The organism is Aestuariirhabdus haliotis (assembly GCF_023509475.1).
Taxonomy (GTDB): domain Bacteria; phylum Pseudomonadota; class Gammaproteobacteria; order Pseudomonadales; family Aestuariirhabdaceae; genus Aestuariirhabdus; species Aestuariirhabdus haliotis.
Genome location: NZ_JAKSDZ010000002.1, coordinates 1 through 115,343, shown reverse-complemented (window position 1 = coordinate 115,343; position 115,343 = coordinate 1). Strand labels below are relative to the sequence as shown.

Annotated in this window: 82 protein-coding genes and 1 tRNA gene (1 of these 83 running past the window's edge); 46 read left to right on the top strand and 37 right to left on the bottom strand. The window is 52.0% G+C overall.

The genetic code is table 11. The features are described from left to right. A protein-coding gene (locus MIB40_RS02445) for an SCP2 sterol-binding domain-containing protein (RefSeq protein WP_249690404.1) crosses the window boundary here: on the bottom strand, window positions 1-122 show its 5' portion. It extends 193 nt beyond the left edge of the window; 122 of the gene's 315 nt are visible here — the first part of the coding sequence; the start codon lies at window positions 120-122; its stop codon lies beyond the left edge, outside the window. Window positions 123-219: 97 nt separating this feature from the next. After that, a complete protein-coding gene (locus MIB40_RS02440; protein ID WP_249690402.1) occupies window positions 220-414 on the bottom strand; it encodes a hypothetical protein in 195 nt (64 codons plus the stop codon). A gap of 23 nt (window positions 415-437) precedes the next feature. On the opposite strand from MIB40_RS02440, the gene sohB reads away from it, so the two are divergent. Together sohB and MIB40_RS02430 are read left to right on the top strand one after the other, a co-directional pair. Then, a complete protein-coding gene (sohB, locus tag MIB40_RS02435) occupies window positions 438-1,568 on the top strand; it encodes a protease SohB (RefSeq protein ID WP_249690400.1) in 1,131 nt (376 codons plus the stop codon). 19 nt (window positions 1,569-1,587) lie between these two features. After that, complete coding sequence (locus MIB40_RS02430) at window positions 1,588-2,586, top strand: YhdH/YhfP family quinone oxidoreductase (protein ID WP_249690398.1); 999 nt, start codon at window positions 1,588-1,590, stop codon at window positions 2,584-2,586. 80 nt (window positions 2,587-2,666) lie between these two features. Here the strand turns inward: MIB40_RS02430 and MIB40_RS02425 are convergent, their stop codons facing one another. The 6 genes from MIB40_RS02425 to metH all read right to left on the bottom strand — a co-directional run bounded on the left by MIB40_RS02425 (window position 2,667) and on the right by metH (window position 12,347). Next, window positions 2,667-3,833, bottom strand: coding sequence for a cation:proton antiporter (locus MIB40_RS02425; RefSeq protein WP_249690396.1), 1,167 nt, complete (start codon window positions 3,831-3,833; stop codon window positions 2,667-2,669). Between the two features lie 152 nt (window positions 3,834-3,985). Then, window positions 3,986-4,471, bottom strand: coding sequence for a DUF934 domain-containing protein (locus MIB40_RS02420; RefSeq protein ID WP_249690394.1), 486 nt, complete (start codon window positions 4,469-4,471; stop codon window positions 3,986-3,988). Continuing rightward, window positions 4,455-6,110: a nitrite/sulfite reductase gene (locus tag MIB40_RS02415; protein ID WP_249690385.1), complete on the bottom strand. Its 1,656-nt coding sequence runs from the start codon at window positions 6,108-6,110 to the stop codon at window positions 4,455-4,457. Before MIB40_RS02415 ends, MIB40_RS02420 begins: the two co-directional genes overlap by 17 nt. Window positions 6,111-6,242: 132 nt before the next feature. After that, entirely contained in the window at window positions 6,243-7,325 is a 1,083-nt protein-coding gene (locus MIB40_RS02410) for an aminopeptidase (RefSeq protein WP_249690383.1), read from the bottom strand. Next, complete coding sequence (locus tag MIB40_RS02405; protein WP_249690382.1) at window positions 7,304-8,626, bottom strand: MATE family efflux transporter; 1,323 nt, start codon at window positions 8,624-8,626, stop codon at window positions 7,304-7,306. The genes MIB40_RS02410 and MIB40_RS02405 overlap by 22 nt, the downstream gene beginning before the upstream one ends. Before the next feature lie 16 nt (window positions 8,627-8,642). Further along, a complete protein-coding gene (metH, locus tag MIB40_RS02400) occupies window positions 8,643-12,347 on the bottom strand; it encodes a methionine synthase (protein ID WP_249690380.1) in 3,705 nt (1,234 codons plus the stop codon). Between the two features lie 192 nt (window positions 12,348-12,539). Here metH and nfuA point away from each other — a divergent pair, with 192 nt between their 5' ends. After that, complete coding sequence (nfuA, locus tag MIB40_RS02395) at window positions 12,540-13,127, top strand: Fe-S biogenesis protein NfuA (RefSeq protein ID WP_454892278.1); 588 nt, start codon at window positions 12,540-12,542, stop codon at window positions 13,125-13,127. 41 nt (window positions 13,128-13,168) lie between these two features. Here nfuA and greB read toward each other — a convergent pair whose 3' ends face one another. Both greB and MIB40_RS02385 read right to left on the bottom strand, forming a co-directional pair. Next, window positions 13,169-13,702, bottom strand: a complete 534-nt coding sequence (gene greB / locus MIB40_RS02390) for a transcription elongation factor GreB (protein WP_249690376.1) — start codon at window positions 13,700-13,702, stop codon at window positions 13,169-13,171. Window positions 13,703-13,782: 80 nt separating this feature from the next. Next, window positions 13,783-14,850: a 3-deoxy-7-phosphoheptulonate synthase gene (locus MIB40_RS02385; protein WP_249690373.1), complete on the bottom strand. Its 1,068-nt coding sequence runs from the start codon at window positions 14,848-14,850 to the stop codon at window positions 13,783-13,785. A gap of 242 nt (window positions 14,851-15,092) precedes the next feature. Here MIB40_RS02385 and MIB40_RS02380 point away from each other — a divergent pair, with 242 nt between their 5' ends. After that, window positions 15,093-16,010: a 5'-nucleotidase gene (locus MIB40_RS02380; RefSeq protein ID WP_249690371.1), complete on the top strand. Its 918-nt coding sequence runs from the start codon at window positions 15,093-15,095 to the stop codon at window positions 16,008-16,010. Window positions 16,011-16,014: 4 nt separating this feature from the next. On the opposite strand, the gene MIB40_RS02375 is transcribed toward MIB40_RS02380, so the two are convergent. Then, entirely contained in the window at window positions 16,015-16,794 is a 780-nt protein-coding gene (locus MIB40_RS02375; protein WP_249690369.1) for a sulfite exporter TauE/SafE family protein, read from the bottom strand. A gap of 160 nt (window positions 16,795-16,954) precedes the next feature. Here MIB40_RS02375 and cysB point away from each other — a divergent pair, with 160 nt between their 5' ends. Continuing rightward, complete coding sequence (gene cysB / locus MIB40_RS02370) at window positions 16,955-17,929, top strand: HTH-type transcriptional regulator CysB (RefSeq protein WP_249690367.1); 975 nt, start codon at window positions 16,955-16,957, stop codon at window positions 17,927-17,929. 100 nt (window positions 17,930-18,029) lie between these two features. Here the strand turns inward: cysB and MIB40_RS02365 are convergent, their stop codons facing one another. Beyond that, on the bottom strand, window positions 18,030-18,758 hold the full coding sequence (locus tag MIB40_RS02365) for a phosphoadenylyl-sulfate reductase (RefSeq protein ID WP_249690349.1): 729 nt from the start codon (window positions 18,756-18,758) through the stop codon (window positions 18,030-18,032). A 256-nt stretch (window positions 18,759-19,014) separates the two neighbouring features. Here MIB40_RS02365 and thrH point away from each other — a divergent pair, with 256 nt between their 5' ends. Beyond that, a complete protein-coding gene (gene thrH / locus MIB40_RS02360; RefSeq protein ID WP_249690347.1) occupies window positions 19,015-19,632 on the top strand; it encodes a bifunctional phosphoserine phosphatase/homoserine phosphotransferase ThrH in 618 nt (205 codons plus the stop codon). On the opposite strand, the gene pabB is transcribed toward thrH, so the two are convergent. After that, the gene (pabB, locus tag MIB40_RS02355) at window positions 19,627-21,045 is read right to left on the bottom strand and encodes an aminodeoxychorismate synthase component I (protein WP_249690345.1); all 1,419 of its coding nucleotides are present in this window, start codon (window positions 21,043-21,045) and stop codon (window positions 19,627-19,629) included. The genes thrH and pabB overlap by 6 nt on opposite strands. A gap of 177 nt (window positions 21,046-21,222) precedes the next feature. On the opposite strand from pabB, the gene MIB40_RS02350 reads away from it, so the two are divergent. From MIB40_RS02350 to MIB40_RS02305, 10 genes are all read left to right on the top strand, one after another. Beyond that, window positions 21,223-21,918 (top strand): GntR family transcriptional regulator, encoded by a 696-nt coding sequence (locus MIB40_RS02350; RefSeq protein WP_249690342.1) that lies wholly within the window; start codon window positions 21,223-21,225, stop codon window positions 21,916-21,918. A gap of 45 nt (window positions 21,919-21,963) precedes the next feature. Next, window positions 21,964-22,854, top strand: coding sequence for a methylisocitrate lyase (gene prpB / locus MIB40_RS02345; protein ID WP_249690775.1), 891 nt, complete (start codon window positions 21,964-21,966; stop codon window positions 22,852-22,854). Between the two features lie 69 nt (window positions 22,855-22,923). After that, window positions 22,924-24,051 carry a bifunctional 2-methylcitrate synthase/citrate synthase gene (gene prpC / locus MIB40_RS02340; protein ID WP_249690340.1) on the top strand — a complete coding sequence of 376 codons (1,128 nt, stop codon included), beginning with the start codon at window positions 22,924-22,926 and terminating at the stop codon, window positions 24,049-24,051. Between the two features lie 73 nt (window positions 24,052-24,124). Further along, window positions 24,125-26,749 carry a Fe/S-dependent 2-methylisocitrate dehydratase AcnD gene (acnD, locus tag MIB40_RS02335; RefSeq protein ID WP_249690338.1) on the top strand — a complete coding sequence of 875 codons (2,625 nt, stop codon included), beginning with the start codon at window positions 24,125-24,127 and terminating at the stop codon, window positions 26,747-26,749. Window positions 26,750-26,850: 101 nt separating this feature from the next. Then, complete coding sequence (gene prpF, locus MIB40_RS02330) at window positions 26,851-28,041, top strand: 2-methylaconitate cis-trans isomerase PrpF (protein ID WP_249690336.1); 1,191 nt, start codon at window positions 26,851-26,853, stop codon at window positions 28,039-28,041. Window positions 28,042-28,437: 396 nt separating this feature from the next. Further along, on the top strand, window positions 28,438-29,634 hold the full coding sequence (locus tag MIB40_RS02325; RefSeq protein ID WP_249690334.1) for an MFS transporter: 1,197 nt from the start codon (window positions 28,438-28,440) through the stop codon (window positions 29,632-29,634). Between the two features lie 571 nt (window positions 29,635-30,205). Then, window positions 30,206-32,167: a DUF1302 domain-containing protein gene (locus tag MIB40_RS02320; RefSeq protein WP_249690332.1), complete on the top strand. Its 1,962-nt coding sequence runs from the start codon at window positions 30,206-30,208 to the stop codon at window positions 32,165-32,167. Window positions 32,168-32,256: 89 nt separating this feature from the next. Further along, window positions 32,257-33,633: a DUF1329 domain-containing protein gene (locus MIB40_RS02315; RefSeq protein WP_249690330.1), complete on the top strand. Its 1,377-nt coding sequence runs from the start codon at window positions 32,257-32,259 to the stop codon at window positions 33,631-33,633. A gap of 293 nt (window positions 33,634-33,926) precedes the next feature. After that, a complete protein-coding gene (locus MIB40_RS02310) occupies window positions 33,927-34,919 on the top strand; it encodes a WD40/YVTN/BNR-like repeat-containing protein (protein WP_249690323.1) in 993 nt (330 codons plus the stop codon). Between the two features lie 14 nt (window positions 34,920-34,933). Beyond that, window positions 34,934-37,276, top strand: a complete 2,343-nt coding sequence (locus MIB40_RS02305; protein WP_249690321.1) for an efflux RND transporter permease subunit — start codon at window positions 34,934-34,936, stop codon at window positions 37,274-37,276. A 540-nt stretch (window positions 37,277-37,816) separates the two neighbouring features. Here MIB40_RS02305 and MIB40_RS02300 read toward each other — a convergent pair. The 6 genes from MIB40_RS02300 to MIB40_RS02275 are packed head-to-tail and all read right to left on the bottom strand — an operon-like array spanning window position 37,817 to window position 44,870. Beyond that, window positions 37,817-39,529 carry a BatD family protein gene (locus MIB40_RS02300; RefSeq protein WP_249690319.1) on the bottom strand — a complete coding sequence of 571 codons (1,713 nt, stop codon included), beginning with the start codon at window positions 39,527-39,529 and terminating at the stop codon, window positions 37,817-37,819. Then, complete coding sequence (locus MIB40_RS02295) at window positions 39,523-41,451, bottom strand: VWA domain-containing protein (RefSeq protein WP_249690318.1); 1,929 nt, start codon at window positions 41,449-41,451, stop codon at window positions 39,523-39,525. Before MIB40_RS02295 ends, MIB40_RS02300 begins: the two co-directional genes overlap by 7 nt. Beyond that, window positions 41,448-42,497: a vWA domain-containing protein gene (locus MIB40_RS02290; RefSeq protein ID WP_249690316.1), complete on the bottom strand. Its 1,050-nt coding sequence runs from the start codon at window positions 42,495-42,497 to the stop codon at window positions 41,448-41,450. The genes MIB40_RS02295 and MIB40_RS02290 overlap by 4 nt, the downstream gene beginning before the upstream one ends. After that, a complete protein-coding gene (locus tag MIB40_RS02285; protein WP_249690314.1) occupies window positions 42,487-42,969 on the bottom strand; it encodes a DUF4381 domain-containing protein in 483 nt (160 codons plus the stop codon). The genes MIB40_RS02290 and MIB40_RS02285 overlap by 11 nt, the downstream gene beginning before the upstream one ends. Next, window positions 42,962-43,897 (bottom strand): DUF58 domain-containing protein, encoded by a 936-nt coding sequence (locus MIB40_RS02280; RefSeq protein WP_249690295.1) that lies wholly within the window; start codon window positions 43,895-43,897, stop codon window positions 42,962-42,964. Before MIB40_RS02280 ends, MIB40_RS02285 begins: the two co-directional genes overlap by 8 nt. A gap of 10 nt (window positions 43,898-43,907) precedes the next feature. Then, window positions 43,908-44,870, bottom strand: a complete 963-nt coding sequence (locus MIB40_RS02275; protein ID WP_249690293.1) for an AAA family ATPase — start codon at window positions 44,868-44,870, stop codon at window positions 43,908-43,910. Window positions 44,871-45,076: 206 nt separating this feature from the next. Here MIB40_RS02275 and MIB40_RS02270 point away from each other — a divergent pair, with 206 nt between their 5' ends. From MIB40_RS02270 to MIB40_RS02260, 3 genes are all read left to right on the top strand, one after another. Beyond that, the gene (locus MIB40_RS02270; RefSeq protein WP_249690291.1) at window positions 45,077-49,885 is read left to right on the top strand and encodes an NAD-glutamate dehydrogenase; all 4,809 of its coding nucleotides are present in this window, start codon (window positions 45,077-45,079) and stop codon (window positions 49,883-49,885) included. A 137-nt stretch (window positions 49,886-50,022) separates the two neighbouring features. Continuing rightward, window positions 50,023-50,241, top strand: a complete 219-nt coding sequence (locus tag MIB40_RS02265; RefSeq protein WP_249690289.1) for a DUF2835 domain-containing protein — start codon at window positions 50,023-50,025, stop codon at window positions 50,239-50,241. A gap of 260 nt (window positions 50,242-50,501) precedes the next feature. Beyond that, window positions 50,502-51,524 (top strand): quinone-dependent dihydroorotate dehydrogenase, encoded by a 1,023-nt coding sequence (locus MIB40_RS02260; protein WP_249690287.1) that lies wholly within the window; start codon window positions 50,502-50,504, stop codon window positions 51,522-51,524. Between the two features lie 119 nt (window positions 51,525-51,643). Here the strand turns inward: MIB40_RS02260 and rmf are convergent, their stop codons facing one another. Next, window positions 51,644-51,850, bottom strand: a complete 207-nt coding sequence (rmf, locus tag MIB40_RS02255) for a ribosome modulation factor (RefSeq protein ID WP_249690285.1) — start codon at window positions 51,848-51,850, stop codon at window positions 51,644-51,646. A gap of 364 nt (window positions 51,851-52,214) precedes the next feature. Next, entirely contained in the window at window positions 52,215-52,502 is a 288-nt protein-coding gene (locus tag MIB40_RS02250; RefSeq protein WP_249690283.1) for a hypothetical protein, read from the bottom strand. A 232-nt stretch (window positions 52,503-52,734) separates the two neighbouring features. Between MIB40_RS02250 and rlmKL the strand changes: the two genes are divergently transcribed. Then, window positions 52,735-54,906, top strand: a complete 2,172-nt coding sequence (gene rlmKL, locus MIB40_RS02245) for a bifunctional 23S rRNA (guanine(2069)-N(7))-methyltransferase RlmK/23S rRNA (guanine(2445)-N(2))-methyltransferase RlmL (protein WP_249690281.1) — start codon at window positions 52,735-52,737, stop codon at window positions 54,904-54,906. Window positions 54,907-54,917: 11 nt separating this feature from the next. On the opposite strand, the gene ppsR is transcribed toward rlmKL, so the two are convergent. Next, a complete protein-coding gene (ppsR, locus tag MIB40_RS02240) occupies window positions 54,918-55,736 on the bottom strand; it encodes a posphoenolpyruvate synthetase regulatory kinase/phosphorylase PpsR (RefSeq protein ID WP_249690278.1) in 819 nt (272 codons plus the stop codon). 219 nt (window positions 55,737-55,955) lie between these two features. On the opposite strand from ppsR, the gene ppsA reads away from it, so the two are divergent. Then, a complete protein-coding gene (gene ppsA, locus MIB40_RS02235; protein ID WP_249690276.1) occupies window positions 55,956-58,328 on the top strand; it encodes a phosphoenolpyruvate synthase in 2,373 nt (790 codons plus the stop codon). Window positions 58,329-58,402: 74 nt separating this feature from the next. Then, the gene (rraA, locus tag MIB40_RS02230; protein WP_249690274.1) at window positions 58,403-58,891 is read left to right on the top strand and encodes a ribonuclease E activity regulator RraA; all 489 of its coding nucleotides are present in this window, start codon (window positions 58,403-58,405) and stop codon (window positions 58,889-58,891) included. A gap of 54 nt (window positions 58,892-58,945) precedes the next feature. Here rraA and MIB40_RS02225 read toward each other — a convergent pair whose 3' ends face one another. Together MIB40_RS02225 and MIB40_RS02220 are read right to left on the bottom strand one after the other, a co-directional pair. Continuing rightward, window positions 58,946-59,419: a MaoC/PaaZ C-terminal domain-containing protein gene (locus tag MIB40_RS02225; protein WP_249690273.1), complete on the bottom strand. Its 474-nt coding sequence runs from the start codon at window positions 59,417-59,419 to the stop codon at window positions 58,946-58,948. 39 nt (window positions 59,420-59,458) lie between these two features. After that, window positions 59,459-60,400, bottom strand: a complete 942-nt coding sequence (locus tag MIB40_RS02220) for an alpha/beta hydrolase (protein WP_249690271.1) — start codon at window positions 60,398-60,400, stop codon at window positions 59,459-59,461. Between the two features lie 288 nt (window positions 60,401-60,688). Between MIB40_RS02220 and MIB40_RS02215 the strand changes: the two genes are divergently transcribed. The 4 genes from MIB40_RS02215 to MIB40_RS02200 all read left to right on the top strand — a co-directional run bounded on the left by MIB40_RS02215 (window position 60,689) and on the right by MIB40_RS02200 (window position 68,428). Then, window positions 60,689-62,374, top strand: coding sequence for an AMP-binding protein (locus MIB40_RS02215; protein WP_249690269.1), 1,686 nt, complete (start codon window positions 60,689-60,691; stop codon window positions 62,372-62,374). An 87-nt stretch (window positions 62,375-62,461) separates the two neighbouring features. Beyond that, window positions 62,462-66,337: an ATP-dependent RNA helicase HrpA gene (hrpA, locus tag MIB40_RS02210; RefSeq protein ID WP_249690267.1), complete on the top strand. Its 3,876-nt coding sequence runs from the start codon at window positions 62,462-62,464 to the stop codon at window positions 66,335-66,337. Window positions 66,338-66,513: 176 nt separating this feature from the next. Continuing rightward, window positions 66,514-67,635, top strand: a complete 1,122-nt coding sequence (locus MIB40_RS02205) for a beta-ketoacyl-ACP synthase III (protein ID WP_249690265.1) — start codon at window positions 66,514-66,516, stop codon at window positions 67,633-67,635. Between the two features lie 106 nt (window positions 67,636-67,741). Beyond that, window positions 67,742-68,428 (top strand): MlaA family lipoprotein, encoded by a 687-nt coding sequence (locus MIB40_RS02200; RefSeq protein ID WP_249690263.1) that lies wholly within the window; start codon window positions 67,742-67,744, stop codon window positions 68,426-68,428. A gap of 56 nt (window positions 68,429-68,484) precedes the next feature. On the opposite strand, the gene MIB40_RS02195 is transcribed toward MIB40_RS02200, so the two are convergent. After that, window positions 68,485-68,781: a PilZ domain-containing protein gene (locus MIB40_RS02195; RefSeq protein ID WP_264758427.1), complete on the bottom strand. Its 297-nt coding sequence runs from the start codon at window positions 68,779-68,781 to the stop codon at window positions 68,485-68,487. A 322-nt stretch (window positions 68,782-69,103) separates the two neighbouring features. On the opposite strand from MIB40_RS02195, the gene MIB40_RS02190 reads away from it, so the two are divergent. After that, window positions 69,104-70,282: a SpoIIE family protein phosphatase gene (locus tag MIB40_RS02190; RefSeq protein ID WP_249690259.1), complete on the top strand. Its 1,179-nt coding sequence runs from the start codon at window positions 69,104-69,106 to the stop codon at window positions 70,280-70,282. Next, a complete protein-coding gene (locus MIB40_RS02185) occupies window positions 70,282-70,764 on the top strand; it encodes an STAS domain-containing protein (RefSeq protein ID WP_249690258.1) in 483 nt (160 codons plus the stop codon). The genes MIB40_RS02190 and MIB40_RS02185 overlap by 1 nt, the downstream gene beginning before the upstream one ends. 64 nt (window positions 70,765-70,828) lie before the next feature. Here the strand turns inward: MIB40_RS02185 and MIB40_RS02180 are convergent, their stop codons facing one another. From MIB40_RS02180 to MIB40_RS02165, 4 genes are all read right to left on the bottom strand, one after another. Beyond that, on the bottom strand, window positions 70,829-71,287 hold the full coding sequence (locus MIB40_RS02180) for a tellurite resistance TerB family protein (protein WP_249690256.1): 459 nt from the start codon (window positions 71,285-71,287) through the stop codon (window positions 70,829-70,831). Next, entirely contained in the window at window positions 71,288-72,259 is a 972-nt protein-coding gene (tal, locus tag MIB40_RS02175; RefSeq protein ID WP_249690254.1) for a transaldolase, read from the bottom strand. It lies immediately after the preceding gene. A gap of 66 nt (window positions 72,260-72,325) precedes the next feature. After that, entirely contained in the window at window positions 72,326-73,345 is a 1,020-nt protein-coding gene (dusA, locus tag MIB40_RS02170) for a tRNA dihydrouridine(20/20a) synthase DusA (RefSeq protein WP_264758417.1), read from the bottom strand. A gap of 190 nt (window positions 73,346-73,535) precedes the next feature. Then, window positions 73,536-76,505, bottom strand: a complete 2,970-nt coding sequence (locus MIB40_RS02165) for a response regulator (protein WP_249690252.1) — start codon at window positions 76,503-76,505, stop codon at window positions 73,536-73,538. 530 nt (window positions 76,506-77,035) lie between these two features. Here MIB40_RS02165 and MIB40_RS02160 point away from each other — a divergent pair. After that, window positions 77,036-88,867: an autotransporter outer membrane beta-barrel domain-containing protein gene (locus tag MIB40_RS02160; protein ID WP_249690250.1), complete on the top strand. Its 11,832-nt coding sequence runs from the start codon at window positions 77,036-77,038 to the stop codon at window positions 88,865-88,867. Between the two features lie 168 nt (window positions 88,868-89,035). On the opposite strand, the gene MIB40_RS02155 is transcribed toward MIB40_RS02160, so the two are convergent. Further along, window positions 89,036-89,413 carry a hypothetical protein gene (locus tag MIB40_RS02155; RefSeq protein WP_249690248.1) on the bottom strand — a complete coding sequence of 126 codons (378 nt, stop codon included), beginning with the start codon at window positions 89,411-89,413 and terminating at the stop codon, window positions 89,036-89,038. Window positions 89,414-89,543: 130 nt separating this feature from the next. Between MIB40_RS02155 and MIB40_RS02150 the strand changes: the two genes are divergently transcribed. The 4 genes from MIB40_RS02150 (at window position 89,544) to MIB40_RS02135 (ending at window position 93,480) form a co-directional block, all read left to right on the top strand. Then, window positions 89,544-90,605 carry a zinc-dependent alcohol dehydrogenase family protein gene (locus tag MIB40_RS02150; protein WP_249690246.1) on the top strand — a complete coding sequence of 354 codons (1,062 nt, stop codon included), beginning with the start codon at window positions 89,544-89,546 and terminating at the stop codon, window positions 90,603-90,605. A gap of 180 nt (window positions 90,606-90,785) precedes the next feature. Then, window positions 90,786-92,357: a DNA recombination protein RmuC gene (rmuC, locus tag MIB40_RS02145; protein WP_249690244.1), complete on the top strand. Its 1,572-nt coding sequence runs from the start codon at window positions 90,786-90,788 to the stop codon at window positions 92,355-92,357. 53 nt (window positions 92,358-92,410) lie between these two features. Then, on the top strand, window positions 92,411-93,037 hold the full coding sequence (locus MIB40_RS02140) for a dUTP diphosphatase (RefSeq protein ID WP_249690242.1): 627 nt from the start codon (window positions 92,411-92,413) through the stop codon (window positions 93,035-93,037). A gap of 71 nt (window positions 93,038-93,108) precedes the next feature. Further along, entirely contained in the window at window positions 93,109-93,480 is a 372-nt protein-coding gene (locus MIB40_RS02135) for a hypothetical protein (RefSeq protein ID WP_249690240.1), read from the top strand. Here the strand turns inward: MIB40_RS02135 and MIB40_RS02130 are convergent. After that, on the bottom strand, window positions 93,477-93,719 hold the full coding sequence (locus tag MIB40_RS02130) for a hypothetical protein (RefSeq protein ID WP_249690238.1): 243 nt from the start codon (window positions 93,717-93,719) through the stop codon (window positions 93,477-93,479). The genes MIB40_RS02135 and MIB40_RS02130 overlap by 4 nt on opposite strands. 191 nt (window positions 93,720-93,910) lie before the next feature. Between MIB40_RS02130 and MIB40_RS02125 the strand changes: the two genes are divergently transcribed. Next, window positions 93,911-95,218: a sialidase family protein gene (locus tag MIB40_RS02125; RefSeq protein ID WP_249690236.1), complete on the top strand. Its 1,308-nt coding sequence runs from the start codon at window positions 93,911-93,913 to the stop codon at window positions 95,216-95,218. Continuing rightward, window positions 95,215-95,805 (top strand): hypothetical protein, encoded by a 591-nt coding sequence (locus tag MIB40_RS02120; protein WP_249690234.1) that lies wholly within the window; start codon window positions 95,215-95,217, stop codon window positions 95,803-95,805. The genes MIB40_RS02125 and MIB40_RS02120 overlap by 4 nt, the downstream gene beginning before the upstream one ends. Window positions 95,806-95,866: 61 nt before the next feature. Here the strand turns inward: MIB40_RS02120 and MIB40_RS02115 are convergent, their stop codons facing one another. Continuing rightward, window positions 95,867-97,921, bottom strand: coding sequence for an LTA synthase family protein (locus MIB40_RS02115; protein WP_249690232.1), 2,055 nt, complete (start codon window positions 97,919-97,921; stop codon window positions 95,867-95,869). Between the two features lie 214 nt (window positions 97,922-98,135). Here MIB40_RS02115 and MIB40_RS02110 point away from each other — a divergent pair, with 214 nt between their 5' ends. The 4 genes from MIB40_RS02110 (at window position 98,136) to MIB40_RS02095 (ending at window position 101,115) form a co-directional block, all read left to right on the top strand. Then, a complete protein-coding gene (locus MIB40_RS02110; protein ID WP_249690229.1) occupies window positions 98,136-98,330 on the top strand; it encodes a hypothetical protein in 195 nt (64 codons plus the stop codon). 225 nt (window positions 98,331-98,555) lie between these two features. Next, entirely contained in the window at window positions 98,556-99,548 is a 993-nt protein-coding gene (locus MIB40_RS02105; protein ID WP_249690227.1) for a DUF2157 domain-containing protein, read from the top strand. Continuing rightward, window positions 99,545-100,600 carry a DUF4401 domain-containing protein gene (locus MIB40_RS02100; RefSeq protein ID WP_249690225.1) on the top strand — a complete coding sequence of 352 codons (1,056 nt, stop codon included), beginning with the start codon at window positions 99,545-99,547 and terminating at the stop codon, window positions 100,598-100,600. The genes MIB40_RS02105 and MIB40_RS02100 overlap by 4 nt, the downstream gene beginning before the upstream one ends. Further along, the gene (locus MIB40_RS02095) at window positions 100,597-101,115 is read left to right on the top strand and encodes a GDYXXLXY domain-containing protein (RefSeq protein WP_249690223.1); all 519 of its coding nucleotides are present in this window, start codon (window positions 100,597-100,599) and stop codon (window positions 101,113-101,115) included. The genes MIB40_RS02100 and MIB40_RS02095 overlap by 4 nt, the downstream gene beginning before the upstream one ends. On the opposite strand, the gene MIB40_RS02090 is transcribed toward MIB40_RS02095, so the two are convergent. Next, complete coding sequence (locus MIB40_RS02090; protein ID WP_249690221.1) at window positions 101,087-101,464, bottom strand: SirB2 family protein; 378 nt, start codon at window positions 101,462-101,464, stop codon at window positions 101,087-101,089. The genes MIB40_RS02095 and MIB40_RS02090 overlap by 29 nt on opposite strands. A gap of 68 nt (window positions 101,465-101,532) precedes the next feature. On the opposite strand from MIB40_RS02090, the gene MIB40_RS02085 reads away from it, so the two are divergent. Further along, window positions 101,533-102,120: a deaminase gene (locus tag MIB40_RS02085; protein WP_249690219.1), complete on the top strand. Its 588-nt coding sequence runs from the start codon at window positions 101,533-101,535 to the stop codon at window positions 102,118-102,120. A 27-nt stretch (window positions 102,121-102,147) separates the two neighbouring features. Here MIB40_RS02085 and ggt read toward each other — a convergent pair whose 3' ends face one another. The 4 genes from ggt to fusA all read right to left on the bottom strand — a co-directional run bounded on the left by ggt (window position 102,148) and on the right by fusA (window position 107,313). Beyond that, window positions 102,148-103,908 carry a gamma-glutamyltransferase gene (gene ggt, locus MIB40_RS02080; protein ID WP_249690218.1) on the bottom strand — a complete coding sequence of 587 codons (1,761 nt, stop codon included), beginning with the start codon at window positions 103,906-103,908 and terminating at the stop codon, window positions 102,148-102,150. 99 nt (window positions 103,909-104,007) lie between these two features. Next, on the bottom strand, window positions 104,008-104,247 hold the full coding sequence (locus tag MIB40_RS02075) for a GrxA family glutaredoxin (protein ID WP_249690771.1): 240 nt from the start codon (window positions 104,245-104,247) through the stop codon (window positions 104,008-104,010). A 108-nt stretch (window positions 104,248-104,355) separates the two neighbouring features. Further along, window positions 104,356-105,153 (bottom strand): substrate-binding periplasmic protein, encoded by a 798-nt coding sequence (locus tag MIB40_RS02070; protein WP_249690216.1) that lies wholly within the window; start codon window positions 105,151-105,153, stop codon window positions 104,356-104,358. 114 nt (window positions 105,154-105,267) lie between these two features. Further along, on the bottom strand, window positions 105,268-107,313 hold the full coding sequence (gene fusA / locus MIB40_RS02065) for an elongation factor G (protein ID WP_249690214.1): 2,046 nt from the start codon (window positions 107,311-107,313) through the stop codon (window positions 105,268-105,270). Between the two features lie 203 nt (window positions 107,314-107,516). On the opposite strand from fusA, the gene MIB40_RS02060 reads away from it, so the two are divergent. The 6 genes from MIB40_RS02060 to MIB40_RS02035 all read left to right on the top strand — a co-directional run bounded on the left by MIB40_RS02060 (window position 107,517) and on the right by MIB40_RS02035 (window position 115,324). Beyond that, entirely contained in the window at window positions 107,517-108,851 is a 1,335-nt protein-coding gene (locus tag MIB40_RS02060) for a DUF3422 family protein (RefSeq protein WP_249690212.1), read from the top strand. A 193-nt stretch (window positions 108,852-109,044) separates the two neighbouring features. Next, window positions 109,045-110,943, top strand: a complete 1,899-nt coding sequence (locus tag MIB40_RS02055) for a propionyl-CoA synthetase (RefSeq protein ID WP_249690210.1) — start codon at window positions 109,045-109,047, stop codon at window positions 110,941-110,943. Window positions 110,944-111,216: 273 nt separating this feature from the next. Then, window positions 111,217-111,678 (top strand): Lrp/AsnC family transcriptional regulator, encoded by a 462-nt coding sequence (locus tag MIB40_RS02050; RefSeq protein WP_319941613.1) that lies wholly within the window; start codon window positions 111,217-111,219, stop codon window positions 111,676-111,678. A 44-nt stretch (window positions 111,679-111,722) separates the two neighbouring features. Then, complete coding sequence (locus MIB40_RS02045) at window positions 111,723-113,417, top strand: aminotransferase class V-fold PLP-dependent enzyme (RefSeq protein WP_249690207.1); 1,695 nt, start codon at window positions 111,723-111,725, stop codon at window positions 113,415-113,417. Window positions 113,418-113,603: 186 nt separating this feature from the next. Beyond that, window positions 113,604-115,088, top strand: a complete 1,485-nt coding sequence (gene gltX, locus MIB40_RS02040) for a glutamate--tRNA ligase (protein ID WP_249690205.1) — start codon at window positions 113,604-113,606, stop codon at window positions 115,086-115,088. A gap of 160 nt (window positions 115,089-115,248) precedes the next feature. Next, window positions 115,249-115,324 (top strand) — tRNA-Ala (locus tag MIB40_RS02035). Window positions 115,325-115,343: the final 19 nt, after the last annotated feature.

Here is a 115,343-nt window from a genome sequence, read left to right as displayed (position 1 = left end):
ACGGTGACGTTATAAGTGTCGCCATCCTCAATATCAAACTGAAAAACCACGTCCAGTCCAGCCGCGGCGTCAGCGTTAAACTTGGATTTCATTTGATCAATGATTTCAGATACTGTAGGCATTCTTTGATTCCTTAACGGTTTGTCTGACTTGCAGGTGATGTGCAACCTTAGCCAGTGGGTTGGTGTGTATCAGAATGAATCTGCGCACTCTCGATTGTTATATGTTGCGGAATGTAATTGAACCGAACACCAGCAGGTTAGGGGGATTGATTGCCCCTGTCAACATAAAAGCATACGCTTGTTTGAATTGCTCCCTATTAATATCGGCTGAAGTTTCTGTGCCGTAATCGGCGACTTCCTGCTTCTGTTCATAACCTTGAATGGCACGTTTGTCATAGGGGTGGGGTTTCACATAAACTGCGCTATTCAATTCTTATGATTGCAGATAGCTCGGAGATCAATACCTTGGAATTTCTTGCCGAATACGGCCTCTTTTTTGCGAAAACCTTTACCCTGATTATCGGTGTTCTGATTCTGCTCTCTGGCGTTGTGGCCATCGCTTCCCGAAATAAGCGAGGTTCTTCCAATGGCCAGCTGGAAGTAACCCGATTGAACGATGAATTTCGCGATATGGTCGATCAGCTCAAATCTGAGGTGTTGGATGAGGAGCAAGTAAAGGCAGAGCAGAAACGTCAGAAAAAAGAGCAAAAAGACAAGAAAAAGCAGGCTAAGCAACAAGCCAAGAAGCTCAAGTCACAAGCCTCGGGGGCTTCTGAAACCGAGGCGGATAAGGCCTCAGACGACACCAAGCCCAGAGTTTACGTACTTGATTTTGATGGCGATATCAGGGCGTCTGCAGTCGACACCATGCGAGAGGAAATTTCGGCGGTGTTAGGACTGGCGCGTCCCAAGGATGAGGTGCTGGTGCGCCTTGAAAGTGGTGGTGGCATGGTTCACAGCTATGGTTTGGCGGCCTCACAATTGCAGCGCATTAGAAACAAGGGTATTCCCTTAACGGTTTCTGTCGATAAAGTGGCTGCCAGTGGTGGATATATGATGGCCTGTATCGGGGATCGAATTTTGGCTGCACCCTTTGCTATTTTGGGTTCAATCGGTGTGGTCGCCCAGCTGCCAAACTTTCATCGACTGCTCAAGAAAAACCATGTCGATGTCGAGCTCTTGACGGCTGGTGAGCACAAGCGGACCCTTACAATGTTTGGTGAGAATACGGAAAAAGGGCGTCAGAAGTTTATGGAAGAGCTTGAGGACACCCATGGCCTGTTCAAGGAGTTTGTTTCCGAGCACCGCCCACAGCTCGATATGGAAACGATCGCTACCGGTGAAGTCTGGTTTGGCAAGCGTGCCCTGGATCAGCAATTGGTCGATGAATTGAAGACCAGCGACGAATACCTGTTTGACCTAAAGGATGACCATGATATTTTTCAGGTGAGCTATGTCTATAAGCGATCCTTACAAGAGAAGTTAGGCTTGGCCGCAGAGCAGTCTGCAGACCGGCTACTGGTCAAGTGGTGGGGACGGATGCAACAGGTAAGACTGTTCTCCTGACCGGTTTTAAAGGGGGTGTATGGTGAGTCAATTCAAAGCGCTGGTTGTTGATCGTAAAGAGGGTGAGAGCCTTTATAGTCAGCAGGTTGCAGAGCGTCATCTTGATGACCTCCCTGCCGGCGATCTACTGGTGCGGGTGAATTACTCCTCACTCAACTTTAAAGATGCCTTGTCAGCCAAAGGGAATAAGGGCGTGACTCGACAATATCCCCATACCCCGGGCGTTGATGCGGCGGGTGTGGTGGAGTTTTCCGGTAGCGACCTGTTTGCGGCCGGAGATGAGGTAATTGTTACCGGTTACGATTTGGGGATGAATACCTCTGGCGGTTTCTCGCAATACGTCCGCATCCCGGCAGAATGGGCAGTTCCATTACCTCGCGGGCTCGATCTTCGCCAGGCTATGGTCCTGGGGACTGCTGGCCTGACGGCCGCGCTTTGCGTCGATAAGTTGCTCAATGTCGGGTTGAAGCCCGATCTGGGGGAAGTGTTTGTGAGCGGCGCAACGGGTGGCGTAGGCAGTATTAGTGTTGCCTTATTGGCCAAGTTGGGATTCGATGTGGCTGCCAGTACTGGCAAGCTGGAGATGGTCGATCGTTTGATTCATCTGGGTGCTAAGAATGTGGTGGATCGCGATACCATCAGCGAAGGTGTTGATCGCCCGATGCTCAAGGAAACCTGGGCCGGTGCGATTGATACGGTCGGTGGCGATATACTCTTTAATATCGTCAAGTCGCTCAAATACGGTGGAAGCGTAGCCTGTTGTGGCATGGTGGCATCACCTAATTTTCAGGCGAATGTTTTTCCTTTTATTCTGCGTGGTGTGAACTTGCTGGGCGTAGATTCCGTAGAGCAGCCTATCGAACTCAAACAAGCTATGTGGCAGCGCCTGGCCGGAGAGTGGAAGCTCGACTGTCTGGATTCGGTAGTGAAAGAAATTTCCCTGGAAGAGCTTCCTCAGGCGATCGATATGATTTTTCGCGGAAAGGCGGTTGGTCGAATTCTGGTAAGGGTCGATTAGCATTTAACTCTTTATGCACAAAAAAGCCCGGCTCTAGTCGGGCTTTTTTGTGGCTAACTAAAAGGCTATGGTCATGGGGGCTAGTCTCGACGTAAGCGATCAGATACCGCGATAGGCGACTTAAAATTAAAGACTACAATGTAGGAGGAGATCAGGAAGCTCATAATGGCTGTGGCCTGAATAACATGTGAGGCTTCGGTGCCTATTAAGGTGGCGGAAGCGGCGATGTAGGCAATGAGGATTGAAAACTCGCTGGTTTGACCCAGTCGGAACCCAACCTCCCAGGCGATAGATGAGTCTTCTCCGCTTTTTCCCAGGCAGAGTTTGAATACCAGAGGCTTGATAGCCAAGGTTAGCAGGGTGAGTACCAATGCAGGAAAGAACACGTCATCGAGCAAAGATAAGTTAAAACTGGCACCTACCGAGAAGAAAAAGAGAATCAGGAAAAAATCTCGCAAAGGCTTAAGACTAACGGCAATGTATTGGGATATCGGACTGGTAGCGACCGATATGCCGGCAATGAAGGCACCAATTTCGGCAGAAAGGCCGACGGCATGAGCTAGCTCAGCCAAGCCCAGGCACCAACCAATCGCAACGAGAAAAAGGTACTCATGAAAACGATCAAACTTCCCCATTAGGGGAAGCAAAATATAGCGTACAAAAGTAAAAGCGAAAACGACCAGTAGTGGTAGCGCAAGCAAAGCAATGCCTAGCGCTACGGTTGGGTTCTCACCTTCATTTGCGTATAAAAAGAGCAGTACCATTATGGCCATCAGATCTTGCAGTAATAGAATACTGACCACCAGTTCCCCGGTGTGCTTATGATGCAATACGGTAGTAGGTAGCAGTTTGATACCAATAATCGTGCTGGAAAACATCATGGCGCCGCCAATGATGACTGACTCCATCGAACTGAAACCAAACAGCAGGCCGCAGCCGTAGCCGAACAGAGCAAAAACCAATGAGCTGGCTACTCCTATCCAGGATGTTTTACGCAGCATATGCGCCAGATGGGCCGGTTGCATATCAAGGCCGAGTAGAAATAGCAGAAAGATAATACCGACGTGCGCGATGTCGCTTAATAACTTGGTATCGGTAATTAAGGCCATCCCAGAGGGGCCAATCAATGCACCTAACACGATGTAGGCAATTAAGAGTGGCTGGCGAGTATAGAGCGCAATAGAAGCGAGAACGGCTGCACCGGCAAAAATCAGGAAAAAGGAAAAAACGAGTGAACCGCTGTCCATAATGAAATGCCGATCCCTGCAGCTGTACGGTTATCCTAGGGTATCACGGGGTGCGAGAGGTGCGAAGTCCGAATACAGAAGCGGCGATGACCTGCATCATCGCCGCTGTCTCAACCATCTCCAATTCTATGTGGAGTAAAGGGATGTAATTGCTAGCGCCTACGGAACAGGGGAACCGGTTGTTGGACGGCGTTTTGGTAAACCTCGGAAAAATCACTCAGTCCCTGCATGGCATCTTCGGCGTCTCGATCTTCACGAATCAGGAAGCTGTTAAAGCCGCAGCGTTGCAAAAAGAACAGCTGGTCACGCAGAACATCGCCAATTGCTCGCAGCTCGCCACTGAAACCATGACGTTCACGCAACAAACGGGCAAGGGAATAACCGCGCCCGTCGGCAAAGGTTGGAAAGTTGATAGCGATCACTTTTATGGCAGCAAGGTCATCCAAAAGGGCGTCAGGCTCGTCACTAGCTTCCAACCAGACACCGAACTGATCCGGTGATTCCAGCAACTCGCCACGGCGTGCTTGCCACTCTTCCAGAGAGACCAGTACCTTGCCGTCGGGCAGTTGATCTTCTGGGCTGCGTTTAATCGTAAATTCGTCTTCGACCAGGGTGCGGTCTTTAATCAGCTTTGGCATAGGCCCGCTCCTTAAATGGCTCAATTCCGATACGGTTAAAGGTATCAATAAAACGTTCGTTGCCTTCGCGGCGTTCGGTGTAAACGCTGATCAGTTTCTCGATAACATCAGGAATTTCGTCGCGTCCGAACGCTCGTCCGATAATTTTGCCTAAAGCCGTATCCTGATTGGCGTTGCCGCCTAGTTGAATCTGGTAAAACTCTTCGCCTTTCTTGTCGACACCCAGTAAGCCAATATTGCCAACGTGGTGATGACCGCAGGCGTTCATGCAGCCAGAGAAATTCAAACTGACATCACCGATGTCATACAGCTTTTCCAAATCGGAAAAGCGACGCTGAATCGCTTCGGCAACGGGAATGGATTTGGCATTGGCCAGCGAGCAGAAATCTCCGCCAGGACAGCAAATCATATCGTTAAGCGTGCCAATATTGGGGACAGCCAGTTCGAGTTTATCAAGCTGTTGCCACAGCTCGAAAAGCTGATCCTGACGGACATCGGCCAAGACGATATTTTGCAAGTGGGTAGTACGCAGTTCGCCAAAACTGTATTGATCGGCCAGGTCGGCCAGTGCATCCATTTGTTCGGCGCTGATATCTCCGGGTGCCTGGGCCGTTGCTTTTAGGGAAACCGTTACCGCAGCATAGCCCGATATCTTATGTGAGGTGACATTACGATCGTACCAGCGCTGGAAGGATTTATTCTCTGTCAGAGCCCCCCTGGCGGCACCGTCGATGGCATCGGTGCTGTACTCGGGAGCGGCAAAAAATGCGCGAACCCGAGTCAGTTCTTCCGTGGTCAGCTTAACGGGACCCTCTTTAAGGTGCAGCCACTCTTGTTCAACTTTTTCGGCAAAGGTTTCAGGGGACAAGGCCTTTACCAGTATCTTGATACGAGCCTTGTACTTGTTATCACGGCGGCCATAGCGGTTGTAAACACGCAGGATGGCTTCGAGATAGCTAAGCAGATCTTGCCAAGGCAGGTAGTCGCGAATGACACTACCAATCAAAGGGGTGCGTCCCAAACCACCACCGACTTGCACCTGGAATCCGGTTTCACCCTGTGGGTTTTTCACCAGCGTTAAACCGATGTCGTGGACGCCGACGGCGGCACGATCTTCGGCAGCACCATTGACCGCAATTTTGAACTTGCGGGGTAGGTAGGCAAACTCCGGGTGGAATGTCGACCACTGTCGAATGATTTCACACCAGGGGCGGGGATCCTCGAGTTCGTCGGCTGCGACACCCGCGAAGTGGTCGGAGGTCACGCTGCGTATGCAGCTACCGCTGGTTTGGATGGCGTGCATTTCGACGCTGGCCAGTTCGTCAAGAATATCAGGTACGGATTCCAGTACGGGCCAGTTTAGCTGGATATTTTGCCGGGTACTGACGTGAGCGTAGCCTTTGTCATAACGCCGGGAAATGTCCGATATCTTGCGTAACTGTGTACTGGATATCATGCCGTAAGGCACGGCGATTCGTAACATGGGAGCAAACCGCTGCACATAGAGACCGTTTTGCAGTCGTAATGGCAAAAATTCAGGGTCGCTGAGCTCTCCTTTAAGGTAGCGCTCGGTTTGTCCTCGATATTGGCGGGCGCGATCATTAATGATCTGCTGGTCAATGGCGTCGTACTTGTACATCAGGCAGTGTCCGGTGGAGAAGATGCTCTATCGGCATCGATCAGGTTGTTGGCATTAATCCATACCGTATCGCGGCGCAGATTAGCAGTTTTTACTTATTCGATAAATGAATGTTTTTCTATATGTTATTAGTTATTGGTTATATAAAGAGTGCATCTTATGCAGCTCTTGTTGGCGTGTTTCTTCTGGCAGTTTGGCAAGCGTCTGTAGTTGATCATAAAAAGCGGGTAAATCCCTGCCAAGGGCCTTCAGGCGATGTTCAAAAAGGGGTACCCACTGGTAATAGCTGGCGATGGTGCCAAGCTTGGCATTGTTAAGAGGGCCTGTCATCCATTGATCAAAACGATCGAAGGATTGCCATTCACCCTGACGACGTTGTTGGTATTCATGCCTCAGGGTATCCAATAGTTGTTGTTTGGTCTGTCGCATTTCTTTTGTTGTTAGGGCTTGCTGGTAAAGCCGGGATAATTGCTCACGGGTATTTTGCACCAGGTTGGAAAAATTCTGGCGAGCGTTAATGTCGGCCATAACTGCGGATGAATCATAAATGAGCTGATGTTGAGCGGCCCAACGCCGGGTGCCTTCGGCTGCGATAACGGTGGCCAGGCTTTCATTGAAGGCCGTATCGCCTTTGGCAAAAACTTTTTGGTGAGCCAGTTCATGAAAGATCAATTCGGCCAATTGGAGTTCGTCGTCGAAAACAAAGGTATTGAGCAAGGGGTCTTTGAACCAGCCAAGCGTTGAGTAAGCTCGCACGCCCCCGATCCAGGTATCGAAGCCTTGCTGTTGGTAATTTATCGCCGCTTGTTTGGCGTCCTCGGGATCAAAATAGCCGCGGTAATGAAGGCAACCAGCCACGGGATAGCACCAACGGTGCAGATCGGTAGAAAACTCCTCGCTGGCAAATAGATTCCACACCACAAAAGGCCGCTCTAGATCAGCATAGTGCTGGTAACTGCCATTGTCCGGAAGGTCCAGGGTCTTGTGGGCAAACTTGAGAATCTCCTGGCTAAGGCTGAGGCGCTGGCGTAACTGAGTTGGCGTATCCGGGGATGCGATCAGCTCGCTAACCGATTGGCTTTCACGCTGTATTTGCCACTGCCCCTGACCGGCTTGCCAATAGTAGGAAAGGGACTCGCAGCCTGTTAAAAAAAAGCCCAGTGTAATAACGACGGAAAGACCTTGCCAGGGTTTCAAATGCGAATACCTATCCATTGCCGTTTACGCCAGATCGAGGCGAACAGAAGCGATGAGAGTAACCGTTGCCCTAGCTGCAGGATCCAGATGGCGGTTAGCCCATAACCCAGCATCGGGCCTAGCAGCCAGGCCAAAGGCAAAAATAGCAGCCACTGCAAGGAGATGCTGATCCGCATCACAATACGGTTGGCACCGGCCCCGAGTAGCGCCTGGGTTAGCACAATGGCTGTGGCATCGAGCACCATCCCCAGGGCGGTCAGTTGCAGCGGGAGGTGGCCTATGGCCCGTGAGGCTTCGTTGGCGAGAAACAGACTTAATATGGCATCGGGAAATAACCAAAAGGGAATGCCAAGCAGTAGTAAAACCACCACTGCCAGCCGCACCACATCCCAGCCCCAGCGGTAGGCGTCTTCTGGCTGGTTCTCTCCGAGTGCTCGACTGACCAATGTGGTCGCGGCCATTCCCAATCCAACGCCAGGCAAAATCAGGAACAGGGCCAGGTTAATCAGAACATGGGCAACCGCCAGCTCTTCCGTACCGATACGGGCAATAATCCAAAACAGCGCGGTGACTCCCAGAGCGAAAAACATCTGTTGCATGGAGTTGGGGATCGCCAGGGTAAGGACCGATCTGAGGGTTGCACGGTCCGGTCTGGTGCGTAAAAAGCCGTGTGGGCGAGCGCTTTTGGTGGTGATGACAAAGTAGAATAGGGACCCCAAAGCCATAGCGATACTGGTGCCCCAGCCTGCCCCCGCTGCGCCCAGTTGGGGCAGGCCGAAAGCACCAAAAATAAGGCCGTAGCTGATGCCAATATTGATCGCGTGCATCAACACGATCACCCTGAGATACACGGAAGAACGGTGAATGCCATTCCAGTATCCTCGAAAGCAAAAATTCATAGCGACGGCGAGCAGGGCAGTGATACGGGCATCAAAATATTCGATACCAACGGCTGTTACGGCGGCATCGGAGCTGATCAGCCCCACCAGCCATGGCGATATACAATAGAAAATAATGCTGACCGGAACGGCGATAAGCAGAGCACAAAGCAGGCCCACATTAAGCGGCTGGGCGCAACTCTCAGCGCGACCTTGCCCCATTCGTCTGGCCACAATCGCTTGCACACCCGATGACAAGCCCGTGGTCATCGAAACCGCAAGAAAGCTCAGGTAAGCGCCAACGCCAACGCCGGCCAGGGCGACCTCTCCCAGGCTGCCGACCATTGCGGCATCGACCAGATTGAGAATGCTCTGGGAGAGCATGCCCCCCATGATTGGTAGGGCCAGAGAGGCTGCTCGCTTTATGCGATCCCTTTGCATAAAAAATCAGAGAGGCTCAGGCGTCGTAAGACAGGTTTGGTCGAAGCCAGCGCTCCGTATCATCGACAGACATGCTCTTGCGTTCGGCGTAACTTTCGACCTGATCACGATTGATTTTGCCCACTGGGAAATAGCGGGATTCCGGATGAGAAAAGTACCAGCCCGAAACCGAGGCCGCTGGGTGCATGGCAAAGCTTGAGGTCAGCTCCATACCGCATAGCTGCTCGGCATTCAGCAGTTTGAACAATTTGCTTTTCTCTGTGTGATCGGGGCAGGCAGGATAACCCGGTGCGGGCCGAATGCCTCGATACTGCTCTTTGATAAGGGCGGTATTGTCGAGTTCTTCGGTAGGTTCATACCCCCAGATTTCCTTTCGCACGCGTTCGTGCATTCGCTCTGCCAAGGCTTCGGCCAGACGGTCTGCCAGAGACTTGATCAGAATAGCGTTGTAGTCATCGTGTGCTTGCTCGAACTGCTGTGCTACCTCATCGGCTCCAATGCCGGCGGTAACCGCGAAGCCGCCAATGTAATCGGTTTTTCCGCTCTCTTTCGGCGCGACAAAGTCGGCCAATGAGGTTAAGGGTTTGGTGTTACCTGGCTTACGGTGTTGTTGGCGCAGGTGACTGAGGGTTTCGATCACGCCCTGGCCATCCTCTCGATAGATCTCGATATCGTCATGGTTCACGGTGTTGGCGGGCCATAAACCCACTACGACAGAGGCACGAACCAGTTTCTCATCGAGAATCCGTTGCAACATTTTTCGGGCGTTTGCGTACAGGTCTCGGGCGGCTTCGCCAACGACCACATCTTCGAGAATGGCGGGGAACTTACCTGCCAAATCCCAGCTGATAAAGAAGGGCGTCCAGTCGATATAGTCGATCAGCTCTTCAAGTGGATAATCTTCGAAATGAGTGAGTCCCAACTGGAGCGGTTTGGGGGGGGTGTAGGTATCCCAATCGATCCGCTGGCGCTGTTCGATGGCTTCTTGATAGGTGTGAATGGTGCCACGAACCGTGCGTTTGGATGCCCGTTCGCGAACGGCGCTGTACTCGTCCTCGAGCTTGGCAAACAATTCCGGGCGCAGTCGGTCAGAGACCAAGGTGCTGGCAACACCAACCGCACGAGACGCGTCGGGCACGTAAACCACCTGGTTACAGTTCAGCTGCGGATCGATTTTGACGGCGGTATGGGCTTTTGAGGTGGTTGCGCCGCCGATCATCAAGGGCAGGTTGATCTGCTGTCGCTCCATTTCAGTGGCGACGGTTACCATCTCGTCCAATGAAGGAGTGATCAAGCCGGACAGGCCTATGATGTCGCACTCCTGCTCTATAGCGGTTTGCAGGATCTTTTCGCAAGGGACCATAACCCCAAGATCGATCACTTCGAAGTTATTACACTGCAGAACTACGCCGACAATGTTCTTGCCGATGTCGTGCACGTCTCCCTTAACGGTGGCCATCAGGATACGACCATTACTTTGTTGGCCTTCGCTCTTTTCGGCTTCGATATAGGGTTGCAGGTAGGCGACTGCCTGCTTCATCACACGAGCCGATTTCACCACCTGGGGCAGGAACATTTTACCGGCACCAAAAAGGTCGCCAACTACGTTCATACCATCCATCAGGGGTCCTTCGATCACTTCGATGGGTTTGTCGGCGATCTGGCGAGCGGCTTCAGTATCTTCTTCGATAAAGTTGGTAATGCCTTTTACCAGCGCATGTTGCAGACGTTCGTTGACTGGCAGCTGACGCCACTCTTTATCCTCTTTCTTTTCGGCGCCGGTACTGCCATCACCACGATATCTGTCGGCTATAGCCAACAGAGCTTCGGTAGCATCAGGGTTTTTATTCAACACGACATCAATAACGGCATCTCGAAGTTCTGCCGGTAAGTCATCATACAGGGCTAATTGACCGGCGTTGACGATACCCATATTAAGCCCGGCCTGGATCGCATGGAGCAGAAATACCGAGTGGATTGCTTCCCTGACCGGGTTATTACCGCGGAAGGAGAAAGAGACGTTGCTGACGCCGCCAGAGATGCTGGCGTAGGGGAGGTTTTGCTTGATCCAGGCGCAGGCTTCGATGAAATCGACTGCGTAGTTGTTGTGCTCCTCGATACCGGTTGCCACGGCAAAAATATTGGGGTCGAAGATAATGTCCTGGGGTGCGAAGCCTACCTTGTTGACCAGAACCTCATAAGAGCGCTGGCAAATTTCGGTTTTACGGGCAAAGGTATCGGCTTGACCCTCTTCATCAAAGGCCATTACCACCACCGCGGCGCCATACCTTAAGCAGGTACGGGCCCGTTCGATAAACTCCTCTTCGCCTTCCTTCAAGCTAATGGAGTTAACGATGGGTTTACCCTGAATGCATTTGAGGCCGGCTTCTATGGCTTCCCATTTGGAGGAATCGACCATGATGGGCAGTCGGGCAATGTCCGGCTCTGAGGCGATCAGGTTGAGGAAGCGAGTCATGGCGGCTACGGCATCCAGCATGCCTTCGTCCATATTGACGTCGATGACCTGGGCACCGTTCTCAACTTGCTCCGCCGCGACTTCCAGAGCAGTATCGTAATCTTCTTCCAGAATCAGGCGTTTGAAGCGAGCGGAGCCGGTAACGTTACAACGTTCGCCGACGTTGACGAACAGGGAATCGGCATCCACGTTAAAGGGTTCCAGTCCGGACAGGCGCAGGGCCGGAGCAATGGTCGGTGGAGTGCGTGGCGGATGCTGGGCCATCGCATCGCTGATGGCTTTGATGTGCTCAGGCGTTGTTCCGCAGCAACCGCCGATAATATTGAGAAATCCGCTGGTCGCAAACTCCTCGACCACGGCGATCATCTGTTCCGGGGTCTCATCGTACTCTCCAAACTCATTGGGCAGGCCTGCGTTGGGGTGCGCCGACACATAGGTATCGGCAACCCGGGACAATTCCTGAACATAGGGACGCAGTTCACTGGCACCCAGCGCGCAGTTGAGGCCAATCGATAGTGGTTTGGCATGGGCCAGAGAGTTCCAGAACGCTTCGGTGGTTTGCCCGGATAGCGTGCGCCCGGAGGCGTCAGTAATGGTGCCGGAAATCATAATGGGGCGCACATTACCGCTTTGCTCAAAATATTCCTGTACGGCGTAGACCGCCGCCTTGGCGTTCAGGGTATCGAAAATGGTTTCGATCAGGATGATATCTACCCCACCTTCAACCAGTTCACGTGTTGATTTCAGGTAGTCAGCTACCAGCGCATCAAACGTGATGTTGCGCGCGCCGGGGTCGTTGACATCGGGAGACAATGAACAGGTTTGGCTGGTTGGACCCACCACGCCGGCGACAAAGCGGGGCTTGTCGGGGTTGAGCGCGGTGATCTCATCGGCCGCTTCGCGGGCCAGGCGAGCCGATTCCCGGTTGATCTCTCCTGCCAACGATTGCATCTGGTAATCGGCTTGAGACACTTCGGTAGCGTTGAAGGTATTGGTCTCAATGATATCGGCACCAGCCTCAAGATATTCCCTGTGGATTCCCTTGATGATTTGAGGTTGGGTTATTGAGAGCAGATCATTGTTGCCCTTGATATCCAGGGCATAGTCGGCAAAACGCTCGCCACGGTAGTCCGCCTCTTCCAGTTTATGACGCTGGATCATGGTGCCCATAGCACCATCCAGAATCAGAATGCGGGACTCGAGGGCCTGTAACAGGGCGGCGTGTCGCTGGTCGTAGCTGCTCATCAAAAAATCCGGGTCAAATGGCTGTGGATGGTAAGTGGCCGGGGATTTTAGCAGAGAAAGCACGACGACAATAATGAAGGCTGTTCAACTGACTGTGGGAACTTATTCAATAACCAAGTAACATGCTGGGGTAAGCGTATCCCTGTGGGTCGAGTTGGGGTACAGTTAGCGGACTATTGTGTTGGATGGAAAATGCAGATGTTGATCACTATTACCGAATCAGCTCAGGACTACCTTGCGGAATTATTGGCAAAGCAGGAAGTTGAAGGTATCGGTATTCGGGTATTTATCACGCAACCCGGAACCCCCTATGCAGAAACCTGCATCGCTTATTGTAAGCCGGGAGAGGAGAATCCTGAGGATAAAGTGATGGAGTTAAAAGGTTTTAACGCCTTTATCGATACAGACAGCGAAACCTATCTCGAAGAAGCCCTGGTGGATTATGCCGCCGATCGTATGGGCGGTCAGCTCACGATCAAAGCACCCAATGCCAAGGTGCCCAAGATTGGTGAAGACAGTTCCGTCTCTGAACGCATCAACTACTATCTGGTGACCGAAATCAATCCTGGTCTGGCCTCTCATGGCGGACAGGTCGATCTGGTAGAGGTGGTTGAAGACTACGCGGTGTTGCGTTTTGGCGGTGGTTGTCAGGGTTGTGGTATGGCCGATGTCACATTGAAAGAGGGTATCGAGAAAACTCTGCTGTCCCGTATACCGGAGCTCAAAGGGGTGCGTGATGTCACTGATCACAGCGAGCGTGCCAACGCCTATTACAAGTAGGGGCTAGCAAGCATTTTATAGACACCCGCTATCAGAGCATTCTATAGCGGGTGTTTTGGTTCTGGCGCGGTGATTGATGGCTCGTATTGGATACCCAGTATGTAAACGTATTCTTCACCTTCGGGTAGCGTAATTAGCACTTCGTCATCGATGGCCTTGCCAATGAGCGCCTTGGCCAGGGGGGAGTCCATACTGATCCAGCCTCGCTTTAAATCAAACTCGTCAGGGCCAACGATGCGGTAATTTACTCGTTTGCCGTCTTCTTTCTCCAGCTCGATCCAGGCACCAAAAAAGACCCTGTTCTGATCGCTTGGGTATTCGCTGACGATAACCAGCTTTTCCAGGCGTTTACGCAAAAAACGAACCCGCCGGTCGATTTCTCTAAGCTGCTTTTTGCCGTAAATATATTCGGCATTTTCGGAACGATCGCCTTGTGCTGCGGCTTCTGACACAGCCTGGGTGACTTGCGGCCGTTTTGTTTGCCACAGGTAATCCAGTTCTTCTTGTAAGCTGGCTGCTCCCTGAGGTGTGATGTAGGCGGAAGAGGCAGGTTGAGGGGGGCGGTATCTTGCCATAGTCGAATTCTTTTTGGATCAGTCACACATAAGCAACAAAAAAACCGGGCTAACCCGGCTTTTTTGCAAGCGCCCCCGGATTAGTCTTTACGACGACCCGGTAGCGTGTCTTTCAGCTTGTTGCGCATATCACGCAAGGTTTTCTCTGTGGTTTCCCAATCGATGCAAGCGTCGGTAATGGACACACCGTACTCAAGGTTGTCGCTCATCTTCTGGTTACCCCAGCCAAGGTTACTCTCTACCATCAAACCGACGATCGAGCGGTTACCCTCAAGAATCTGGTTGCTGACATTTTCCATGACCAGGGGTTGCAGGCCGGGATCCTTGTTTGAGTTCGCATGGCTGCAGTCGACCATGATATTGGCTGGAATACCTGCCTTATCAAGTTGTTGCTCGCAGAGCGCGATGTTGACCGAATCGTAATTGGGCTTGCCATCGCCGCCCCGAAGTACCACGTGGCCGTAACCGTTGCCCTTGGTATGAGTGATAGCCACCTGGCCGTTGTGATCAATACCGAGAAAACGGTGTGGGCTGGACACCGATTGCAGGGCGTTGATGGCGACGCTCAAACCGCCGTCGGTACCATTTTTAAAACCAACGGCGCAAGACAGGCCACTGGCCATTTCCCGGTGAGTCTGGCTCTCTGTGGTACGTGCACCGACCGCCGACCAGGAGATCAGGTCTTGCAAATATTGGGGTGAAATAGGGTCCAGCGCTTCGGTTGCGGTGGCCAGGCCCAACTCGGATACATCCATCAGCAGGCGACGTCCGATGTGCAGGCCATCCTGAATTTTGAAAGAGTCATTAAGGAAAGGGTCGTTGATCAAGCCTTTCCAGCCCACGGTTGTTCTGGGTTTTTCGAAATAAACTCGCATCACCAGATACAGGGTATCGGAGACCTCTTCGGCAAGTGCCTTGAGCTTGCGGGCATAATCCATGGCCGCTTTGGTGTCATGGATGGAGCAGGGGCCTACAACGACAAAGAGACGATGGTCTTTACCGTCGAGAATATTGCGTATCACCTGCCGTCCATCGTCGACAGTTTTATAGGCGCTTTCGCTCAGCGGAATCTCTGCTTTCAACTCGCCGGGGGTGATCAGAATCTCCTGGGATTCTATATTAAGGTTCTCAATCGGTAGGTTAGTCATTCCGTTTCCTGTATCAGTACATCTGGTATCAATGCCGTTGTTAAGAGGCAAGGTTTAGCAACGCTTTATCGTACTCAGAGCGATTGTCGTTATGGTGGGGTTATCATACTGTTTCCGAAGGGCCTTGATAAGCACTGGTCTTAACATGAAGGCGATTAGCAGTATTCTCCGTCACTCAAGCTAGAGTTTCGATGGCCCGTTGGCGATAATCGAAACGACAGCGAACATTAAAGGGAGCAGGGATGAGCGTTCAAGAGAGCGATAAACTGGTTGTGGCGATCTCTTCGCGGGCATTGTTCGATTTGGGCGATAGCCATGATGTCTATGAAAACCAGGGGCTGGAAGCCTTTGCTCGTTATCAGATCGAGCATGAGAACGATGTTCTGGCGCCGGGCGATGCCTTTTCATTGGTCAGTAAACTCCTGAGCCTCAATCAATATTTTTCCGATGCCCCCAAAGTCGAGGTGATCCTGCTCTCTCGTAATAGTGCTGATACCGGGCTTCGAGTGTTTAACTCTATCGAGCATTATGATCTCGATATTTCTCGCGCTGCTTTTTGCGGTGGCACCAGTCCTTACCGCTATGTCAGCTCGTTCGGTTGCCAGCTGTTTCTTTCAACCCATGCCGAAGACGTTCGCCAGGCCCTGGAGTCCGGAGTAGCCGCCGCGACTATAATGCCGGCCCCTGGGGGAAGCAGCGAAGACTCTCAGTTAAGGATCGCTTTCGATGGGGATGCGGTACTGTTCTCGGATGAGGCAGAGCGTGTCTACAAGTCTGAAGGTTTGGCAGCCTTTGCTCGTAGCGAGAAGGAAGCCGCCAACGAGCCCCTGAGCGGCGGACCTTTTAAAGCCTTCCTTGGCGCGCTACATCGCTTGCAAGCGGCGCTGGATCCACATGAATGTCCGATACGCACAGCACTGGTCACGGCACGTTCGGCACCGGCTCATGAGCGCGTTGTGCGCACCCTCAGGGCCTGGGATGTGCGGTTGGATGAATCCTTGTTTTTGGGCGGAATGAAAAAAGGCGCCTTTTTGAAAGCCTTTGGTGCCGATGTGTTCTTCGATGACCATATGGTGCACTGTGAATCGGCCAGCGAACACGTTGCTACCGGCCACGTGCCCCACGGAATTGCCAATCAAAGTGAAGAGTCGGCCGGTTAGGTCTCTAGAAAAAGGCGTATTTCAAGCCCAGGGCAAGCAACGTGCTGGCCAGAATCGGGTGCAGTACCTTGTCGGGCAGTCTGGAGCCCAGACGGGTGCCGACATAGATAGCGGGTAATGAGCCGGTTAACAGGCAACCCAGTAGATAGAAATCGACATTGCCCAGCAACAGGTGGCCAAGGCCGGCAACAAGCGTCAGGGGTACGGCGTGGGCCAGATCGGTACCGACGATACGAACGGAGGCCAGGGCAGGGTAAAGCACCATCAACACCGCAGTGCCGAAGGCGCCAGCTCCAACCGACGACAGAGTGACAAAGGTGCCGAGAAACAAGCCCATCGTCCAGGTCATGAATTTGCTGTGGCGCTGCAGAAATCCGGCTTCCCCTTCGCTGTTCTCATGAAATTTCAATAACTGCTTTTTGAACAGCAATACAATGGCGGTGAGTATCAGCATCACACCAAGGCTGCTGGTGAGCACATGGCCGTAACTGCTGCTGTCGGGGAAGAATACAAACAGGACAAAAACGGTGATTGCCGCGGCAGGTATACTGCCCGAAGCAAGCAACAGTACCTTGCTCCAGTCTATATTGCCCCTGCGCTGGTGCATGGCTACACCACTGGCCTTGGTCAGGGAGGCGTACATCAAATCGGTACCGATTGCGATGTGGGGCGGAAAGCCAAAAAGGAGCAACAGAGGCGTCATCAATGATCCACCACCGACACCTGTGATGCCAACCGCTAAACCGACGGCGGCGCCGGCTAAAATATAGGCTAATATATCCATTGAATATGGTCTAAAGTTATAACTAACTGGAGTGGTGGTTACCGAAAGGTATTGGGTTGGTTAGGGTGCTAATGTAGTCTTATGCATCTATTCTATAAAAGAATATTTCCTTATATTTTTAGATTACTGTGGCATATAAGCCAATAAAACGGAGTGCTTAATGAAGCTGCAACAACTGCGATATATCTGGGAAGTCGCACATCACGACCTCAACGTATCGGCAACCGCGCAGAGTCTCTATACCTCACAGCCAGGAATCAGTAAGCAGATTCGCTTGCTTGAGGACGAGTTGGGCGTCGAGGTGTTTGCCCGTAGCGGTAAGCACCTTACTCGTATTACCCCGGCGGGTGAAGCGATCATTGAAAAAGCCGGAGAGATCCTACGTAAGGTAGAAAGTATCAAGCAGGTGGCTCAGGAGTTCAGTGATGAGAAGCGTGGTAGCCTCTCTATCGCCACCACCCATACCCAGGCACGCTATGCTTTGCCCGGTGTGATCAAGGACTTTATTTCCGATTACCCGGAAGTTTCCCTGCATATGCACCAGGGAACGCCCATGCAGATTTCGGAGATGGCCGCCGATGGTACGGTTGATTTTGCCATTGCAACCGAAGCGCTGGAGCTTTTTAGCGATTTGGTGATGATGCCTTGCTATCGTTGGAATCGTTGTATTCTTGTGCCGAGAGGGCATGCCCTGGCGAATGTTCCAGAGCTTAGCTTGCGCGATGTGGCACAGTATCCGATTGTGACTTACGTATTCGGATTTACTGGCCGCTCCAAGCTGGACGAGGCCTTTATGAATGAAGGCTTAACGCCCCGAGTTGTGTTCACGGCCGCCGACGCCGATGTCATCAAAACCTATGTGCGTTTGGGGTTGGGGGTTGGAATCATTGCCGGTATGGCCTATAACCCCCAGGCCGATTCAGACCTTGTGGCGCTGGATGCCAGCAAGCTGTTTGAGCCGAGTGTGACTAAAATTGGCTTCCGCCGCGGAACCTTTATTCGTGGATTTATGTACCATTTCATCCAGAAATTTGCTCCGCACCTGACCCGCGAAGTGGTTGATGAAGCTTACAAGCGTCATAACAAGGCCGAACTGGATGAGCTTTTCAACTCCATTGATATCCCTACTCATTAAGGCACCTCTGAATAAATCAGAGGTGCCTTAAGGATATACAGCGGGAATAAAAACGGGGCCTTGAGCCCCGTTTTTAGCTTCTTAGTGGGCAGTCAACCCACTATATTTTCTGAATATTTCCGACATGCAGGCCACACTCTTTTGCCGTAGCCTCTTCCCACCACCAGCGACCTTCGCGTTCGTGCTGATTTGGTCGGGTGGCGCGTGTGCAGGGCTCACAACCAATACTGATAAATCCCTGGTCGTGCAGCTCGTTGTAAGGCACATCGAACATCCAGATATAATCCCAGACGTCTTTCGAGCTCATGTTTGCCAGCGGGTTAAATTTGGTTAGTGAGCCGTTGATGCCGCTAAACGTAGGGTCAGATTCTATGATCGGAATCTGGCTTCGGGTGCCGGGGCTTTGATCCTTGCGCTGTCCGGTGATCCAGGCGTCAACAGTAGCAAGCTTCTTTCGCAGTGGTGCAATCTTACGAATGGAGCAGCACTCGTTATGACCGTCTTCGTAAAAGCTGAACAGCCCTTTTTTCTTAACCAGGGCTTCGACTTCAGTCGCGTCAGGAGAAATAAGTTCGATATCAATATTGTAATGCTTGCGGACCTTCTCAATGAAACGGTACGTCTGAGGATGTAAGCGACCGGTGTCTAGGGAGAATACCTGCAAGCGATCGGTGATCTTACTTGCCATTTCAATCAGGGCGACATCTTCCGCGCCGCTGAAGGAGAGGGCAATGTTATCGAATTGCTTAAACGCGTGTTCGAGAATCTCTTGGGGTGACTGACCTTGATACTCTTGATTGAGTTGGTCGGTATTGATATCGGCGCTCACCTGTTACCTCGTTCGGGCTATTTATGATGGTGTCTTACAACGATCACGGCTAATTATTTAGCGATTGTAGCTTTTTAGTTATATGAAAAATAATAATATGTTTATCTATGGTTAGGCGTAGCTGCTATATGTTCCTCGTGAAACACCGTCAGCTCTGGCCTGTAGGCCGATTCTTGCGTGAGCTCTGGCAACGGGTTAGATTGGCGCCTCTGCTAAATTCAGTCAACGTAAAATGAATCAATAACAGGAGTCGTTTGTGGAGATTGCATGTCTTGATCTTGAGGGGGTATTGATACCGGAAATCTGGATCAATTTTGCCGAAAAAACCGGTATTGAAGAGCTGAAGGCAACGACTCGGGATATTCCTGATTACGATGTTCTTATGAGGCAACGATTAGCCATTCTCGAGCGCGAAGGTTATGGCTTGCCGGATATTCAGGCGGTTATTGATACCCTCGAGCCTTTAGATGGGGCGGCGGAGTTTGTCGATTGGTTGCGGGAACGTTTTCAGGTCATCATTTTGTCTGACACCTTTTATGAATTTGCCCAGCCGTTGATGCGGAAACTCGGATTTCCAACCCTTTTATGTCACAAGCTGGTGGTGGATGATGCCGGTAAAATTGTCGATTATCATCTACGCCAGAAGGATCCCAAGCGCCAATCGGTGATAGCCCTGCATTCCCTCTATTGTCGTGTTATTGCTGCCGGTGATTCCTACAACGATACGACCATGCTTGCTGAAGCAGAAGCAGGCATATTGTTTAAGGCGCCGGACAACGTGATCGAGGAGTTTCCGCAGTTCCCGGCCGTGCATCGGTATGAAGACCTCAAGCGGGAATTTATTAAAGCCAGTAATCGTGAACTGAACTTATAGTTCTCTTTCGGGCGGCGGTTGAATGCCGTCAGGCAGGCATTGCTCCAGTGCGTAAACGAGGTTTCGGACTTTGGCGAACGATTCTTCGCGTTCGCCATCGCACTGGGAGTCGGCCACGATCCCGCCGCCGCCCCAGCAGTACAGGTTGCCTTTATGAGCCAACAGGGTTCGAATGCAGATGCTACTGTCCATCTGCTGATTAAAACTGATGTAGGCGATTGACCCGCAATAGATGCTACGGCTGTAATCTTCCAGCTCGTCGATGATCTCCATGGCGCGAACCTTTGGGGCGCCGGTGATAGAACCGCCGGGGAAGGCATGAGTGTACAGCGTAAGCGGGGATTGGTCTGCTGCCAGTACGCCCTGAATCGTGCTGACCAGATGGTGCACATTGGCGTAGCTTTCCAAACCGAACAGTTGAGGCACTCTGACAGAGCCTGGCTGGCAGGTACGCCCCAAATCGTTTCGCAGCAAGTCCACTATCATCAGGTTTTCGGCCCGGTCTTTCTCGCTGGCAAGCAGCTGTTGGGCTTTTTCTTGATCTTCGCCTGGAGAGGTACCTCTTGGTGCTGTTCCCTTGATGGGCTTGCTTTCTACCAGGCCTTTTCTGGACTGTAAGAAGCGCTCGGGAGAATGACTGAGAATGGCGCCTTCAGGGTTTTCCAGATAGGCAGAAAATGGTGCTGGACTGGTCCTGCGTAACCGTTGGTAGGCGGTAAAAGGGTCGCCTGTATACTGGCTGCTGAAGCGCTGTGTATAGTTTATCTGGTAGCAATCGCCCGCCTGTATATAGTTCTGAATCTTATCGAAGCTGTGTTGATACTGTTGCTTGCTGGTATCGCAGTTAAAGGGGCTTTGTAGTTGGAAGGAAGAATCGTTTTTGTCTGAAGTTCCGGTACTGGCCTCTAGCAGGCTGACAATGTCGTTTCGAAAATCCGAATCGCAATCGGGGTGAAAAACCAGCTGACTGCAACCCGTTTGGTGATCCTGAATCAGGGCCCATAAATAGATACCCACACGCAATTCGGCTTCGTCGTAATGGCGTGTGTTGGGGCAATGATTGGGTTCCAGTTCGGCTTTGAGTTCATAGCCAAAAAGCCCTAAAGCACCGCCACAAAAGGGCAGTTCACTGTCAATCTGAGAGTAAAGTGCCAACCGTTGTTGAAGCAGCTCGAAGGGAGGGATCTCGAGGCTTTCCGGACACGAGCCTGCCAGTCTATGTAGGCACTGGCCATGTCTTACCTCAATTAGCTCATTGGGAGCGGCGGTAAGGATATCGTATCGACCAGAAGCCATTCCCGGTTGGTGCGCGCAGGAATCGAGCCAGGCCGGATGGGATAAATGCCGGATTCTCTGGAAGTACTGGCTGCTATCGGTCAGGTAGGGAACGGATGTCAGGTGTGGCGCAGGCATAGGGTCTCGCTAAGCAAGCGATGCATTGTACTTAGCTTTTTTCAGGGTAGGAAGGGGTGTTGGTCCTTTCTCAATTATTGGCTGGATTGTAGACAATAGTATGAAGTATAGGCTAGATGCTTGGGAAATGATGGTTTGGCATGCTAGGATTGTCGACAATTTCTGGAGGTCAATACAATGGCGCAGGATATAGAGGCACGAACCATCGCCGACAGGGTCTTCGAATCGATCCAGACCGCAATCGTCAAAGGCGATATCCCACCGGGCAGTAAAATCAGTGAACCCGAGTTGGCACGTACCTATGGTATCAGCCGAGGGCCGTTACGAGAGGCCATTCGTCGTCTTGAAGGGCGAAAGCTGTTGGTGCGCATACCCCATGTTGGTGCCCGGGTCGTGTCGTTGTCTGCTGAAGAGCTGCTGGAAATCTATCATGTGCGGGAATCGCTTGAGGGTCTCGCTTGCCGACAGGCGGCAGATAAGATGACGCAGGAAGAGATAGAAGGCCTGCAAACCCTGTTAACGCTCCATGAACAACAGATCGAAGAGGAGGAGGGGCGAGCCTATTATCAAAAAGAAGGCGACCTCGACTTTCATTATCGCATTATCCAGGGCTCCAAAAATCAAACCCTGATTCAAATACTGGGTGGCGAGCTTTACCATCTTGTTCGGATGTATCGATATCAATTCAGTGCATCGGGCAATCGTCCCAAGCGTGCTTTTTCCGAACACCAACAAATTATTAACGCCATTGCCGATCGTGATGGTGAACTCGCAGAGCTGTTAATGCGACGCCATATTGCTGCGTCCAGAAATCATCTGGAGCAGCGAGTGGCGGAAGGTGTTTCGCAGCCGATAGAAAATAGAATCGCCTGAGGCACAACCATCGGGCCACGGACAAGCAAGAAAGAGGAGAAGATGATGAGTGAAAATTTGACCCCGGGTGGACGTTTCCGTAGAGCGATCAATGACAATAATCCCCTGCAAATTGTAGGTACGATTAATGCGTATACCGCCATGATGGCGGAGCAAGTAGGGCATCAGGCGATTTACCTTTCTGGTGGTGGTGTTGCTAATGCTTCCTACGGTTTGCCAGATCTGGGGATGACTTCTCTGAATGATGTGCTGGAAGATGTCCGTCGTATTACCGCCGCGACCGATCTGCCGTTACTGGTAGACATTGACACTGGCTGGGGAGGCGCTTTCAATATTTCTCGTACAGTGAAGGAGATGATTCGCAGCGGCGCCGCGGCGGTTCATATCGAGGATCAAGTGGCTCAGAAGCGTTGTGGCCATCGGCCCAATAAAGAAATTGTCAGCGAAGAAGAGATGGTTGATCGTATTAAAGCGGCTGCTGATGCTCGTTTTGATGAAAACTTTTTTATTATGGCGCGTACGGATGCCTTCCAAAAAGATGGTTTGGAAGCTGCTATACAGAGAGCCCAGGCCTGCATCGATGCGGGTGCTGACGGAATTTTTGCCGAGGCGGTGCATGAGCTGAGCGACTATAAAGCCTTTGCCGATGCCATTGATGTCCCCCTGTTGGCTAACATCACCGAATTCGGTGCTACCCCGCTGTATAACAGAGAAGAGTTGGCGCAAGTGGGCTGTGCCATGGTGCTCTACCCCTTAAGTGCTTTTAGAGCGATGAACAAAGCCGCCTTGGCGGTGTATCAAAATATTCTGGACAAAGGTGATCAAAAAGAGGTCGTTGACTTGATGCAAACTCGTATGGAGTTGTATGACTTCCTCGGGTATCACGATTACGAACAGAAACTGGATGCACTGTTTGCCAGCGGAAAAAATAAATAATAATCAGGTTTGGAATGATGATTGTGATTGCTTTGTGTGCAAATCATCGAGCGTATTGGAGGAGATAGCATGAGTGAGAAGAAACTAAGCGGTGCAGGATTACGAGGTCAGTCGGCCGGAGAGACAGCGCTTTGTACTGTGGGCCAAACCGGATCAGGTCTCACATATCGTGGTTATGACATGGTTGAGCTGGCTGATAAGGCGCGTTTTGAAGAGGTCTCCTATTTATTGTCCCGAGGCAAGTTGCCCAATCAAGCCGAGCTTGATAACTACGTCGCCAAGCTGAAAGGCTTGCGTGAGCTGCCGGCAGCATTGAAATCGGCGTTGGAATTGATCCCTGCTAATGCTCATCCGATGGATGTGATGCGCACCGGTTGTTCCATGCTGGGTAATCTGGAAACCGAGCAGGATTTTTCTGAACAGATCGACCATATCGATCGCATGATGGCGGCTTTTCCTAGCATTATTTGCTACTGGTATCGTTTTTCTCATGATGGCGTACGCATCGAAACGCAGACTGATGATGACTCCATTGGTGGACATTTCCTGCATATGCTTCGTGGTGAAAAACCCAATTCACTGCATGAAAAGGTGATGAACGTTTCGCTGATTCTTTATGCCGAGCATGAGTTTAATGCATCAACCTTTACTGCAAGGGTCTGTGCTTCAACGCTATCTGACATTCATTCCTGTGTTACGGCCGCCATCGGCTCGTTGCGCGGGCCTTTGCATGGTGGTGCCAACGAGGCGGCCATGGAGATGATCGAGCGTTGGCAGAGCGCAGATGAAGCCGAACGCGAAATTATGGGAATGCTGGAGCGTAAGGAAAAAATCATGGGCTTCGGTCATGCGATCTATCGTGAATCCGACCCACGCAATGCGGTGATCAAAAGCTGGTCCGAAAAGCTGGCAGCGGATGTTGGTGATACTGTTCTTTATGCCGTATCCGAACGTTGCGAAGCGGTGATGTGGAGAGAAAAGAAACTGTTCTGTAATGCCGATTTCTTTCATGCCTCTGCATATCACTTCATGGATATTCCAACCAAGCTGTTTACGCCTATTTTCGTTTGCTCAAGGGCTTCAGGCTGGAGCGCCCATGTGATGGAGCAGCGAGCCAATAATCGCATTATTCGCCCGAGTGCGGATTACACGGGTCCTGAAAGTTGCGACTGGGTTTCAATAGAAGATCGCGACTAGTTTTCTGCCTGTTATAAGGCCCGTACTCGCGGGCCTGCTTCCTGGATTAGAGCGTTACTCTGTGGAGTAAGTTATGAATACGTTATACCGCAAACCCCTTACCGGAACCGATCACGACTACTTTGATACCCGAACGGCTGTCGAAGAGATTCAATCCGGCGCTTACGCAAAGTTAAACTACACCTCCAAGGTTTTGGCCGAGCAGCTGGTTCGTCGCTGCGAGCCCGAAGCCCTGACCGATTCACTAAAACAGTTGATCGAATGTAAGCGAGATCTGGATTTTCCCTGGTATCCCGCGCGTGTTGTTTGTCACGATATCCTTGGCCAAACAGCGTTGGTCGATCTTGCCGGTTTACGCGATGCTATTGCCGATCAAGGCGGGGATCCTGCCAAAGTGAACCCAGTGGTGCCTACTCAGTTGATTGTTGATCACTCGTTGGCTGTCGAGGCTGCAGGTTTTGATCCTGAGGCATTTGAGAAAAACCGTGCGATTGAAGATCGCCGAAACGAAGACCGTTTTCACTTTATCGATTGGTGCAAAACGGCGTTCGACAATGTCGATGTGATTCCTGCCGGCAATGGCATCATGCACCAGATCAACCTGGAAAAAATGTCTCCGGTGATTCAGACGCGTCCCGATTACCATGGCAAGTCTGTTGCGTTTCCCGATACCTGTGTCGGTACCGATTCCCATACGCCTCATGTTGATGCGTTGGGCGTTATTGCTATTGGTGTGGGCGGGCTGGAAGCGGAAACCGTTATGTTGGGTCGACCTTCTATGATGCGTTTGCCCGACATTGTTGGTGTCAAACTGGTTGGCAAGCGTCAACCGGGCATTACGGCTACGGATATCGCGTTGGCGATGACAGAGTTTTTGCGTAATGAAAAGGTGGTTTCCGCCTATCTCGAATTCTTCGGTGAAGGGGCCGCTTCTTTGTCGATCGGTGACCGCGCCACACTTTCGAATATGACTCCGGAATACGGCGCTTCTGCGGGCATGTTTTATATCGACCAGCAGACCATCGACTATTTGACCCTGACTGGTCGGGAACCGGAGCAAGTGGCTCTGGTGGAACAATATGCCAAGACCACCGGATTGTGGGCTGACGAGATGGAAGGCGCCCATTATGAGCGCGTGCTGGAATTTGATTTATCGAGTGTTTCTCGCAATATGGCGGGCCCTTCCAATCCACACCGCCGCCTGCCAACGTCTGCATTGACCGAGCGCGGCATCGCCGGCGAAGAGCTTCTGGCGGCGGCCAAATCGGAAGAGGCTGACGGAAAAATGCCCGACGGGGCTGTAATTATTGCGGCCATCACGAGCTGTACCAATACCTCTAATCCTCGCAATGTGGTGGCGGCTGGCTTGGTCGCGAAGAAGGCCAACGAGCTGGGGCTCGTGCGCAAACCCTGGGTGAAGTCTTCTTTTGCACCAGGGTCGAAGGTGGCCAAGTTGTATCTGGAAGAAGCCGGGTTATTGCCTGAACTGGAAAAATTGGGCTTTGGTATTGTGGCTTATGCCTGTACTACCTGTAATGGTATGAGTGGCGCGTTGGATCCGAACATCCAGCAAGAGATTATCGATCGTGATCTGTACGCGACGGCGGTGCTGTCGGGAAACCGAAACTTTGATGGACGTATTCACCCCTACGCCAAGCAGGCGTTTCTTGCATCACCGCCTTTGGTGGTAGCTTACGCGATTGCGGGAACCATGCGCTTCGATATCGAAAAAGATGTGCTGGGTACCGATCAGAATGGCAATCCTATCACCCTGAAAGATATTTGGCCGAGCGATGAAGAGATCGATGCTCTGGTGGAAAAAAGCGTTAAGCCCGAGCAGTTCAACCAGATCTACATTCCGATGTTTGATTTGGGGGCAACAGAAAAAGCAGCTAGCCCGTTGTATGATTGGCGGCCAATGAGCACCTATATTCGACGTCCCCCTTATTGGGAAGGGGCGTTGGCTGGTGAACGAACGATGAAAGGCATGCGCCCTCTGGCCGTGTTGGGTGACAATATCACCACCGATCACTTGTCGCCTTCCAATGCAATTTTGGCCAGCTCGGCAGCCGGTGAATACTGCGCAAAAATGGGCTTGCCGGAAGAGGATTTTAATTCCTATGCCACGCACCGGGGCGATCATTTGACGGCTCAGCGTGCCACGTTTGCTAACCCGAAGTTGCTCAATGAAATGTGCCGCGACTCAAGCGGAGAGGTGAAGCAGGGCTCTCTGGCACGCATTGAACCGGAAGGCAAAGAGAGTCGAATGTGGGAAGCCATCGAAACTTACATGAAGCGTAAGCAACCGCTGATTATAATTGCAGGAGCCGATTATGGTCAGGGTTCATCCCGTGACTGGGCGGCAAAGGGAGTACGCCTGGCGGGTGTTGAAACCATTGTTGCCGAGGGCTTTGAACGTATCCATCGAACCAATCTGGTGGGAATGGGGGTGTTGCCACTTGAGTTTAAAAAAGGCGATACGCGCTGCAGCTACGCCATTGATGGTACCGAAACTTTTGATGTGGTCGGTGAAATCAGCCCTCGTTGTGATTTGACTGTGGTCATGACGCGAGCCAATGGTGAAAGGGTGGAGATTCCGGTGACCTGCCGATTGGATACTGCGGAAGAGGTTCATGTCTATGGTGCCGGAGGCGTGTTACAGCGCTTTGCCCAGGACTTCCTGGCGGGTAATGCCTAACTAGGATTCGAACCGATTGTTGATGGCGCGACAATGGGTTCGATTTTTTTAGTCAAGACGAGGTCGGTCCCTAACTCTCGTTTAATAAAGGACTCTCATTTATGGCAAATGTTTCGCAGATCAAGATTCCGGCCACCTATATGCGTGGTGGCACCAGTAAAGGCGTTTTTTTTAGTCTACAGGACCTTCCAGAATCGGCCCAGGTGCCGGGGCCGTCACGTGATGCACTATTACTTCGTGTTATCGGCAGCCCAGACCCCTATGGCAAACAGACGGACGGTATGGGTGGAGCGACATCGAGCACCAGTAAAACGGTGATTGTGTCCAAGACGCAGCAAGCGGATCATGATGTTGACTACCTTTTTGGTCAGGTCTCAATCGATAAGCCCTTTGTGGACTGGAGTGGAAACTGCGGCAACCTGACTGCTGCGGTTGGGGCGTTCGCTATCAAAAGTGGGTTGGTTGATGCTGCACGCATTCCGCAAAATGGCATTGCCGTTGTTCGTATCTGGCAGGCGAACATTAAAAAAACGATTATCGCTCATATACCAATCACGGAGGGCGAGGTTCAGGAAACCGGAGACTTTGAGCTTGATGGTGTAACCTTTCCAGCCGCTGAAGTTCAGGTTGAGTTTGTGGATCCAGCCGATGGCGAGGGTGCCATGTTCCCAACGGGAAATCTTGTCGATGATCTTGAGGTGCCGGCGGACGTAGTGAGTAGTGGATCTTTGAAAGCGACCATGATCAATGCCGGTATCCCTACAATCTTTATCAATGCCGAAGAACTCGGTTACACCGGCACCGAATTGCAAGAAGCCATTAATGGAGACGACAAGGCGCTGGCCATGTTTGAAACCATTCGCGCCTATGGCGCGGTGCGAATGGGTCTTATCGATCATATTGATGAAGCCGCCCAGCGACAGCACACGCCCAAGGTTGCCTTTGTCGGTCAGCCCCTGGACTATCTCTCGTCCAGCGGTAAGCAGGTGGCTAGTAACGATATTGATCTGCTGGTCCGTGCCTTGTCGATGGGTAAGCTGCACCATGCCATGATGGGGACGGCTGCCGTTGCTATTGGTACTGCGGCTGCCATCCCGGGCACATTGGTGAATTTGGCAGCCGGAGGAGGGGAGCGCGAAGCGGTCCGGTTTGGTCATCCCTCAGGCACCTTGCGGGTGGGTGCACAAGCTTGTCAGGTAAATGGTGAGTGGGTTGTGAACAAGGCAATAATGAGTCGCAGTGCCAGGGTGTTGATGGAAGGTTGGGTTCGCATTCCGGGTGATTCGTTCTGAATTGGCGGTAATTTTTCTCGTTACTCTTTTACCCATAAGGCCTCACGGCTCCAGAGCCCCTCGACAGAGTTTGAACCCTGTCGAGGGGCTCTCTGTTGTGGGTGTTTAAGCAAGATCTATAGGTGACTTTTTAGCAGGATGTTATTAGTCCTACTTATCAGTGAATAAGTAAAACTGTGTAATCGCGGCGATTCGAATCCGCTATACTGCCGTTTTGGCGACAGCACCTTATCGGGCAATTACTTTAGCTTTGAGCGAGTCCGTTTCAGGCATGCTCCGGTAAGGAACTGAGTTTTTTTTGGGTTAATAAATACGTGAGTTATGGCTGTTTATTGTGCCTTATTGCTCATGCAGGCTGAAAATCAACAAACTGTTTGGGTTTAAGGGCGATTATTAATGAACCATTGGCTACAACGAAAATCCTGGCAAACCCCGGTGGGGCTGCTGGTTTTGATGTCGATGGCCATGCCGTTGGCGTTTGCGAGTTGGCAAACCCTACTCAACAACTTTGTCGTTAATGAAGCCGGCTTTAATGGTGCTGATATAGGTATTTTGCAGAGCTTGCGTGAGGTGCCTGGGTTTCTCGCTTTCACCGCAGTGTTTGTTCTGCTGGTCATTCGAGAGCAGCGTTTCGCCCTTATCTCACTCGCTTTGCTTGGGTTGGGAGTCGCGCTGACCGGGTGGTTCCCCTCAGTAATAGGGCTTTATTGCACCACTGTCTTGATGTCGGTGGGGTTCCACTATTTTGAAACAGTAAAAACTTCGCTTTCACTGCAATGGCTAGGGCATGGGGAGGCGCCTCGTATTTTAGGGCAGCTGATAGCCGTAGGCTCTTTCAGCTCGTTGTTTGTTTATTGCGCAATCTGGGTCATGAGCGAATGGTTGCAACTGGGTTACGCCAGCATGTATATGGTGGGGGGAGGGCTGGCTTTATTGATTGTGCTCTTTTGTGCGACGGCGTTCCCGGACTTTCCCCAACCGCATACTCAGCACAAACATCTTGTTCTTCGACAGCGTTATTGGCTCTATTACGCATTAACCTTTATGAGTGGTGCCCGACGCCAGATTTTTGTCGTATTTGCCGGCTTTATGATGGTCGAAAAATTTGACTATGGGGTTGGTGAAATTGCATTGCTGTTTATTATCAATCACCTGTTCAATCTTTTTTTTGCGGCCCGTATCGGTGGCTTGATCGGTCGTATCGGAGAGCGCAGGGCCCTGGTGATCGAGTATGTAGGTCTGATCGCCGTGTTTGCGGGTTATGCTTTTGTTGAAGTGGCCTGGTTGGCGGGGACTCTCTACGTGGTCGATCATCTGTTTTTTGCCCTGGCGATAGCGATTAAGACCTATTTTCAGAAAATTGCTGATCCTGCAGATATTGCATCTACCGCCGGAGTGGCATTTACCATTAACCATATCGCGGCCGTCGTTATACCGGCATTATTTGGCATAATATGGCTGAGCTCCCCCTCATCGGTATTTTTGATCGGAGCTGCGATGGCGTTTGTTTCGCTATTGCTGGCTTGTAATGTGCCCCAGCACCCCGAACCATCCCGTATAGCGGTAATGGGTAATGCAACTCCGGCACCTTAAAAAAGCAGTATTGTTGTTTTTTTGTAACGGTATGAAGTGTTACCCACTCAGGTTTCAATTGTTACCGCGAACCCGAAAGTGTTACCAAGCCTCTGTGCCAGACTCGTTAAAAGGGGCGTTTTAAGTCATTCTCCAGTACCTCTGTCTTATTTCGACATCTCGGCAACTTTTAACTAATTTGATTTTCGGCCATTTTTTGATCACTTTGGCCTGTTTTTTCCCGAATTTAGTGAGTTATAAGCTATAGGTATTTACCCTACTAAACGTCTGTTTAAAACTGAAAAATCGAGGTATGATGCCTGCTATCTGTAGTTTGAGTGGATATAAATTGCAGCTATAAGGGGATGCCATTTTGATCATTATTTGGAACACACGTTCTTTTTTGTTTCAGTTCTGATTTTTGTTGGCATTATAGTTGCTTTAAATATGCGCCAATCATTATGCCGCCTTTGGGGGCTGTCATAAGCGGATACAACTCCGACACAGTTACTGTGTCGATAACGTGGCAGAACCCCGTTTCTTAAGCCACCTATATAACAACACTAATAATGAACTATTCACGGAGTAGTCAATGAACACCAAGAACAGCTATCCACTGTTTCTGCGTCTGGCCCCGGCCAAAGCGGGTTTTGCTCTCGCCGGCCTGATGGCCGCGCTGCCGGTTCAGGCGATCGAATTTGAATTTGCTGACGGTGAAGTCACCGGCTCTGTCGACACCACTTTGTCTTATGGTGCGATGTGGCGGGTTGAGTCACGAAATACAAACATCGATAACAGTGGTGTCAACAGTAACGACGGTAACCGCAACTTTGACACAGGGCTGGTGTCTTCGGTTTATAAGTTCAACACCGAGATGGAAGTGAACTATGAAGACTACGGTGCGTTTGTTCGTGCTCGTGGTTATTACGATACCGAAATCATGGACAGTAAAAACGACAGTGGTGATCTGCCTTATCAGCCTAGCTACTACGGCCGCAAATTTGGCGATAAAGCGGAAGACTACTCCGGTTCCCGTACCGAATTAATGGATGCCTTTGTCTACGGCAACTTTTATCTGGGCGAGGATGAAATGCCGCTCAGCCTGCGTGTAGGTAAGCAGGTGATCAGCTGGGGTGAGGGTATCTTCTATCGTGAGGGTGTGAATGCCATTAACGCCCTGGATGGTAACGCCTTTAACCTGCCAGGCTCCGAAGTGAAAGATGCCTTGCTGCCGGCCGGCATGATCTACGCCAACCTGGGTTTGACCGACAATCTGAGTGTCGAAGCCTTTGTCCAATGGGAATGGGATGAGACACGCCTGAATCCGGTTGGCACCTACTTTAGTACCACGGATCTGTTTGCGCCGGGTGGTGAAGGGAATTTGATTTGGAGTGATCTCACCGGTACTCAACTTGATGGGCTCTTGGCTGCGTATCAAGGTGGTTTAAGTGCGGTGGCGGACCCTTTTCTTAGTAGTGGCTCTTTAAATGTTGATGCTAATACCTTGAATAATGGTCAGTGGGCCAATTTAGGTACCATAGTTCGTGATAATGAGGCGAGCGATAGTGGGCAGTTTGGTGTGGCTTTTCGCTATGTGGCGGAAGAGTTGAATGAAACAGAGTTTGGTTTCTATTACATTAATTATCACAGCAAGACGCCTCTAATATCTGCAGACATTAATAACTATAATTACGACCCTACAGGTAATAGGTTTCTTGGCCTTGTAGGTGCTGTTGGTGACCCGACTCTTGCCGGTGGGTTGGCGGCTCTTGATTTGGCGCAAAATATCAGTGCATATCGTGATTATGAAGAAGATATCGACATGTTCGGTGCCAGCTTCTCGACACTGGTTGGCGATACTTCGATTTCCGGGGATGTTGCCTATCGTCCGGATAATATGATTTTTGCCTATCACGAAGATGACCTATTAGCTTCTATTAGTAATCCTCTGGGTGCAGGGCAAGAGTATTTTGCGGGTGACGGCTGTGCTAGTTTGGATGTTGCGAATGGTAATACTGGTGTAGCAGAGAATTTAATTGGTGAGGTCTGTCATGGAGAGACAGCCAATAACTGGGTAGAAACCGAAACCATCAACTGGAACCTGAATGCTATTCACAACTTCGGCCCAAGCCTGAGCTTTGATCGCTTCGTTGCCATTGTTGAGCTTTCCGGTGAATGGTTGCCTGAGCTGACCAATAAAGAGCTGGATGTGATGAACTCTACCGCGCAAAACGCCGGTGATAACACTCGTCATTCCAAGAAGCTGACCCGTACTGCTTACGGTGTAACCACCGTGCTGCAGGGTAACTGGAACGATGTGATTGCGGGCATTAACCTGAATCCTCGTGTGGTGGTTAAGCACGATATTTCCGGTAACTCCCATCGTGCGGGTAACTTTATGGAAGGTCGTTCTGCTTACAGCTTTGGTTTGAATGCCGATTACCTGAGCTCTATCTCTGGTGGCCTGTCCTACACCATGTATCAGGGCGCGGGCAGCTCTAACGATATTACTGATCGTGATCACGTTGCCTTCAATATCAAGTATGCGTTCTAACAAGAAGTAAAATCGGGTGGGCAGTCCCAGGGCTGCCTGCCAGGATAACTACTTTTCATAACAATATTTGCAGACACAGAGTAAGCACTATGTTGAAAAAGAAATTGTTAGTCAGTGCCATTGCAGCGCTTTCCATGATGGCCGGTTCAGCAATGGCGGCCGTCAGTGCCGATGAAGCCGCTAAGCTTGGTAATGAATTGACCCCTTTGGGTGGTGAGAAGGCCGGTAATGCGGCGGGTACCATTCCGGCTTGGGATGGTGGTATTACGGAAGATAAAATTCCTTCGGCGTTTAAGCACCCGGGCCAGCATTACCCCAACCCTTACGCGGGCGAGAAGCCGGAGTTTGTGATTACGGCTGAAAATGTTGATCAGTATGCCGATAATCTGACCCCTGGCCAGTTGGCGATGTTCAAGGCGTACCCGCAAACCTTCAAGATGCCCATCTACAAGACGCATCGAAGCCACTCCTCTCCGCAGCGTGTTTATGACGCAACCAAGGCCGCTGCCACCAAGGCTCAGCTATCTGATGGTGGTAATGGCGTGACCGGTGCGGTAGGTGCAACCCCGTTCCCAATTCCACAAAATGGACTGGAAGCGCTATGGAACCATGTTGTCCGTTATCGTGGTGAATACGTCGTTCGTAGTGCATCAGAAGTGGCCGTGCAGCGTAACGGTAACTACACCCTGGTGTCTTCGCAGCAGGAAGCGGGCTTTAAGTACTACTACCCGGATATGACCGACGAAACTCTGGAGAACATCCTGTTCTACTACTTGTCGTTCACTAAGGCGCCTGCGCGTTTGGCTGGTGGTGCTGTGCTGGTTCATGAAACTCTGGATCAGGTTAAGCAGCCTCGTCAGTCCTGGGCTTATAACGCCGGGCAGCGTCGCGTTCGTCGCGCACCCAGCATCTCCTACGATACGCCTATCACCGATGCCGATGGTCTGCGTACCGCTGACGATACCGATATGTATAACGGAGCTCCGGATCGTTATAACTGGAAGCTGGTTGGTAAAAAGGAAATCTACATTCCTTACAACAACTACAACCTGATCTCATCTGATGTGAAATATGATCAGTTGTTGCAGGCTAACCATGTTAACCCTGAGTACACTCGATATGAGTTGCACCGCGTGTGGGAAGTTGAAGGAACCCTGAAAGAGGGCGCTCGTCATATCTACTCCAAGCGTACTCTGTTCCTCGACGAGGACAGTTGGGGTGCCGCTGTGGTGGACCAGTACGACGGTCGTGGTGATCTGTGGCGCGTAAGCATGGCTTATCTGATTAACTTCTATGATCTGCCGACCACCTGGACCGGGCTGGATGTATTCCATGACCTGCAGGCACGTCGCTATCACGCTCAGGGTTTGGCGAACGAGGAGCCGGCTTTCGTCGATTTCTCTCAACAGATCCCAAAAGCGCGTTACTTTAAATCCTCTTCTTTGCGTCGCCGCGGAACTCGCTAAGCGCTGTTGGAAAGGTCCCAAAGCCGCTTCTTCTCGAAGCGGCTTTTTTCGTTATTTCATAGGGTTAAGGGGCATTGGTAGCGTTTTCACTCTAACGGATGATTTTTTCATCCCCCTCTGTAATTTGAGCAGAAAGGGCAAGAATCTTGTGGATTAAGTCGATATAATGTTTCGGCAATTTAAACGTTTGTTTAAAATGCTGACAACGATAACAATAAGGGAGTTTTTGTATGCGAGATGCCATCAGGCAATCCTCACACCCAACCCCCACTATAACTCGGCAGTGTTTCTCTATGATGAAAACGACATTGATCGCCTTCAAGCGTTTTGTTTTGTTGGCAATGGTTTTATTCGGGGCATCGGTGGCTGTTGCGGAGCAGCCAAAACAAGCCGTGATGTCCGACAAGGCAGCGACTTCGCTGTTGTTGGATGTTACCAGGGCCGGTGAGCGTCTGGTTGCCGTTGGTGACCGTGGGCATATTCTCTATTCCGATGATAATGGCTCCAGCTGGACCCAGTCTAAGGTGCCAACGATCCAATTGCTGACAGCGGTAGACTTTGTTGATGGGAACAGTGGCTGGGCAGTTGGTCACGATGCCTTGATTCTGACAACGTCTGATGGGGGAATTACCTGGACTGAGCAATATCAGGATCCGGATGCAGAAGTTCCTTTGCTGGATGTCTGGTTTCGCGATCCTTATGTCGGTTTTGCGGTTGGGGCCTATGGCACTATCCTGATGACCAATAACGGCGGTAAGACCTGGTCTGATTGGCGCGACCATATCGAGAACGAAGATGAGTTTCATTACAATGCGATCACTGCATTGCAAGACGGCACCCTGATCGTCGCAGGTGAGGCCGGCATACTCTACCGTTCCGTCGACGGTGGTGAACAGTTCGATATGATAGAAAGCCCTTATGAGGGTTCTTTCTTTGGCGTGCTTCCCACCCAGAAAAATCACTCGGGCCTGGTATATGGTCTCAGGGGGCACATCTTCCAGACCAATGACAGTGGTGAGACCTGGGAGCGCATTAAGGTCAATACCGGACATGGGCTGTTTGGTGGACGCTTGCTGGACGATGGCTCGTTGGTCATTGCCGGGCATTCCGGAACCATTCTAAAAAGCTACGATGGTGGCACGACTCTTACGCTAAAAAATCGCGCTAACCGACTGATTATCACTGGGGTGGCACAAGCTCCCAATGGCAATCTGATTCTTGTCGGGCAGGGCGGTATCCATCGAGTTGCCTCAAATGGCGACGACCTAAAGCAACCAGCTAACTAATTTCGGGGGATTTCATGGCGACCCATAAGCATCACGGTGAAGCTGCCCCATTGCTGGAGCGGCTGTTTTTTAACAATAGAATTATAGTGCTGGCCTTCTTTTTTCTGGCCACAATCTTTCTTGGATACAAAATGCTCGACGTCCGTCCCGACGCGAGCTTTATGAAGTTGATTCCTCTTGAACATCCCTTTATTCAGAATATGCTGGAAAAGCGCGATGATCTTGAGAACCTCGGTAACTCGATCAGTATCTCGGTCGAAGCCAAAAATGGCGACATTTTTGATGCCGAGTATATGGAAACACTCAGGCTGATTAATGACGAAGTCTTTTATCTGCCAGGGGTTGACCGTTCCGGGCTGAAATCTCTCTGGACTCCTAATGTTCGCTGGATAGAGGTAACAGAAGAGGGCTTCGAAGGCGGGCCTGTTATTCCGGGTGATGATGATTTCAGCAACCCGGCAAATATCGAAGAGCTGCGTGCTAATGTGCTGCGGTCGGGGCAAGTTGGGCGTCTGGTTGCGAATAACTTCAAGTCTTCGATACTTTTTATCCCGCTGTTTGAGATCAACCCTGAAACCGGTGAAAGGCTGGATTATCAGGAGTTTTCTCACCAGCTGGAGGAAAAGGTTCGGGATAAATTTGCCGACAGTAATGTCAACATCCAGATCATCGGCTTTGCCAAAAAAGTAGGTGATTTGATTGATGGTATCGGTTCTATCGCTTACTTCTTTGCGATGGCTATTGGTATCACCCTGGTGCTGTTATTCCTGTATTCCCACTGCCCGAAGAGCACGATTGTCCCACTGCTGTGCTCCATTGTGGCGGTGGTCTGGCAGCTGGGCTTGTTGGCCACCTTTGGTTATGGCCTGGATCCTTATTCTGTACTGGTTCCGTTCCTGGTGTTCGCGATAGGTGTCAGTCATGGCGTGCAGATTATCAACGCCTTGGGAATGGAGGCCGCCCTCGGGGCTGACAAACTGACCGCTGCGAGACGTACTTTCCGCTCGCTCTACATCCCAGGAATGCTGGCCCTTGTGTCAGACGCGATTGGTTTCCTGACGCTGTTGATCATAGAAATCGACGTGATTCGTGATCTGGCCATTGCCGCCAGTATCGGTGTTGCCGTGATTATCATGACCAACCTGATCCTGCTGCCGATTTTGATGTCCTACATCGGTGTCAGTCAGCGTTCGATTGATCGGGCGAAGCGCCACGCCGCTTCCGAGCCAAAAACCTGGAAGCTGCTGTCTAACTTTTCCCACCCTAAGGTAGCGCCAGTTTCCGTCGGTATTGCTTTGGCTTTATTGGGCGGTGGCCTGTACATGAGTCAGGATCTTAAGATCGGTGATCTGGATCCAGGTGCTCCAGAATTACGCGCGGACTCCCGTTACAATCTCGATAATGCCTTTATCACCGAAAACTATTCCACCAGTGCGGATGTGATGGTGATTATGGTAGAGACTGCCATTGAGGGTTGCGCTACCTACAATACGATGGAAGCCATAGACCGCTATATGTGGGCGATGGAAAACGTCGATGGTGTTCAGTCCGCCATTTCTCTGGTAACCGTTTCCAAACAGGTGATTAAGGGACTGAACGAGGGCAATCTGAAATGGCAGACCCTGTCCCGAAATCAGTTTGTGCTGAACAATTCGATTAGTCGTGCCTCCGGTCTGTACAATTCAAATTGTAGTCTGGCCCCGGTTTTGCTGTTCCTCGAGGATCACAAAGCCGAAACCCTTGAGGCGGTTGTAGAAGCCACTCAGGAGTTTGCCGAGGTTAACAACAGCGACGCTATTCAGTTTAAACTGGCGGCGGGTAATGCGGGTATCGAAGCCGCAACCAACGAAGTGATTTCGGCAGCCCAGAACCAGATGCTGATCTGGGTTTATGGTGTTGTGAGTTTGCTTTGCCTGATCACTTTCCGTTCTATCCGTGCCGTGCTCTGCATCATTATTCCACTGGGTCTTACTTCTGTACTCTGTCAAGCGTTGATGGCTTACCTGGGTATTGGTATCAAGGTGGCAACCTTGCCAGTAATTGCCCTGGGGGTTGGTATTGGTGTGGATTATGGTATCTATATCTACAGCCGTTTGGAGAGCTTCCTGCGTCAGGGCATGGACCTGCAGCAAGCTTACTTCGCCACGCTGCGTACTACGGGTAAAGCTGTTAGCTTCACCGGTGTTACTCTGGCCATTGGCGTCGGTACCTGGATCTGGTCTCCGATCAAATTCCAGGCGGATATGGGGATTCTGTTGACCTTTATGTTCCTTTGGAACATGGTCGGTGCCCTCTGGTTATTGCCAGCGTTGGCACGCTTCTTTGTAAAACCTGAGAAGTTGCAAGCCAAAGGTTGATAGCTGGATTAGTAACAAAAAAGCCGCGCTCTGCGCGGCTTTTTTGTTTATCTTTTTTAGGGTTTACGGGTGTTAGAAAGCTTTAGGGAGCAGAGAGACGTTCTGTTTGATGACGGCGCTGACGATACGAAAGGGAAGGTATCAACTGCGTAAAAGTTCAAAGCTCTTGTGTCAGACAGTCAAAGACTCGCATTACTAAAGTCCTGATCGCCGCGGCTATTGGCTTTACAGTATTGAGTTCGATGCAGCTTCTGCGGCCATGTTTGCTCGCATAAGTGCTGCAGAGCACGATCTTTTATCAGTCTTGGGTAAGGAGTTTGGTTAAGGCTGTTCTGACTGATTTGTATGAAATCTGGCTTTTAGGCGAATTCAGAATCGTGGCGCCGGTACACTAAGGTCGAGAACTTTCAACAAGGCGTAACAAAGAAACACGGGGCTCCCGAGAGCCCCGCAGAATTCTATCTGAATTAGCCAGTGGTGCTATAAGGGCAATGATTCTCAATAGGCCGGTCACTGAATAATCCAACTGATAAAACCAGTTTAACCATAGAGAGGTTTCAGAGTCTCTTGCTGTTGGCTATTGAGATGAGCATTCCTAACCTGTTCAAGAACTGGAATATGTGACTTATAGTCGGGTGGTGACTTATTGCTGTTGTTGTACAGCGAATTTTCGTGGTGCGCAAAAAGCGCTTTTAATTGATGACTGCCTGCTTGTTGGCAAAGCTCCTCTACAGGGATACCCGCCGGAGCTTTAAGCAGATAAGTCAGCCAGCTGCGAAGCAGGGGGGCAAAGTTATGTGGGTCCTCGCCGCTTTTGCAGTGGTTTAGTAGCGCATCGTAGGCACTGGACTCGTTATGGTCAGGGAGGCTTTCAGATTTGCTCTCTTCTGTGCGTTTGGTTGTTCTTCGCCATCCCCAAAGAGCCGTTAATAGCCAAAGCAGCAAGAGTAGGGCGCTAAGGAGTTGCCAGAAATAATTGTCTGGTTTGCTCTCGTTTTGGATAACGATGGCTGCTGGCTGTTCTATCGGTACGGTTTTTTCCGGACTCAATGGTTGAGGCTGGTTGGGTTCGGCTACCGGCGTAGTTACAGCCGGCAGGACCGTTATCTGCTGTTCGTCCAGAGTTTCTTTACGCAGTTCTCCGCTCTCGATGTCAAACCATTCTATGGACAGGGCTGGTAAGCGGTAATCGCCAGGTTGAGTGGCAACAAAGGCGCTTGATAATGTGGTTATACCCATAATCCCATGGTCTGACAGGCGATTCTCATTTCTTGGTTGATCCGGGTATGCATTCAGGCCCGTGATTTCCGAAGGTTCGATGGGTGGGAGTTGGGCGAATGTGAGACCATCGACTTTCAGGTTCAAAGTTCGGGTGATGGAGTCGCCGACGGTTAACTGGTTTGGGTCTCCGCTCCACTGCTGATCAAGTTCCAGGGCGCGAGCCGGTAGCCAATGTTTGCCATCCCATTCGGGTGGGGCGGCTTTCACGTCAATGTGTATTTCTGCTGACCGTATCGAAATACGCTTGCCGGCTCTGCCGCTGTAAGGGTTGAACGGGTCTCGATTGTTAACGGCGGTAGCAGTGAACTGCTGGGAAGGTATCACTATGCTGCCACTGCTTTGAGGATAAATGGCGTATTGCAACTCAAAAATACCATGACGCACACCGTTAATGATTTCTGATCGTGCGGTGGGTTGTCCTAAGGACTGGACAATAGCATTATCAATTTTAAGTTCGCTAAGTTTGCTGTCATCAAATAGGGGAACGGAATGCATAATCCGTAATGTGTATAAAATTTGCTGTTGTACATAGACCCTTTCAAGGTCAACGCTACCTTCCATAAATATGGGTTCAACAGCACCGGGTTGCTTTGGCGCAGGTGAGGTCGATGGTTTTTCTATTTGTAATGATATTGGGTCGGTTGCCAGGCCGTCTAGAACGATGGGAGGGATTACAACAAAGCCTGCACGTTTAGGGCTTAACTTGATTACCCAGTCGGTCCAGGAGACACTTTTACCGTTATTGGATTGGAATTGGCTGCTTTGCAACTGACTGACAATCGTAAAGTGTTCTTCAAGTGGGCTGAGGTCTGGTGTGCTGAAAAACTGCTGTTTATCGCTGCGCAGGGTTAGTTCGACAACTTCATCCTGATTCAGGGTAGTTCGATCGACGGAGGCCACGAAGGTTTCACCCCTGGCTAACGGAATCCACAGCAGGGTGAGCAATAGGAGGGCTAGTGTGTTTCTTACCATGCTTTTTCTCCGGCTTGTTGAGGGCCGCGCTGACGATGTTGTATCTCGAATTTTCTTCTTAGCAAACCGGACGGATCATCCTCAATGCGTCGGAGCCAACCTTCCATCGCTTGCTGATCTTCAGCAGAGATATCCGCCTGATCCATTGTTTCTGCAGTTGCGTTTGCTGCATCACTGGCGGATTCGTCTTCAGTGGAGAGGGCGTTGTTTTTCTGAGATTGTTCAGTGATGTTCGCGTTTTCTTCGTCGGGCTGGCGCTCGTTCTTTGTGTCAGCGTCGGTATCTTGTTTACCTGTGCTTTCCTGCTGTTGCTCGGCTGTGGACTCATTGTCTGGCTGGGCTGCAGACGAGCTGTTTTTATTCTGGGATTGGTCTTGATCTGATTCCTCTTGTCCCGAGTCGGAAGTTTGCTCTGATTGCTCGCCTTGTTGGTTTTCCGGGGAGCCGTTGCTGCCTTGCTCTTGATTCCTGTTCTCGTCCTTATTGGCTTTATCTTTGTCTTTATCGTTTTCACCTTGGCCGCTCGAGTTTTGCTCTTGTTGTGCTTGTTCAAGTAATTGTCGAATGATATCCCGGTTTTTCAGTGCGGCCTTGTGCTCGGGTTGCTGTTTGAGTACTTGATCGTAAAGCTCTAAGGCTTGTTCCAAATTGCCAGAAAGTGCTTCCGCATTGCCGCGGTTGTATTGGGACTCCAGAGAGGTGCCTGCACCAAATGCCTTGGCTGCAGATTCGTATTCCCCCGCTTCGAAATAGGCGTACCCCTTCCAGTCCTGATTCGTAAATGTTTCGGCTGCTTTCTCGGCTTCCTGTTTTTTCAGCAAGCTATTGCCCTGCTGGTCAGGCGTCTGCCACAGAGATTGCCAATCAAGTGCGTAGCTGGGTTCGCTGGGAAGTATTAGTAGGGGGAGTGCAATGGTTAGCAGCCACCCTTTACGAAAACTAACCAGCACCAGTATTAACAACGGTAATACGAGCCAATAACCCTGATCCGACCATTGATCAAAACGTTGGTTTTCTAGCTCGGTGCCGGTTGCTGGCCCAGTTTCCAATGCAGGTTGAATCCTGTTCCAATCGCCTTGATCTACTCTAATGGTTGCGTAACGTCCACCCAGATTACGTGCGATTGATTCAAGTCCAGACTTGTCCAGGCGGGGAATGACGATGGCCCCTTGGGTGTCACGTAAAAAACCGCCATCCTTCATTCTTATCGGAGCGCCTTGTGGGGTGCCCACGCCGATAATTGATACAGGTACAGCATGGTTGGCGAACAATTCTTGCAGTCGACTATTTTCTTCTGCGCTAATTTCGTCGGTTAACAAAAGAATGCGAGCGTTTTTGGACGGCGTTTCACCCAGTAAGTCGACCGCCATGCGAATACCCTGACTGGTCTGGCTGCCGGCCAAAGGCATCAAGGCGGGCTCCAAGACCGACAGTAAATTGGTGATGGTTTCACGATCGTCCGTTAAAGGTGCGACCCGGTACGCATCACCGGCATAGGCCACTAGAGCGGTGGTGCCATCTACACGACTGTTGATAATATCGTGAACCTTTCGGCGGGCACGGGTAAGTCTGTCAGGGCTAAGATCCGTCGCATACATGGACCATGAAAGGTCAAGGACAATAACGAGCGGTGCATCGTTCTTGTAGACAGGCGAGGGCAGTTTTTGCCAGCTTGGTCCGGATAAGGCCGTGGATGCCAGTACCCAGAACAGGATTAACCAGCGTAGCTGGCGTGGCGCAGCGCGAACGCTGTCTCTCTTCTGTAAATGATGCAGCAAATGATCCGGAATGACACGACTCCAGGCAGACTGGCGCAAAGTGAGTCGAGACATTAACCATAAGATCGCAAGACCCAATGGGAGTAAAAGCAAACCAAAGGGTCTGATAAAGTGAAAGTCTGTCAGCAATTGGGGCAGGTTCATGGCGAAGGTTTCCTGAACCATTGGCTACTTATCTGCCAACTTCGAAGTGGGCGCTGAAGCAGCTTAAATAGCCACCAGCTAAGGCATAGGACCATCGCTGCCAGCAGAGGAAAGTAGTAAAGGCTTTGCTTGGGGCGTACGGTTTCAGCTTGCTGTTCAACCGGTTCCAGGGCATCCAGCTTTTGATATATGTTTTCCAGCTCATCCGGGTTCCTTGCCCGAAAATATTCACCACCTGTCAATGCTGAAATGTCGCGCAGGGTTTTCTCATCGAGGTCTGCGGAGGGGTTGACGCGCCGAGCGCCGAAGGATGATCCGAATAGACCGGGCTGAACCATCTCTTCCGCACCAACACCTATGGTGTAGATACGTACCTGCTCCTGCTTGGCCAGTTTTGCCGCTTGGAGAGGGGGGATTTCACCGGCTGTATTGGCGCCGTCGGTTACCAGAATTAAAACACGGCTGGATGCCGGCCGGTCGCGTAAGCGCTTGACGGCCAGACCGATGGCATCTCCAATCGAGGTCTCTCGCCCGGCCATGGCGATTTGTGCTTCACCCAAAAGGATCCTGACGCTTCGTAAATCAAACGTCAGGGGGGATTGTAGATACGCTTGGGAGCCAAACAGTATCAGACCAATCCGGTCGCCTGAACGACGGTCGATAAATGGCTGGATGACCTGTTTGACGACCTGAAGCCTGTCCACCTGATTACCCGAAATTTCCATATCACGGGTTTGCATGCTGCCCGACAAATCGATTGCCAGCATGAGATCCCGGGCCAGGGCTGGAATAGTTACGGCTTCACCCACGCTCACTGGACGGGACGCTGATGATAATAGCAGCAGCCATAACAGGATGATGCCAACCAGCTTGGTTCGTTTTAACTGTTTTTGGCCTGGATGGGTTGTTAAGGGGGAGAGTTTCTCATAAAGCGGCAACCGCACTCCCGTCCGGGGCGCTGTATTCGCTTTCGGTAACCAGCGATAGACCAATACTGGAAGCGGTAACATCAGCCAGATCCATGGCCATTCAAGTTCAAGACTCATGATGTTCAACCCACTTTATACAATAATAATAAAAGGCCGCAGGGTCGGTATTAAAACCAGGCTGATAACGTGATTGTTCTATTTCTTTGGCTTCTTGACTGTTTTCATTCGGCAGGGATTGCTGCAGAAATGCCCACCAGCTTTCACCCTGTAAGCCGGCCACAGAACTACTGTCGTAGGCTTGTATGGCAACTTGTTTTAACAGTTGGTTGCATGTTTCGACAAGATGCAGCTTGTCCGGCTGCTGTTGGTAAAGCTGCCATTGCCGTTCCAGTTGCTGTCGTGCCTGTTGCCGGTAGGCTTGCCTGGCAATTCTGCGTTGACGTTTTTTTATCAATCGATGGATAGCAAAAAGTACTAACAGAATGCCCAGGGCGAGCAAGTACCAGCCGGGAGCCAAGGGCCAATAGGGGTTAATAGCAACAGGCTCGATGATGGGGTCCAGCTGCTTAAGTAGGGCACTGTTATCCATTATGGGACCTGGTGGCTCGTCCGGGGAAGATTCTTTGCAGTTGCGGTAGCGTTGGCTGGCCGCAATCAAGGTCGACCAGTGGGATTTGAAAGCGATGTAATCGTTGTTCCATTTCACTTCGCTGCTGATGGCAGAGGTGTTCGTATTGGGTTTGGGCAGCAGTCGAATTGGTATTCAGTAAGGTTGCCCGGCCGGTGGTGCCATCGTTGATCGGGTAATAGCCTTGTGGTGGTGGGGACTGTTCCAGTCGATCACTGATTCGAACAAACAACAGATCGTGATGTTTGGCCAGGCGATGAAGGTGAGGTTCACAGTCCGGGGTCAGGGCCTGCCCATCGCTAATAATAAAAAGTGCGGCACCGGTGTCCAGCGAGTGTTGGGCGTTAATCAGGGCCTGAGCAAAATAATCGGCTGGAGCTGGATCCAGTTCGGCATTCAGTTTGGCGTTGGCTACCGCTATGGTTTGAAGCCAGTGGAAGAGAATGCGTTGACTTCGGTAGGGCCGAACCAGAGGCTCTTGTTTTCCTGTTGCCAGCATCCCTCCGACCCGATCACCGTGCTCCAGCGCTGCCCATGCCAAAGCCGCTGCGCATTCGGCGGCGGTCACCGATTTGAAGTTGAGCTGAGTACCAAAGAACATTGCCGGGCTTTGATCCAGCAAGATAACCACCGGGCGCTCGCGCTCTTCTCGATAGAGTTTGGTGTGAGGAACGCCACTGCGTGCGGTCACTCGCCAGTCAATGCTGCGGATGTCATCTCCGGCCTGGTAGCGTCGTACCTCATCGAAGTCGATTCCGCGCCCGCGCAATCGACTTCGATGCTGGCCGGATAAGGCACTGCGCACATGTTGCGCACTATAGATGCCCAGAGTGCGCGCGTTAGCACCCAGTTCGACCAGTTGATGGAGGTCTGTATAGGCTCCCGACATGTCAGCTGTCTTAGGCGACAGGTACGCAGGCGAGCAGTCGATCAATAAACTGGTCGTTATCGATCTGTTGCGCCTGGGCACTGTAATTGAGAATAATCCGGTGGCGTAAGGTGTCATGAGCAACAGCTTGTACATCATCGGGCGTGACAAAATCCCGGCCCATCAACCAGGCATGGGCTCTGGCGCATCGATCCAGTGAAATAGTGCCACGGGGACTTGCGCCATATTCGATCCAGCTGGCCAGGTCGGCGTCATAATGGTCGGGGGATCGCGTTGCCAATACCAAATTGACCAGATATTGCTCTACGGCTGGCGCCATGTGCAGTCCAATGATCTCTTGACGTGCATTCAGTATTTGTTGCTGGCTAATCAGCTCTGGTGGGGTAGGTTCTTCTCGGCGTAAGACATCTTGTCGGGCCAGAGCCAGGATCTTCTGTTCGGTTTCAGCGTCCGGGTAGCCGATTTTGACATGCATCAGAAAGCGATCAAGCTGGGCTTCCGGTAGCGGATAGGTGCCTTCCTGCTCAATCGGATTCTGTGTCGCCATCACCAAAAAGAGTTCGGGCAGGGGGTAGGTTTTACTACCTACACTGACCTGGCGTTCGGCCATGGCTTCCAGCAGAGCGGATTGCACCTTCGCCGGTGCTCGGTTGATCTCATCGGCCAGCACCAGATTGTGGAAGATGGGGCCTTGTTGAAACTCAAAGCTGGTTGTTTGCGGTCGATAGATTTCCGTGCCGGTAATATCGGCCGGTAACAAATCCGGGGTGAACTGAATGCGGTGAAACTGACCGTCGATGCCTTGCGAAAGGCTCTTGATGGCACGTGTCTTGGCCAGCCCTGGAGCGCCTTCAACCAGCAAGTGACCATCGGCCAACAGGGCAATCAACAGGCGGTTAACAAGCCGTTGTTGGCCAAGAATGCTTTCGGAGAGAAATTGTTCCAGATTTCGGATCGTTTCGCGTTCAGACATTGAGAGCGTCGCCGGTTTGGGAAAGTAGCTACTATTATTGGGATTTCTGCTAATGTTTCAATGGCTTGAGAAATAATCATCCGGTAATTTGTCCGTTGTCACAGCCTTGTGATATAGGGATAGTCTACGCTTAACAGATATCATCTGAGGAAGCCAAATACGGGCTTCATTTTCCAGTATTTATGTCGTACACAGGGAGTATGCACATGGGGCACTTTTCCGCCGAGAACAAGCAGGAATACATAGACAAACTGATGGCGGAGGTTAAGAAGCATCTTCCGGAGCAGCAGCTCGATACGGCGGAAATCTTTACTCGCAAGTTTTTTTCGGTCACCGGTTTTGATGACCTGATGGGGTTTGATAAAGCGGATATTGTCGGTAGTACCCTGAGTTTCTGGAAGCTCTATCAGAATAAACCCGATGCAGGAGCTCGGATTGAGGTTTTCAATCCGGAGTATGAGCATCATGGCTGGCACTCAAACCATACTGTTATTCAGTTATTTGTGACCGATAAGCCCTTTCTGGTTGACTCGGTTCGAATGCGCTTGAATGAGCGCGGCTCTACCATTCACTTCCTGCAAAACAAGGTACTGGATGTCAAGCGAACCGCGAAAGGGAGGTTACAGGAGATTGCGGGTCCAGGGAGCGGTAACAAAGAAGCTTTGATGTACCTGGAAATTGATCGGATTGATAGCGAAGAAGCGCTTGAGACCCTGCGTCATGAACTGACGGCGGTACTGGAAGATGTTGCTCTGGTCGTGGAAAGCTACCCACCTATAGGTAAAGAGGTGGAAGGGCTGATAAAACGTATCGAAAAAGAGCCCAAAGAAGATGTTGCTGAGACCCAGGCTTTTTTGCGGTGGCTGCTGGATAATAATTTTACCTTTCTGGGTTATGAAATCCTGGATGTGATATCCGACTCAGAGGCCAGTTGCCCCATACTTAAACCGGAAAAACGTCTGGGCTTATTCACCAGCGAAGCTTACAGCGACTACAGCAAGCGGCTAAGTCGGCATTGTTACGACGTTGGTAATGTAGAAATTCTCTCATTTTCAAAATCTCCGGTACGTTCCAGTGTCCATCGTCCAGCTTACCCCGACTGCATTCTGGTGCGCTTGACCGATGCTAAAGGGGAGTTAAAGCAAGAGGCTCGTCTGCTTGGGCTCTATACCTCGCCGGTCTATACCCAGAGCCCTGAGCACATCCCCTATTTGCGAGAGAAGGCCGATTGTGTCAGCCAGCAAAGTGGCCTTGACCCTTCCAGCCATCATGGCAAAGAGCTACAACAGATTCTGGATACCTTTCCTCGTGATGAGTTGTTTCAAACTCCGACCCAGGAACTGTTCGACACCGTCTCCGAAATACTCCAGATTCAGGAGCGGCGCCAGATCAAACTCTTTATTCGCATCGATCGCACTCGCCAATTTGCCAGCTGTCTGGTGTATGTTCCAAGAGATGTCTACAGCACTGACTTTCGAGAAATTTGCCAGAATATTCTGGTTAGAGGCCTGAACGCACAGGATTCCGAATTTACGACCTATTTTTCTGAATCGGTGCTGTGTCGGGTGCAGTTTAATTTGCGTCTCGATCCTGATCAGGAAACCAGTTTTAACCGTGAACTATTGCACGAGGAGATCGTGCAGGCTTCCCAGAGCTGGGAAGATGAGCTTAAGCATGCGGTGCTTGAAGCCAAGGGTGAGGTGAGTGGTAATCATCTGGTGTCCCGATATGGGGCTGGGTTCCCGGCCAGCTATAAGGAACGCTTTGGCGCTCGAACGGCCGTTGTTGATATAGAGCACCTGGATCAACTATCCGCTGATAATGAGTTGTCGATGAGCTTTTATCAGTCCATTGATGAACTCGAAGGCCATCTTCATTTCAAGGTGTATCATTACGGAACCACCTTGCCGCTGTCTGACCTGATCCCTATGCTGGAAAACCTTGGGCTCAAGGTAATCGGTGAGTTCCCCTATGTCGTGAAGCGCCTGGGCAAGGAGCGAATCTGGATCCACGATTTTGTGCTGGATTATGGTGCCCGGTCGGTTGATGTGCAGAAGATCAACCGTATTTTTCAGGAAGCATTCAAACAGATCTGGCTTGGCAATGCTGAGAATGATCGCTTCAATCGCCTGGTTCTGGCTGCGCACCTCGACTGGCGCCAGGTAGCGATGCTCAGGGGATATGCACGGTACCTGAAGCAAATACGTTTTGGTTTGAGTCAGGCCTATATTGCTGAAACCCTGACCAGTCATGTGAAGATCACGCAAACCATCACTAAACTGTTTGATGTACGCTTTAATCCCGATCGTGATTTATCCCTGGAGCAACGGGAAGCGCAATTAGAATCTCTACAGGATGAGGTACTGAAGGCGCTGGATGATGTCAGTGTGCTCAATGAGGATCGAATTCTAAGACGCTATCTGGATCTGATCAGTGCCAGCCTGCGTACCAATTTCTATCAACGTAACGCCGATAATCAACCCAAAAGCTATATCAGCTACAAGTTTGCTCCTCGGCAGATCCCTCAAATCCCATTGCCTGCACCGATGTTTGAAATCTTTGTCTATTCCCCCCAGGTAGAAGGTGTTCACCTGCGCGGTGGCAAGGTTGCCAGAGGAGGGCTGCGTTGGTCCGATCGTCAGGAAGATTTTCGCACCGAGGTGTTGGGGCTGGTTAAGGCACAACAGGTCAAGAATGCGGTAATTGTCCCGGTAGGGGCTAAAGGTGGCTTTGTGCCCAAGCGTTTGCCCGACACGGGTGACCGTGAAGCCTTTATGGCAGAGGGTATTTCGTCTTATCGCACCTTTATCAGGGCGTTGCTGGATATTACCGACAATCTGGTTGAAGGCGGGGTTGTGCATCCGGACCGGGTCACTCGATACGATGAAGATGACCCCTATCTGGTCGTGGCTGCGGATAAGGGAACGGCGACCTTCTCTGATATTGCCAATGAACTGGCCGTCGAATACGGATTCTGGCTTGGGGATGCTTTCGCCTCGGGAGGAAGTGCTGGTTACGATCACAAGAAAATGGGTATTACGGCCCGTGGTGCCTGGGTATCGGTACAACGTCACTTCCGTGAAGCTGGTATCGATGTACAGAAAGAGAGTGTTTCTGTGCTGGGTATTGGTGATATGGCCGGTGACGTCTTTGGTAACGGTATGCTGTTGTCAAAAAAACTGGCAGTCGTGGCGGCGTTTAACCATATGCACATCTTTATTGACCCCGAGCCAGATGTGGCTGCTAGCTGGAAAGAGCGCAAACGGCTGTTTGACCTGCCTCGCTCCAGTTGGGCAGATTACAACGAGAAACTGATTTCAAAGGGCGGCGGGGTGTTTTCACGGGCGGCCAAATCGGTAGTCGTTAGCCCGGAAATGCAAAATCGTTTCAGTATTAACGAGTCACGCATGACCCCGACCGAGCTGATGACGGCCTTGCTCAAGTCTCCGGTGGATCTGATCTGGAATGGTGGTATCGGAACCTACATAAAAGCCAAAAGTGAAAGCCATTCGGATGTGGGAGACAAGGCCAATGATGTATTGCGCGTCAATGGCCATGACCTGAGTTGTCGAGTAATTGGTGAAGGCGGCAATCTGGGGGTGACCCAGCTGGGACGTGTTGAATTTTGCCTCAAAGAAGGGGCCTCTAACACCGACTTTATCGATAATGCCGGCGGCGTAGACTGCTCGGACCATGAGGTTAACATCAAGGTGCTGCTGAACGAGGTGGTCAGCAATGGGGATATGACTCCCAAACAGCGTAATAGCTTGTTGGAAAAGATGACTGACGAGGTTGCCGAACTGGTTTTGGAGAATAACTATCGCCAGGTCCAGGCGATCTCGTTGGCCGAGTCCGAGGCCAAGTATAAAATGGACGAATACCGACGCTTTATTGGCCACTTGGAGGCTGAGGGCAAGCTGGACCGGGCGATAGAATACCTGCCCGATGATGATGGTTTGAGTGAGCGCTTGGCGTCGGGCAAGGGGCTCACCAGGCCGGAGCTGTCGCTGCTGATTTCCTACAGTAAGGCAGACCTTAAAGAGGAGTTGCTGGCTTCCAATGTTCCCGACGATGAATATCTGGCGCGGGAGGCTAATACGGCATTTCCACAAACCTTGATCAAGAAGTACGGGGATTTGATTGACTCCCACCGACTACGGCGGGAAATCGTTTCCACCCAGATTGCTAATCATATGATCAATATGATGGGTATCACCTTTGTGCACAAACTCAGTCAGTCCACGGGTGCGCCTTCATCGGATATTGCACGGGCGTTTGTGGTGGCTCGTGATGTTTTTGGTATGAGTGATTATTTTGAGCAAATCGAGGCCCTGGATCATAAGGTGCCCAGCTCGGTTCAGCTCAAAATGATGGTTGAGCTGATCAAGCTAACCCAGCGTGCAACTCGCTGGTTTATTCGAATGAAGCGTAATGATTTGGTCGCTGCAGAAGCCGTTGTTCATTATGGTGCCAAGGTTAAGGAATTTATCTCGCTGTTTAGCAAACTGCTTAATGACAATCAGCGTGAGCAATGGGATACGGAAAAGGCCCAGCTGACTGATGTTGGCGTTCCAGACTCATTGGCTGGCGTGGTTGTCGGTAAGCGTTATCTGTCAGGCAGCCTTTCTATCACTCATGCGGCCGATCAGACCGGGCATTCCCTGGATATTGTTGCTCGCTTGTTCTTTGCTTTAGGGGATCGCTTGAACATTAACTGGTTTGCTCAGGAATTGGGAAATCTTGATACGACCAACCAATGGCAATCCATGGCGCGTGAGAGCATTCGAGATGAGCTGAATTGGCAGTTACGGGCGCTAACCGTGGCGATTCTTAAGGGCGCCGAAGGGACCGTGGATGTCGAGCAGCAGTTACAGAACTGGCTGGAGGCCAATACATCCCTCGTACAGCGTTGGGATGCTATGCTGACCGATCTCCGGAGCCAGGGAAGTTGTGAACTAGCTATGTTCACGGTAGCAAACCGTGAACTGGTTGATCTGGTACAGAGCAGCCATTAACAAAGGTTGTGACAGGGCCCTGATTGTAGGGGGGGCTTGGATGTGTGAGTTGTAAATGGTTAGATGATCAGGTGTTCCGGTCAAGGTTTGGGCGGGGCACTTGGTAATGCATAGAGCAGGCAGTACGTATAAAGGCAATGCAAAGTATTAGGGTAGATATTTCGATTTCGGCGCAGCAATACCTGGCTCATTATTCCGGCTCGGTTCGCAATGTGCAGGCCCGTTCCCAGGATGGTCGATTGATCCGCTTTCCCAGTGAGATCCTGCGACCGTTTGTGACGCGTAACGGTATTGAAGGTTGCTTCTGTATCGAGTTTGACGATGAAGGTCGGTTTCAACGGATATCTCGTGTCTAGCAAGCCGTTTATATCGCCTCGGTGACAATGCAGAGCAGCAATCAAAAGCCTGCCAGACCATTTTTTAACGCGGTCAGGGCTTAACGGTGCCTGATACTGGTTTTTGTCCAGGAAGATCGCGCCCGTCTCCAGATCTGGGTGCTTGCTTCAACACAAAGAAAGCCAGGGTTCGCTCGACTTGGTAATAGGAATCCTAGATTGGCTGCCCTTTTTGGGTGAGCTGAGTATAATTGCGCCGTTACCTAACAGTAGGAATGGTCATGTACTCTATTGCTCGTCGACTTCTTTTCTCTTTTGATCCCGAAGTAGCTCATGAATTGGGGCTGGATGTTATGGGTGCGGCAAACCGACTTGGCCTGAGCGGTTTGCTAGGCGGTAAAGTATCGCCCCGGCCGTGCAAGGTGATGGGAATAGATTTTCAGAATCCCGTTGGCCTGGCCGCCGGGCTCGATAAAAATGGTGACTGCATTGACGGTCTTGGTGCGCTGGGTTTTGGTTTTCTGGAGTTGGGAACCGTAACGCCCAGGCCTCAGCCCGGTAACCCGAAGCCTCGTATGTTCCGCTTGCCGGAGAAGCAGGGCATCATTAACCGTATGGGTTTTAATAACAAAGGTGTCGATCATCTGGTGGCTAATGTCCAGCGAGCCCGTTATCAGGGGGTTATCGGTATCAATATCGGGAAGAACTTTGATACTCCGGTGGAAGAAGCCAGTAACGATTATCTCACCTGTTTTGACAAGGTCTACCCGCATGCCGATTACATTGCGGCTAATATCTCCTCGCCTAATACCCCAGGCCTGAGAAGCTTGCAGCATGGTGACGTTTTTCGTGAGCTTCTTGAGCGGCTTAAAGAGGCTCAGCACAGACAGCACCAGGCGACAGGGCGTTATGTGCCGATAGCGATCAAGATTGCCCCTGATATGGAAGAGGAAGAGTTGCGCGCTTTGGCTAATGTGCTTCTTGAACAGGAGATGGATGGTGTTATTGCTACCAATACCACCCTTGATCGCACACTGGTTGAAGGGCTTGAGCATGCCGATGAAGCCGGAGGGCTAAGTGGTGATCCCGTCAGGGAACGCTCGACTGAAACCATCCGTTTATTGGCGTCTGAACTCTCTGGCAAATTACCTATTATCGGGGTCGGGGGGATCAGTGATGCGGTTTCTGCTGCCGAGAAGATTGCCGCGGGTGCCAGTCTGGTGCAAATATATTCGGGCTTTATCTATCGAGGTCCGGACCTGATCGCGGAAGCATCAGAGGCTGTAGCGGCAGAGCTGGGTTAAGAGTACGGCTTGAAACTCTGCTGTAACAAAGGTCGTACCAAAGAAAGCAAATACCCCAGGTACGAAAAAGGAGCCCTTAGGGGCCCCTTTTTTATGATTCTTGACGAAAGAGCCTGGAGTTAGTGCAAATCCGCTACCCGGTGTACGCCAGAGACGCCGGTTAAGCCATCCCAGTTATCAGAGCGGCCTTCCCGCCAACCCGTTAACCAGGCTTGTCGCATTTCCAGCGCGTCATGAGGACACTGGTCTCTGGATTTTCCGGTCACACCGGTGTTGTATCCTTTTACAAATGCACGTTCCGTTTTATCTCTTTTCTGTCTTTTCATGGTTGTTTGGGCCTCAGCTTATGAATGTAAGAACTGCTTCAACGCCGGGTATTGTTATAGGTATCTACAAAGCAACGACAAACAATACCGGTATGCCTCCAGGGGAGGGCTTTTTACAACACAGAAAATCAGGCATCCAGAATGGGGGAAGGGAAAGAAGTACTAAATGTCGCTGGATGCGCCCATCGCCTCCTTAGTTCGATGGTTTGCTGTAACCTTTATGTGTTAAAGGCTGCAATACCTTTCTATCGCAAAGCGTTGTGCCTTGTCGAGAATCGATTAAGAATAAATTGTAAAGATCTTATTCAAAGGTGAATTCATAAGTTAGAGTGCTTGGATATAAAAGCCTTCTAACTTGTTGAAATTAAAAGGTAGATACGAGCTTTAATCGCAGTTGCTTGATATCCCCGAGGAGTTGGTCCTGTACATCGTAATCGCTATCGATAGCAGTGTACTCGATACTGACACCGGTACTTTCATTGAGATCGATCCCATTAGTCAGGGGCTTCGACAGGTCTCGGACGCTGTGCATCTCGGGCATTGTGGACATATTGAGTGTTGACGGAATGCTAAGATCCAGAGTGTCGGCGTTAAGCTGAGTGGAGGTAAGCAAAAGCGTTGTCAGGGTAATACTGAGCGATACTTTGTTCATAAATACCGTCTCCCTTTCGTCTGGTGGTGCGGTGTGCGTTTAACTTGGGACTATAGTAGCCAAATATTGATCAAAAAATGCGCTGAAAGTCTCAGTAATGAAACCGCCAAACCGTACTGTTAACTTTTGTATCGGAATTGTGACGTAATTCGCTCTGTTTGATGTCAGTATTTCGTTGTCGCCCCCACGGCGACTCTGGTTTATCATGCGCCCTTTTCTACAGGTAGCCCCAATGAAACAAGTTCTGGACCTATTTGCTTCGTGCCCTAAAGGCTTGGAAGCGCAACTGATGCTGGAACTGGAGTCATTCGGGGCTCAGGCGCTGAAAGAGACGGTAGCCGGTGTCTCTTTTCAAGGCGATGTCGAAGTGGCATACCGCTGCTGTTTATGGTCGCGTCTGGCCAACCGAATTCTACTGCGCCTGGCTCGCTTTCCGGTCGATAGCGGGGATGACCTATACCGGGGAGTCCAGTCGGTTGACTGGTTAGAGCATTTGGCACCCACCGGTTCGCTTCGTATTGACTGTAAAGGGGAAGCCAAAGGCATCAATAACAGCCACTTCGGCGCATTGAAAGCCAAGGATGCAATTGTTGATCGAGTGCGAGATCAAACCGGCGAACGTCCAACCGTCGATCGAAAAAAACCGGACATTAGAATCAATTTGTTGCTCTCAAAGGGGCAGGGAACCCTGTCGATAGACCTGTCAGGGCACAGTTTGCACCAGCGGGGTTACCGTAAAGAGGCCGGAGTTGCTCCCTTAAAGGAGAACCTTGCGGCTGCGGTTTTGTACCGAGCGGGCTGGCCGGATCTGTCAAACCGGGGTGCCAGTTTGGTCGACCCCATGTGCGGTTCTGCGACTCTGTTGATCGAAGCTGCCCTGATCGCTACCGATACGGCACCGGGGCTGGCCCGCGAACGCTTTGGTTTTCATGGCTGGCAGGGTCATGTGTCGGCGCTGTGGAAACGTTTATTGAAAGAGGCTGTAGATCGTCGAACCAGGGGTATAGAGGAATGTAAGGCTCGAAATATCCTGATTTCAGGATTTGAGGCCGATGTCGCTGTTTTACAGCGAGCGGGTAACAATTTGCAGCGTGCTGGCGTTGAACAGCTAGTGACATTAGAGCGTGCCGAGCTGGCGAGTCTGAAACGTCCCTCTGGGGCTAGTGAGCAGGGCTTGCTGGTGACCAATCCTCCTTACGGGGAGCGCCTTGGGGATGAGGCCAGCCTGTTATACCTGTACCAGTATTTAGGTCGCATCATGCGCGAGCAGTTTGTTGGATGGCAGGGCGCGCTGCTTACCGGTAATCCTGAGCTGGGCAAGCGGATGGGCATACGAGCGAGAAAGCAGTACAAGTATTTCAATGGCGCGTTGCCGACTCGCTTATTGATGTTTGATATCGATAGTCAATGGTTTGTGGGGGGGGAGGAAAGATCCTCTGAGGGCAAACCTGCGCCAGCGGCGAAGCTTAATGATAATGCTCAAATGGTGGCCAATCGTTTACGCAAGAATCGTCGTCAACTCGGTAAGTGGGTGCGCCGTGAACAACTGGATTGTTATCGTGTGTACGATGCGGATATGCCCGAGTTCTCCGCCGCCATCGACATCTATGGTGATTGGGTTTGTGTGCAGGAGTACCAGGCGCCGAAATCGATTGACCCTGAAAAAGCTACCCAGCGCTTACGTGATTTGCTCTCGGCCATTCCCGAGGCGCTGGAAATTGATCCGGCCAAAGTGGTGCTGAAAGAGCGCAAGCGGCAAAGTGGTAGCGAGCAATACCAGCGCCGTGATCGTCAGGGTCAGCAACTGGAAGTGAGCGAATACGATTGCCGGCTGCTGGTTAATCTCACCGATTATCTGGATACCGGCCTATTCCTTGATCACCGGCCTATCCGCCGGCGCATTGCCGAGGAAGCGCAGGGGAAACGGTTTCTGAATCTGTTTTGTTACACCGGTGCGGTAACCGTGCATGCCGCTCGCGGCGGAGCGGTGCAATCAACCAGTGTTGATCTGTCGACTACTTACCTGGATTGGGCACGAAAAAACCTTTCACTCAATGGCTTCAGCGATAATCATGAGCTGGTTCGGGCTGATTGCATGGAATGGATGCGAAACAACAAAGCCACCTACGACCTGATGTTTATCGACCCGCCCACATTTTCCAACTCCAAGCGGATGGAAGGCGTGTTTGATGTGCAGCGTGACCATGTCGAGTTGCTGGACCTGGCCATGAATTCCCTGTCTGCCGATGGGGTGCTCTACTTTTCCAATAACTTTCGCCGCTTCCAGCTCGATGCCGAGCTAGAGCAGCGTTATGCAGTGGAAGAGATCAGTCCGCAAACTCTGGATCCGGATTTTACCCGGAATGCAAAAATTCATCGCTGCTGGAAAATAACTCACCGCTAGTCGACTGTTGGCTACTTCAGGCGCCGGGTAATACCGGCTTCTGCAATGATGCGGGTCGATATCTCTTCGACCGAGAAGTGGGTCGTGTTGATGCAGGAAATACGTTCCTTGTTGAGCAGCCTTTCCACCTCGGCCACCTCCAGCTGGCATTGGCGCGGTGATGAATAGCGGCTATTGGGGCGTCGTTCGCTGCGGATAGCAATGAGTCGCTCGGGTTCAATTGTCAGACCGAACAGCTTGTCGCGAAAGGGTAACAGGGCGGAGGGCAATTTGAAGTCTTCCATGTCCTCTTCTGTGATGGGGTAGTTGGCCGCTCGAATGCCAAATTGCAGGGCCAGGTAGAGGCAGGTCGGGGTTTTACCGCAACGGGAAACCCCGATCAATATGATATCTGCCTTGTCATAGTGACGGGTTCTGGCGCCGTCATCGTTATCCAGGGCAAAGTGGACGGCATCCATCCGTTTCGAGTACTGGGTATTGGCATCAATCTTCCGCTTCTTTCCGATGGCGTGGGAAGAATGGATCTGTAGCTCTTTTTCCAGCGGTCCAAGGAAGGTAGCAAAGATGTCCTGATGACGCGCGTTGGCCTTGGAGACAATTTCACTGATCTTTTCGTCGATGATCGTGCTGAAAACAAGAGGGGTTATATCTTGCTGCGCCGCGCTCTCATTGATCTGTTCAACCACGGCGGTGGCTTTTTCTGGTGTGTCTATGTAAGGCAGGGTTTCGCGATCAAACTCTACGTGATCAAACTGGGCGAGCAGACTTTGACCAAATGACTCCGCCGTGATGCCAGTGCCGTCGGAGATAAAATACACATGTCGTTTCATTTGCTACCTCAGTAAGCCTGATACATTCAAGAGCGTCATGGTAGGTAAAATGGGCAGCATCTACAAAGGTTAAGGTCGCTTGGCGAAGATTTCTTTTGACGCTCTGCTGTGCGGGGTGAAATTCCTGAATCATCAGGTATACTCAGGCGCCTGCAGTGGTCGACTACCCGCAGTAACCTGTGGTGACCACACTATCTGCACATCATGGGAGATCCCGCCTTGACCGATTATGTACTAGCTTTGCAGACTGTTGGTGCCAACGACGTAGAAATCGTCGGTGGCAAGAATGCTTCTCTGGGAGAGATGATCAGTAACCTGTCGAATGCGGGGGTCAGTGTCCCCGGCGGTTTTGCCACGACAGCAGATGCTTACCGTGAATTTCTCGAAAATAGTGGGCTTAACCAACGTATCCATGATCTGCTCGACGAGCTGGATGTTGAAGACGTAAATGCACTGGCTGATGCCGGAGCCAAAATTCGCAGTTGGATCATGGACCAGCCGTTTCAGCCCGAGCTGGAACAGGCCATCCAAACCGCTTTCAGCGCGTTGCAAGACGGGAATGACAACCTGGCCGTAGCGGTTCGCTCCTCGGCCACCGCGGAAGACCTGCCCGATGCCTCCTTTGCCGGTCAGCAGGAAACTTTCCTTAATATTCGCGGCTTCGACAATGTGATTCACGCGGTCAAGGAGGTGTTTGCCTCCCTGTTCAATGACCGTGCGATTGCCTATCGCGTTCACCAGGGCTTCGACCATCGATTGGTGGCGTTGTCTGCGGGTATTCAGCGTATGGTTCGCAGTGAAACCGGGGCGGCTGGCGTACTCTTTACCCTTGATACCGAATCGGGTTTCCGGGACGTGGTCTTTATTACCGGCGCCTACGGCTTGGGCGAGACGGTAGTGCAGGGGGCCGTTAACCCGGATGAGTTCTATGTTCATAAACCCACATTGGAAGCGAAGCGTCCAGCCATTTTACGGCGTAATCTGGGCAGCAAAGCGATCAAGATGGTGTATGGCGCTGAGGCCTGTGCCGGGCGCTCCGTTGACACCGTCGATGTTGATGAAGCCGATCGACTGCGTTTTTGCATCACCGATGCCGAAGTGGAAGAGTTGTCTCGCCAGGCTCTGATCATCGAACGTCATTACGGCCGGCCAATGGATGTGGAATGGGCTCGCGATGGCGATGATGGTCAGCTCTATATTGTTCAGGCGCGTCCGGAAACCGTTAAAAGTCGCAGCCATGCGGCCACCATGGAGCGTTATCTGCTAAAAGAGCGCGGCTCTGTGCTGGTCGAGGGACGTAGCATTGGTCAGCGCATCGGCAGTGGTCCGGTTAAGATTATCAATGATTTGAGCCAGATGGACCGAGTGCAGCCGGGAGATGTTCTGGTCACTGATATGACGGATCCTGACTGGGAACCGATCATGAAGCGCGCTTCAGCAATCGTCACCGATCGCGGTGGGCGTACCTGCCATGCGGCTATTATCGCCCGAGAGCTGGGCATCCCGGCGGTGGTTGGTTGCGGCGATGCGACTGACAAGCTGTCTGATGGACAACCGGTCACGGTGTCCTGTGCCGAGGGTGACACTGGTCTGATTTATGAGGGACAACTGTCCTTTGATATACGCAAAAACAGTGTCGATTCGATGCCCGAGTTGCCCTTCAAAATTATGATGAATGTGGGCAACCCGGACCGCGCCTTTGATTTTCAGGCGATACCCAATGAAGGGGTCGGTTTGGCGCGATTGGAATTCATTATCAACCGTATGATTGGCGTGCACCCCAAGGCTTTGCTCAACTACGAAGCGTTGCCCGCCGACATCAAAGCGAATGTAGATAGTCGAATTGCAGGATACCCCGACCCTGTCGAATTCTACGTTGAAAAGCTGGTAGAGGGTGTTTCGACCATTGCCGCGGCCTTTGCGCCCAAGAAAGTCATCGTTCGTCTCTCTGACTTTAAATCCAATGAGTACGCTAATTTGGTGGGTGGTCGCCTGTACGAGCCGGAAGAGGAAAATCCGATGCTCGGATTCCGCGGCGCTTCTCGTTATATCTCTGACAGCTTCCGCGATTGCTTCGCACTCGAATGTCGTGCCATGAAACGGGTTCGTGACGAGATGGGGTTAACCAATGTTGAACTGATGGTGCCCTTTGTACGCACGGTCGGTGAGGCCAAACGCGTTGTCGAACTGCTGGAAGAGCAGGGTCTGAAGCGTGGTGAGAACGGCTTGCGCCTGATCATGATGTGCGAGCTGCCCGCTAACGCCTTACTGGCCGAGCAATTCCTGGAATATTTCGATGGCTTCTCCATCGGTTCCAATGATATGACCCAGCTGACTCTGGGCCTCGATCGGGATTCCGGCATCATCGCCCATCTGTTTGATGAGCGTAACGAAGCCGTAAAAGCCCTGTTGGCCAATGCCATCGCTGCCTGCAAGAAAGCAGATAAATACATTGGAATTTGCGGGCAGGGTCCTTCGGATCACCCCGACCTGGCCAAGTGGTTGATGGAGCAGGGAATCGATACGGTATCCCTGAATCCGGATTCGGTGATGGAAACCTGGTTCTATCTGGCGGACAAAGAATTAGCTTGAGTCGGTTTCGCGCCGTCTTGAGCGGGTGACCGCTCGAGACGGCAGCAGCCCCATTACTTTTTAGGAGATATAGAGTGCAGTACGTAACCCCCGATTTGTGCGATGCCTACCCGGAATTGATTGAAGCTGCGGATCCTATTTTTACCAACTATGGCGGTAAGCGCTCCTTTGGTGGCCAGATCGTTACCGTGAAATGTTTCGAAGACAATTCCAAGGTCAAACAGCTGGTTGATACCGATGGTCAGGGTAAGGTGATGGTCGTAGATGCCGGTGGTTCTATGCGCCGGGCTTGCCTGGGTGACATGCTGGCGGAAAAAGCCGCTGCTAACGGCTGGCAGGGTATTATCATGTATGGCTGCATTCGCGATGTTGATGTGATCGCGGAGACGGATATTGGTGTGCAAGCGCTCGGTGTTCATCCCATGAAAACCGACAAGCGGGATATCGGTGATGTGGATATTCCGGTCACTTTCGCCGGTTTGACCTTCTGCCCGGGAGACTACCTCTACGCCGACAATAACGGCATTGTGGTTTCGCCTGAACCCTTGACGATGCCGGAGTAACAGGGCTTGAGTGTGCCTGGTTGCTTCATATGGCAACCAGGCTCGAGAGGCAAGCTAGCCAATGCTAATCGCTGGCAGCACGGGTGCCTCGAGTGTCATTTTTTCCGTTGGGGCCATGACCTGGGCTTCGCCACTGACCACGGTTTTTCCGTCCTGGTTGACCACTTGGGTTATGAAAGTCACCTGGTGGCGCCGCTCCTTTTTTTCTTTCACTTCAAGCTGAACGGTTAAGCGATCTCCGAGCTTGACCGGACGCTGAAATTTCAGATTTTGTCCCAGATAGACAGTACCCGGTCCGGGCATAACGTTAGCAAGGGCGGCTGAAATCAGGGAGCCGGACCAGGCGCCGTGGGCAATTCGCTCCCCAAACTGGGTCGTGCTGGCAAACTCCGGATCCAGGTGCAGGGGATTAACATCGCCAGAAACTGCGGCAAAGAGGACCAGATCCCGTTCTTCCAGGGTGCGCTCGAAAGTGGCGCTGGAGCCGATCTCCAGTTCCTCAAAGGTGTAGTTAGTTAGCGTCTTCACGTTATAGGCTCCTGTGGCAGATAGCGGCGGTTGCAGTAATCAAGTGGATGGCGTTGAAGCTTGCTTTGAATCTTCCAGCGTTGTGCCAATCCATTGCAGCAGTTCGTTAATGACTTCGTCCCGGTTAGACTCGTTGAGGAGTTCATGACGAGCCTCTTCATAGAGTTTCAGTGACACCCGGTCTCTTTGATCGCTGTTTAAGGCTTTGAATAGATCGGGTAGTCCGTTGGGGGCGCTGACCGGGTCGCGACTTCCTCCAATAACATGCAAGGGAATGTTGGGTACATTGGCCAGTTGGGCGGGATCGGTAATCTCCAGTAGACCTCCCAGCATGTCGATCCAGAGTTGTGCACTGCAGGGAAAACCGCACAGAGGGTCAGCGATGTAGCGATCCACCTGATCCGGATCCCTCGATAGCCAGTCAAACTCCGTCCGGTTGGGTTTAAAGGCCCGATTGAAAGCGCCGAATCCGAGTCGGTCCATCACCTTGCTGGGGGCGGATGGCCCCAGGCGCCACCTTTCGATACGGGCAATCATCCTGGCCAGCCTGTAAAGAGCAGGCGAGCCATAATTGGAGCCAGAAAGCACACAGCCAGCGAGGGGCAGCGGGTTTCGCATCAGATAGCCCAGGCTGATATAGGAGCCCATGCTGTGACCCAGCAGAATCAACGGCAAGTCAGGGAACTGCCGTTGAGCCCATTGATGAACCTGTCTCAAATCATCGCAGACCCGTTCCCAGCCATCACTGTCGCAGAAATGCCCTTGAGGCTGAGCCGCCAGACCATGGCCGCGGTGGTCATGAGTGATGACAACAAACCCGGCACCCTGAAGTTCTGCGGCCAAGGCCGCATAACGCTGGCTGTGTTCGGCCATGCCATGGGTGATTTGAATGACTCCCTTGGGGTTGCTCGGAGGGTCCCATGAAAATACTGGAATACTGTGTTGATCGGTGGCGTTCAATGAGGTTGCGTGCCAGGTCATGGAGTGTCCTTGGATGGGGAGATGGAGTGAATCCTATGACTGCTTTTTACGCGAACGTGCTGAAAAAATCATCCTTATGGTTGAATTTGACCATGGCCTGCTTGTAAAGGAGCCTAATTGGGCTATTAGCTGATGCTGAAAACTGGTAACCTTCGGGCCGGTAAATCTCAAGTGCCATTGGCCAGTCAGTACTAACGTTTTGCTGTTTTATGCGGATAGCAGCAAGCCTCTGGAGCCAATATTAGAGCACGAAAACAATAACGATCGAGTTGGTTAGGAGAGCGGAGTATGAGTCAAAACTTCTGGACGGATAAGTACCCTGAAGGGATTGCCCCGGAGATCAGTACAGATCCCTACCGGTCTATCATCGATGTGCTCGATGAGTCGTGCCGAAAGTATGCAGACAAGCCTGCCTTCACCAATATGGGCAAGACCATCAGCTACCAGGAGTTATACGAACTCAGTGGCAATTTTGCTGCTTACCTGCAAAATCACACCGAGCTGAAGCCCGGCGATCGTATCGCTGTCCAGATGCCGAACCTGATTCAGTTTCCAATTGCGGTATTTGGCGCTATGCGTGCCGGTATGGTGGTGGTCAATACCAACCCCCTGTATACCGCGCGTGAGATGGAGCACCAGTTCAACGATTCCGGAGCCAAGGCTCTGGTCGTGCTGGCCAATATGGCGGCATTGGCGGAAGAGGTGATTCCCAAAACGGGTATCAAGCATGTGATAGTTACTGAGGTTGGCGATATGCAGCCAACCTTCAAACGTATCCTGGTCAATACTGTCGTCAAACACGTCAAGAAAATGGTTCCTGCCTTTTCCCTGAAACAGGCCGTGCCTTTTACCCGTGTTATGAAGCAGGGTGCCGAAGTCACGTTTACACCCGTGACGACTGACTTTGAAGATGTGGCCGTACTTCAGTATACCGGTGGCACAACTGGCGTGGCCAAGGGCGCCATGCTGACTCATCGCAACATCGTGTCCAATATGGTGCAGGCCAAGGCCTTGATGGGCAGTGAGATGGAAGATGGCGAGCTGGCGGTTGCACCGTTGCCCTTGTACCACATCTACGCGTTTACCTTCCATTGCATGGTGATGATGATCACCGGTGGTCACAACCTGCTGATCACCAATCCTCGGGATCTGCCCGCGTTTGTGAAAGAGCTCAATAACTACAAGTTCAGTATATTTGTTGGCCTTAACACATTGTTTGTCGGTTTGTGCAATAACGCCAATTTCCGCCAGCTTGATTTCTCTTCCCTCAAGGCGACCTTCTCGGGTGGCATGGCCTTGCAGCTGGCGACAGCAGACACTTGGCATAAGGTTACTGGCTGTGAAATTTTTGAAGGATTTGGTATGACGGAGACCTCTCCCATTGCCACCATCAACCCTCAGACAGCCAATCAGGTGGGTACTATAGGTATTCCGGTACCCTCCACCGAATTGAAACTGATTGATGAGGAGGGCAATGATGTCGCTTTTGGTGGCGTTGGCGAGCTCTGCGTGCGTGGTCCTCAGGTAATGAAAGGTTACTGGCAGCGTCCGGAAGCCACGGCTGAAACCATCACAGAAGATGGTTGGTTAAAAACCGGTGATATCGCTACCATTCAGGAAGATGGTTACGTCAAGATCGTTGACCGCAAAAAGGATATGATTGTCGTTTCCGGTTTCAACGTTTATCCGAACGAGCTGGAAGATGTATTGGCCAAGCACCCCGACGTGACCCAGTGTGCTGCTATTGGTGTACCGGATGACAAAACCGGTGAGGCGATCAAGGTGTTTGCGGTCTCAACCAATCCCCAGCTGGATAAAGACGCTATCATTGCCTATTTCCGTGAAAACGTGACCGGTTATAAAGTGCCACGTCAGGTTGAATTCCGCGATGAGCTGCCAACCACCAATGTGGGTAAGATTCTTCGTCGCGAATTGCGTGATGAGGAGCTGAGCAAAATCAAAGCCGCCAGTTAAGCCTGGCATCACCGATTATCGTCGGTGGTCCGCTTTTGTTAGAATGCCCCGCCAATTTGCGGGGCATTTTTTATTGTTGAGGGTGAAGTGAGAAAGACGGCAACAGAGCTGCAAGCAATGTTGGAATCGGCGATGTTGATTGATCGTCATCCGCTACGGCGTCAGCTGCATCAGTACCGGCGTGAAAAGAAAGCCATCCCTGCGCGCTGGCACCAACGGCTCGAACGCTCTTTGGACTTGGCGGCTCGTCGTAAAGCGGCACTGCCTCAACCAGAGTTTGACCTTAGCTTGCCGGTCAGCCAGCGCTGGCAAGAGATTGCCGAGGCGATAGAAAAGCATCAGGTAGTGGTGGTGGCGGGAGAAACCGGTTCGGGCAAAACAACCCAGCTGCCTAAAATTTGCCTGGCCCTGGGAAGAGGTGTTGAGGGACTTATTGGTCATACTCAGCCTAGACGCATAGCCGCACGTTCGGTTGCTAGTCGAATCGCCGATGAGTTGGGTTGTGAGCTTGGCGAAAGCGTCGGTTATCAGGTTCGCTTTAATGATCAAGTCAGTGACTGCAGTCATGTCAAGTTGATGACCGACGGCATCCTGCTCGCTGAAATACAGAATGACCGTTTCCTGAATCGTTACGATACGCTGATCATCGATGAGGCTCACGAGCGCAGCCTCAATATCGACTTTTTGCTCGGTTACCTGAGTACCCTGTTACCGAAACGCCCCGATCTGAAAGTGATCATTACCTCGGCCACTATCGATGTGGAGCGCTTTTCCAAACACTTTGGTCAGGCTCCCATTATCGAAGTGTCGGGCCGGACCTATCCGGTGGAGGTGCTATATCGTCCCCTGCAAGAAGAGGGGGATCAGGATAGCGATCTTCAGCAGGGCATTTCGGCCGTGTTGGAGGAGATCGAGCAGTGCGAGCGAAGTGAAGGCCAGTCTCCCGGCGATGTGCTGGTATTTTTGAGCGGAGAGCGGGAAATAAGGGATACCGCCAAGGCCTTACGGCACCTCGAACTTCGACATACCGAGGTGGTGCCACTGTATGCCCGGCTCAGTGCGGCTGAACAGGCGCGCATTTTTCAGCCGCATAAAGGTCGCCGGGTCATTCTCTCAACCAACGTTGCCGAAACGTCTTTGACGGTGCCCGGTATTGTTTATGTGATCGACACAGGTTTTGCTCGTATCAGCCGTTATAGCTACCGTTCCAAGGTGCAGCGGCTACCGATTGAGCCCATTTCCCAGGCCAGTGCCAATCAGCGCAAAGGGCGTTGTGGTCGGGTGCGATCGGGGATCTGTTATCGCCTGTACGATGAGCAGGACTTTCTGACACGCCCGGAATTTACCGATCCGGAGATTTTACGGACCAATCTGGCATCGGTCATTCTGCAGATGCTGAAACTGGGCTTGGGGGATATTGAAGCCTTTCCCTTTGTCGACCCTCCTGATAGCCGCTTTATACGTGACGGTTTTAATTTGCTCCAGGAGCTGGGAGCGGTGACTCGTCAGCGTCAAATAACGCCCTTGGGCAAACAGCTAAGTCGCCTGCCCGTAGACCCCAGAATTGCACGAATGGTGGTTGAGTCGGCGCGCCAAGGATCGCTGGACGAAATACTGGTGATCGCAGCTGCCTTGAGTGTGCAAGACCCGCGTGAGCGTCCTGCCGATAAGCAGCAACATGCGGATCAGTTGCACCGGGAATACCAGCATGATGAGTCGGATTTTTTGACACTCTTGAATCTCTGGAATCTCTATGAGGAGCAGCGGCAGGAATTAACCCAGGGTCAGCTAAGAAAGTACTGTAAACGACGCATGCTGAATTTTCAGCGCATGCGGGAGTGGCGCGACCTGCATCGGCAACTGTTGCTGTCAGTGAAAGAGCTTAACTTTAAGCTGCGCCACAGTGATGAACCAGCCAGCTATCAGGCGGTTCATAGCGCGTTGTTATCCGGCTTGCTGAGCCATATAGGAACCCGAGGAGAAGAGTCAGAATACCTGGGAGCCCGAAATCGAAAATTTCACCTGTTTCCCGGCTCGGTGCTGTTTAAAAAACGTCCAAAATGGGTGCTGAGTGCCGAATTGGTTGAAACGTCCCGTTTGTACGCGCGCATCAATGCAGCATTCGACCCCGCCTGGCTCGAATCCTTGGCGCAGCATCTCTTGAAGCGAAACTATTTTGAGCCCCACTGGCAGAAGAAAAGAGGTCAGGTTATGGGGTTCGAGCAAGTACTGCTCTATGGCCTGATCATTGTCCCCCGACGGCGCATCGATTACAGCAAGGTCGATGCTGTGGTAGCGCGGGAGATTTTTATCCGCAGTGCTCTGGTGGAAGGCTTGTTTGTTACCAAGGCGGGATTCTTTACTCATAACCTTGGTTTGTTGCAGGAGATCGATCAGCTGGAGGCCAAGTCTCGCCGCCGGGATATCCTGGTTGACGAGGAAACCCTGTACCGATTCTACGATGAGCGCATTCCAGACGACACCTGTGATGCGCGCAGTTTCGAGAGCTGGCGCAAGAAACTGGAAAAAGACAAGCCCCGGGCGCTCTATTTGACCCGCGAATATCTGATGCAACACGATGCTGCGCAGATCACCGAGGCCCAGTATCCAGACCATCTGGAGCTGGAGGGTATGCGCTTGCCACTCAGTTATCACTTTGCCCCGGGTGAACTGGATGATGGGGTGACGGTGGAAGTACCCGTGGGACTCTTGCCTCGGTTACCCCGATTCAGGCTGGAATGGTTGGTGCCTGGGATGCTCAGGGAGAAGCTCACGGCTCAGCTCAGAGCTCTGCCCAAACAGCAACGAAAGAATTTCGTTCCGATTCCGGATTACGTCAATGCGCTTATGGAGGCATTGGTGGTTGAGGATCGCCCCTTAGCGGAGGCGATGGCCGATAGCTTGCGAAAAATGAGTGGAGTGCGCATCGACGCCAATGCCTGGGTGGATAGTCCGCTCGATGATCATCATCGGTTCAATATTCGTGTGCTTGATGATGAGGGCGTTCTGGGGCAGGGCAGAGACCTTTTGGCGCTACAAAAGCGCTATTCCCGGCAAGCCAGTGATAGTGTCAGCCAAGGTGAAGAGGGGGGGATTGAACGAAGTGGCTTAACTCGTTGGGATTTTGGTGATTTACCCAAAGAACTGACCCGCCAACAAAGCGGGGTAACCATCAAGGCCTGGCCGTCTTTGGTGGAAGAGGGTGCCCAGGTTGCGATGCGGCTTTGCCCCAATGCTGACATTGCTACAGCGAAAACCAGAAAGGGCGTGGGCCGCTTGTTGCGATTGGCTCTGAGCCGTCAAATCAAGGATGCTCAACCCCACCTGAAAGGCTTCGAGCAGAGCGCCTTGCAAGCGGTCACCATGGTCAATAAAGCCGAGTTGAAGGATGACCTATGGCTGGCAAGTATTGACCGCTGTTTACTGGAAGGGGTTGATTTGCCCCGAGATGAGGAAGGGTTTGACAGGTTATTGGATCGACGAGGTGAGCTGCTGGATGTGGCCCTTGAATACGATGACCTGTTGTCAGAAATAATGCAGCGCAGCCATCGCATACAAAAGCAGCTTAAGGGGAAAATTTCCTTTGATCTTGCTATGTCCTTGGCGGATCTCAAGCAACAACTGGCACGCCTTATCTATCCGGGCTTTATGCGCGATACCCCCTGGCACTGGTTACAGCAATACCCGCGCTATCTGGATGCCATGCTGTATCGTCTCGATAAAATGGGTGCGGTGATTCATCGGGATCGTGCCAGTGCAGAAGAAGTGGCCAGTTTGTGGCAGCAATATGAGCAGCGCAGTCGCCAGTATGATGAGCGACATATGCTGGTTGAACCCTTGCAAGAATATCGCTGGATGCTGGAGGAGTATCGAGTGTCGCTCTTTGCCCAACCCTTGAAAACCCGCTACCCGGTTTCGGCCAAACGGCTGCGCAAGTTGTGGCAAGATTTACCGATACCATGACTCTGCACTACGTCACTAAAGCACTACAAAAAGTCTGCCGGGGCCTATTCGCGCTGTGTTATGATCGCTTTCTTAAATGATCAAGAGCCATGAAGCGCCGGGTTGTAAACCTGTGATTGAGCGCGATCCATGATGGCTAACGGCATTCAGCGAACGCGAGACAAAGGGGAGTGATTTTGACAGACGTAGTAATAAGCGGCACTGGACTATACACACCATCTGAATCCATCAGTAATGAAGAGTTGGTGGAAGCTTTTAATGCCTATGTCAATCGGTTCAATGAAACCCACCAGGCCGAGATTGAAGCTGGAGAAGTCGAGCCAATGGCGGAATCGAGTGCCCCCTTCATTGAGAAGGCTTCCGGTATTCGCAGCCGCTTTGTTATGAATAAATCTGGCATTCTGGATATTTCCAGAATGTGCCCCTCGCTGCCCGAGCGCAGCAATGACGAAGATTCCATTCAGTGCGAAATGGCCGTTAAGGCGGCCCGTGAAGCCCTGGATCGTGCCGGCCGAACGGCGGCTGACGTGGATGCGATTATTTGTGCTGCCTCCAACATGCAGCGAGCCTATCCTGCCATGGCAGTGGAGATCCAAAATGCCCTGGGTGCCGGCGGATTTGCCTATGACATGAACGTAGCCTGCTCATCCGCTACCTTTGGTTTGCAAGCTGCGGTTGACGCCGTTCGAGGCGGCTCAGCAAAGGTGGTGTTGATGGTCAACCCGGAGATCTGTTCCGGTCATCTGAACTTTGCCGATCGGGATAGCCACTTTATCTTCGGCGATGTCTGCACGGCGGTACTGGTCGAGAAGAAAGCGACAGCGGTTTCGGTGCATCAGTTTGAAATCCTTGGTACCAAATTACAGACTCAGTATTCCAACAATATCCGCAATAACTTTGGCTTTTTGAACCGGGCTGATGAATCCGGAGTCGGCGCAGAGGACAAGCTTTTCGTACAAAATGGACGCAAGGTTTTTAAAGAGGTCTGCCCGATGGTTGCGGATCAGATCTCTGCCCATATTGAAGAGTTGGATGTACCGGTAGCAGGTGTCAAACGCCTTTGGTTGCACCAGGCCAATATCAACATGAATAACCTGGTTGCTCGTAAGGTGCTTGGGCGTGATCCCGAGCCCGAAGAGGCTCCTATTATTCTGGACGAATACGCCAATACCAGCTCTGCCGGTTCCATTATTGCGTTTCACAAATACCAGGATGATATGAAGGCCGGAGAGCAGGGGGTTATCTGTTCGTTTGGTGCGGGATATTCAATCGGAAGCGCTGTATTACGAAAACTTTGAAAGCCGATTAGGGGCGGGGTCACAGCGGGTTTCTCTGGCAGCTCCTGTCTTTTGGGCGTTGGGTTGAAGCATTAGGTTTGTCATGGATGATTTATCAGGAAGAAGTATGTTCAGGGTTTTAGGTGCATTTGGATTGGTGGTTTTGCTGTTATTCCCAGGGGCCGCAACGGCTGAGGGGGTGGATGACCCTGATCCCTGGGAACCGATGAATCGGAAAATATTTCAGTTCAATGAGGGCTTTGATAAATATCTGCTAAAGCCTGTTGCTGAGGGCTATGTGGCCGGAGTCCCTGAGCCAATGAGAGGTTTGGCCAGTACCTTTTACTCCACCAGTTTCGCGCCGGCCGATGGTGTAAACCTGATTCTGCAAGGTGAACCGGTACGTGGCATCCAGCAGATTTCCCGCTTCTTGATCAACTGTGTTCTCGGTATGCTTTGTACCGTTGATGTGGCGGATTCCTTTGGTATACAAGCTGAGAGTTCCAATCTGGGCACAACGCTGGGTAAGTGGGGTGTGGCAGATGGACCCTATCTAGTAGTGCCATTCCTGGGCCCCCACACATTACGTGATGCTGCAACGATATACCCCTCATCGTTGATGTGGACCGTGAATTATGTGGAACCCTGGCAGCGTCGAACGGTGTTGCAAGCTGGTATGGTGGTAGAGAAACGAGCCAGCCTGCTAAAGGCAGAAGAGCTGATTATCGGGGATAAATACAGCTTTATCCGGGATGCTTATTTGCAAACCCGACAATTTGAAATCACCGGTGAAGAACCGGAAGATGATTTCTGAGGGTAGCTGACCATAAAAAAGCCCGACGGAATGTCGGGCTTTTTTATGGGGCGAGCTTATTTGATGCGCTCTATGGTTAGTGCAATGCTGAAACGATCTTCAGCTTGCTCGTGGCTTCGAACGACTCGGGCTTCGGCACAAAAATCCGGAAATTCCGGGCGTTCTGAAGGAATCGTGATAATCAGTTGCTCACCATCAGGTATCGCCTCAGATGCTTCAAGCAACACCCCCGAACTGCTCAGATTGCTACAACGCACTGACATTGATTCGCCGCTTGATCGAGTGATCTGGGCTGTTGAATCAATCTGCATGCGCATAAAATCTCTTTTTTCGCTGTACCGCCTGTCTGACATCGCCATGGCTCCCCCCTGGTCAACTTGTCATAATGGTCACAAGTTTTATACCCCCCATATATAGTTATTTCAACGTTACAAGAAACAAAATATAGGGTTTATGCGTAATTGATCTCAAACTACCGACACTCTTGCCTCACAATCTATAAGGGAGTAAGGTTTCAAACCTTACCGTGCGGATGGAAACCGGCTTTCAGCTCGTGTTCCAACCTGCGGTGGTCAAATTTTGGAGCTGTCGCCTGGGCAGCCAAATTGGTCTATATCTTACTGATATATGAAGTGCCCGCTTAAATGGCTTAACTAGAGGTGGCTTGAAAAGGCTATGGCTCCCGCAGGCAAAAGGCTGCTTGTTATTGACGATGAAACGGCTGTTCGCGAAAGCATTGCAGCCCATCTCGAAGGCAGCGGATTTACAGTTTTTCAGGCCGAGAATGGACATACTGGCCTGGAGCTTATAAAGCAACAACGCCCCGAAGTTGTTATATGCGATCTGCGTATGCCTCATATGGCTGGGCTGTCACTGCTTAATGCCATTAAGGATGCTGCGCCCGATACCCCGGTGATTGTGGTGTCTGGTGCGAGCGCCACGAGTGATGTGGTTGAAGCCCTTCGCCTGGGGGCCAGCGATTACCTTATTAAACCGATTACTGATCTTGAGGTTCTTGAGCATTCGGTGCTCCGCGCCTTTGAGCAATTACAGTTACAGCGTGACAACCTGGCCTACCGGGAGAGCCTTGAAGCAGCGATAAAAAGCCTGCAACAAAGCCTGGCTGAATTGCAGGAAGACCAGCGTGCCGGTCGTCAGGTGCAGCAAAAGCTGCTGCCCCAGTCCCCTCAAGAGGTAGCTGGTTTTCGCTTTGAGTATTATATTTGTCCTTCTCTCTATTTAAGCGGTGATTTTGTCGATATTATCCCGCTCGACGAACATCGTTTTGGTTTTTATCTGGCCGATGTTTCCGGTCATGGCGCTTCTTCTGCTTTTGTCACTATTTTATTGAAACATATGACATTCCGGCTTCGCAGAGAATATCGCGACAGGGGCGGTGATATTCCTGTTCGGCCCTCGGAGATTCTCGATTCACTGAATCGAGGCTTGCTGAATACTGACCTTGGCAAGCATGTGACTATGTTTGGTGGGGTGATCGATACTCGAGAGAATCGTATGACCTATTCGGTAGGTGGGCACTTTCCTCTGCCCATCATTGCTACTGCAGATGGCGTAAAATTCTTGTCTGGCAGCGGTTTACCTGTCGGCATATTCGACCATGCGGAGTATGATGATCATGAGTTGTCTCTGCCGGAGGAGTTTACCCTGGTAGCCTTTTCGGATGGTATTCTCGACCGATTGTCTGACGAAAGCCTTGAAGAAAAGGAAAAAGCCCTTCTATCGACGATTTCAGAGAATCGCAAGTTAGATGGGATCAAGAGTGCATTCGGGCTGGATAACCTGAAGGAATCCCCCGATGATATCGCCGTATTGGTGTTAAGCAGGAACCGGTAATGAACGCAGGAAAAATTCAGGCGGCAGGTGAGCAGGGAAACTATGTGCTCAAGTTCACCGGCGATGTACGTCTGACCTTATGTAACTCTCTGGACCACTTCCTGGAGGAGATGTTTGCAGACAGCGATTTTCACTCCGTCGTTATCGATCTGACCCAGACCGAGGGTATCGATAGTACTTCACTGGGCTTGTTGGCAAAGCTGTCAGTCCAGGCAAAAAAACGCTTTGATTATATTCCCAGCATTATTTCTACCAATCCGGATATTACCCGCATCCTCCTGAGTATGGGATTCGACAGGGTGTTTAATATCGAGGAAAGCCCGCGCCAGCTGGATAATTCATTGCAGGAAATTGTTTGCGAGACATGCTCTGAACAGGTAGTAAAGGAGCATGTGCTTGATGCCCATCGAACATTGATGGATCTGAATGAAAAGAATCGAGAAGCCTTTGGGGATCTGGTGAAGGGCTTGGAAAACAAATAAAAATAAGGGGTTACAGTTAACTCCTATGGTTGAATATCAAAAGTTGCTATTGATTTTTCCCGTGTTATTGACCTTCTCGTAGCGCCAACACTTCAAGCTTGGTGCGGATAAAATCGCCGTGCGCGACGTAGAGCAATTCTGACAGTTTCCGAATCTGGTATTCCTCATACTTATCGAGCTGGTCATCGGTATAGGCTACTTGCCACATCGACCGAACCAGAGCGACCTTATCAGGGTATTCCAGCTGCGTATTAACCAGCTCTACAAAGGGATGAAGCGAAGTGGCATCGGCCGATTCGGTTTGTGCCAGGGATAGCAGGTTATCCATCTCCTCGGATTGAACATCCAGGCTGTTGTTGATCAACTTGCGAATGTTAACAAGCTCTTCGTCGCTGATTGTGGCATCTGCCTTACTGATTTCGATTAGCAGTACCGCGCAGGCGAGTTCGATACTGTGTTGATGCTGGGGCGCCTCGGGCACCCCGTTTAGTTCATCAAAAAATTGCTTCAGGGACTGAAACATCTAGCCTCCAAGGCTTTGCAGTAGTTTCTCCAGTTTTACCTGGTCGCAAGCAAAGTTACGAATACCTTCAGCCAGCTTTTCATTGGCCATGGCGTCTTCGTTCAATGCCCAGCGGAACTCATTTTCACCCAAACTATGTTGAGGATCTTCGCTGATTGGATTGTCGGGGAAAAGGTGTCTGGGTAGGGGGGCCGTGCTGGTAGCCAGCTCATCCAGTAAAGCGGGGCTGATGGTGAGACGGTCGCAGCCGGCCAGTTGGCGAATCTCGTCGACATTACGGAAACTGGCCCCCATGACAACGGTACCGTAACCGTGGGCTTTGTAGTAATTGAAAATGCGTGCTACCGATAGTACTCCCGGATCTTCGGAGGCGGGATAGCTGTCCCGGCCCGTGTGGGCTTTGTACCAATCGAGGATACGCCCAACAAAGGGGGAGATCAGATACACACCTGCGTCGGCACAGGCCTGGGCCTGGCCAAATCCAAACAGCAGGGTAAGGTTGCAGTTGATACCGCTTTTTTCCAACACCTCGGCGGCTTTGATGCCTTCCCAGGTCGCAGCAATTTTGATCAGTACGCGGTTGGGTGCAATATCGGCCTGCTCATACAGGCCAATGAGTCGCTTGGCCCGCTCGATGGTGTCATTAGTGCTGAAAGAGAGTCGCGCATCGACTTCGGTGGAGATGCGGCCAGGAATGACTTGAAGAATCTCGCTGCCAATCTCAACCGCAAGCTTATCGACGCAATAGCCCAGTTTCTCAATGCTGCTGCCCGGTTTGCTACTTGCCCACTGGATAGCGTCCTGCAACAGGGGAGCATACTGCTCCATCTGCGCGGCTTTAAGCAGCAGGGAAGGGTTGGTTGTTGCATCAACCGGTTGGCAGCGTTTAATGGCTTCAATATCGCCGGTGTCGGCAACAACGGTGGTCAGTTCCCTGAGTTGGTCGAGCTGGGTTAATTGCGATTCAGACATAATTCCTCCATGTAGATTCGTCAGTGTATCACCCTCGGATCTGTCGGAGAACGAGATTAGATGTGCTTAAGCCGCTTGAGGGCAGAGCTCTACAGCCGTGATCAGGGTGTCGATATCGGCACCGGGCTTCCAGGCATTTTCGCTAAGATGGCGGCGGAAGCGCTTGGCTCCCGGCTGTTGGTGAAACAGGCCCAGAATATGGCGAGTGATATGCTGCAAATGCGCCCCATGCTGAAGCTGTTGTTCAATATAAGGCAACATTGCCTCAATCACCTGGTGCCGAGACAGGGGTGGCTGTTGGCTGCCATAGAATGTCTGGTCAACCGACGCTAACAGGTAGGGGTTTTGATACGCCTCCCGACCGAGCATTACCCCGTCCACCTGCTGCAGGTGTTGTTGGCACTGATCCAGGGTAGTAATGCCGCCATTAATCAGGATCTCCAGGTCGGGGAAAAGGTTTTTCAGGCGATATACCCAATCGTACTTCAGGGGCGGCACATCACGGTTTTGTTTCGGGCTGAGCCCCTCAAGCACTGCGATGCGGGCATGCACAATAAAGGTTTGGCAACCGGCATTGGCAACGGTGCCGACAAAATCGGTCAGTTCGTCGAAGGATTCGCGACCGTTGATACCAATACGGTGTTTTACTGTAACCGGAATCGACACGGCATCGCGCATAGCCTTTACGGCGTCGGCAACGGTTTGAGGCTCTGCCATCAAACAGGCCCCGATTCGACCGTTTTGCACTCGGTCGCTCGGGCAGCCAACGTTCAGGTTGACCTCGTCATAGCCGTGCTTTTCAGAATAACGGGCACAGGTGGCCAGGTCCTTCGGGTCACTGCCGCCCAATTGAATGGCCACCGGATGTTCTTCCGCGTTATAGCGCAGAAAACGCTCCCGATCGCCATGGATCAAGGCACCTGTCGTAACCATTTCTGTATAAAGCAGGCTGTGCTTGCTGATCAGACGTAAGAAATAGCGCTGATGGCGGTCGGTCCAATCCATCATGGGGGCGACGCAAAAGGTTCTATCGACAGAGCTTGTAGCCTCAGGCAGGCGCTCAGTGGTGGCATGACTATCTTTCAATCTTAGGTACTCTGGTGCTAACGCAACCGAGGTTGCAGGTTGTGCTTGTGGCGGTTATTCAGGCAGATTTTCAAGATCAAGCCTGATAACGCCATAACAGGGGACGCAGTTTACACCGAAGTGAGATTTTTAGAGAGACCCGTACTCTATTTTGGTCATTGATGGAGCGGGGACGGCTGATAGTGCGCCTTTAACCAAATTTCTGTTTATACAGTTTGGTGAAATAACCAGCATGATTAAAGCCCACGGCATAGGCGACTTCGGCCAGGGTCTGGAAGTGTTTACCTTCGATATGTTGATGGGCCTGTTGCAATCGAATCTCCCGAATGTAGCTGGCAGGCGTCAGGTCGGTTGCTTTGGCCAGTTGGCGGTGCAGGGTGGCTTTACTTACATGCAGCTGCTCAGCGAGAGATTTAACATCAAACTCGCTGTCCTGAATGTTTGCCAGCACAATGTTCCGTACTTTTTCGAGTAATGCGTCGGTCACACTGAGTTGTCCCTCATCGTCATCGATGTCGGAGTCCGATCTGTGTTGCAGATAGTCCCGATGCCGTTCGACCAGATTGCGGGTTTTCAGCAACAGCTCATCAACATTAAAGGGCTTGGCGATATAATCGTCGGCACGTGCCTGCAGGGCGTCCATTTTATCTTCAACAGCGGCGCGAGCCGTTAACAATAAAACCGGTAGCTGCTGGGTTTCCGGTTGCTGTCTTAGGCGCTGCAGGAGTTCCATGCCATCCAGATGTGGCATCATAATGTCGCTAATGACCAGGTCGATGCTCTGGGTTGCGATAATATCCAGGGCTTCCAGGCCGTGATTGGCTTCCAGTACGTGGAAGTGAGAATCAAAGTGACTGCAGATAAAACGGCGCATATCTCGGTTATCTTCGACCAGTAAGATGGTGATCGGAGAGGGTTGGACAAGTGGTTGCCTGGACGAGGTTTCTGATAGCGGATCTGATTTAACGGGCTGGATGACGCTGTGAGCAGCCTGTAGTTCGGAGGGCGTAAAGTGCGCAGTTCCCAAAGGCAAACGCAAAATAAACTCACAATGGTCGGTTAGCTCCGGGTTAATGTATATATCCCCCCCGTGCAATTCAGTCAGTTCCCGCACCAGAGCCAGTCCAATGCCGCTGCCTTCAACATTATGGCTGGCAGGGTTGTCCACACGATAAAATCGCTCGAAAATCTTTTCGTGTTCACTCAATGGGATATTGTTCCCGCTGTTTTTAACCCTTAGGCTCACAAATTGCCCGGTGCTGTGCTCTTCGGGTTGAGGGGAAGGCGCGTCGAGAGAGAGCCAGACAGCACCCCGCGCCGGGGTGTACTTAAAGGCATTGCCGAGTAAGTTGCTGACGATGCTGTCCATTTTCACCGTATCAAAGGTGAGCTCAATGGGAGCGTCGCCCAGATTGGTATGAAATTGAATCTCGCGGTCTTCGGAGCCCTGGCCGAAACGGCGGCTGACTTGCAGACAAAACGCCCGAAAATCGGTAGTTGTCGCCCGTAATTTGAGTTTTCCGGACTCGATTTGCGAAAGCATAAGCAGTTCTTCGATCAGCCCTGAAAGCCGGTCTACATTACGTTGGCTGATCAAGGCCGCATTTTTTAATTGTTCATTGACCTCCCCATAGCGTCCCGCAAGCAGTTGCTGAAAGGGGCCCTGGATCAGCGTCAGAGGGGTTCGGAATTCGTGGCTGATGTTGGCAAAAAATTGCGACTTCAGTCGGTCATGCTGCTCCAGCTGTTGGTTTTTGTGATGTATCTCGGCCGTGCGACGGCTGATATCCTGTTCCAGTTGCTGCGAGTATTCGCTCTTGAGTTTATTTCTCTCGGTGAGTTGCTGTAAGAGCTCCTCTTGTGCACTGTCTTTGTCGTCACGCAATTGGTTGATGTAGGCCGCCAAGGCCAGTGACAGGAACACTACTTCGATCGCCGCGCAGCTGTAAAAGAAGTACTGCTCCATCCAGCGAATCAGGCCTGACCCCAACTCTTCCCCAAACCAGCTCAACAGTGGCCAGGTGTAGAGTGTCATTTCAATGATGTAACCGGAGCCAATAAACAGGAAAGATAGGGCGAAATAGCCAGCAGGCTTATAGCCCTGGTAGTAAGCTCGGGTAGAAACGATTCCCATCGACAGTGTCGCAGCGATAGCGAGTATCTCTGTGGCCACATTGAGCCATCTGATTTGTAGCACCATGGCGCAGGCCATCAACAGCACGATGAAAGTGAGCTGCTTGTAAAACCGGTTGAGTCCAGGAGATCGCAGATTCAACTGAAGAATTTTACGGCCAAAAGTGATCAGGCACAGCCCGCCCAGTGCCGGCAACACATTCATAGCCCCAATAATCCAACCGGCTGGGGGCGGTGTTGGCAGGAATAGCAGCAGGCTTTCATAGCTGAGCATGGAGCCGACAGTGCACAGCAGGTACAAACTGTAATAAAGGTAACTATCGAAGCGGGCCTTGAAGTACAGCATCAGGTTGTACAGCACCAGCGACATAAAAAAACCGATATAACAGGCAAAAACGGCAAAAGTTTTCAGTTGGTGTTGAATAAAGTGGCTGTAGCTCTCGAGGGAAAAGTGGGCCTCCAGACTGTGATTGGCCTTTTGTAAAAAACGCAGTTTTACCAGGTATTGGGTCGTTTGAAGGGCGGGGATCGAAAGGCTGAAAGCCGGTTTGCGATGAGCGATTTCGCGGGTCATAGCAGAGCGTTGAATACTGATGCTTTCTAACTGTTGAGGCTGGTTGTTCACTATCTGGTAAAGCGAGATCTCGTCGACCAGTCCGTAATCAAACAGCAAAATCCGCTCAAGATTTATGGTTCCAGGGTTCTCCAGGGCGAATCGCAGCCAGTAGTTCTGCCCAGGATACTGAAGATGCAGTTGAGCTGTGCTGTTGGCTGTAAAGTCTGCCTGTTTGTTCCAGGCGTCGCTGGCATTCAGAAGCCGGTCTGGATCGCGTACAAGCGATATTTGTTGCCCAAGAGCCTGAGAGCCCTGTTCGGCGTTAACAACAAGTGCGTCGACATTGGCGTTGGCTAGCGAGATAGGCAAGGCCGACAGTAACAAGACGAGTAGCTTGATCAGGCCTGTAAAGATCCGGCGGCTTGTATCGATCAAGTTGGAGGCGTCAGGTTCGCCAGCATAGGTTGTCAAGAATCCTTCATAACTATTCGTTCTATCCATTAGCAAAGTCTACACGCGCTAACGATTGTTGACGAGGTATTAACCCGTCTGATTCAAGCCTTTTGGAGGAGGCAGTTAATCGAATCCAGTGATTGGGCTTGGTCGGCTGAGGCAGCGCTTTATCACAAACGTCTCAATCTCTAGCACTGCTGTTGCATTCGACTCAGGCAGGCTATTGCGGTCTTTAACCTTTTGAGAATATGGGGTTGCTGTCCGACATCATGATCGATGCTCACTTCAGATAACCAAGTCATATAACGACCCTAATGAAGCTGCCGGGACTCCCTCATTGTGGATGCTCAAGAGGAGAGGAATAAGTAGGACAAGCAGACACACTAAGGATTGGTGCTGTAATGATAATTGTTGATTTCATGGTGGGAATGATTGGCAGCCTGTATCACTCAGGAAGAGATCACCTCACAGGTTGCAAAGTTGTTTATCTCGCTGTTTGTCTCTCATGCATCGGGCTAACTTCTTCCGTGCTGGCCGCAATAGCGATCATGCCCCCGACTGTTGATACGGAGATAGGCGATACAGTACTTGACCCTGTCTCTGGCGATCAGGTGATTGTTACCGACGTGCTTAACGATGATGGGGAGGCCCTTTACGTCGAAACTGATAGCGGCGCTTATATCATAACGCGCACCACCGTCGGGGACACTTTCAACATTCAGGACGAAAACGGGGATGATGTTCAGATTCAAGTGGCTTCTGTTGTACTAGGTTCTTCAGGCTATCCCGTGTCGGTTAATGTTCGTCGGATGGATCAATCTGCGGGTGATCTGTTCAGGCTCGATGTAGTGGCATCAAGTGATGCTATCAGTGAGGGTAGTGACGGACTGGCTGAAAATATTCCTACCGGCAACCTGCCCCCGGGCGAGGTCATTCATCGAGTGGCAACGGGTCAATATGGTAGCAATGGTCGTGACGGTTATGGGGTCTGGAAAATCAGTCGCGAAGCCCATGCCGGCGGTAATGGGGCTACAGGACCTTATTATGACCTGACGGTTAGTTTAAACGGACACGGTGCTATCAACAGCAATGAGCAAGCCGGCATCACTATCGGCAGTATTGGTGGTAATGGTGGCAACGGCGGTGACGCCTATGGTGCGGCCCTTTCGGCCAAAGATGGGGGCAATGGTGGAGCAGGTGGGCGTGTCAGCCTCACTAATAGCACAACCATCACTACTGGAGGCGATGCAGCCCATGGCATCATTGCCTTTAGTCGCAGTGGAGAAGGCGGTGATGCGGGCAGTGGTTACTGCGTTGGTTTCTGTAATGGCGGTACCGGTGGTGGTTCATTGTCCGGTGGGCAAGTAACTGTTAGCAACAGCGGTTATATCAGTACGTCGGGTGACGATGCCCACGGCCTCTATGGTTTCAGCTCGGGTGGTGCGGCCGGCAGTGGTGGCGACAGCTGGACCCTGGTCGGAGGCGGCGGAGGTAGTGGTGCGGCGGCGGGTGCTGGCGGCAACGTTACCATTGAAAACAGCGGACGTATTGTTACCCATGGCACGGGTTCCCGGGGTATCTATGCACAAAGTATCGGGGGCAGCGGAGGTAGTGCTGGTTCTGCGGGTGCTTTGCTGATCACCCTGGGCGGTGATGGTGGCACCGGCGGGGATGGTGGTAATGTTGAGGTCATTAACCAGGTCTCAGGAGATATAACCACTCAAGGAGACAACGCCGATGCTATTCTCGCGCAGAGCATCGGCGAGGGTGGCGGTTCTGCGTCGGGTTCCTTTTCTCTTTATGCGGTCGGCGGTAGCGGATCCACTGGCGGCGATGCCGGTATCGTCAGCGTCGATAATCGCGGGACGCTGGAAACATTCGGGGACTGGGCACGCGGTATTGCAGCGACCAGCATTGGCGGCGGTGGCGGATCGGGTGGAACCACTGGCGCTGCCGTGGCGATTGGCGGTCAGGGCAGTGGCGGTGGTGACGGTGCCGCAGTGACGGTGACCAATTCTGGCATTATTTCTACTCAAGGTAGCGATGCGAGCGGTATTTACGCCCAAAGTACCGGTGGTGGCGGCGGTGATGCGGGTACCACGGGCGGTGCCTTAAGCATTGGTGGCGATGGCTCGGGCGGCGGTACGGGCGGTGATGTGACCGTCACCAATACTGGCACTATCGTCACCAATGGCGCTCGTTCGGAGGCGATCTACGCCCATAGCCTTGGTGGTGGCGGTGGTAAGGGCTCAACGGCTGGTGCCCTGATTGCGCTTGGCGGCAATGGTGGTGCCGGTAACCACAGTGGACAGGTGACCGTTATTCAGCGCGGCTCAATCGAAACCGGTGGAGCAGATGCGACAGGCATACTCGCGCAGAGCGTAGGCGGGGGGGGCGGTAACGGTGGTTCGGCGTACTCCGGCTCGTTGTTTTTTGGCATGAGCATTGGTGGCAAAGGTGGTGATGGCAACAACGGTGGCCAGGTCGATGTGGTATTGGGAAATACTGATTCCGGAGCAGGCAATGCTCGCTCATTAATCGAGACGAGGGGTGACCGGGCAACCGGTATTCATGCTCAAAGTGTTGGCAAAGGCGGTGGTAATGGCGGTAATGCAATTCAGGGTACCCTAGGTGTTGGTACTTCTGTCTCTGTTGCCTTGGGTGGTGATGGTGGTTCGGGTGGTGTTGGTGGGGCCGCCAGCGTCCGTGGCGTGGGTGATATCCACACCCGGGGAGCCATCGCTACCGGGGTTCTGCTCGAAAGTATTGGCGGCGGTGGCGGCAATGGGGGCACTACTGTTTCAGGTGCCCTTACCCTGTCCGACGGCGTTGGTGTGAGTGTTGCCGTCGGTGGCGATGGCGGTCATGGCGGGCACGGTGGCGAAGTAAACCTCGATCTAGACACCAATATTCTTACCGAGGGCGATGCTTCGACCGGTCTGATCGCGCAGTCGGTGGGGGGCAGTGGCGGTAATGCAGGTACCGTGGTCTCAGCCGCTGCGGCCGTTGGTTCGGGTGGTGCCTATACGGTTGCGGTCGGAGTGGGAGGCAAGGGCGGTAATGCCAGCGATGGCGGTGTAGTTGATGCCAACCTTTCGGGGTCGGTTGCTACCCAGGGGGATCAGGCAGATGCGATTGTTGTGCAGAGTATTGGCGGTGGCGGTGGTAATGGCAGCACTCTGATTGCTGCTGGTTTTGCGGCCTCGGCTGGTACCAGTGGTGCGATCAATGTCGGGGTTGGTGGTCAGGGGGGAAGTGGTGGTAATGGAAACCAGGTCGATGCAGTCCTGAATGCCAATGTTACGACCCAGGGCGAAGGTTCTGACGGCATTATCGTACAGTCCGTAGGCGGTGGTGGCGGCAATAGTGGTCTGACCCTGGCCGCCGGTTTTGCGGGAGCTGCATCCGAAGCCGGTAGTGTTAACGTCGGCGTCGGTGGGCAAGGCGGTGGTGGCGGCAACGGCGATATTGTTAATGCCACCTACAATGGCGATTTGGCTACCTTCGGGGATCATGCCAGCGGGCTGTTGGTGCAAAGTGTTGGTAAAGGTGGTGGCAAGGCCGGTGGCACCATGGCGTTAGGAGCCGTCGGCGCACAGGACGGCGCGGCAGCAATTAATGTGGCCGTTGGTGGTGACGGAGGCAACGCAGGTCACGGCGGCCGTGACGGGGTGGATACCGCCGTCACACTAAACACCAGTGGTAGCGTGAGCACCAGTGGCAACGATGCCAGCGGGATTATTGCCCAGAGCATCGGCGGCGGCGGTGGAGCCGGTGGTTTTACTATATCCGCAGCACTGTCCGGTGCGCAGTCCAATAGTGGCAGTATCGCGGTTGGTTTGGGTGGTTCAGGCGGTGGCGGTGGTGATGGTAAAGATGTTATCGCCTCGCTGGATTCGGACATCGTTACCCGTGGTGACGATTCTCTGGGTGCGCTGGTACAGAGTGTTGGTGGCGGTGGCGGTCAGGGTGGTTTCAATATATCGGCGGCGGCATCAGGGTCGACCTCTGGTGGTAGCGGATCGATCAGTGTTGGCCTGGGTGGTACGGGCGGTAGTGGTGGTGATGGCGGTGCGGTTACATCAAACTCTAATGGACTAATCCTCACCCGGGGTGATCGTGCAACGGCACTCACCGTGCAATCGGTTGGTGGTGGCGGTGGTACCGGCGGATTTAATATCAGCGCCGGTTTTTCCGCCGCTCAGGAGATAAGTGGTGCCGCTGCGCTTAGTATTGGCGGCAGCGGAGGTAGCGGTGGCGATGGCGGTACCGCCCGATCTCATCATAGCGGTGACATCGTAACCAGTGGTTCTACGGGGATGCTAACCCAGTCTGTTGGTGGTGGCGGTGGTGCCGGAAATATGGCCATTAGTGGTGCCGTTTCTTTAAGTGCTGGCAACAGCGGAGCCGCCAGTGTCGGTGTAGGTGGTTCCGGCGGTGGTGGCGGTGAGGCAGCAGCGGTCATTAGTACATTCTCGGGAACGATTTTTACCGTAGAAAGGCCCGCAGCGGGTAACGATCCCTACAACACCGATGACCACAAAGCTTCCGGACTTATTGCACAAAGCATCGCCGGTGGTGGCGGTCAGGGAGCGTTGGCCATCAATGGTGCGGTGTCGCTCAGCAGTCAGAGAGGTGGTGCTTTGGCCATTGGTATCGGTGGTTCCGGTGGCGGTGGCGGTCATTCGGGCTCAGTCTCGAATCTGGTAGAGGGTTACGTTGAAACTCATGGTGAGGGAGCGACCGGGGTTTTAGCCCAGAGCGTCGCAGGGGGCGGTGGTTCGGGTGGCGTTAATATTACGGGTACGGTTACAGGATCCTTCGAGGATAGCGGAGCACTGGCAGTCGGTGTCGGTGGCTCCGGTGGTGGCGGCGGTCATGCTGGTGCTGTCGTCAGCGAGATTAATGGGGGAGTGGCGACCTTTGGCGATCGATCCAGTGCCATTGTTGCCCAGAGTCTGGGCGGCGGTGGTGGCACAGGCGGAGTTAATATTACCGGTGGACTGAATGTCTCCACCGAAGGCCGTGGTGCCCTGTTTGGCCTCGGCGTCGGGGGCGCGGGGGGGGCAGCAGGCCATGGTGGTGAAGTTGACACCAGGGTAACGACCACAGAGAGCTATAGCCAGATTAGGGCGGAGGGTGCGAATGCATCGGCGGTCGTAGCGCAAAGCATCGGCGGCGGTGGCGGTCAGGGTGCAACCAATGTCACCGGTGCGATTAACCTCAGCAATAGTTCCGGCGGTAACCTGGGGGTTGGCGTTGGGGGCTTTGGTGGTGATGGTGGCAATGGCGGTCGAGTCAATCTGGCAGTTGTCGGTGACCTGGTGGTTGGCGGTACGTACAACTCCGAAGAGGTGCCGGTGGAGAACCTGCAGTGGTATGAGGAGTACTCTGAGGTCGTCAATGAAGTCAAAGAAGAGGAGTTTGATCCGGCAACCACAGGGCCAGAACAGCAAGCCTGGTATACAACGTTGGCCGACTATTTTCCGCAGGTTTGGGACTATTTCACCAATGCTAACCAGGCACAAGACCCCTATTACATTCAGATCAATGCGGCTGACTCCAATGGGATTTTGGCGCAGTCGATTGGTGGTGGAGGCGGAAATGGTGGCCTCAATGTCACCGGTGCTTTGAGCGCCAGTTATGAGGCAGATTCAACCAATGTCAGTGCGAATATTGGCGTTGGAGGATTCGGCGGCGGAGGGGGGCAGGCTGATGAGGTGAATCTTTCCTTTAATGGATCTACAAGTCTGATCAATCAAAGTTTGACCGCCGAACCTCAGTTTTGGGATGCCAACGGCCTGGTGGCCCAGAGTATTGGCGGCGGCGGTGGCAATGGTGGCGTGAATGTGAGCGGCGGCCTCGCACTGACCCGAAGCGGTGGTAATGGTGAAGCTGTGACCATTGGCGTCGGCGGATTTGGTGGGGCCGGTGGCGATGCCGGAGCGGTTACACTCAATGCCAGTGCGGCAACGGAGAACGATCTATTCCAGGCCCATGGCAATGGCCGCAGCGCTGTGCTCGCGCAAAGCATTGGCGGTGGCGGCGGAAGTGGAGGCATCAATATCAGTGGCGGTATTTCGTCCGATAGTAATGTCACTATCGGGGTTGGTGGATTTGGAGGTGATGCCGGTGCTGGAGGTAATGTCAATGTAAACACCTCGGCCGATCTGTTCAGTAATGGGGATTTTGGTCAGGGTCTTTTGGCCCAGAGTATTGGCGGCGGCGGTGGTAACGGTGGCTTTAATGTCAGTGGGGCGGTGAACTATGCTGCTCAACAGGACACGCCATTAACCCTGGGGCTGGGCGTCGGTGGCTTCGGTGGTGATGGGGCGGGTGCTGGCCAGGTGTTCGTTGATCATACCGGTGACGTTATAACCCGCGGTCTGAGTAATCACGCCATTGCCGCGCAAAGTATCGGAGGCGGTGGTGGTAATGGCGCTTTCAATATCACGACGCAGTTATTGTGGGCCGATTCATCCGCCCAGCAAAGCCATGATTATGCGATAGTGGCCGGCGTCGGAGGCAGCGCAGGTAGTGGTGATGCAGCGGATCTGGTTAATGTCTCCTCAACGGGCTCGTTAACCACCGAAGGTGACGGCGCCCGAGGCATTATGGCCCAGAGCATCGGCGGCGGCGGTGGTGTCGGTGGGTTTAACCTAAACCTGTTGGCCGCGCGTGCCAGTACCCCCATCAATGTCGCCGTTGGTGGCAGTGGCGGGGATGCCAGTAACGCAGGTACCGTTGAAGTTCGTCATGGCCTCAGTGATGATTCCGGTGCTTCACACCGTATTTTGACCGATGGAGTGGGTGCCCATGCGATTGAAGCCAGCAGTATTGGGGGAGGTGGTGGTGATGCCGGGGCCAATTTTAACATCGCGGTAAGCGATGCCGGCAGAGGAACCCAGGGTAATGAAAGCGTGGCGCTGCAATTCACGCTGGGGGGCGGTGGTGGTGAGGCCGCAAACGGCGCCCGGGTGGACGTAATAAATCATGCCGATATCCATACTCAACAAGCAAATAGCACGGGTATCCTGGCACAGAGCATAGGAGGTGGCGGAGGCAACGGCGCACTCAATATTGCTGAGAGCTATTCGGGTCAAAATGCGCAGGCTAGGAGTGTCAATATTTCAGTCGGCGGGCAGCCGGGTGATGGCGGCGATGCCGCAGCTGTCACTGTGCTTCAAGCGGGTTCTGTAACGACCAATGGTGTCGGTATTCTGGCCCAGAGTATTGGTGGCGGAGGTGGTAATGCCAGCATGGATTACAGTTTCGCTCAGGCCAAGGGCGGCAAGTTCAAAGTCTCCGTAGGACGTGAAGGAGGTACCGGTGGACGAGGTGGCAATGTCGAAGTTGCCACCAACGGTGATATCACCACCATCGGAGATAATAATTACGCCATCGCTGCGCAAAGTATCGGTAATGGCGGAGGCAATAGCTCCTCAACCACGGTCGCGCTCTCGAGTGCCAGCCCGGATTCGGCGCTCAATACATCAGGCAATCGAAGAAGCATCAATGTCAGTGTTGGGCTGGAAGGCGGGGTTGGGGGCGTAGCTGGGCGAGTCAATGTTACTACGCAGGGTCAACGTTCGATAACCACCACAGGAGACAAAGCCTACGGCATCTTGGCGCAATCGATCGGTGGTGGGGGAGGTAACGGTGGTAGTGCCTCGGCATCACCCGGTAAAAATCATTCCATTGCGATAGCCGTTGGCGGCAACGGAGGTGAAGGCGGAACGGGTGGGGGCGTAGATATTGCGTCCGATGCTGCGATAACGACATCGTCTGCCATCGGTATTCTGGCACAGTCGATAGGTGGTGGTGGCGGTAACGGTGGTCTTGCCAAAATTCTGGCTTTGGGGATCCCTGATGTTTACGACTCCAATCAAGGTGGCGCCCGGATCAATGTTGCGGTGGGTGGTTCGGGCGGCAGTGGAGCACACGCCGAAGCGGTGACCTTGGATAATAGCGGAGCCATTCAGACAGGCACTGCCTATTTCGCTATTCGGGAGGGCGATCTTGAAGAACTCAGGCTGGCAATGGAAGAAGCGATGCGGGTTCAGCAAGAGAATCCAACGGCGGCCAACGAACAGACCCTCACAACCGCGGTTGATGCTTATGAAACTGCGCTCAATCAACCGGTGAATTTGCACGGTATATTGGCTCAGTCGATTGGCGGTGGTGGTGGTACAGGAGGCAGCTCCTATGTGGTTACTCGCCTGGCCGAATCCTCTTCAGAAGCGAGTTCAGTGCCCAGTGCAGAATTCAACACGGCTGTCGGTGGTAATGGTGGTGAAGGAGGCTTTGGTCAGGATGTCAGGGTTGATAATACCGGCTCGATAACGACCCGCACCCGGGATTCGATGGGGATTTTTGCCCAGAGTGTCGGAGGTGGCGGCGGCAATGGGGGCATGGCATTGGATATGTCCTTTCGCAATGCTGAGCAGGCGTCATTCGGTCTCGCCATTGGCGGCAGTGGTGGCGAAGGAAACCGTGCGGGGGATGTCTGGGTAAGCAATGCGAATAGTGAGCAGCGCGATACTCTGATTCATACCCAGGGCGCAAGATCCTTTGGTATTTTGGCCATGAGCGTTGGTGGCGGCGGTGGCAATGGTGAGATGGCCACGCTGATCAATGCTGGTACCCAGCCCAGTAATTCGGATTCAAATGTAATGGACTTTTCATTGGCGTTGGGGGGCGGCGGTGGAAATGGGGGCACGGGCGGAACGGTTTCCGTTGATAACAGCGCGATGATTGTCACAGAGGGCAATTCTGCTCACGGCGTGGCTGCCCTGAGTATCGGTGGCGGCGGCGGCAATGGTGCCATGTCGGTAAATATCGGCGCGGTACGGAATCAAAATCATGATCGCACGGCCAAATTTTCAATCGGTGGTTTTGGCGGCAGTGGTAACCAATCCGATGATGTCAGCGTGACCAATACCGGCTCCATTGTTACCTACGGCGATAAAGCTTACGGCATTATGGCGCAAAGCATTGGCGGTGGCGGCGGTAATGGCGGCATGGCGGTCAATGTTAATAGCAGTCTTGTCGATGCTGGCACCTGGTTTTCGTCTAACACGGTAGGACGGACCATAGCCAATTTTTCCATGGGAGGGCTGGGTGGTGATGGTGCGGATAGCGGTAATGTGACCGTGAATCATCTGGCCGGCGATATCGCGGTTTTGGGGAATCACTCCTACGGGATTTTTGCTCAAACCGTGTCCGGTGCTGGCGGTAGCGCTAGTTACTCGATCGGTAACCCCTATGTTTCCGCCGTAGATTATGTGGTGACCAGCCAGTTGGGCGCCAAGGATGGGGCTTCTGGCAATGCCGGAACGATTAGCATCAATCTGGCAGAAGATGCTCGCATTCAGGTTGGCCATGAAAATCACGCGGCCGAGGGCAGCTCTGCCATTTTTGCCCAGCGCGTGATTGGCGGTGGCGGTAACGACAATATCTATGTTGACCTGAGTAACGCCGCAGCTGCAGAGAATAATGGCACTGATTTTAACGCTCATGATGATGGCATGGTGGGTGCGATCAACGGCATTATCGATATGGGCACCAATCTCCTCGACTATGGCCAATCTTATGTCAGGGACCTCGGTACCGGTTTGGTCGATGACGCGTATGAAGCGATATTTGGTGTTGATACCGATTGCGTTACGGTGAACTCGAGCTGCTCCGAGGAGCAAAATATTGTCGCTGGAGGCGGTAGTAGCCGTATTACGTATCAAGCCGATCGGCCGACGGACGATTATGAAGGTATTGATATCAACATGGTGGCGACATTGGGCTCGGCCGGGGTCAGCGATGGTGCTGCGGAAGCCATGACGACCACCCGAACCGGTTCCACGCGGCTGATGGGGGATAACTCGGAAGCGACCTTGGTACAAAATATCGGCGGCGGAGGCGGTAAATTAACCTCGGTAATGACCTGGCGTGAGGCGCCTTCGCCGGGTATTCAGAATCTGGATGTTGCAGTGAATGAGCCTCCGCTGCCCGACAATGGCCAGTTGAGTGTGACTCTGGGAGCCAACCAGAGCACTAACGCGCATGGAGGCGATATCGATTACCGCTATGAAGGGGACATCGCCGTAGTCGGTGATTATTCGGTCGCTACTCTCGTGCAAAGCATTGGTGGCGGTGGCGGTGAGCTTCGCAGTGTTGGTGCTGGGTTACTGAATTTGGCGTTGGGTGGCGTCAATGGAACCACAGGCGATGGTGGTGATATTACCCTGGATCGAGAAGGCTCTATCTATACCGATGGCATTGCAGCATATGGTTTGATTGTTCAGTCGATCGGCGGTGGCGGTGGCGCTGCTCTGACCGACACTGTTGCCGCTAATGTGAGTGTTCAGGGAAATACTGCCAATGCTGGCGATGGCGGCAATGTGGCGTTAAGGCAGCAAGGCGATATACAGGTGCAGGGGGAGCAATCCATCGCCCTATTGGTGCAAAGCCTGGGTGGTGGTGGTGGATTTGTTGATCGTGTGTTTGCCGACACTGCCGGTGGTGATGGGGCTTCCGGGAATATCGATCTCGAACTTGATGGCCATGCTATTGCCTCGGGAGAGCAAGGGATTGCTCTGTTTGTGCAGTCGCGGGGATCACGAGATCAGGGCGATATCAATATCGATATTGCCGAACAAAAGTTGGTTTTCGGGGGCTCTGGCGGTGTCGGCGTATCGATTTCTGGCGGCAAGGACAACCGAGTCGACAACCGGGGAGAGGTAGCCGGAGCGGATGGCATAATGGCCCAGGCGATTGAAACCGAAGAGGGTAATGACCAGTTCGACAATCGCGGCTTAGTTGTGGGATCTGTGGATATGGGCGCGGGACTTAACCGTTTCAACAACCATCAGGAAGCTATATTTCTGGCCGGCCCGGCTCTAAGGGTAGGTACCGGAGCCAGCACCTTGTTTAACGCTGGAGACTTTATGCTCGGTGGTAATACTTTGGCCCAACGCCTTGATCTGACTGGTAATTTTTCTCAATCGAACTCCGGTATTACTCGCTCGGAGCTGGACTTTGACACCGATGAGATCGACCGGGTGGTGGCCACGGGCCGAGCTGAATTGGACGGTGAAATCAATCTGAGGCTGCTCAATACCCAGTATGTCCCCATCGGCCAGTTCCAGAAGAATCTGTTTGAAGCCGACAATGGCGTGCAAAATGAGGGCGTAGCACTGGATACGTTGCCCTCGGCCGTAATTGACTATCAGCTGCGTTTTCCCAATGCCAACCGGGCGGCCGTGGCGTATAACATCACCTTTGCGCCGGCTGGGTTGGAGAAACACCTGTCGAAAGTCGGTGACTATATCAACCGCATTCAGATGGCGCCGGTGCATTCCAGTGCCCTGGATGATGACATTATTGCCCTGGTGGCTATCCCGGATCTGGCGACCTACAGCAACAGCCTGACACAAATATCACCCGAGTTTTATGGCGAGCAGCAAGCGGGCATGCTGAGCAGCAGTGCCCAGTTTGGGCGACGCCTGATGAGTTGTGCGCAGGCCGATGGTGAATACCGTTTTGCTCGTGAGGGCAGCTGCTTCTGGTTCAACATCGAAGACGAAGAGGTCTCTCACGATAACAGTGATGGTTATCAGTCGATTGAAACGGATAACCGGCGTATCACATTAGGTGGCCAGCAACTGCTTGATAATGGCTGGGCGTTGGGGGGCGGTTTTTCCTATGTGGATGTTGATTCCGATGGCTTTGATAACCGTTGGAACGCCGATGGCTCGGCCTACTTTTTTGGCGCCTCGGCGAAACGTCTATTGGGGGCCACCAAGCTGTCTGCCGGTTTGTCCTACGGTTGGTACGATACGGATACCTTCCGTTCCGGCAGCCTTAGCAGCCCGTTTGCCACCAAAGTGGATCGCAAGGTCAAACTCTACAGTGCACTGGTACGTGTAAGTCATGATTTCGAGCAGGGGCACTACTATATTCGCCCGGCACTGGATCTGGGGGTAACCCATTTGCGGGCCGAATCTGCCGATGAGGAGGGTGCGGGTGCCCTAAGCTTGCAGCTGGAAAGCTACTCGGAAAACCATACCTGGGTGCGGCCGGCACTGTTTTCGGGGCGTGAATTTCTGTTTGATTCCGGCAATCGCCTCCGGCTGTCGGCCGAGTTGGCTTATCAGCACTCTCTGAGTGACCCTTCTACTGACGTTAAGGCAACCTTTGCTGGTGCCTTTCCTGGCGTGGATAATATGACGGTACCGATTGATCTGGACCGTAATATTGTCGAGGGTTCGTTGGGAATTGAGCTTCTGACATCCGACAGCCATAGCGTCAAACTTGAGTATACCTATGCTGAAGGCGACCGCTACCGATTGAAAAAGGGTGGTTTGAAAGTGAGTGTGCCCTTTTAGGCTCCCGAGTTTCGTTCTTACCTAAGGGCCTTTGCCTGGGTTACTGGGACAGTGTCATTTCAGTAAGGCCTCGCCAGTGCTCAGTTTGGTAATGAGTTGATTCTGTCTTCTCTGCCGGGCGTTACAGTCTGGTGCCTTCCAAACCCAAGCCAGTCCAGATACGCCGATTCAACGGGGTTGCTGGCTTAGGTCTCCGGTCGTTAACAGTTCAACCAGCGCCGCCGGGAATTCGCAACTGATGCGAGGGGGCTTGATACTATAGCGATTAATCAGGTCGATATGCTGTTGCTGGTCCGGCAGGGTGATTTCCAAACAGCTGCTACTGAGTTGGGCCAGCAGATGTGACACGGGTTCGGCATCAAAACTGTGCAGGCCCAGACGCCGATTCAATTCGGGCACGTTGAAATGTGTAGAGCACCGTTGCTCCACCATATAGGCCAGTGTATTGAGCTCGGCCGGACTAAGACGCTCGCCCTGATAAACAATGGTGGCGAAGTGTCCCTGTGTGATAAGTTCCAAGACTCTTTGAATACTTCCGTTGCCCATGGCCTCCTCGCAAGATGTGTCCATGTTGAACGCTGAGCGTCTGGGCTGATTATTCCACAGCCTGGAGTGGTTGGTGAAGCGGTTACCAAAATTCCAAGAACAATGGTTCCCAATGCCAGGTGGAGAAAGTATGAAGTCGGTTCAGGTTTGTCAGTTATCGAATAGTTTTGAGCATGTCTCTGTGCAGGAGGTTCCCGAACCTGAACCTGGCCCAGGTGAGGTGAAAGTTCGAATGCTCTGTTGTCCGGTTAACCCTTCGGATCTTAACTACATACGGGGTGACTATCGTGATGCCCTTGGCAGGATGGTTTGGAACCTTAATCGTGAGGTGCCAACGTTTGATCCTGAAGGTTTGATGGCCTATCCCGAATTACCCTATGCCCTGGGTGGAGAAGGCGTCGGGGTGGTTGAGAAGTGCGGCTCTGGTTGGCTGGCAAAGCGTCTCCAGGGGCGTCGAGTTGCAGTAGCTGGTGGCCCGCCTAAGGGTACCTGGCAGGAGTATGTGGTGGTTGATGCCAAAAAGGCCCTGCCTGTACCCGAGGGACTAAGCGATCAACAAGCGGCGATGTTTATCGTTAACCCCTTATCGGCTTATGCCATGGTCACTCGTGTTCTGAAGGTTAAAAAAGGCAGTTGGTTGCTGCAAAGCGCAGCCGGATCTGCACTGGGCAAAATTGTTACCCGGTTGGGTGAAACCCTGGGTTTCCAGACAATCAATATTGTTCGCTCGGAACAGGGGGCCAGTCAGCTGCGTCAACTCGGGACAGAGCATGTCGTAGTCAGCGATGGTTCAGATTTGTGTCATCAGGTTGCTAGCATAACCGGTGGACAGGGCGTGCAATACGCGATGGATGCTGTTGGCGGACCTTTGGCCGCAGCGATGCTGCGCTCGTTGGATCTGGGTGGTCATATGGTGCTTTACGGGACTTTGGACGATCAACCCATGACGTTGCCTTCACGGGATTTGATGATGCCAGTTACCCGGGTATCTGGTTTTTTTGCGCTCAACTGGTTGGCGAATCAGCATCCATTGCAAATACTGTATCTGCTGCGACAGATCAGCCGCCTGCAAGTATCCGGGCTTTTTGATACTCCGATAGCACAAAGCTTTCCGTTGAATGAGGTCCTGACGGCACTGGAGACGGCAACGGCTAAGGGGCGACAAGGTAAGGTGTTATTAAATATTGGTTGATAAGGCTACTACGTATATCACTCAGTGGTTCGGAGGTTGTCACATTTTTTTAAATTATTTCCCCCCCTGTGCTTATTGCATCCTGATAGAATTACCCGCTTTGCCGGATAAGATAGAGCGCTCTTGCACAGGTAGAGAGCGCCCGCTAGTTAAGGGGGTTGGGTGGACCAGAGTCAATTGATGCAATGGGGAATCGCCTCGTTGGTGGTATTTGCCTTGCTATCGTTGGTGGTTGCACTGTTGTTTTATCGCCAGTGGGCGAGAGCCAATGCCCAGTTGCAGGACTTGCAGATCACACAATCCGAATTAGGCGAAGAGCTTTCTGCCAGTCAACGGCAGCTGGCGCTTGAGCAGCAGGGATTAGAGCACCAGGTCACCCGAACCCGAGAATCTGAGCAGCGGGAACAAAGCCTGGTCAGCGAGCGAGATCAGCTGCAGCAAGAGCTCTCGAGAGCCCGCGAACATAATAGCCACCTGCAAGCCACCGAGCAGGAACAACAGAAACAGCTAGCTGCAGTAAGCGAACGAGAGGCGGCTTCAAACCGGGAATCTGAGCGTTTGCGTGACGAATTGGGTGCTCTGGAAAAAAGCCACGCGGCTCTGCAGGAGAGTATGCAGAAAGAGCAGCAGCACGCCCAGGAGAAGTTGCAACTGCTGGAAAACAATCGCAAGCAGTTGAAAATGGAATTTGAGCACCTGGCTAACCAGATTTTTGAGAGTAAACAGCAAAGCTTTGAGGAACAGAGCCGTAAAGGACTTGATACCCTGTTATCACCCTTTAAGGATCAGCTAGAGAACTTTCGTAAACGGGTCGATCATGTCTACGCAAGCGAAAGCCAGGATCGTACCTCTTTGCGTACCCAGATCGAAGAGTTGCACAAACTCAACCGGCAAATGACCCAGGAGGCGGGCAATCTCACCAAGGCTCTGCGCGGCGAAAATAAAACCCAGGGTAACTGGGGCGAGCTGATGCTGGAAACGGTGCTGGAGCGAAGTGGTTTGCGCAAAGGTATTGAGTATCGTCGGGAACAGGTAGTGCGCGACGATCAGGGTAAAATTTACCGGCCAGATGTGATTATTGACCTGCCAGAAGGCAAGCATGTCATTGTCGATGCCAAAGTGAGCCTCAACGATTACACCACCTATGTAAATAGTGAAAACGACGGCGAGCGTGAAGCGGCCTTGAAAGGTCATATCGAGAGTGTTCGTCAGCATATCCGGGGGTTGGCTGAGAAGGCTTACCAGAAGCTGCCTGGCCTTAACTCACCCGACTTTGTGTTTCTGTTTATGCCGGTTGAGCCGGCTTTTATGGTGGCTTTCGAGTGCGATGAACGACTGTTTATGGAAGCATTCGAAAAGCGCATCGTTGTGGTAACTCCTACCACGCTACTGGCGACGTTGCGCACGGTTTCCAATCTGTGGAGCCTCGAACGCCAGAATCGCAGTGCCCGGGAACTGGCCGAGATGGGTGCCAAGGTCTATGACAAGCTGCGAGTTGTCGTGGAATCCATGGAAAAACTGGGCAAGCAGATAGATACCAGCCAAAAGACCTGGCATGACGCCTGGAACAGCCTGCGTGAAGGGCGGGGGAACCTGGTTCGTCAGACTCAGCGCTTTATTGATTTGGGTGTCAGGGTCAAAAAGGAGTTACCCAAATCCCTCGTTGAATCTGCGGACGAAGAGGGTGAGGACATACCCGATGAGCAAACGACGGCCGACCTCCTGGTCTCGCCACCGAAAGACCCGTCTTAATACGCCAGCTTACCGCCAGGGCGAATGACGAAAGAGTGTAATAGAGAGTAATAATGAATCAGCTAAAAGAGATGCTGCGCCTGCAGGACGAAATCAACTGTAAAATCAATCACAACTGGGTTGAGTTAAATCGCCCCTGGTTCCGCGCTATCTGGTTGGAGGCCGCGGAGGCTGTAAACGACCATTGTGATTGGAAGTGGTGGAAGCATGGTGCTGACAACAGAGAACAGATAGTTCTGGAAGTTGTTGATATTGCTCACTTTATTTGGGCGCAATTGATCCAGGATTGTGGCGCCATTCCTGAGGATGGCCAGATTGATCGCTTCGCCGGGCAGATGCAGTCAGTTCTGCAAGCGGAGCAAGCCCTGGGCTTGATTGAAGCCTTTGAGGCCTTGGCCCAAGCCACCTTAACCTCCCAAAAAGCCGAGCTGGAAGCTTTCGCTCGCGTGATGCTCGCCGTTGGTATGAGCTTTGATGAACTGTTTTGCTCATACGTCGGTAAAAATATTCTCAATCGATTCCGTCAGGATCATGGCTATAAGAGTGGTGAATATCAGAAAATCTGGGCGGGTCGGGAGGATAATGAACACCTGACGGAGTTATTGCTGGAACTGGACTCTGCCAGCGACAGCTTTGCATCAGATCTCTATCTGGCGCTGCAAGCCAGATATCCTCGATAGCTGAAAGGGAAGACTGAGTCGGGTATGATTGACGTCTTTGTAGTGTCGATGCGCTGGGAGTGGTTGCCAGAATGAAAGGCGCAGTAATAGGGATAGTGTCCCGATCCTATATGCACTCCTGTAAGGATGGCTCAGCCCTGTATGACTATCTTCTGGAGGTTGCGGATGCTCTGGGTTGGGAGTACAAACCAGAACATCCGCTATCAACCCCCATGACCCTGGTTTTTGATACTGTGAGCGGGGGGCATACCCATTTGCTGGCCAATATTTCCGAACCTGGGGTGTTGCATATTACGGCACGAAAAAGCGGTATCTACCGCTATGAATGGAATGGGAATTTACGCCAGATACGGAGCCTTAAAGCACGCCTGGAAGAGGTCAGCGGATTTCCCATGATGCCTATAAACCGACGACGTGCAGTTAGGCAAAATATATCGGGTTAACCCTTTAGTAAGCTTAGTTGGACCGGGTTAAGAACGCGCAAGAATGTCGCATTACTTTCCTTCAATCGCTTGAAAAAAAGAGCAAAAATAAAGTGCTGCTCTACTTTTTGAGAAGAAAACCTTAGTCCGCTTTCCATCAAATACTGTTGAATGCTAAGGTGATTGCCACTTAGCTTTTGAATGGCTATTGCGGTTTGTTCCTTCAGATTGATGTGGGAAATAATGGTACCTGAAAGCATTGTCGCTCCTTGGGTTGGTTGGCTGCTTCAAGCTAATAAAATTGTCCAATAGGTTAAGGCCTACACTGGCCGTTGTGTATTGCTGTTTATGCGGCAATGATTAGGCACCACTGCGCCCTGTTTAGGTAGTTCCCCGTAGCCGAATGGGTGAAGCCGTGACTTCGTATCAAATGGTAGAAGTGGAGTAGAGAATGCATGTAGTAGATAACCGGCTTTTGCCTGCTGTATTGGTGATGGCGGTTTTTCTTATGACAATCTGGCTTGCCCCTGGGTTGCCTTCGGGTGAATTTGCCCAAACAGAGCATGCTTATGGTGAGGTGGTTCTCTCTTCCAGCAATGAAAAGGGTTTGATTGACGAGCGCATGGCTTCTGATGGCCAGACTATCATGGTGCATGCCCCTACGCTGGTTGAATTACCTGATGGCCGCTTGATGGCAGCCTGGTTTGGTGGTAGTCGGGAAGGCGCTCAGGATGTGAAAATCTATGGCGCGTATTATGACCTCGAATCGGGAATCTGGTCTGCCAGCTTCGCTCTGGTCGACCCTGCCACAACGTCCCATGGAACTCGCCGATTTATCAAAAAAATGGGCAATCCCGTTTTATTTATGGGGCCTGATTCCCAATTATGGCTTCTATATGTCAGCGTTTCGGTAGGTGGTTGGGCTACCAGTCACATCAATCTCATTAAATCAGCCGATTTGGGCCAGCATTGGGGAGATAGCAAGCGATTGGTTACCGCGCCCTTTTTAAACCTGAGCAGCTTGGTTAAAGGTGTACCGTTTCAGTACGCCGATGGCAGCGTAGGCATACCTGCCTACCATGAATTTGCCGGGAAATTTGGTGAAATTCTGCGTCTCGATCGACAAGGTTCGGTTATTGATAAGGTCAGATTAGCCAAAGGCAGGGACTCCCTGCAGCCGATCATTTTGGCCAGTAGCAAGAATCAGGCAGACGCCTATCTTCGCTATGCGGGTGATAAAGCGCCTTACAGAGTGCTACGGGTGAGCAGTGATGACGGCGGCATTCACTGGAGCAATCCGGTGAAGATCCCGATTCCTAACCCCAATTCGGCTATTGCCGGTTTTCGCGCTCTTGGAAAAGACTGGCTGATTGGTAACGATACCGAAGACGAGAGGGACCGTTTAACCCTGATGCTTGAGGGTGATGAGGGAGAGGGTTGGGGAGCGGTATTTGAACTTGAGAATTCGTCCCACTTTGGTGGTAATAGTATTTCATTGAAGCAGTTTGACAGCATTATCACGGAAGAGCTGGAAGACTCGCTTGACCAACAACCCTTGCGTGAGCAGGCACAGTCGGAAAATTTTGCTCAGCGTGCCCGGGTAGAAATGTGCGAACAGCATGGATGCTACTTCCAATACGACTATCCCTATGCCATACGTACCGCTAATGGCGATGTCCACCTGCTCTACACCTGGAACAAAAGCGCGGTCAAACATATTCGATTCAATGAAGCCTGGTTAAAGGATCAGCTACCATGACATCCTGGTTAATTGCTGTGCTGATGTTTTCATTGGGTATTTACTGTCTGCTGCCTCGAGTCTGGATTCGATCAAAGCCGTTGTTAGCGCTGGTGTTGGTTACTATCGTTTCGGTAATACCTATATGGCAAGGGTTCTCTATCATCGACTTCCTGCGAGGAGGTTTTGGTGACCTGTCGATTCTTTCCTTATCTCTGTTGTTGCTCGGAACAGCTGCGAGGCTTGGTGCACCGGAGGTGTTGGGGGCGGAGCAGAAGAAATGGCTGATGTTGTCTGTGGTCGTGATCGCTTTGCCGTTCTATGCAGCAACGATGGGATTGGCTTATCTGGACCCTTACCGTTGGGGGTATACCTTCCAGTTAGCGCTGGCTTTACTGCCCGTGACGCTACTTGCTGTCTGGTGGCGTGTCTGGTGGTTGGCGATTAGCCTCACATTGGCAGTCTTTCTATGGGGCAATGGGGCGATACTCGAGTCGACCAATCTTTGGGATTACGTACTGGATCCTTTACTGGTTATCTATGCGTTGGGTTATTTACTCTGTTATGGCGCGGCGCGAGGCTGGAGCCTGATAAAAAGAACGGGCTGAGTAAAGCTACTCGAGCCCGTATTGCCAATTTGTTGTTAGCTTTTCAGGGCTAGTCAGGCGTTTACTTGGGTATGTCTCGCTCGCCGTTATTGTGCAAGAGATAACGGGTTGATTCGTATATTCCCTTGGCCAGCCGGGTCAGGCGGATTGTCATAGCCGGGTGCTGTTCGCTCACGTCCTCTGCAGGCGTCGGCGAATTGAGATCATGCAGCTTGATGGTGTCACTGTTGTATTCAATACGAAGCATAAAATCCTTGGTGATGGCCCCAATAACCGGTCGGGTTTTGTGCGAGGTTTGGGTGTACACCACCCGTTCACCCTCGGGGGCAGGCTGGCTAATGTCTCGTCCCATAGTGTTGTTGCGATAGGGAATGCCAACCAATCCGGCAACGGTCGGAAACATATCCACGAGACTAACCGTTTCTTCGATCACCCTGGGTTTCAGAAGCTTTGGTGCATAGATCATATTAGGCACGTGCAGGCCATCCAGATCTAATGCCTCGTAGAAGGGCTTCATATGGGGGGTTTCGGTGATGCGGTTGTTGTGATCTCCGTATAGGACAAAGATGGTGTTATCGAAATAACCACCGGCTTTTGCCATCTCCATAAAGCGGCCGATATTGTAGTCCAGCAGGCGTACGGCATTGTATTGAGCTTCGCTTTTAAAACCTGCTTTACTCAGGGCTTCGTCGCTGTGGCTGAGATCAACTTCAAAATCATCGTTATTATCGGGTACGGTGAACGGCCTGTGGTTTGCCGCCGTCTGTATATAGGCAAAGAAGGGGCGTTCTTTCGGCAGCTGGCTTAACACCTTGTCGGTTTCTTTAAACAGATCCAGATCAGAAATCCCCCAGACATCGACATTAGGGCTACTGAATGAGCCTTCCTCAAAGATTTCTATATCGGGAATATTGTGGTTGATCACGGCGCTCATATTGGCCCAACCCAGATTGCCCCCGATAAAGTACTTTTTGTCGTAATCTTTGAATTCATTGATGATCATGGTTTGATCAATGATCAGGGTGTTGCGACTGGCGGTATTGACGCGAGTCACATCGGCCAGCCCGGTCAGGCTGGCAAAAACCGTTCGGGCGGTGCCCGAAACCGGCACGTAAAAATTGGGCATAAACCAGCCCTCTCGGGCAATCCGGTCAAGATTCGGGGAAGGCTTAAGAGGGTTGTTGTAAATGCCTAACCGGCTGGCACCCAGGGATTCCAGCATAATAAAGACGACGTTGGGTTGTTTGCCATCGAGCGAAACAGGGGTCTTGTTGGCTGGCACCTGGCGCAAATAATTGAGCTGCTCGGGGTTGGGGTCCTTTACCCCCAGGTAGACACTGATGTCGGAGTAGTAGTGCTCTACTTTTTCTTTTTCGTATGGCGCTTCCTCGTATTCGTAGGAGTCAGCAAAGTAGAGCACGGGATTAAGACCCAGCGAGGCAATGGCGGTACTCCCGCTGAAAAAAGCATCGCTCCAGCGCAGAGGTACCGGGTTCTCGATGTTGCCTGGCCATTGCCCCAGAATGCCAAGAACGGTAGCAAAAAACAGGGTAAAACCACCGATGATTCGGCTCTTCACGGGTACCAGGGGTTGTGGACGCAGCAGCGAAGCAAAAACCAGTACGCGGTAGGCTGCAAGGAACAGAATAACAGTGGAAATCACGCCCAGGGTTATCCAGACAACCGGGTAGCTTTCCCAGACCATGTTGCGGGAAATGGCAAAATCTTCGAAGAAACGCATTGCTGTTGAATTGATGCGAACCCCGAGATAGGCATAATGGCCAAAATCAAAGACGTAGAAGACCAGCAGGGCGGAAACGGCAATGAGTACATAGCCCCAGGCGAGGTGACGCAACAGACTTACGCGGACAAGGTTCAGACGAGGAATATAGGCCAACAGGATTAAAGGCAAGCAGAGTAAAAGGGCGAGTCGCAGGTCAAATTTAAAGCCAATGTAGAGCGACTTGGCCAGCACCTCGCCGGAGGTTTGTATGGTGTCACCGACTTCTGAGAAGCCCAGCAAAAAAATAACGCGCAGCGCTATCATTAAAAGCCAGAACAATAAGCACACGCCCGCTAGATAGCGTACGCGGCGAGATTGAAGCCAGGTTAGCATAGAGTGCCCTTTGAACGAGGAGTTGGAGAGTTATAACCGACGGCACAGTTTACCCAATATACTTGCGAATCCCAATGAAACTGGTGATTGAAACGTCGGCTGCGTCACTTGTCGTGAAACTGCCTGATGGGTTGTCTGACGCTTTGATGCAGGTCATAGTAAAGCCTGAGGCGAAGATTACACTCTGAGCAAGAAGTCGAGAAGGAGTTCCTGAATGAACCTGATGATTTTAGTCGTATTATTTGCACTATCGGTGGTTATGGCGGCGAAATTTAGCGCTGCCACTGGCAACTGGATTGAAGAACGAACGGGCATGGACCCTACCATCTACAAATGGATTATGTCTTTTGTATCGATTGTGGTGGTCTTTGTGATTTTTCGAATGATTGTGCCTGGTGCACTCTATTAAGTCCCCATCAGGAGCTTTTGTGCCTGATTTTCCTGAACCTCACTGTTGCGCTAGCTTGCGCCGGTGAGGTTCGCTTCCTTTTACTACTAGTGTTCAGAACACTAACTGAACCTCTCCGGTTAGGGCGGGTGTCAGCAGTCTTTCGCTGAAAGGGTGAAATCCTATGAAGGTGAAGGCTAGCAGTAAGAGCAATACATCATCTGATCATGGAAGAGCCTGATTACTATGTCAGAAGAGTTTAAACAACAACGGCTTCGACCTCGTGACCTGTTTGTATTGTACGAGCAAAAGAGGCTTGATTCAGAAACCCTGGCATCAGGAATCGCGGATCTGCAGCCAGTTGAGCGTTGGACGCTGTGGCTTAGCCGTCAGATGTTGTTATGCGGAACAGCGCTGCTATTAGCCGGAATATTTTACCTTCTGGCCTTTAACTGGGAGCTGTTGGGGCGCTTTAGCCGTCACGCTGTCATGTTGACCCTGTTTGGCGCGGCCACGGTGTTGGCTCTGTATCTTGGCCCATCGCGGCTTGGGGGCAATCTGGCTGCTTTGGCTGCGACAGTGCTTTCTGGTGCCTGGCTTGCGGTGATTGGTCAGATTTATCAAACGGGTGCCGATGCCTGGCAGCTATTTGCAACCTGGACCTTGCTCTGCGCGCTTTGGCTACCCGGTTGGCGTTTTGCGCCTTTGTGGGCATTTTGCTGGTTGTTGCTCAATCTCAGTATTTGCCTGTACTGGTTTCAAGTGTTGCAGGCGCCTGGAGCGTCCGACCCTATTGGCCTTTTTGCCTCGCTCGGCAGCCTGAACCTCCTGGCATTGATTGGCTTTGAGACACAATGCCAGCGTCCATGGCTGGCACAGGCTCAACATTGGCTACGTCATCAGCTGATCATGCTGACACTGTTTTTTTTAACCTTTCCGGCCATGACCACATTTCTGGAACCAGAAGCCACTGGCGTGGCTGACTGGCTATTGCTGCTGGTATGGGGAGCTGTGTTAATAGCTGGTTATATTCACTATCACCCTAGGCACCTGGGTATCGTGGCGCTACTGCAACTCTCTCTTATCAGTGCCTTGATGCCGGCCGCCGGCCGCTTGTTGCTCGATCATGGCAATACATTGGGTTATTGGGGGTTTGCCCTATTGCTGATACTGGCGTTTGGTGGTGCGGCCTGGTGGTTGTCGGTGTTGGCTGGCAAGAGCGGGGGAGAGCAAGGATGAATCCGGATCAGGATGCTTACAAGTCCCATATTGATATCAGCCCCAACCTCCTGAGCAGCCTGAAAGAGCTCCAGGCTGCTCAAGCCGAATCTGAAACAGTGCCCCTGATATCCAGAATTCTCAGCGGTGTGGGAGCCTGGTTAGCTAGCTGGTTTCTATTATCCCCCATGTTATCGCTGGCTCTGTTTGAGCAGAGCGAGCTGGCTTTGCTAGCGTCGTTAGTAATAATGGTTGTGAGCTGGCTGATTCATCGTCAGGCTGCGGGACTGTTTTGGCAGCAGGTCGCGGTCGCATTTCTGTTTTGTGCCAATGGCTTATTGCTGTTCGCCGTTGCAGACCTGTGGCATGGCAATGAATTAAGTCTGGTTAGCCTTTGTCAATTAGGGGTAGCGCTTTTGTGTTATCCCTTATTTGCTAATGCCTTCGTACGTTTCCTGTTACCCCTAACGGCTTTGGTGTCAGTGTTGGCATGGCTGAGCTTTGAAGATATGTTGGGGTGGGGTGACGGCTTGTTGTTCATGGTAGGTATAATCTGTATCTCGCTTTGGCTTTCTCCAGGGACAATCAAAGGGCTACGACCCCTGGCGTTCGCCTCTGCCTGGGGGATGCTGTTGATTCTGATCTGGCAGTTCATGCTCACCAGTAATTCCTGGGTGCAGGTATCCCTGCTAAAACCCCAGATATCATTATTGATACTGTCCGGTTTGTTGCTGGTGTGCTGGGTACGAATTGCCCTTTTTGCCCGCTGGCCTCTATCCAACTACCTGCCTGGTTTGCTGTTGGTAATAGCGCTATCGCTGGTTTCGACCTACGGAGTTTTACTGGCACTGTTGTTGCTCTTATTAGGCTACTGGCGTGATGAACTCTGGTTGTTGATGCTGGGGCGCCTAACCCTTGCCGTGGTTCTGGCCTGGTATTACTACTCGCTGGAACTGAATCTGATTGAGAAGGGACTTGCGTTAATGGTGACTGGGCTGCTGTTAATTGCCGTAGCTTATCTGCTTGCGAGATTTACTGGAAAGCCGGCGCAGCATGGGGAGGAAAGCCTGTGAAACCTGCAACCTTGTTTGCCCCACTGCTTGGTCTGCTGGTAATTAGTGGCGTCATCCTCTCTAAGGAATGGGTGTTGCACGATGGTCAGGAGCTGTATCTGAAACTCGCGCCCAAGGATCCTCGATCATTGATTCAGGGAGACTATATGCGGCTCGATTATGAGCTGACCCGCAAGGTGCCCCTTGACGATCTGGATGATTCAGGCCTACTGGTTTTGACGTTGGATGCACAGGGGGTTGGCAGCTTTCGCCGACTGGATAACGAACAAGCACTGGCAGCCAATGAACTGAAGCTGGCTTATCGAAATTACCATGGCGTTAAACTGGGCGCCGAGAGTTATCTGTTTCAGGAAGGGCTAGCCGAATGCTACCAGCAAGCCCAATATGCCCGCTTGAAAGTTTCATCCAGCGGCTCCAGCCTACTTATAGGCTTGCTGGACGATCAGCTCAAGCCTGTTGGCAACCAGCTTGAGCATTCGCGCTGGTTTACCACCATGCCCAATAACTGTGATTAAAGGCAACACCAACGATATAGGTGAAAACTGCGATGGCCGCCAGAGCGAAGACAAAACGGATAGTAGGGGTTTTGCCTCGTTTGATGGCCATTGTGCCGAGCAGTATGTAGGCTATCAGGGCAAATAATTTTGCGGTCAACCAGGCATCGGTGAACGGATACTGGCCAATCGTAATCATCAGGTAGATAGCGCAGGCAAGAAGCAGGGTATCCACGATATGGGGCGTAACCCGAACCCATTTTTTATCCAGTAAAGTGGACTGCCTGACCGACCAGAAGGCGCGTAGGGCGAAGAACGAGATACTGAGGGCTGCCAGTGTCATATGGCTGTGTTTAATAATCAGGTACATAGATAGTCCGTTGTTGAAATCTTCTCACTTATAACCCGGCTATTGTCCTCAATTTAAACAGGTTATCAATGATCGATTTTTTATTTTCGAAAAAGAAACCACAGCTGTCCCTGTCGGATATCCAGGAGCGGCTGCAGCAGCAATTGGCCGAGGATCATCGAGACCAGCTGGCTCATCGAGTGTGCGAATTGGCGCTCTCGGCAAGACAGTCGGGCAATTATGGTGTTGGTGCCCTGATCTGCAGGGATCATGAGATTCTGTTTGAGGCCAGCAACGCTGTATTTGAGCCAACCCGCAATAGTGCTGCGCACGCAGAAATGCTGCTTCTGGACCTGTGGGAGCAAGCGGTAGCAAAAGGTGAGTACCCGCCAGAAGCAACGGCCCAATTGACGCTCGTTTGTAGTCTGGAGCCATGCCCGATGTGCCTTTCTCGGCTATTGATGAGTGGCATCAGGCGCATCTGTTATCTGGTAGAGGATAAACCGGGGGGGATGGTTAGCCGAGCTCGTGATTTGCCACCGGCCTTCAGAAATTTGATGCAGACTTGTGATTGCACTGTGCTACGCGCTAACCCCGAATACAGGAATTTGGCGCAACAATTAGCAAATCATGGTTTGGGAGAGCTCAGGCAGCGGCTGATCGATCCGGCTTTGTAGTCAGCCCTGCCTTAGTTTGTCAGCTGACTAGTGCCGCCAGAGTCCCATGGCGGACGAGGTTTCCCGGCGAGGGTCTGCAGCACCCTGCATCATCCCCTGATCGTCCAGATAAATACTCTGGCTGGCGCCCATGGCGGCTTTGATTTCAATTTCGTGGCCTTTTTCTCGCAACAGTTTCAGGGTATCCGGGCTGAGACCGGTTTCTACCCTGAGCTTGTCCGGTAACCACTGATGATGGATGCGCGGGGCGTTAACGGCTTCCTGGACATTCAGTCCATGATCAATCACGTTCATGATCACCTGCAAGGTGGTGGTAATGATTCTGGAGCCTCCCGGTGTTCCTGTCACCAACAGGTTTTTCCCCTGATGACGAACGATGGTGGGAGACATGGAGCTTAGCATGCGCTTATTGGCTTCGATGCGGTTGGCCTCGGCGCCAATCAAGCCGTAAGCATTGGGTTCTCCCGGTTTGGCACTGAAATCGTCCATCTGGTTATTGAGCAAAAACCCTGCACCGGTAACAGAGATACCCGAGCCATAGCTAAAGTTCAGGGTATAGGTATTGGAAACCACATTGCCGTCGCGGTCAGCTATCGAAAAGTGAGTGGTTTCGGAGCTTTCGTAAGAGGGCGCATCGCCGGAGAGTATTTCGGCCGAAGGGGTCGTTTGCGAGCTATTGATAAGTTTGCGACGCTCATTGGCATAGTCAGCCGATAACAATCCCTTAAGCGGTACCTCAACAAAGTCACTGTCGCCCAGGTAGGTGGCGCGATCAGCGTAGGCCAGTTTCATGGCCTCGGCCATCAGATGGATGGTTTGTGCCGAGTTGTGGCCCAAATCATCGATTGGGTAGGGTTCCAACAGGTTGAGAATCTGCACAATATGGGTGCCGCCTGAGCTGGGGGGCGGCATGGAATAGATTTGGTAACCCCGGTAATCCCCTCGTGCGGGTACTCGAATTTTGGCCTGATAGTCGGCCAGGTCTTGTTCGGTAATCAAGCCATCGTTGGCTGCCATTTGCTCTGCGATCAGGCGAGCGGTTTCTCCCTGATAAAAACCTTCATGGCCGGAGTCCGATATACGTTGCAGGGTTTTTGCCAGTTCTGGTTGTTTGAAGCGATCCCCGGGCTGGTAAGTGCTGCCATCCGGTTTATAAAACAGGGCTAGACTCCCCGGATCTTTTTGCAGTCGCTCGCGCCGCTTTTCAAGGCCTTTGGTAAAACGGGCAGGCACAATAAAGCCCTCGGTTGCCAGCTCAATAGCCGGAGCTATGGCTTGTTTGCGGTCGAGTGTGCCGTAGCTTTCCAGTGCCAGTAACAGGCCGGCAACAGTACCCGGTACGCCGGAAGACTGGTGGGAAAAACGGCTTAATTGGTTGTCGACTGTGCCCTCTTTGGTCAGGAACATATTCTGGCTGGCCGCAGCCGGGGCCTTTTCCCGATAATCGATTGCAACCACATCATCGCTGTCGCCTGGGGATACCAGCATAAAGCCGCCACCCCCAATGTTGCCGGAGCGGGGTTGCACTACCGCCAGCACAAAGGCTGCCGTGACTGAGGCATCTACGGCATTGCCTCCCTGTCGCAAGACATCAATAGCCGCCTTGGTAGCAAGGGTATGGCTGGTAACGACCATGCCCGCGTTACCCAGGGTAGGTATGGCACGATCACCCTCAAGAATGGCGCTCGAGTTAGCATGAGCCACAAGAGGCAGTGCGAATATCAGGGGAAGGGCAAAAGAGAGCGGTTTAAAGGCGCGAGATCGACGCAAAACTGAGTACAGGTTCATAAGCACATTCCTTTGTGAAACTGTTTTCAGTATACCCGCTCGCAGGTTTGTCGCCAGCGGGTAAAAAGGGCGTTGATCCAACGCCCCTGATAAGGGTGGTTAGTGAGATTGGCTCAGGTAAGCGTTGAGCTCGGTGTAACCACCAATATGTTCGCGACCGATGAAAATTTGCGGCACGGTTTCTACCGGCTTGCCAATGGTTTTTTCCAGATCGTTCTTGCTGATACCCTCTTTATGGATATCGATGTATTTGAAGGCCAGTTGTTTGTCTTCGGCCAGTTGCTTGGCTCGTTGACAGTATCCGCAGCCTTCACGGCCAAAAATAGTAATGGGTTGCATGTTATCTCCGATCATCTGCTTGCGTAGGGGCTGTTTGTTGAGGCTATTGTTCAACAGGCAGCTCCTCTGATGCCAATTACAAGTTCTAATGATGAAGATAGATAGGCTCTATGGAATGCTGACTAGCCAGGGCGTGTTGGTTTGCCTATGGCTGTTGTTGGATGGCGAATTCAGCCGGTCTGAGAGGTAGGGCTTGAAAAAAATCTGTTGCAGTATGCCGTTGCTGCGCATCTCCTCCAGGGCTTTCTGCAGGTTAGCCGCGCTATCCGGCTTGGTGGACCGGCGAGAAAGATAAAGGTGCCCACTATTGGAATCCAATGTCAACAAATGCACCAGCCGGGTTGGTTCAATATCGAGCTCCCTCAGGGTATAGAACAATGTATAGTCCGCGGAAACCATCGCCTCAATACGGCCTTGCATGAGCATTCGGACCCCTTGCGCCATATCGCGGATCGGGACTTTGTAAAGTTGGAGGTTGTCATCGAAGCTAGCACCGTAACGCGACCCTCTGATGTAACCAACTCGCTTTCCAGCCAGGGCGTCAAGGGAGTTGATCGGTGGGGCATCAGCACGTGCCGTAATGATAATTGAGGTTTTAACGACTTCACCCAGATCGATTCCGTATTGATCTGCTTGGGGGCTTTTGAACAGAACTGCCAGGTCAGCTTGACCGCTTTTTACCTCTTGAATCACTCTGGGGTAGGGTGTCAGGGTGTTGTTCAGCGTTATGCCGCTGTGCTTTTCCAGCTCCAGGGTAAAGCGGCTCAGCAGGCCATCAAGTTGGCCCTGGGCGTTGACGTATCCCCAGGGCTTAACGGTTGAAGTAGAAACCTGTAATGAGTCTGGGTAGGCTGCAGCAGGGAGGAACAATGCTAGCAACACCAGCCAAGATTGAAGCAAAGGCATGAAAAGACCTTAAACCAGCGACGACGGTTTGATTCTAACGATAACTTGCCCATCCTGCACCTATTGGCTGTTAACCCGGACGGGGGCCGGGTTAAACAACATACAGGGTGCGGTTTACTCTCCTGTGTTCTGGTGATCTTTGGCCAGTTCTCGCTGCAGGTCTCTGGCCACAGGGTCGTAATGACTGAAGCTCATACTGTATGAACCTTCGCCGCCACTGATCGATTTTATTCGGGATTGATAATCCGATAATACTCGCATTGGCGCCTGGGCACTGATTTCGGCTTTATGACCTGGAAGGTTGTTACTGCCGATAACCATACCCTGTTTAGCCGCGATATCTCCGGTAATGTCACCGATGCAGTGTTCCGGGACGCGAATGCTGAGGTTAACAATGGGTTCCAGAATCACTGCGGCGGCCTTGTCGATGGCATCGAGAAAGGCTTTACGACCGGCGGCAACAAAAGCGATCTCCTTTGAATCAACCGAATGGTGTTTGCCGTCGTAGACCTCGACGCGAACATCCTGCATGGGAAAGCCGGCAATGGCGCCATGGCTAATGACTTCTCTTACGCCTTTCTCAACCGCAGGAATAAACTGTCCAGGGATCGAACCGCCGACCACCGCACTGTGAAATTCGAAGCCGGCTCCCGGCTGCAATGGTTTGATCCTCAGGTAGACTTCACCAAACTGACCAGCGCCGCCGGTTTGTTTTTTGTGGCGGCTATGACCCTCAGCAGCTTTGGTGATGGTCTCCCGGTAAGCGATAGAGGGGGGGTGGGTCTCAACCGATACATTGAACTGGCGCTGCATTCGCTCTATGAGGGTATTTAGGTGCAGTTCTCCCTGACCCAGAATCACGGTTTCGTTGAGACTGGCTCGGTGTTCGATGTTCAACGAAGGGTCTTCGGCTTCCAGTTTATGGAGTGCCTCGGACAGTTTTTGCTCATCGCCTCGATGCACCGGAGTGACAGCGAGTCCGTACATGGGAGGGGGGAAGTTGATGGATCGCAGGTGGTAATGATCCTCGTCGTGAGAGTCATGAAGAACCGCATCGAAATGGACCCCGTCGACCTTGGCAACAGCGCAGATGTCGCCCGGAATGGCGCGATTGGTTTCGCTGTGTTTTGCTCCCTGAATGCGATAAAGATGGGCCACCTTGAAGGGCTTTCTGGCATTACCGATGAAGAGTTGGGTGTTGGGTGTTATCTGCCCTTGATGCACGCGAAACATGGCTAGTTTTCCGACATAGGGATCGACCTGAATTTTAAAGACGTGGGCGATGGCATGGCGCTCAGGGTCGGGTCGTACATCGACAGGGCTGGCTTGGTCGCCTTCGCCCTTGATAAATTCGGGAGGGTTTCCTTCCAGCGGGTTGGGCATCAGGTCGGTCAGGATGTTCAATAGCTGATCAATTCCGACACCGGTTTGAGCCGATACAAAACATACCGGAATCAGGTGGCCTTCCCTCAAGGCCTGTTCAAAGGGGGCGTGCAACTGATCAGGGTCCAGGGATTGGCCCTGTTCCAGATAAACTTCCATCAGGGCTTCATCCACTTCAACAACCTGGTCGACCAAAGCGTTGTGAGCGGCATCGATAGCACCTAACTCGGATGTGCCCGCTTGAGGGCAGAAAAAGCAGTCTGCAACCGATTGCCCTTTGTTGATGGGGAGATTCAGAGGCAGGCATTCATCGCCGAAAGCCTCTTTGATGTCAGCCATTAGCGACTGAAAATCGACCCCGGGGGCATCGATTTTATTAATAATGATGGCCCGGCAGAGATGACGTTCTGCCGCCGCTTGCATCAGCTGTTCACTGACCGTTTCCACGCCGGTGGTGGCATTAATCACCAGCAAGGCGGCATCGGCGGCGCTCAATACACTGATGCTACGTCCCGCAAAATCGGGCACCCCGGGGGTGTCGATGACATTGATCTGGTGACCTTGATGCTGGAAATGACAGAGCGAGGTTTCAAGGGAATGGCCACATTCTTGCTCTTGTGCATCAAAGTCGCTGAGGGTGTTGCCACGGGTTACCGAACCGGCCGAACCAAGCGTGCCACTGGCGACCAGTAAACGTTCTAATAGCGTGGTTTTGCCGGCCCCGGTATGACCGGTCAGTACGATATTACGAATTTGCTCTGTACCGTAACTGGCCATATTGCTTCCCTCTTCTCAGCTTGGAAATAGTGCTGCAGCGCTTCGTTGCATATCAATCAGTATATGGCAGGGGCCGAGCTTGAAAATTGATCCAGCTAAATAGTTTGATGACTTTTGCAACTATCTGCAGCCATCTGGCACGGATTGCTGCAATGCAGAGCACCACGTAAACTCGCCATAACCTAATAAACAGAGTAGTCAGTATGGCAACAGAGCAGCATTTTCTGGGTGAGTTTCGTCTGCCCGTTCATCCGCTTAGGGAACAACTGTATAGCGAGCTTCATGCCCGTCCTTTCCCCGTGGTGCAGTCGCCAGCCCTGGTCAGTCATATGGCCGTTCTGTTTGGTGAGCAGGGGGGCAAAAGCGAGGTTAGCCATATTGCCCGGCTGTGCCAGCGGTATGCATTGCCACCGCCAGTTAGCGATGCTTCGGCTTTGTATCTGGATTTTGGTGACTTTCACTTGCGTTGGGAACGCCACACAGAGTTTTCCGCTTATACCTTTATTCGCCCTTCGCAGTCGTTGCCGGCGTTTAGTGAAAAAGCGGTTGATGCGGCCCCCCGAGAATGGCTCGAAGCCATAGGGGGGGAGGTGGTGACGGCGCTGCATGGCGTGATTGATCAAGTCTCCAGACCCAACAAGATAGATGGTGACGAGCTGTCGGAGATGCTGTTTGACGGAGAGCGTGCGATAGGCTCCTACACCATGGCTGGCAGAGCTTTGCTGTGTACCAGTTTTCGTCTGCATAAGGGAGGCTTTGGGCGCTTTTATATCGCTAATTATGACCTCTCGCCTCAGAGAACGGGACGGCTGTTGCAGAGGGTTCTGGAAATCGAAAGTTATCGAGTCATGGCGCTGCTGTCGCTACCCCTGGCGCGTCAGATAAGCCCGCGCCTTGCCTTGTTGGAAGCCGAAGTGACAGGCATCACCGCTCGCCTGGCGGCCAAAGCCCGAAACCCGGACGAGGATCAGGCGCTACTGGAATCGATCTCGGCGGTGGCCGCCGAGGTGGAGCAGTACCGTTCTGACACCAGTTATCGGTTTGCAGCCTCTAAAGCCTACGCTTCCCTGGTACGGCAACGTCTCGAGTTTGTTGAGGAGGAACCGGTCGAGCACTTGCAGATGATCAGCCACTTCTTTGCTCGTCGATTTACTCCCGCCATGGATACTTGTGAAGCCGTGTCTAACCGGTTGGAAGAGCTTTCACAGCGTCTCGCCCGGGCGGGAGAACTGCTGCGTACTCAGGTAGATCTGGCTATTGAGGGGCAGAATCAACGCTTGCTGAGTTCGATGAATCGTCGCGGCAAGTTGCAGCTGCGACTGCAGGAGACGGTTGAGGGCTTGTCGGTCGTTGTGATCAGTTACCATCTGGTTGGCTTGATCAAGTACATACTGGATGCAAGTAAGCCTCTGGGTTTGCCCATCAACACCTCCCTATTCCTGGCGGCAAGTGTGGTCCCTGTGGTGCTTGGAGTGTGGTGGTTGACCCGTAAAATCCGTAAGCGAATTAATAATTTGGGTAATCACCAAACCCCTTAATTGTTAACAACTAAGGGGTTACAACTAAGGTTGAATCCCTAAATCTCCTTTCTCACGGCATAATTGTCGACAATGTTGGGCTGGCTACTGTTGTTTAGTCGGCGCCATGGGTTACAAGGGTGTCAGTTTCAACTGCACCGGCTAAATTGAACTGAACCCCATAATAATGACAGAGCCAAAGCGAGGGAACACCATGAGTTACCACGAGGAGTATGCCTATTCTATTGAGAATCCCGAGGGGTTCTGGAAAGAGAAAGCAGAAGGGATCAACTGGTTTAAATCACCGCAGAACATCCTCAGTCAGGATGACAATGGTATTGATCGCTGGTTCGCGGATGGTGAACTCAATACGGCTTATCTTGCTCTTGATTATCATGTTGAAAATGGCCGGGGAGAACAGACTGCACTGATCTATGATTCCCCAGTGACAGGCAAAAAACGCCAATACAGTTACAACCAGCTACTCGATGAAGTCTCTCGCACCGCTGGTATGTTGGCCGAACTGGGCGTTGGCCACGGCGACCGAGTCGTTATCTATATGCCGATGATTCCCGAGGCTGCCATGGCCATGTTGGCTTGCGCTCGTCTAGGTGCGGTGCATTCCGTGGTGTTTGGCGGCTTTGCACCGAATGAGCTGGCGGTGCGTATCGATGATGCCGAGCCCAAGGTGGTATTGAGTGCTTCCTGCGGTATTGAGGTGAACCGGATCATCGAATACAAGCCCATGCTGGATGAAGCTTTGGCCATCGCTCGCCATAAACCCGTTGCCAGTGTGGTGTTCCAGCGTGAGCAGGGACCCGCAACGATGAACGAAGGCATTGACCACGACTGGAATAGCTTGTTGCAGCAGGCTAAACCGGTTGGCTGCACGCCGGTCAATGCTCTTGATCCGCTTTATGTGCTTTATACCTCAGGCACCACGGGAAAGCCCAAGGGAGTGGTGAGAGATAATGGTGGTCATGCCGTTGCTATGCATTACAGCATGAAGGCTATTTACAATATGGACGCCGGCGATGTGTTTTGGGCAGCGTCTGATGTGGGCTGGGTAGTCGGGCACTCCTATATTGTTTACGCTCCTTTGATTCGTGGTTGCACCACGATTTTCTACGAAGGAAAACCGGTATTTACCCCCGATGCCGGAGCTTTCTGGCGTGTTGCCAGCGAATACAAAGTTCGCGCACTTTTTGCGGCGCCTACAGCGTTTCGTGCCATCAAGAAAGAGGACCCTGATGGCGCCTTGATTGACCAATACGATCTGAGTGCACTGGAAACCATTTTTATGGCAGGGGAGCGCCTTGATCCGCCAACTTATGATTGGACCGTTGAAAAGACGAGTAAGCCGGTTATCGACCACTGGTGGCAAACCGAAACCGGGTGGGCCATTGCCAGTAACCTGGCCGGGGTTGAATTACTGCCGGTTAAGCCGGGTTCGGCAACGGTTCCTGTACCAGGGTTTAATGTTCAGATTCTTAACGAAAGCGGTGAGCCCGCCGCAGCTAATGAACAGGGATTTGTCGCCATCAAACAGCCCATGCCCCCCAGCTGCTTACCAACCGTCTGGGGAGATATTAACCGTTTCCGTAGTGGTTACCTGGAGCAATTTCCCGGTTACTACGTCTCCGGTGACGGCGGCTATCTCGATGATGATGGGTACCTGTTTATTATGGGGCGGGTTGATGATGTCATTAATGTCGCAGGTCATAGACTCTCAACCGGTGAGATGGAGGAGGTCGTGGCGGGCCACCCTGCGGTCGCCGAATGTGCGGTGATTGGTATCAATGATGAGCTTAAGGGGCAGTTGCCGCTTGGGTTGATATTGCTTAAAAACGGCGTTGACCTGGACCCTGAACAGCTGGAGCAAGAGCTGGTGCAAATGGTGCGTGATGAAATTGGTCCGTTGGCCTGCTTCCGCAAGGCCCTTGTGGTTAGCCGTTTGCCGAAGACACGCTCGGGTAAAATCTTACGGCGTAGTTTGCGTCAGATCGCTGCGGGTGAGGAATATGCAGTGCCTTCGACCATCGATGATCCAGCAAGTTTGCCGGAAATCGAAGATCTAATGGCGCAGGCTGGTGTGATTAGCGCACCTGCATAGGCTAAACACCCTTATAAAAAAGGGGAGGCCATTTCGGCTTCCCCTTTTTTTGTGGGTGATAATTATCTTTTGACAGGCGCCTTGGCTGGACTGGGATGCGAATAAATGCCTCGTAAACATGCTTAATATGAAAAAAATTCAACTCAATAGCGGGGGCTGGTTGAGTATTTGATTCTCGCTGGATGGCAAATGGGGAATTGAGTTTTAAGGGGTGATTGATTTTAAGTTATAATGAAAATAATTTCCTAATCAATAATTTAAAGTTGGAATAAAATAGTGCTTGATGATATTGATATGCAGCTTCTTGCTATTATTCAGTCTGATGTTAGTCTTTCTGTCGAAGAGATGGCTGAGCGTGTGGGGCTCACCAAAACACCCTGTTGGCGGCGGATTCAGAAGCTGGAAAAGAGTGGTGTTATTCTTCGCAAAGTGGCGTTACTGGACGCAGAAAAGTTTGACCTGGGTGTATCCGTGTTTGTTCAGGTCAAGACCAGCCAACACAGCGCCGAGTGGTTGCAGTCGTTTTCGTCCGTGGTGGCCTCTTTCCCGGAAGTGGTCGAATTTTACCGCATGAGCGGCGAATACGATTATCTGCTGCGGGTGGTGGTAAAGGATATTGCGGCTTACGATGTTTTTTATAAGCGCTTTATCCAAGCCACCAGCTTGAGCGATGTGACCTCGAACTTTGCGATGGAACAGATCAAGTACAGTACCGAGCTGCCTCTGCTGAGCTGATCACAAAAGCCCCACCACTCTATTAACAATTGAGCGAGGTGGGTATGTCGGTGCAACAACTAATCAAGACGATCAGGGAATCTGTGATAGGCGAGGGGCGTCCATTGCAAACCCCTTTTGGTCTGCGTCCATTGGTGTACGCCGATTACACCGCCTCGGGTCGTTCTCTGGACTTTATTGAACGCTATATCCAGGAGCACGTATTGCCCTGGTACGCCAACACTCACACCGAAACCTCAGCCACGGGACTGCAGACAACCAGTCTGCGTGAAGAGGCGCGGGAGTTGATTAAGCGCTCTGTGCAAGCCGGGGAAGAGGATCTGGTGATCTTCTGTGGATCCGGAGCCACGGCGGCCGTTCATAAATTGATCGATATTCTCAATCTGCGTTTGCCTGCGGAACTGAATGATCGCTATCGCTTGCTGGATCAGGTACCCGAAGAGCAAAGGCCCGTGGTTTTTATCGGTCCCTATGAGCATCATTCCAATGAACTGCCCTGGCGCGAATCTATTGCGGATCTGGTTACTATTGGATTGGATGCCGAGGGCGATATCGATTTGTCTCAATTGGAAGCTGAGCTGGTGCGTTTTCAGGATCGGCCACTCAAAATCGGTAGTTTCTCCGCCGGTTCAAATGTCACCGGGTTGTTAACCAATACAACTGCGATCAGCCGGTTGCTGCACCGACACGATGCCCTGTCATTCTGGGATTATGCGGCTGCCGCGCCCTATGTCGAGATCAACATGCAGGGCGAAGGTGAGGGCAGTCATCAGGATGCGCTGTTTATTTCTCCGCATAAGTTTGTCGGTGGACCCGGAACGCCGGGTTTGTTGATACTGAACCGGAAATTGTTGAGCAATCGTGTGCCCAGTGTGCCAGGAGGCGGTACGGTTTCCTGGGTGTCTCCTGATTCCCATTGCTACCTGAAGGCCGGCGAGCGTCGGGAAGAGGGTGGTACGCCGGCAATCATAGAATCCATTCGTGCTGGGCTGGTGTTTCAGCTAAAAGATGCCGTGGGTGCGCAAACCATTGAGAGGCTGGAGCATGAATTTGTGCGAGCAGCTCTGAGGCGTTGGCGGGAAAATTCACAGATTTCTGTCCTGGGTGATCTTGATAAGCCTCGCACAAGCATTGTCTCGCTACAAATTCGTAGTGGCGGCAAGGTTCTGCATCACGGCTTTGTAACCGCCTTGCTTAATGACCTGTTCGGTATTCAGGTGCGCGGCGGTTGTTCCTGTGCAGGTCCTTACGGTCATGAGCTTCTGGGTATGGATCAGCCAACCAGCGAAGCTATTGAAACCAGTATCGGAGAAGGTAACTCTGTGCTGAAGCCGGGTTGGGTCAGGTTGAATTTTAACTATTTTATTTCCCGGGATACCTTTGAGTATCTGGTCCGGGCAATGGAACTGGTGGCCGATTACGGTTGGCGTATGCTTGGGCATTACCAGTTCAATGCCGAGCGAGGGGTTTGGGGTTACAAGGGGGCGCTGCCAACAGCGGATATACGCCTGGGGGATATCAATTATCAATCTGGCAGCTTGTCGTTCTCGAATCCGAACGGGACAGATCAGGCCGCTCAACTTGACCAATTATCCGATTACCTGGTTGAAGCTGAGCAGCTGATGCAAAGTATTGAGGCTGTTGATAGCGACTGTGGCATTCAGTTGGAAGCGAATGCGGAAGCTTTACGTTGGTTCAGCTTGCCAACAGATCAGGGCCTGATGGCCGAAAAGCACTAACAGGCAGGCTCGGTGTCAGCCGTTGCTCGGGGTTGGTTTTGAGCCTCCAGTCTTCTTCGTTAACTCCTCGCCAGATTGATAATGGCGCCCTTACAGCAATTGCTGATTAAGGGCGCCCGTGTATTCGCCCCGTTGCCGAAAATCCGTATAATTGCCCTTCCTTTTTCTCCCTTCACTGGATAGATCATGACTGTTCGCACGCGTATTGCGCCTTCGCCCACTGGCGACCCCCATGTTGGTACTGCGTATATTGCCCTGTTTAATTACTGTTTCGCTCGTCAGCACGGAGGAGAATTTATTCTCCGCGTAGAAGATACCGACCAGCTGCGCAGTACGCCGGAATCGGAACAGATGATTCTGGATTCGCTTCGATGGCTGGGAATTGACTGGGATGAGGGGCCTGATTGTGGTGGCGAGAGCGGTCCCTATCGGCAGAGCGACCGTGCCGACATCTACCAGCGTTATGCACAGCAGTTGATTGAGCAGGGCGATGCTTTCTATTGTTTTGCAACACCGCAAGAGCTGGATGAGATGCGCAAGGAGCAACAGGCCCGTGGTGAACGCCCCAAATATGATGGTCGCGGCCTGCTACTCAGTGCTGAAGAGGTCAAGAGTCGCCTGGCGGCGGGTGATCCCTATGTTGTGCGGATGAAAATCCCGGAAGAGGGAAGCTTCCGCTTTAATGATTATCTGCGTGGTGACGTCGAGATTCCCTGGGAACAAATCGATATGCAGGTTTTGCTCAAGCAGGATGGCCTGCCAACCTACTTTTTGGCGAATGTTGTTGATGATCACCTGATGGGTATTACTCATGTTTTTCGAGGTGAGGAGTGGTTGCCATCAGCACCCAAGCTGATCAAACTCTATGAGTACTTTGGCTGGGAAGCTCCGGTTCTGGGCCATATGCCGCTGCTGCGTAACCCGGACAAAAGCAAACTTTCCAAGCGTAAAAACCCAACCAGCATTCTTTACTACCAGCGGATGGGGTATCTGCCAGAAGCATTGATTAATTATCTTGGCCGAATGGGCTGGTCGATGCCCGATGAACGGGAGAAGTTCTCCCTCGATGAAATGATTGCCAGCTTTGATATGAAGCGGGTTTCCCTGGGTGGGCCGATCTTCGATCCGGAAAAACTCGATTGGCTCAACGGGCAATGGATACGTGATGATTTAAACGATGACCAGTTTATCGAAGCCCTTAAAACCTGGGCCTTCAACGATGACTATATTCGTCCCCTGATCCCTCATCTCAAAGGTAGGGTGGAGCGGTTCTCTCAAGTGGCACCACTGGCGAGCTTTATGTTTGCTGGCATGGCAGAGGTCACCGAAGCTCAGTTTGACGAGCTAAAGTTGGAACGAGATGAAATTCGTCGCGTGTTGCAGTTTGTTTCCTGGTATCTGGATGAGCTTAGGGTCTGGGATAAAGATGCCATCTTTGCCGGCCTTAAAGCCTTGGCTAAAGCGATGGATGTGAAAATGGGAGGGTTTATGCCGCCGATTTTCCTGTCCATTGCGGGAACCACCTCAACATTTTCGATCGTTGATGCGATGCAAATGCTGGGTCCTGACCTAAGCCGAGCGAGGGTGCGTTATGCCCTGAATCTGCTTGGAAGTGCCTCAAAGAAAGAAGCCAAACGTTGGGATAAAGAGTATCGGGCGCTGGAGCGTTAGCAGGATTTGACGCCCTGCGGATCGCCTGTGCATCAACGTCCCTAAGTACCTTGTTTTACTTTTATATAATTGGTTGCTCAGGGTTGACAGGGTGCCATAAGCCAGTAAAATGCGCTCCACGTTTGAGGGCACAGTTATGCGCTCAAGCAACCCGGATTTCGGGGCTATAGCTCAGCTGGGAGAGCGCAACACTGGCAGTGTTGAGGTCAGCGGTTCGATCCCGCTTAGCTCCACCATATCAGGCAGTAATGCCAA

Bases quoted from the DNA above. Each gene is read 5' to 3' on its own strand.
- MIB40_RS02120 (WP_249690234.1), top strand. From the start codon at position 95,215: ATGACATCCTGGTTAATTGCTGTGCTGATGTTTTCATTGGGTATTTAC.
- MIB40_RS02100 (WP_249690225.1), top strand. From the start codon at position 99,545: ATGAATCCGGATCAGGATGCTTACAAGTCCCATATTGATATCAGCCCC.
- MIB40_RS02055 (WP_249690210.1), top strand. From the start codon at position 109,045: ATGAGTTACCACGAGGAGTATGCCTATTCTATTGAGAATCCCGAGGGG.
- MIB40_RS02430 (WP_249690398.1), top strand. From the start codon at position 1,588: ATGGTGAGTCAATTCAAAGCGCTGGTTGTTGATCGTAAAGAGGGTGAG.
- MIB40_RS02070 (WP_249690216.1), bottom strand. From the start codon at position 105,153: ATGCCTTTGCTTCAATCTTGGCTGGTGTTGCTAGCATTGTTCCTCCCT.
- nfuA (WP_454892278.1), top strand. From the start codon at position 12,540: ATGCAGATGTTGATCACTATTACCGAATCAGCTCAGGACTACCTTGCG.
- MIB40_RS02300 (WP_249690319.1), bottom strand. From the start codon at position 39,529: ATGGTAAGAAACACACTAGCCCTCCTATTGCTCACCCTGCTGTGGATT.
- prpF (WP_249690336.1), top strand. From the start codon at position 26,851: ATGGCAAATGTTTCGCAGATCAAGATTCCGGCCACCTATATGCGTGGT.
- MIB40_RS02310 (WP_249690323.1), top strand. From the start codon at position 33,927: ATGATGAAAACGACATTGATCGCCTTCAAGCGTTTTGTTTTGTTGGCA.
- MIB40_RS02375 (WP_249690369.1), bottom strand. From the start codon at position 16,794: ATGGATATATTAGCCTATATTTTAGCCGGCGCCGCCGTCGGTTTAGCG.
- MIB40_RS02060 (WP_249690212.1), top strand. From the start codon at position 107,517: ATGGCAACAGAGCAGCATTTTCTGGGTGAGTTTCGTCTGCCCGTTCAT.
- MIB40_RS02295 (WP_249690318.1), bottom strand. From the start codon at position 41,451: ATGAACCTGCCCCAATTGCTGACAGACTTTCACTTTATCAGACCCTTT.
- rmf (WP_249690285.1), bottom strand. From the start codon at position 51,850: ATGAAAAGACAGAAAAGAGATAAAACGGAACGTGCATTTGTAAAAGGA.
- fusA (WP_249690214.1), bottom strand. From the start codon at position 107,313: ATGGCCAGTTACGGTACAGAGCAAATTCGTAATATCGTACTGACCGGT.
- MIB40_RS02180 (WP_249690256.1), bottom strand. From the start codon at position 71,287: ATGTTTCAGTCCCTGAAGCAATTTTTTGATGAACTAAACGGGGTGCCC.
- MIB40_RS02265 (WP_249690289.1), top strand. From the start codon at position 50,023: ATGCAAAGTATTAGGGTAGATATTTCGATTTCGGCGCAGCAATACCTG.
- MIB40_RS02275 (WP_249690293.1), bottom strand. From the start codon at position 44,870: ATGTCTGAACGCGAAACGATCCGAAATCTGGAACAATTTCTCTCCGAA.
- ppsR (WP_249690278.1), bottom strand. From the start codon at position 55,736: ATGAAACGACATGTGTATTTTATCTCCGACGGCACTGGCATCACGGCG.
- MIB40_RS02200 (WP_249690263.1), top strand. From the start codon at position 67,742: ATGTTCAGGGTTTTAGGTGCATTTGGATTGGTGGTTTTGCTGTTATTC.
- prpC (WP_249690340.1), top strand. From the start codon at position 22,924: ATGAGTGAGAAGAAACTAAGCGGTGCAGGATTACGAGGTCAGTCGGCC.
- MIB40_RS02420 (WP_249690394.1), bottom strand. From the start codon at position 4,471: ATGCCAAAGCTGATTAAAGACCGCACCCTGGTCGAAGACGAATTTACG.
- MIB40_RS02405 (WP_249690382.1), bottom strand. From the start codon at position 8,626: ATGCAAAGGGATCGCATAAAGCGAGCAGCCTCTCTGGCCCTACCAATC.
- MIB40_RS02285 (WP_249690314.1), bottom strand. From the start codon at position 42,969: ATGGATAACAGTGCCCTACTTAAGCAGCTGGACCCCATCATCGAGCCT.
- MIB40_RS02325 (WP_249690334.1), top strand. From the start codon at position 28,438: ATGAACCATTGGCTACAACGAAAATCCTGGCAAACCCCGGTGGGGCTG.
- greB (WP_249690376.1), bottom strand. From the start codon at position 13,702: ATGGCAAGATACCGCCCCCCTCAACCTGCCTCTTCCGCCTACATCACA.
- MIB40_RS02075 (WP_249690771.1), bottom strand. From the start codon at position 104,247: ATGCAACCCATTACTATTTTTGGCCGTGAAGGCTGCGGATACTGTCAA.
- MIB40_RS02105 (WP_249690227.1), top strand. From the start codon at position 98,556: ATGTCAGAAGAGTTTAAACAACAACGGCTTCGACCTCGTGACCTGTTT.
- pabB (WP_249690345.1), bottom strand. From the start codon at position 21,045: ATGCCTGCGCCACACCTGACATCCGTTCCCTACCTGACCGATAGCAGC.
- sohB (WP_249690400.1), top strand. From the start codon at position 438: ATGATTGCAGATAGCTCGGAGATCAATACCTTGGAATTTCTTGCCGAA.
- MIB40_RS02290 (WP_249690316.1), bottom strand. From the start codon at position 42,497: ATGAGTCTTGAACTTGAATGGCCATGGATCTGGCTGATGTTACCGCTT.
- MIB40_RS02250 (WP_249690283.1), bottom strand. From the start codon at position 52,502: ATGAACAAAGTATCGCTCAGTATTACCCTGACAACGCTTTTGCTTACC.
- rmuC (WP_249690244.1), top strand. From the start codon at position 90,786: ATGCAATGGGGAATCGCCTCGTTGGTGGTATTTGCCTTGCTATCGTTG.
- MIB40_RS02190 (WP_249690259.1), top strand. From the start codon at position 69,104: ATGGCTCCCGCAGGCAAAAGGCTGCTTGTTATTGACGATGAAACGGCT.
- ggt (WP_249690218.1), bottom strand. From the start codon at position 103,908: ATGAACCTGTACTCAGTTTTGCGTCGATCTCGCGCCTTTAAACCGCTC.
- MIB40_RS02410 (WP_249690383.1), bottom strand. From the start codon at position 7,325: ATGGATAGGTATTCGCATTTGAAACCCTGGCAAGGTCTTTCCGTCGTT.
- MIB40_RS02425 (WP_249690396.1), bottom strand. From the start codon at position 3,833: ATGGACAGCGGTTCACTCGTTTTTTCCTTTTTCCTGATTTTTGCCGGT.
- MIB40_RS02270 (WP_249690291.1), top strand. From the start codon at position 45,077: ATGGGGCACTTTTCCGCCGAGAACAAGCAGGAATACATAGACAAACTG.
- MIB40_RS02305 (WP_249690321.1), top strand. From the start codon at position 34,934: ATGGCGACCCATAAGCATCACGGTGAAGCTGCCCCATTGCTGGAGCGG.
- MIB40_RS02220 (WP_249690271.1), bottom strand. From the start codon at position 60,400: ATGACCTGGCACGCAACCTCATTGAACGCCACCGATCAACACAGTATT.
- metH (WP_249690380.1), bottom strand. From the start codon at position 12,347: ATGAGCAGCTACGACCAGCGACACGCCGCCCTGTTACAGGCCCTCGAG.
- MIB40_RS02260 (WP_249690287.1), top strand. From the start codon at position 50,502: ATGTACTCTATTGCTCGTCGACTTCTTTTCTCTTTTGATCCCGAAGTA.
- MIB40_RS02110 (WP_249690229.1), top strand. From the start codon at position 98,136: ATGAACCTGATGATTTTAGTCGTATTATTTGCACTATCGGTGGTTATG.
- MIB40_RS02085 (WP_249690219.1), top strand. From the start codon at position 101,533: ATGATCGATTTTTTATTTTCGAAAAAGAAACCACAGCTGTCCCTGTCG.
- MIB40_RS02115 (WP_249690232.1), bottom strand. From the start codon at position 97,921: ATGCTAACCTGGCTTCAATCTCGCCGCGTACGCTATCTAGCGGGCGTG.
- MIB40_RS02155 (WP_249690248.1), bottom strand. From the start codon at position 89,413: ATGGGCAACGGAAGTATTCAAAGAGTCTTGGAACTTATCACACAGGGA.
- tal (WP_249690254.1), bottom strand. From the start codon at position 72,259: ATGTCTGAATCGCAATTAACCCAGCTCGACCAACTCAGGGAACTGACC.
- MIB40_RS02185 (WP_249690258.1), top strand. From the start codon at position 70,282: ATGAACGCAGGAAAAATTCAGGCGGCAGGTGAGCAGGGAAACTATGTG.
- acnD (WP_249690338.1), top strand. From the start codon at position 24,125: ATGAATACGTTATACCGCAAACCCCTTACCGGAACCGATCACGACTAC.
- MIB40_RS02125 (WP_249690236.1), top strand. From the start codon at position 93,911: ATGCATGTAGTAGATAACCGGCTTTTGCCTGCTGTATTGGTGATGGCG.
- prpB (WP_249690775.1), top strand. From the start codon at position 21,964: ATGAGTGAAAATTTGACCCCGGGTGGACGTTTCCGTAGAGCGATCAAT.
- MIB40_RS02045 (WP_249690207.1), top strand. From the start codon at position 111,723: ATGTCGGTGCAACAACTAATCAAGACGATCAGGGAATCTGTGATAGGC.
- MIB40_RS02380 (WP_249690371.1), top strand. From the start codon at position 15,093: ATGAGCGTTCAAGAGAGCGATAAACTGGTTGTGGCGATCTCTTCGCGG.
- MIB40_RS02130 (WP_249690238.1), bottom strand. From the start codon at position 93,719: ATGCTTTCAGGTACCATTATTTCCCACATCAATCTGAAGGAACAAACC.
- cysB (WP_249690367.1), top strand. From the start codon at position 16,955: ATGAAGCTGCAACAACTGCGATATATCTGGGAAGTCGCACATCACGAC.
- MIB40_RS02315 (WP_249690330.1), top strand. From the start codon at position 32,257: ATGTTGAAAAAGAAATTGTTAGTCAGTGCCATTGCAGCGCTTTCCATG.
- MIB40_RS02415 (WP_249690385.1), bottom strand. From the start codon at position 6,110: ATGTACAAGTACGACGCCATTGACCAGCAGATCATTAATGATCGCGCC.
- MIB40_RS02150 (WP_249690246.1), top strand. From the start codon at position 89,544: ATGAAGTCGGTTCAGGTTTGTCAGTTATCGAATAGTTTTGAGCATGTC.
- rlmKL (WP_249690281.1), top strand. From the start codon at position 52,735: ATGAAACAAGTTCTGGACCTATTTGCTTCGTGCCCTAAAGGCTTGGAA.
- MIB40_RS02350 (WP_249690342.1), top strand. From the start codon at position 21,223: ATGGCGCAGGATATAGAGGCACGAACCATCGCCGACAGGGTCTTCGAA.
- MIB40_RS02195 (WP_264758427.1), bottom strand. From the start codon at position 68,781: ATGTCAGACAGGCGGTACAGCGAAAAAAGAGATTTTATGCGCATGCAG.
- MIB40_RS02215 (WP_249690269.1), top strand. From the start codon at position 60,689: ATGAGTCAAAACTTCTGGACGGATAAGTACCCTGAAGGGATTGCCCCG.
- MIB40_RS02090 (WP_249690221.1), bottom strand. From the start codon at position 101,464: ATGTACCTGATTATTAAACACAGCCATATGACACTGGCAGCCCTCAGT.
- MIB40_RS02140 (WP_249690242.1), top strand. From the start codon at position 92,411: ATGAATCAGCTAAAAGAGATGCTGCGCCTGCAGGACGAAATCAACTGT.
- MIB40_RS02280 (WP_249690295.1), bottom strand. From the start codon at position 43,897: ATGTCGGGAGCCTATACAGACCTCCATCAACTGGTCGAACTGGGTGCT.
- MIB40_RS02320 (WP_249690332.1), top strand. From the start codon at position 30,206: ATGAACACCAAGAACAGCTATCCACTGTTTCTGCGTCTGGCCCCGGCC.
- MIB40_RS02135 (WP_249690240.1), top strand. From the start codon at position 93,109: ATGAAAGGCGCAGTAATAGGGATAGTGTCCCGATCCTATATGCACTCC.
- gltX (WP_249690205.1), top strand. From the start codon at position 113,604: ATGACTGTTCGCACGCGTATTGCGCCTTCGCCCACTGGCGACCCCCAT.
- MIB40_RS02160 (WP_249690250.1), top strand. From the start codon at position 77,036: ATGCCCCCGACTGTTGATACGGAGATAGGCGATACAGTACTTGACCCT.
- MIB40_RS02385 (WP_249690373.1), bottom strand. From the start codon at position 14,850: ATGACTAACCTACCGATTGAGAACCTTAATATAGAATCCCAGGAGATT.